The 115,343-nt window shown below is 50.4% G+C and carries 106 protein-coding genes, 1 tRNA gene, 1 pseudogene, 1 riboswitch and 1 other annotated feature (1 of these 110 only partly in view); of the genes and pseudogenes, 87 read left to right on the top strand and 21 right to left on the bottom strand.

Going from position 1 to position 115,343, the window contains the following annotated elements; all coding sequences use genetic code 11:
* The 3 genes from larC to I8U19_RS02305 all read left to right on the top strand — a co-directional run.
* Nucleotides 1-1,051, top strand: the 3' portion of a protein-coding gene (larC, locus tag I8U19_RS02315) for a nickel pincer cofactor biosynthesis protein LarC (protein ID WP_198055067.1). It extends 155 nt beyond the left edge of the window; only the last 1,051 of its 1,206 coding nucleotides appear in the window; the start codon falls outside the window, past its left edge; the stop codon is at nt 1,049-1,051.
* A 173-nt stretch (nt 1,052-1,224) separates the two neighbouring features.
* The gene (locus I8U19_RS02310; protein ID WP_198055066.1) at nt 1,225-2,232 is read left to right on the top strand and encodes an LLM class flavin-dependent oxidoreductase; all 1,008 of its coding nucleotides are present in this window, start codon (nt 1,225-1,227) and stop codon (nt 2,230-2,232) included.
* Nucleotides 2,233-2,320: 88 nt separating this feature from the next.
* On the top strand, nt 2,321-3,247 hold the full coding sequence (locus I8U19_RS02305) for a S66 peptidase family protein (protein WP_033099375.1): 927 nt from the start codon (nt 2,321-2,323) through the stop codon (nt 3,245-3,247).
* 35 nt (nt 3,248-3,282) lie between these two features.
* On the opposite strand, the gene I8U19_RS02300 is transcribed toward I8U19_RS02305, so the two are convergent.
* Entirely contained in the window at nt 3,283-3,465 is a 183-nt protein-coding gene (locus I8U19_RS02300; protein ID WP_033099277.1) for an H-type small acid-soluble spore protein, read from the bottom strand.
* Nucleotides 3,466-3,717: 252 nt separating this feature from the next.
* Nucleotides 3,718-4,548, bottom strand: a complete 831-nt coding sequence (locus I8U19_RS02295; RefSeq protein ID WP_033099275.1) for an aldo/keto reductase — start codon at nt 4,546-4,548, stop codon at nt 3,718-3,720.
* A 554-nt stretch (nt 4,549-5,102) separates the two neighbouring features.
* Here I8U19_RS02295 and I8U19_RS02290 point away from each other — a divergent pair.
* Nucleotides 5,103-6,820 (top strand): annotated as a pseudogene (locus I8U19_RS02290) (ABC transporter ATP-binding protein); the annotation flags it as partial.
* A gap of 90 nt (nt 6,821-6,910) precedes the next feature.
* Here the strand turns inward: I8U19_RS02290 and I8U19_RS02285 are convergent.
* Both I8U19_RS02285 and I8U19_RS02280 read right to left on the bottom strand, forming a co-directional pair.
* Complete coding sequence (locus I8U19_RS02285; RefSeq protein ID WP_370589231.1) at nt 6,911-7,654, bottom strand: CAP domain-containing protein; 744 nt, start codon at nt 7,652-7,654, stop codon at nt 6,911-6,913.
* Nucleotides 7,655-7,957: 303 nt separating this feature from the next.
* A complete protein-coding gene (locus tag I8U19_RS02280; protein WP_198055065.1) occupies nt 7,958-9,247 on the bottom strand; it encodes a homocysteine synthase in 1,290 nt (429 codons plus the stop codon).
* Between the two features lie 69 nt (nt 9,248-9,316).
* A riboswitch (SAM riboswitch) is annotated at nt 9,317-9,431 on the bottom strand.
* Nucleotides 9,432-9,739: 308 nt separating this feature from the next.
* Between I8U19_RS02280 and I8U19_RS02275 the strand changes: the two genes are divergently transcribed.
* The 6 genes from I8U19_RS02275 to I8U19_RS02250 all read left to right on the top strand — a co-directional run bounded on the left by I8U19_RS02275 (nt 9,740) and on the right by I8U19_RS02250 (nt 17,041).
* Nucleotides 9,740-10,147 carry a DUF4395 domain-containing protein gene (locus I8U19_RS02275; protein WP_033099272.1) on the top strand — a complete coding sequence of 136 codons (408 nt, stop codon included), beginning with the start codon at nt 9,740-9,742 and terminating at the stop codon, nt 10,145-10,147.
* Nucleotides 10,148-10,234: 87 nt separating this feature from the next.
* Nucleotides 10,235-12,019 carry a B12-binding domain-containing radical SAM protein gene (locus tag I8U19_RS02270; RefSeq protein WP_198055064.1) on the top strand — a complete coding sequence of 595 codons (1,785 nt, stop codon included), beginning with the start codon at nt 10,235-10,237 and terminating at the stop codon, nt 12,017-12,019.
* A 313-nt stretch (nt 12,020-12,332) separates the two neighbouring features.
* Nucleotides 12,333-13,589 (top strand): MFS transporter, encoded by a 1,257-nt coding sequence (locus I8U19_RS02265; protein ID WP_232330988.1) that lies wholly within the window; start codon nt 12,333-12,335, stop codon nt 13,587-13,589.
* Between the two features lie 399 nt (nt 13,590-13,988).
* Nucleotides 13,989-15,095 (top strand): glutamate 5-kinase, encoded by a 1,107-nt coding sequence (gene proB / locus I8U19_RS02260; protein ID WP_198055063.1) that lies wholly within the window; start codon nt 13,989-13,991, stop codon nt 15,093-15,095.
* On the top strand, nt 15,095-16,375 hold the full coding sequence (locus I8U19_RS02255; protein ID WP_198055062.1) for a glutamate-5-semialdehyde dehydrogenase: 1,281 nt from the start codon (nt 15,095-15,097) through the stop codon (nt 16,373-16,375). Before proB ends, I8U19_RS02255 begins: the two co-directional genes overlap by 1 nt.
* A 231-nt stretch (nt 16,376-16,606) precedes the next feature.
* A complete protein-coding gene (locus tag I8U19_RS02250; protein ID WP_198055061.1) occupies nt 16,607-17,041 on the top strand; it encodes a DUF6884 domain-containing protein in 435 nt (144 codons plus the stop codon).
* 75 nt (nt 17,042-17,116) lie between these two features.
* Here the strand turns inward: I8U19_RS02250 and I8U19_RS02245 are convergent, their stop codons facing one another.
* On the bottom strand, nt 17,117-19,663 hold the full coding sequence (locus I8U19_RS02245; protein ID WP_198055060.1) for a PIG-L family deacetylase: 2,547 nt from the start codon (nt 19,661-19,663) through the stop codon (nt 17,117-17,119).
* A gap of 321 nt (nt 19,664-19,984) precedes the next feature.
* Between I8U19_RS02245 and I8U19_RS02240 the strand changes: the two genes are divergently transcribed.
* The 5 genes from I8U19_RS02240 (at nt 19,985) to I8U19_RS02220 (ending at nt 26,632) form a co-directional block, all read left to right on the top strand.
* The gene (locus I8U19_RS02240; protein WP_198055059.1) at nt 19,985-21,037 is read left to right on the top strand and encodes an extracellular solute-binding protein; all 1,053 of its coding nucleotides are present in this window, start codon (nt 19,985-19,987) and stop codon (nt 21,035-21,037) included.
* 29 nt (nt 21,038-21,066) lie between these two features.
* Nucleotides 21,067-22,152, top strand: a complete 1,086-nt coding sequence (locus I8U19_RS02235) for an ABC transporter ATP-binding protein (protein ID WP_198055058.1) — start codon at nt 21,067-21,069, stop codon at nt 22,150-22,152.
* Nucleotides 22,149-23,861, top strand: coding sequence for an ABC transporter permease (locus I8U19_RS02230; RefSeq protein ID WP_198055057.1), 1,713 nt, complete (start codon nt 22,149-22,151; stop codon nt 23,859-23,861). Before I8U19_RS02235 ends, I8U19_RS02230 begins: the two co-directional genes overlap by 4 nt.
* Before the next feature lie 57 nt (nt 23,862-23,918).
* Nucleotides 23,919-25,436, top strand: coding sequence for an argininosuccinate lyase (gene argH / locus I8U19_RS02225; protein ID WP_033099267.1), 1,518 nt, complete (start codon nt 23,919-23,921; stop codon nt 25,434-25,436).
* Nucleotides 25,437-25,597: 161 nt separating this feature from the next.
* Complete coding sequence (locus I8U19_RS02220) at nt 25,598-26,632, top strand: sporulation protein (RefSeq protein ID WP_198055056.1); 1,035 nt, start codon at nt 25,598-25,600, stop codon at nt 26,630-26,632.
* Between the two features lie 145 nt (nt 26,633-26,777).
* Here the strand turns inward: I8U19_RS02220 and I8U19_RS02215 are convergent, their stop codons facing one another.
* Nucleotides 26,778-28,604 carry a monovalent cation:proton antiporter family protein gene (locus tag I8U19_RS02215; protein WP_198055055.1) on the bottom strand — a complete coding sequence of 609 codons (1,827 nt, stop codon included), beginning with the start codon at nt 28,602-28,604 and terminating at the stop codon, nt 26,778-26,780.
* A 285-nt stretch (nt 28,605-28,889) separates the two neighbouring features.
* On the opposite strand from I8U19_RS02215, the gene I8U19_RS02210 reads away from it, so the two are divergent.
* The 3 genes from I8U19_RS02210 to I8U19_RS02200 all read left to right on the top strand — a co-directional run bounded on the left by I8U19_RS02210 (nt 28,890) and on the right by I8U19_RS02200 (nt 31,553).
* A complete protein-coding gene (locus tag I8U19_RS02210) occupies nt 28,890-29,819 on the top strand; it encodes an alpha/beta hydrolase (protein ID WP_198055054.1) in 930 nt (309 codons plus the stop codon).
* A 108-nt stretch (nt 29,820-29,927) separates the two neighbouring features.
* The gene (locus I8U19_RS02205; protein WP_198055053.1) at nt 29,928-30,782 is read left to right on the top strand and encodes an MBL fold metallo-hydrolase; all 855 of its coding nucleotides are present in this window, start codon (nt 29,928-29,930) and stop codon (nt 30,780-30,782) included.
* A gap of 3 nt (nt 30,783-30,785) precedes the next feature.
* Nucleotides 30,786-31,553, top strand: coding sequence for an SDR family oxidoreductase (locus tag I8U19_RS02200; protein ID WP_033099262.1), 768 nt, complete (start codon nt 30,786-30,788; stop codon nt 31,551-31,553).
* A gap of 73 nt (nt 31,554-31,626) precedes the next feature.
* Here I8U19_RS02200 and I8U19_RS02195 read toward each other — a convergent pair whose 3' ends face one another.
* Nucleotides 31,627-32,814: a C39 family peptidase gene (locus I8U19_RS02195; RefSeq protein WP_052153869.1), complete on the bottom strand. Its 1,188-nt coding sequence runs from the start codon at nt 32,812-32,814 to the stop codon at nt 31,627-31,629.
* 172 nt (nt 32,815-32,986) lie between these two features.
* Between I8U19_RS02195 and I8U19_RS02190 the strand changes: the two genes are divergently transcribed.
* From I8U19_RS02190 to I8U19_RS02160, 7 genes are all read left to right on the top strand, one after another.
* The gene (locus I8U19_RS02190; RefSeq protein ID WP_033099261.1) at nt 32,987-33,736 is read left to right on the top strand and encodes an IclR family transcriptional regulator; all 750 of its coding nucleotides are present in this window, start codon (nt 32,987-32,989) and stop codon (nt 33,734-33,736) included.
* 14 nt (nt 33,737-33,750) lie between these two features.
* Entirely contained in the window at nt 33,751-34,701 is a 951-nt protein-coding gene (locus tag I8U19_RS02185) for a sugar kinase (RefSeq protein WP_198055052.1), read from the top strand.
* Between the two features lie 10 nt (nt 34,702-34,711).
* Nucleotides 34,712-35,347 carry a bifunctional 4-hydroxy-2-oxoglutarate aldolase/2-dehydro-3-deoxy-phosphogluconate aldolase gene (locus tag I8U19_RS02180; RefSeq protein WP_033099259.1) on the top strand — a complete coding sequence of 212 codons (636 nt, stop codon included), beginning with the start codon at nt 34,712-34,714 and terminating at the stop codon, nt 35,345-35,347.
* A gap of 25 nt (nt 35,348-35,372) precedes the next feature.
* Nucleotides 35,373-36,521: a galactonate dehydratase gene (dgoD, locus tag I8U19_RS02175; protein WP_198055051.1), complete on the top strand. Its 1,149-nt coding sequence runs from the start codon at nt 35,373-35,375 to the stop codon at nt 36,519-36,521.
* Between the two features lie 189 nt (nt 36,522-36,710).
* Complete coding sequence (locus I8U19_RS02170) at nt 36,711-37,181, top strand: MarR family winged helix-turn-helix transcriptional regulator (RefSeq protein WP_033099257.1); 471 nt, start codon at nt 36,711-36,713, stop codon at nt 37,179-37,181.
* A complete protein-coding gene (locus I8U19_RS02165) occupies nt 37,171-38,760 on the top strand; it encodes an MDR family MFS transporter (protein WP_198055142.1) in 1,590 nt (529 codons plus the stop codon). Before I8U19_RS02170 ends, I8U19_RS02165 begins: the two co-directional genes overlap by 11 nt.
* A gap of 455 nt (nt 38,761-39,215) precedes the next feature.
* Nucleotides 39,216-40,217: a hypothetical protein gene (locus I8U19_RS02160; protein ID WP_198055050.1), complete on the top strand. Its 1,002-nt coding sequence runs from the start codon at nt 39,216-39,218 to the stop codon at nt 40,215-40,217.
* A gap of 55 nt (nt 40,218-40,272) precedes the next feature.
* Here I8U19_RS02160 and speE read toward each other — a convergent pair whose 3' ends face one another.
* A complete protein-coding gene (speE, locus tag I8U19_RS02155) occupies nt 40,273-41,121 on the bottom strand; it encodes a polyamine aminopropyltransferase (protein WP_198055049.1) in 849 nt (282 codons plus the stop codon).
* Between the two features lie 248 nt (nt 41,122-41,369).
* Here speE and I8U19_RS02150 point away from each other — a divergent pair, with 248 nt between their 5' ends.
* The 17 genes from I8U19_RS02150 to I8U19_RS02070 all read left to right on the top strand — a co-directional run bounded on the left by I8U19_RS02150 (nt 41,370) and on the right by I8U19_RS02070 (nt 59,067).
* Nucleotides 41,370-41,819: a MarR family winged helix-turn-helix transcriptional regulator gene (locus I8U19_RS02150; protein ID WP_033099254.1), complete on the top strand. Its 450-nt coding sequence runs from the start codon at nt 41,370-41,372 to the stop codon at nt 41,817-41,819.
* Between the two features lie 148 nt (nt 41,820-41,967).
* Nucleotides 41,968-42,789, top strand: coding sequence for a glutamate racemase (gene racE / locus I8U19_RS02145; RefSeq protein ID WP_198055048.1), 822 nt, complete (start codon nt 41,968-41,970; stop codon nt 42,787-42,789).
* A 100-nt stretch (nt 42,790-42,889) separates the two neighbouring features.
* Entirely contained in the window at nt 42,890-43,924 is a 1,035-nt protein-coding gene (locus tag I8U19_RS02140) for a GerMN domain-containing protein (protein ID WP_033099253.1), read from the top strand.
* A 176-nt stretch (nt 43,925-44,100) separates the two neighbouring features.
* A complete protein-coding gene (gene rph / locus I8U19_RS02135) occupies nt 44,101-44,871 on the top strand; it encodes a ribonuclease PH (protein ID WP_198055047.1) in 771 nt (256 codons plus the stop codon).
* Between the two features lie 80 nt (nt 44,872-44,951).
* Nucleotides 44,952-45,575, top strand: coding sequence for an XTP/dITP diphosphatase (locus I8U19_RS02130; RefSeq protein ID WP_198055046.1), 624 nt, complete (start codon nt 44,952-44,954; stop codon nt 45,573-45,575).
* A 28-nt stretch (nt 45,576-45,603) separates the two neighbouring features.
* The gene (locus tag I8U19_RS02125) at nt 45,604-46,107 is read left to right on the top strand and encodes a metallophosphoesterase family protein (protein WP_033099251.1); all 504 of its coding nucleotides are present in this window, start codon (nt 45,604-45,606) and stop codon (nt 46,105-46,107) included.
* Between the two features lie 169 nt (nt 46,108-46,276).
* Nucleotides 46,277-46,353, top strand: a tRNA-Arg gene (locus I8U19_RS02120).
* A 184-nt stretch (nt 46,354-46,537) separates the two neighbouring features.
* Nucleotides 46,538-47,395 carry a DMT family transporter gene (locus tag I8U19_RS02115; RefSeq protein ID WP_198055045.1) on the top strand — a complete coding sequence of 286 codons (858 nt, stop codon included), beginning with the start codon at nt 46,538-46,540 and terminating at the stop codon, nt 47,393-47,395.
* Nucleotides 47,396-47,632: 237 nt separating this feature from the next.
* On the top strand, nt 47,633-48,925 hold the full coding sequence (tig, locus tag I8U19_RS02110) for a trigger factor (protein ID WP_033099250.1): 1,293 nt from the start codon (nt 47,633-47,635) through the stop codon (nt 48,923-48,925).
* 83 nt (nt 48,926-49,008) lie between these two features.
* On the top strand, nt 49,009-49,599 hold the full coding sequence (clpP, locus tag I8U19_RS02105; protein WP_033099249.1) for an ATP-dependent Clp endopeptidase proteolytic subunit ClpP: 591 nt from the start codon (nt 49,009-49,011) through the stop codon (nt 49,597-49,599).
* A gap of 5 nt (nt 49,600-49,604) precedes the next feature.
* Nucleotides 49,605-50,870, top strand: coding sequence for an ATP-dependent protease ATP-binding subunit ClpX (clpX, locus tag I8U19_RS02100; RefSeq protein WP_198055044.1), 1,266 nt, complete (start codon nt 49,605-49,607; stop codon nt 50,868-50,870).
* A gap of 151 nt (nt 50,871-51,021) precedes the next feature.
* Nucleotides 51,022-52,158 (top strand): lipid II:glycine glycyltransferase FemX, encoded by a 1,137-nt coding sequence (locus I8U19_RS02095; RefSeq protein ID WP_198055043.1) that lies wholly within the window; start codon nt 51,022-51,024, stop codon nt 52,156-52,158.
* Between the two features lie 112 nt (nt 52,159-52,270).
* Nucleotides 52,271-53,968: an ATP-dependent protease LonB gene (lonB, locus tag I8U19_RS02090; protein ID WP_033099246.1), complete on the top strand. Its 1,698-nt coding sequence runs from the start codon at nt 52,271-52,273 to the stop codon at nt 53,966-53,968.
* Nucleotides 53,969-54,124: 156 nt separating this feature from the next.
* On the top strand, nt 54,125-56,470 hold the full coding sequence (lon, locus tag I8U19_RS02085) for an endopeptidase La (RefSeq protein WP_033099245.1): 2,346 nt from the start codon (nt 54,125-54,127) through the stop codon (nt 56,468-56,470).
* Nucleotides 56,451-57,050: a ribosome biogenesis GTP-binding protein YihA/YsxC gene (gene yihA / locus I8U19_RS02080; RefSeq protein ID WP_198055042.1), complete on the top strand. Its 600-nt coding sequence runs from the start codon at nt 56,451-56,453 to the stop codon at nt 57,048-57,050. Before lon ends, yihA begins: the two co-directional genes overlap by 20 nt.
* Before the next feature lie 36 nt (nt 57,051-57,086).
* Nucleotides 57,087-58,187 carry a D-alanine--D-alanine ligase gene (locus tag I8U19_RS02075; RefSeq protein WP_198055041.1) on the top strand — a complete coding sequence of 367 codons (1,101 nt, stop codon included), beginning with the start codon at nt 57,087-57,089 and terminating at the stop codon, nt 58,185-58,187.
* Between the two features lie 106 nt (nt 58,188-58,293).
* The gene (locus I8U19_RS02070) at nt 58,294-59,067 is read left to right on the top strand and encodes a Gldg family protein (RefSeq protein WP_052153866.1); all 774 of its coding nucleotides are present in this window, start codon (nt 58,294-58,296) and stop codon (nt 59,065-59,067) included.
* 42 nt (nt 59,068-59,109) lie between these two features.
* Here I8U19_RS02070 and map read toward each other — a convergent pair whose 3' ends face one another.
* The 5 genes from map to I8U19_RS02045 form a co-directional block, all read right to left on the bottom strand.
* Nucleotides 59,110-59,862, bottom strand: coding sequence for a type I methionyl aminopeptidase (gene map / locus I8U19_RS02065; RefSeq protein ID WP_198055040.1), 753 nt, complete (start codon nt 59,860-59,862; stop codon nt 59,110-59,112).
* Between the two features lie 56 nt (nt 59,863-59,918).
* Nucleotides 59,919-60,389: a hypothetical protein gene (locus tag I8U19_RS02060; RefSeq protein WP_033099241.1), complete on the bottom strand. Its 471-nt coding sequence runs from the start codon at nt 60,387-60,389 to the stop codon at nt 59,919-59,921.
* A gap of 91 nt (nt 60,390-60,480) precedes the next feature.
* Nucleotides 60,481-61,296, bottom strand: a complete 816-nt coding sequence (locus tag I8U19_RS02055) for an ABC transporter permease (RefSeq protein ID WP_370589211.1) — start codon at nt 61,294-61,296, stop codon at nt 60,481-60,483.
* Complete coding sequence (locus I8U19_RS02050) at nt 61,293-62,063, bottom strand: ABC transporter ATP-binding protein (RefSeq protein ID WP_033099240.1); 771 nt, start codon at nt 62,061-62,063, stop codon at nt 61,293-61,295. Before I8U19_RS02050 ends, I8U19_RS02055 begins: the two co-directional genes overlap by 4 nt.
* Nucleotides 62,064-62,079: 16 nt before the next feature.
* Nucleotides 62,080-63,096 carry an ABC transporter substrate-binding protein gene (locus I8U19_RS02045; RefSeq protein ID WP_198055039.1) on the bottom strand — a complete coding sequence of 339 codons (1,017 nt, stop codon included), beginning with the start codon at nt 63,094-63,096 and terminating at the stop codon, nt 62,080-62,082.
* A gap of 247 nt (nt 63,097-63,343) precedes the next feature.
* Here I8U19_RS02045 and hemA point away from each other — a divergent pair, with 247 nt between their 5' ends.
* Genes hemA through ahbA form a run of 7 tightly spaced genes read left to right on the top strand, consistent with a single transcriptional unit; the run spans nt 63,344 to nt 70,698 of the window.
* The gene (gene hemA / locus I8U19_RS02040; protein ID WP_198055038.1) at nt 63,344-64,684 is read left to right on the top strand and encodes a glutamyl-tRNA reductase; all 1,341 of its coding nucleotides are present in this window, start codon (nt 63,344-63,346) and stop codon (nt 64,682-64,684) included.
* Nucleotides 64,685-64,698: 14 nt separating this feature from the next.
* A complete protein-coding gene (gene ccsA, locus I8U19_RS02035; RefSeq protein WP_052153865.1) occupies nt 64,699-65,514 on the top strand; it encodes a cytochrome c biogenesis protein CcsA in 816 nt (271 codons plus the stop codon).
* A 19-nt stretch (nt 65,515-65,533) separates the two neighbouring features.
* Nucleotides 65,534-66,181 (top strand): precorrin-2 dehydrogenase/sirohydrochlorin ferrochelatase family protein, encoded by a 648-nt coding sequence (locus tag I8U19_RS02030; RefSeq protein ID WP_198055037.1) that lies wholly within the window; start codon nt 65,534-65,536, stop codon nt 66,179-66,181.
* A 14-nt stretch (nt 66,182-66,195) separates the two neighbouring features.
* Nucleotides 66,196-67,113, top strand: a complete 918-nt coding sequence (gene hemC, locus I8U19_RS02025; RefSeq protein WP_033099238.1) for a hydroxymethylbilane synthase — start codon at nt 66,196-66,198, stop codon at nt 67,111-67,113.
* 4 nt (nt 67,114-67,117) lie between these two features.
* On the top strand, nt 67,118-68,632 hold the full coding sequence (gene cobA / locus I8U19_RS02020; protein WP_033099237.1) for a uroporphyrinogen-III C-methyltransferase: 1,515 nt from the start codon (nt 67,118-67,120) through the stop codon (nt 68,630-68,632).
* 28 nt (nt 68,633-68,660) lie between these two features.
* Nucleotides 68,661-69,638, top strand: coding sequence for a porphobilinogen synthase (gene hemB, locus I8U19_RS02015; protein WP_033099236.1), 978 nt, complete (start codon nt 68,661-68,663; stop codon nt 69,636-69,638).
* A 1-nt stretch (nt 69,639) separates the two neighbouring features.
* Entirely contained in the window at nt 69,640-70,698 is a 1,059-nt protein-coding gene (gene ahbA / locus I8U19_RS02010) for a siroheme decarboxylase subunit alpha (protein WP_033099235.1), read from the top strand.
* Between the two features lie 57 nt (nt 70,699-70,755).
* On the opposite strand, the gene I8U19_RS02005 is transcribed toward ahbA, so the two are convergent.
* Nucleotides 70,756-71,202, bottom strand: coding sequence for a hypothetical protein (locus I8U19_RS02005; protein ID WP_232330886.1), 447 nt, complete (start codon nt 71,200-71,202; stop codon nt 70,756-70,758).
* A gap of 232 nt (nt 71,203-71,434) precedes the next feature.
* Between I8U19_RS02005 and hemL the strand changes: the two genes are divergently transcribed.
* From hemL to I8U19_RS01970, 7 genes are all read left to right on the top strand, one after another.
* Nucleotides 71,435-72,727 (top strand): glutamate-1-semialdehyde 2,1-aminomutase, encoded by a 1,293-nt coding sequence (gene hemL, locus I8U19_RS02000; RefSeq protein WP_033099234.1) that lies wholly within the window; start codon nt 71,435-71,437, stop codon nt 72,725-72,727.
* Between the two features lie 228 nt (nt 72,728-72,955).
* Nucleotides 72,956-74,188 (top strand): LysM peptidoglycan-binding domain-containing protein, encoded by a 1,233-nt coding sequence (locus I8U19_RS17570; RefSeq protein WP_198055036.1) that lies wholly within the window; start codon nt 72,956-72,958, stop codon nt 74,186-74,188.
* Between the two features lie 15 nt (nt 74,189-74,203).
* On the top strand, nt 74,204-75,286 hold the full coding sequence (locus I8U19_RS01990; protein WP_198055035.1) for a phosphotransferase: 1,083 nt from the start codon (nt 74,204-74,206) through the stop codon (nt 75,284-75,286).
* Nucleotides 75,287-75,925: 639 nt separating this feature from the next.
* Nucleotides 75,926-76,160, top strand: a binding site (T-box leader).
* Nucleotides 76,161-76,205: 45 nt separating this feature from the next.
* Nucleotides 76,206-78,860, top strand: coding sequence for a valine--tRNA ligase (locus tag I8U19_RS01985; protein ID WP_198055034.1), 2,655 nt, complete (start codon nt 76,206-76,208; stop codon nt 78,858-78,860).
* Between the two features lie 136 nt (nt 78,861-78,996).
* Nucleotides 78,997-80,322: a bifunctional folylpolyglutamate synthase/dihydrofolate synthase gene (locus I8U19_RS01980; RefSeq protein ID WP_033099229.1), complete on the top strand. Its 1,326-nt coding sequence runs from the start codon at nt 78,997-78,999 to the stop codon at nt 80,320-80,322.
* Between the two features lie 42 nt (nt 80,323-80,364).
* Nucleotides 80,365-81,747, top strand: coding sequence for a UDP-N-acetylmuramate--L-alanine ligase (gene murC / locus I8U19_RS01975; RefSeq protein WP_033099228.1), 1,383 nt, complete (start codon nt 80,365-80,367; stop codon nt 81,745-81,747).
* A gap of 363 nt (nt 81,748-82,110) precedes the next feature.
* Nucleotides 82,111-82,758, top strand: coding sequence for an SCO family protein (locus I8U19_RS01970; protein WP_198055033.1), 648 nt, complete (start codon nt 82,111-82,113; stop codon nt 82,756-82,758).
* Between the two features lie 159 nt (nt 82,759-82,917).
* On the opposite strand, the gene I8U19_RS01965 is transcribed toward I8U19_RS01970, so the two are convergent.
* Nucleotides 82,918-84,150 (bottom strand): ABC transporter permease, encoded by a 1,233-nt coding sequence (locus I8U19_RS01965; protein ID WP_198055032.1) that lies wholly within the window; start codon nt 84,148-84,150, stop codon nt 82,918-82,920.
* The gene (locus tag I8U19_RS01960) at nt 84,147-84,875 is read right to left on the bottom strand and encodes an ABC transporter ATP-binding protein (protein WP_198055031.1); all 729 of its coding nucleotides are present in this window, start codon (nt 84,873-84,875) and stop codon (nt 84,147-84,149) included. The genes I8U19_RS01965 and I8U19_RS01960 overlap by 4 nt, the downstream gene beginning before the upstream one ends.
* A gap of 134 nt (nt 84,876-85,009) precedes the next feature.
* Here I8U19_RS01960 and I8U19_RS01955 point away from each other — a divergent pair, with 134 nt between their 5' ends.
* The 17 genes from I8U19_RS01955 to obgE all read left to right on the top strand — a co-directional run bounded on the left by I8U19_RS01955 (nt 85,010) and on the right by obgE (nt 98,871).
* Nucleotides 85,010-86,041 (top strand): type IV pilus twitching motility protein PilT, encoded by a 1,032-nt coding sequence (locus I8U19_RS01955; RefSeq protein ID WP_198055030.1) that lies wholly within the window; start codon nt 85,010-85,012, stop codon nt 86,039-86,041.
* A complete protein-coding gene (locus tag I8U19_RS01950; protein ID WP_198055029.1) occupies nt 86,034-86,702 on the top strand; it encodes a prepilin peptidase in 669 nt (222 codons plus the stop codon). The genes I8U19_RS01955 and I8U19_RS01950 overlap by 8 nt, the downstream gene beginning before the upstream one ends.
* Nucleotides 86,703-86,804: 102 nt before the next feature.
* Nucleotides 86,805-88,094, top strand: coding sequence for an SPOR domain-containing protein (locus I8U19_RS01945; protein ID WP_198055028.1), 1,290 nt, complete (start codon nt 86,805-86,807; stop codon nt 88,092-88,094).
* Between the two features lie 223 nt (nt 88,095-88,317).
* Nucleotides 88,318-88,905 carry a Maf family protein gene (locus I8U19_RS01940; RefSeq protein WP_198055027.1) on the top strand — a complete coding sequence of 196 codons (588 nt, stop codon included), beginning with the start codon at nt 88,318-88,320 and terminating at the stop codon, nt 88,903-88,905.
* A gap of 109 nt (nt 88,906-89,014) precedes the next feature.
* Complete coding sequence (gene radC, locus I8U19_RS01935; protein ID WP_198055140.1) at nt 89,015-89,707, top strand: RadC family protein; 693 nt, start codon at nt 89,015-89,017, stop codon at nt 89,705-89,707.
* Between the two features lie 52 nt (nt 89,708-89,759).
* Entirely contained in the window at nt 89,760-90,803 is a 1,044-nt protein-coding gene (locus tag I8U19_RS01930) for a rod shape-determining protein (protein ID WP_033099221.1), read from the top strand.
* Nucleotides 90,804-90,819: 16 nt separating this feature from the next.
* A complete protein-coding gene (mreC, locus tag I8U19_RS01925; protein WP_033099220.1) occupies nt 90,820-91,647 on the top strand; it encodes a rod shape-determining protein MreC in 828 nt (275 codons plus the stop codon).
* Between the two features lie 27 nt (nt 91,648-91,674).
* The gene (gene mreD, locus I8U19_RS01920; RefSeq protein ID WP_052153863.1) at nt 91,675-92,205 is read left to right on the top strand and encodes a rod shape-determining protein MreD; all 531 of its coding nucleotides are present in this window, start codon (nt 91,675-91,677) and stop codon (nt 92,203-92,205) included.
* An 88-nt stretch (nt 92,206-92,293) separates the two neighbouring features.
* A complete protein-coding gene (locus tag I8U19_RS01915; protein ID WP_033099219.1) occupies nt 92,294-92,971 on the top strand; it encodes a septum site-determining protein MinC in 678 nt (225 codons plus the stop codon).
* A 50-nt stretch (nt 92,972-93,021) separates the two neighbouring features.
* Nucleotides 93,022-93,816 carry a septum site-determining protein MinD gene (minD, locus tag I8U19_RS01910; protein ID WP_033099218.1) on the top strand — a complete coding sequence of 265 codons (795 nt, stop codon included), beginning with the start codon at nt 93,022-93,024 and terminating at the stop codon, nt 93,814-93,816.
* 139 nt (nt 93,817-93,955) lie between these two features.
* A complete protein-coding gene (locus I8U19_RS01905; RefSeq protein WP_052153862.1) occupies nt 93,956-94,729 on the top strand; it encodes a M23 family metallopeptidase in 774 nt (257 codons plus the stop codon).
* Entirely contained in the window at nt 94,722-95,585 is an 864-nt protein-coding gene (locus I8U19_RS01900) for a site-2 protease family protein (protein ID WP_198055026.1), read from the top strand. Before I8U19_RS01905 ends, I8U19_RS01900 begins: the two co-directional genes overlap by 8 nt.
* Nucleotides 95,586-95,740: 155 nt before the next feature.
* Entirely contained in the window at nt 95,741-96,052 is a 312-nt protein-coding gene (gene rplU / locus I8U19_RS01895; protein ID WP_033099217.1) for a 50S ribosomal protein L21, read from the top strand.
* Complete coding sequence (locus I8U19_RS01890; protein ID WP_198055025.1) at nt 96,052-96,390, top strand: ribosomal-processing cysteine protease Prp; 339 nt, start codon at nt 96,052-96,054, stop codon at nt 96,388-96,390. The genes rplU and I8U19_RS01890 overlap by 1 nt, the downstream gene beginning before the upstream one ends.
* Before the next feature lie 22 nt (nt 96,391-96,412).
* Nucleotides 96,413-96,721, top strand: coding sequence for a 50S ribosomal protein L27 (rpmA, locus tag I8U19_RS01885; protein ID WP_033099215.1), 309 nt, complete (start codon nt 96,413-96,415; stop codon nt 96,719-96,721).
* 107 nt (nt 96,722-96,828) lie between these two features.
* Entirely contained in the window at nt 96,829-97,563 is a 735-nt protein-coding gene (locus tag I8U19_RS01880) for a Spo0B domain-containing protein (RefSeq protein ID WP_198055024.1), read from the top strand.
* Nucleotides 97,564-97,578: 15 nt separating this feature from the next.
* On the top strand, nt 97,579-98,871 hold the full coding sequence (obgE, locus tag I8U19_RS01875; protein ID WP_198055023.1) for a GTPase ObgE: 1,293 nt from the start codon (nt 97,579-97,581) through the stop codon (nt 98,869-98,871).
* A gap of 53 nt (nt 98,872-98,924) precedes the next feature.
* On the opposite strand, the gene I8U19_RS01870 is transcribed toward obgE, so the two are convergent.
* A complete protein-coding gene (locus I8U19_RS01870) occupies nt 98,925-99,395 on the bottom strand; it encodes a low molecular weight protein-tyrosine-phosphatase (protein ID WP_198055022.1) in 471 nt (156 codons plus the stop codon).
* Between the two features lie 290 nt (nt 99,396-99,685).
* Between I8U19_RS01870 and I8U19_RS01865 the strand changes: the two genes are divergently transcribed.
* The 5 genes from I8U19_RS01865 to ilvE all read left to right on the top strand — a co-directional run bounded on the left by I8U19_RS01865 (nt 99,686) and on the right by ilvE (nt 104,280).
* Nucleotides 99,686-100,129 (top strand): ACT domain-containing protein, encoded by a 444-nt coding sequence (locus tag I8U19_RS01865; protein ID WP_198055021.1) that lies wholly within the window; start codon nt 99,686-99,688, stop codon nt 100,127-100,129.
* Nucleotides 100,130-100,158: 29 nt separating this feature from the next.
* On the top strand, nt 100,159-101,226 hold the full coding sequence (thrC, locus tag I8U19_RS01860; protein WP_033099210.1) for a threonine synthase: 1,068 nt from the start codon (nt 100,159-100,161) through the stop codon (nt 101,224-101,226).
* The gene (thrB, locus tag I8U19_RS01855) at nt 101,193-102,164 is read left to right on the top strand and encodes a homoserine kinase (RefSeq protein ID WP_081943632.1); all 972 of its coding nucleotides are present in this window, start codon (nt 101,193-101,195) and stop codon (nt 102,162-102,164) included. The genes thrC and thrB overlap by 34 nt, the downstream gene beginning before the upstream one ends.
* An 11-nt stretch (nt 102,165-102,175) precedes the next feature.
* Nucleotides 102,176-103,078: a prephenate dehydratase gene (pheA, locus tag I8U19_RS01850; protein ID WP_198055020.1), complete on the top strand. Its 903-nt coding sequence runs from the start codon at nt 102,176-102,178 to the stop codon at nt 103,076-103,078.
* A 293-nt stretch (nt 103,079-103,371) separates the two neighbouring features.
* Complete coding sequence (gene ilvE / locus I8U19_RS01845; RefSeq protein ID WP_033099208.1) at nt 103,372-104,280, top strand: branched-chain-amino-acid transaminase; 909 nt, start codon at nt 103,372-103,374, stop codon at nt 104,278-104,280.
* A 57-nt stretch (nt 104,281-104,337) separates the two neighbouring features.
* Here ilvE and I8U19_RS01840 read toward each other — a convergent pair whose 3' ends face one another.
* From I8U19_RS01840 to I8U19_RS01830, 3 genes are read right to left on the bottom strand one after another with little or no spacing between them, the layout of a single operon-like run.
* Entirely contained in the window at nt 104,338-105,321 is a 984-nt protein-coding gene (locus I8U19_RS01840) for an ABC transporter permease (protein WP_198055019.1), read from the bottom strand.
* Nucleotides 105,302-106,240 (bottom strand): ABC transporter ATP-binding protein, encoded by a 939-nt coding sequence (locus I8U19_RS01835; RefSeq protein WP_033099206.1) that lies wholly within the window; start codon nt 106,238-106,240, stop codon nt 105,302-105,304. Before I8U19_RS01835 ends, I8U19_RS01840 begins: the two co-directional genes overlap by 20 nt.
* The gene (locus I8U19_RS01830) at nt 106,224-107,042 is read right to left on the bottom strand and encodes a GDSL-type esterase/lipase family protein (protein WP_198055018.1); all 819 of its coding nucleotides are present in this window, start codon (nt 107,040-107,042) and stop codon (nt 106,224-106,226) included. The genes I8U19_RS01835 and I8U19_RS01830 overlap by 17 nt, the downstream gene beginning before the upstream one ends.
* A gap of 155 nt (nt 107,043-107,197) precedes the next feature.
* Here I8U19_RS01830 and I8U19_RS01825 point away from each other — a divergent pair, with 155 nt between their 5' ends.
* From I8U19_RS01825 to I8U19_RS01790, 8 genes are all read left to right on the top strand, one after another.
* A complete protein-coding gene (locus tag I8U19_RS01825; protein WP_033099205.1) occupies nt 107,198-107,851 on the top strand; it encodes a LysM peptidoglycan-binding domain-containing protein in 654 nt (217 codons plus the stop codon).
* Between the two features lie 18 nt (nt 107,852-107,869).
* Nucleotides 107,870-108,814, top strand: a complete 945-nt coding sequence (locus tag I8U19_RS01820; RefSeq protein WP_198055017.1) for a phosphotransferase — start codon at nt 107,870-107,872, stop codon at nt 108,812-108,814.
* Between the two features lie 70 nt (nt 108,815-108,884).
* A complete protein-coding gene (locus I8U19_RS01815; RefSeq protein WP_198055016.1) occupies nt 108,885-109,739 on the top strand; it encodes a nitrilase-related carbon-nitrogen hydrolase in 855 nt (284 codons plus the stop codon).
* The gene (locus I8U19_RS01810) at nt 109,739-110,590 is read left to right on the top strand and encodes an NAD+ synthase (protein WP_081943630.1); all 852 of its coding nucleotides are present in this window, start codon (nt 109,739-109,741) and stop codon (nt 110,588-110,590) included. The genes I8U19_RS01815 and I8U19_RS01810 overlap by 1 nt, the downstream gene beginning before the upstream one ends.
* A gap of 24 nt (nt 110,591-110,614) precedes the next feature.
* On the top strand, nt 110,615-111,370 hold the full coding sequence (locus I8U19_RS01805) for a YebC/PmpR family DNA-binding transcriptional regulator (protein ID WP_033099202.1): 756 nt from the start codon (nt 110,615-110,617) through the stop codon (nt 111,368-111,370).
* Between the two features lie 197 nt (nt 111,371-111,567).
* On the top strand, nt 111,568-112,104 hold the full coding sequence (locus I8U19_RS01800; protein WP_033099201.1) for a DUF1572 family protein: 537 nt from the start codon (nt 111,568-111,570) through the stop codon (nt 112,102-112,104).
* Between the two features lie 257 nt (nt 112,105-112,361).
* The gene (locus I8U19_RS01795; protein WP_198055015.1) at nt 112,362-113,090 is read left to right on the top strand and encodes a sporulation protein; all 729 of its coding nucleotides are present in this window, start codon (nt 112,362-112,364) and stop codon (nt 113,088-113,090) included.
* A 111-nt stretch (nt 113,091-113,201) separates the two neighbouring features.
* On the top strand, nt 113,202-113,375 hold the full coding sequence (locus tag I8U19_RS01790; RefSeq protein WP_160173775.1) for a hypothetical protein: 174 nt from the start codon (nt 113,202-113,204) through the stop codon (nt 113,373-113,375).
* A gap of 44 nt (nt 113,376-113,419) precedes the next feature.
* Here I8U19_RS01790 and I8U19_RS01785 read toward each other — a convergent pair whose 3' ends face one another.
* Nucleotides 113,420-114,355, bottom strand: a complete 936-nt coding sequence (locus tag I8U19_RS01785) for a DMT family transporter (protein WP_198055014.1) — start codon at nt 114,353-114,355, stop codon at nt 113,420-113,422.
* Between the two features lie 244 nt (nt 114,356-114,599).
* Here I8U19_RS01785 and I8U19_RS01780 point away from each other — a divergent pair, with 244 nt between their 5' ends.
* A complete protein-coding gene (locus tag I8U19_RS01780; RefSeq protein WP_033099352.1) occupies nt 114,600-115,184 on the top strand; it encodes a class I SAM-dependent methyltransferase in 585 nt (194 codons plus the stop codon).
* Nucleotides 115,185-115,343 lie beyond the last annotated feature (159 nt).

Genomic DNA, 115,343 nt, shown 5'->3' with positions numbered 1-115,343 from the left:
ACGGGGCATTTCAGCCAAACAACTCTGCCTCCACGTTGAACCGCAACCTCATCATTCCCGTCATCACGCCCATCGCCATGCTGCCGATATTCTGGCGATGATCGAGCAAAGTGAGCTGCCGTCCCGCGTTAAAGAAAGGAGCCGCTCGATTTTTTCGCTGATCGCTGAAGCCGAAGGGAAAATTCACGGGATTTCGCCGGAGAAAGTGCATTTTCACGAAGTAGGGGCGATGGATTCGATCATCGATATCATCGGAACTTGTTTAGCTTTGGAAAACCTGGGGATTGAACAAATTTTCGCCTCTGAAGTGCCGGTCGGAAGCGGAAAAGTGCAGATGGCCCATGGTTTGTATCCGATTCCGGCACCGGCCACAGCGGAGCTTTTGACAGGGATCCCGCTGGCTTCTCTCCATGTGAATGGAGAATTGACGACCCCGACGGGCGCCGGGATTTTGAAAGCGCTCGTCAGCGAGTTCAGGCCGATTGGAGGCTTTACCATAGAGAAGATCGGGTACGGTGCAGGGGAGAAGGATTTCGATCATCCGAATGTGTTACGGGCGCTTCTCATAAAAGATGGTGAAGAAAAAAAGGAGTATGACAGGCAAAGGGAAACGATCGCCGTTCTGGAAACCCAAGTGGATGACATGAGCGGTGAAGCTCTTGGTTATGCGATGGACCAACTGTTTCGCGCCGGGGCGCTCGATGTGTTTTATACGCCGGTTTATATGAAAAAAAATCGTCCAGGAACGTTGATTACTGTTTTGGCGCCGGAGCATTTGGCCGAACGTTGTGAAGACGTCCTGCTCAGGGAAACGACAACTCTCGGCGTGCGGCGAACGAGGTGGACGAGATCGATTCTCAGGCGGGAGACCGACAGGGTGGAGACCCCCTATGGAACGATTGCCGTCAAGCGGGCATACCGGGATGGAACGGCCATTCGGCAGATGCCGGAATACGAAGAGGTGGCCCGAATCGCGCGGGAAAAAGGGGTTCCGTTCCAGGAGGTGTACGAAACGGTGATCCGCTGCGTGCACGATAAGGAGCGGGCATAGCGGAATATAAACGGGAGAGCTTTGCAAGAGCCGCAGGATTTCAATGATCGGAGGAAACCTGTGGCTCTTTACATGAAGCTTGACATTAAAGTGTATAATTTAAGGTAACTATAAAAAAATTAGTATGTCCACCGCCATCTTCAGGGATGACGGATGATTAGAGGTGAACTTCGTTGATTAAACTGAGCGTGTTGGACCAATCCCCGATTCCGGAAGGAAAAACGGCAGAAGAGGCCTTGGCGGACACGGCCCGTTTGGCGCAGGAAACAGAAAAGCTGGGATTTCACCGTTTTTGGGTATCCGAGCATCATTTCACCCGCAGCCTGGCAGGTTCCAGTCCGGAAGTGCTCATCAGCCATCTTGCGGCCAAAACGGAGAAAATGAGGATCGGCTCCGGCGGTGTGATGCTCCCCCACTACAGCGCTTATAAAGTGGCTGAAAACTTTAAGGTGCTGGAAGCATTGTACCCGAACCGGATCGACCTGGGCCTGGGAAGGGCACCGGGAGGAATGCCGCTGGCGACCAAAGCGCTCCAAGAAGGAAAAATCTCTTATGCAGACCATTATCCGCAGCAAATAGCGGATCTGATTTCCTTTCTCCATGATCATGAGCACCCTGAGTACCCGGGATTGCGTGCGACTCCGCTGATCGGAACTGCACCGGAGATCTGGTTGCTCGGTTCCAGCGGCGGCAGTGCCTTGCTCGCTGCCCAACAGGGAGCGGGGTATGCATTTGCGCAATTTATCAACGGAGAAGGCGGAGCCGATGTGGTTCGGTTTTATCGGGAACATTTTCGCCCGTCGCAATTGAATCAGCAGCCGCAAACCATTCTCGCCATTTTCGTCGTCTGCGCGGAAACGGATGATGAGGCGGAGCATTTGGCCGCGAGCCTGGATTTATCCCTGCTCTTGATTGAAAAGGGGGGTGCAGCCAACGGGATTCCTTCCGTTGAAACGGCGCTCCGTTATCCTTATTCTGCCTATGACCGCTATCGCATAAAAGAGAACCGCAAACGGATGATCGTCGGGTCAAAAGAACGGGTGAAAGAGCGAATTCTTCAACTCGGCGAAGAATATGGTACAGAAGAATTTATGATAGTAACCCTGATGCATGACTTTGCCTCCAAACTGAAATCATACCGCCTGTTGGCGGAGGCGTTTGCTTTGAAAAAAGACTGCTGACCAACGCATGGTCGGCAGTTTCCATCCCGTCATCCCTGAATTCCGAACAGATCGAATTTTTTGTCCGAATGCTGAAAGGGGGAAAGAAATGAAAGCAAAATGTTTACAACCGGGCGACACGATTGGCATTATCGCCCCGGCGAGCCCGACTGATCCGGTGGAATTGGAAATGTCACTTGAAATTTTGGCGGGCTTTGGTTATCGGGTGAAGCCCGGTCGTTCGCTGGGAGAGCGCTACGGTTATCTGGCTGGAAGGGATGAGATTCGGGCGGAGGATATCAACCGGATGTTTGCCGATCCCGAAGTGGATGCTGTTTTTTGTCTGAGAGGAGGGTACGGAACCCCTCGTCTGCTGGATCTGATCGATTATGAAATCATCCGGGCCAATCCGAAAATTTTTGCCGGCTATAGCGATATTACCGCATTGCATGTGGCGATTTATCAGCGGACGGGATTGGTTACCTTTCACGGCCCGATGGTGTTTGAACTGGCAAAGCGCTTCGATGCCCTTTCCTGGCATACGCTTTTTACGCACCTGTCCCGGCCTTGTCCAGTTGGCGGATACCTCTCCTCAGCGGAAAGCTGTCCGTTCACCATTGTCCAAGGTGAAGCGGAAGGGAAGTTGGTCGGCGGAAATTTGTCCCTCCTGGCGGCTTTGCTCGGTACGCCGTATGAAGTGGATACCAGGGGACACATTCTCTTCATCGAAGAGATTGAGGAAGAGCCATACCGGATTGACCGCATGCTCACCCAGCTGAGACTGGCCGGAAAGTTGCAGCAGGCAAGCGGGATTGTTATAACGGAATGTACCGACTGTGAAGCAGCGGATGATGCGAAGAGTTTAACCGTGAGACAGGTTTTGGAAGATATTTTGAAGCCCCTTGGCATCCCCGCTTTTTATGGATTGAAAGCGGGACATACCAATGTCAACTTGACACTGCCGGTCGGGGTCCGGGCAAAAATGGATGCAGGCGGGCGATGGCTGCAATTTCAGGAAGCCGGCGTAACCTGCTGAAAAAAAACTGCCCCAGTTCCCTGAGGCAGTTTGCTCTAACCTTTATCTTCCAGATCCCAAACAGGCACGATCATGACATTATCCTTGTTGACTTCTTCATGCACCTGAGCTTTTTCAGCGTGTTCATCGACCATTTCAATCCAGACCGGGCGTCCCCGGTAGGTGACTTCGATGTGTTCCGGAGACTTTAAAATCTCTTTTGCACGTTCCAGATCCATGCGCAATCCCTCCTCATCTATCCATAGGGTTACGTATTGTGGCCGGAGTTATACGTTGTACGCAGCGCACCGAACCCGTTTTTTCCGAAGAAACCCGGGCCCTTTCCCTGATTGGGGCTGTTGGCAAAATTCAACGAGAGGGACGGCGAAGGAACTGAAGCAAAAAAGCACCCGGTCCGACGGACATTTCCGTTTCGGGAGTTTGCCGTAAGCGGAAAACCCGGGGCCATTCCCGTCCTATCCGCTTTTTCATCAAAATTTGAAATGATCGGGATGCTGGCCGAAACGGTGGTTCTGGTTCATTGCATCGATCTGGTCCATCTCTGCGGGGGAGAGTTCAAAATCAAAGATATCTGCATTTTCCTTGATGCGGTGTTCGCGCACGGATTTGGGAATCGTGACGACTCCGTGCTGCAAGTCCCAGCGCAAAATGATTTGAGCCGGAGTCTTGCCGTGTTTTTCGGCAAGGGCTGTCAGTGTCGGGTGATCGAGGTTATTTCCTCTCATAAGCGGACTCCAGGCTTCCAGCTGGATCCCTTCCTGTTTGCAGTATTGAAGCAGTTCCTTTTGCGTCAGCAGGGGATGGTATTCCACTTGATTTACCATCGGCAGCAGATCACTGTGTTTTTTCAATTCCTCGATATGATGGATTTGAAAGTTGCTGACACCGATCGCCCGAACCTGTCCTTCCCGGTATAATGTTTCGAGTGCTTTCCATGTGTCGATAAATTTCTCTTTTACCGGCCAATGGATAAGATAGAGGTCAATATAATCCACCCCCAATTTTCGGCGGCTCTCGTTAAATGCCTTCAGGGTGGTGTCATAACCTTGATCGGTATTCCATACTTTGGTGGTCAGGAAGATCTCTTCCCGGGGAATCCCGGATTCTTTGATTGCCCGGCCGACACCTTCTTCATTTTCATAGAGCGCGGCGGTATCGATGCTTCGATATCCCGTGTTCAGCGCCGCCTTGACTGCGTTGATGACTTCAGTTCCCTCCCGGGCTTTGTAAACGCCGAGACCGAGCCAAGGCATCTTCACACCATTATGTAACGTGGTCGTGCTGGTAAGATCCAGAGCCATGTGATCGCTCCCTTTTTGTGAAAATATGTTTCTGGGCAAGACATGTTGCCGTCGGGCAGTGGTGTCCCTGAATTTCCCGATGGCCGTTCAGGGGAGAGCCACTTCCCTCCCCGGTTTGTTTCCCGGGGTAAAAGAAAAGTTGTTTTTGTTGGATAACGTTCTCCTTTTCATAGTAGTACGTAACCGGGACGGCTTCAAGGCAGAGCCAACGTTGACCGCCATCTCCCGGCAAAGCCGAAACCGAGGCTCGCATGCTCTGTTGGCAGGGAGAACAACTCGGTTGACGTATATGATTTTTTTCGAACTGTCACCTGTCACTCCGTGCAAAGAGATACACGTTTATGATTATTTGATATATTATAAATTCGATAAATATAGTGTATACTTCTGCATAAACTCATTTAAAATGAAATTATTAACGAACAAGGAGGCCGTTCACATGAAAAACATGACAAATCAAACCGTACAAACATATAAGGGTGTGACATCCTCTTATCTGTAAATGATGTACCCCTTATATGTGTTTATTTAAATAACACAAAAAGGGGTAAATCATGCGTTTTCCGGTAAAAAAATTTTTCTCATATTACAAACCGTATTTAATGCCGTTTCTTTCGGTATTGGCATGCGACTTGATCGTTTCTGCTGTGAGTTTGGTGTTTCCATTGCTCGTTCGGTATATAACGAAAGATGTTCTGGAAGGAGACTTATCCACTGCGTTAGATGAAGTGTACCAGATCGGCGGGCTGATGCTTGTTTTGGTCGTGATCCAGAATGTCGGAAACTATTTTGTAGACTACAAAGGTCATGAGATTGGTGCCCGTATGGAAAGGGATATGCGCGGTGAGTTGTTCGCGCATATGCAGAAGCTTTCCTTAAGCTTTTACGACAAGGAAAAGACAGGTCAGCTCATGTCTCGGATAACGAACGACCTGCTACTGCTTTCCGAGCTCTGCCATCACGGCCCGGAAGACTACGTCAAATATCTCGCCCGTTTTATTGGAGCATTTGTCATTTTGTTCTTCATTAACGCCCCTTTAACAATCGCTGTGTTCTGCTTTTTGCCATTCTTTGGTGTCTTCACATTGTATTTTAATAAGAAGTTGAACAAGGCATTAAGAAGAAACAAAGAGCGAATCGGGGACGTAAACGCACAGGTGGAGGACAGTCTGTCGGGAATCCGCGTGGTAAAATCGTTTGCCAACGAGCACGTGGAGATTGAGAAGTTTAACCGGGAAAATAATTGTTTCCTCGATAGCCGGAAAAAACTTACAAGGCGGAAGCGTATTTTTTCAATGGTGTTGAAGCGTTTATCCAACTGATTATGATCACGGTGATTATCTTTGGCAGTGTCAGTATTGTGAATAATACTTTAGAGTTAGCTGATTTAATTACTTTCCTACTGTATATCGGCTTTATGATTGAACCCATTCAACAGTTGACTCATATGAGCACGCAGTTTCAAGAAGGGATCACGGGCTTCCAGCGCTTTATGGAAATCATGAATCTGAAGCCGGCAATCGAAAACAAACCGAATGCCATAACCTTGCCACAGGTACATGGAGAGATTGAGTTCAAGAAGGTTTCCTTCCGTTACGAAGACCATTTGGACAATGTATTGGTAAATCTGTCGCTTCGTATACAACCCGGGGAGTACGTTGCGTTGGTTGGTCCGTCCGGTGCGGGAAAAACTACATTATGCTCGCTCATCCCCCGTTTTTATGACGTGACAGAGGGGGAGGTGTTGCTGGACGGAATCAACGTCCGCGATCTTGACCTGCGATCATTAAGAAATAACATCGGTATTGTACAGCAAGATGTTTACCTTTTTGCGGGAACAGTGTTGGAAAATATTCGCTACGGAAATCCAGCGGCGAGCGATGCAGAAATTATCAGGGCAGCCAAGCATGCCAATGCACATGACTTTATTATGAGCTTGCCAAACGGCTATCACTCCAAGATCGGACAAAGAGGTGTCAAATTGTCTGGTGGGCAAAAGCAGCGGCTGAGTATTGCCCGCGTATTCTTGAAAAATCCACCCGTTCTGATTTTGGATGAGGCAACGAGCGCGCTGGATAACGAGAGTGAAAGCATTGTCAAGGAATCACTGGAATCATTGGCCCAAGGACGTACAACCCTCGTGATTGCCCATCGCCTTTCCACAATCCGCAATGCCCGACGAATTATTGTACTGACGGAGGGTGGTATTGTGGAACAAGGCACGCACGATGAGTTACTTGCACGAGATGGGGTGTATGCACAGACCCCGCGCTCTTTATTCGCCCTTTCTGTCATGCATCAGCCAAAGCGCGAGACAAAAAACATGCAGCCCGCCGTGAGCTGCATGTTTTCAAATAACCGTTTATTTTCCGATGAATTCTTGTACCCAGTAATTTCCGTCTTTTACATAACCGACACCGATGTAATTGAAATCTTTATTCAAGATATTTTCACGGTGTCCTTTGCTGTTCATCCAGTCTATCACAACCTCTTGCGGAGTGGGTTGCCCCATGGCAATATTTTCTCCGGCGCTGTTGTATTGGATGCCATACTTATTCATCATGTCAAATGGGGAGCCGTAAGTCGGGCTGTTGTGGTCAAAATAGTGTTTGTCATGCATGTCTTGTGCTTTGTCCCGTGCCATCCGGCTCAATTTCGAATCGATTTTCAGGGCAGGCAACCCGTATTTGGCCCGTTCCTGATTGACAAGGTCAACCACTTGTTTCTCGTATTCGCTCAGCGTATAGCCGGTTTGTTGTTGTCCGGAAGAAGACGGTGGGGTCGATGCCGGTTTTGTCGTCTGGTTGGTTGCAGGTTGCTTTTTGACCGGAGCCGGTTGCTGTTGGATCTGCTTGGGCTGTACCGGAACGGATTGAGGCCGGTTTTGGATGATTTCCAGCGAGTCCACTTTGATGCCGTATTGTTTGAGAAGCTGATCGAGATGCAACTCTTTCAAGGTTTCTTGAATATAGTGACAATAAGAGGAATTGGCGGAATCAGCTTCTGTACCGGGATCTTGTTTGCCGGCAGCAAAAGTTGTAAGCGGGCTGGTGACAGCCAATGCTCCTGCAATTGCCAATGAAGTCAAAATACGACGATTTTTCACAGAATAACCCTCCTGTTCATTTCCTGGCTCAACAGTGAAGCTGAGCGTTTCTCTATTAGAGGATAACATAGGTTTTGACGATATTTAGTAGAAATAGTTGGAAGTGGGATTGGTTTCCTTTCAAAGGTGGGGGTTAAAGCAAATGGAGAGAAAAGGCATCCGCTGACCGGATGTTAGCCAGCAGGTGAGGGGGGACACCGTGGCATTAGCCGGCAACGAACTTTCACAGAAAAACACCTTCCCCCCATGGCTATTGCCGGAGAAAGGTGTTTTGCCTTCAATTGAGTGAACTTGCTTGTGTATTTACTGTTGGCTTTTCTGCAAAGCCTGATCGAGATCTTCAAGAATATCGTCGATCGACTCAATGCCTACGGACAGGCGGACGAGTTCAGGCGTTACACCGGCACTGCGCTGTTCCGCTTCCGACAGTTGCTGGTGGGTCGTGCTCGCCGGATGGATGACCAATGATTTGGCATCACCGACATTGGCGAGATGAGAAAAGAGCTTCACATTTTGGATAAATTTCTTGCCGGCTTCCAAACCTCCCTTAATGCCGAAGGTGAAAACGGCTCCCTGGCCTTTGGGGAGGTATTTTTGCGCCAGCTCATAGGTGCGGTGGGTTGGCAAGCCGGGATGGTTTACCCATTCCACTGCTTCATGCTCTGCCAGATATTTCGCTGTTTTCAGGGCATTTTCACTGTGCCGTTCCATTCTCAGATGCAAGGTTTCCAGTCCCTGCAAGAGAAGGAAAGCATTAAAGGGAGAAATGGCGGCGCCGGTGTCGCGCAGCAGTTGAACGCGGGCTTTGATTATGTAGGCCAATGGGCCGACCGCTTCGGTATATCGGACGCCATGGTAGCTGGGATCAGGCTCGGTAAGATCCGGGAATTTCCCGTTCGTCCAGTCAAAACGGCCGGAGTCGACGATTACCCCGCCAATGCTGTTGCCATGACCGCCGATAAATTTCGTTGCGGAGTGGACGACGATATCAGCCCCGAATTCAAAGGGACGGCATAAATATGGCGTGGCAAACGTATTGTCGACGATGAGAGGAACACCGTGATCATGGGCAACGTTCGCGACTGCCTCGATGTCCAGGATATCGGTTTGCGGATTGCCGATGGTTTCGGCGAAGACTGCTTTGGTTTTATCAGTGAAGGCTTTGCGGAAATTTTCCGGATCGGACTGATCGACGAAAATCACTGTGATCCCCAGTTTGGCCAGTGTATGCCTGAAGAGGTTGAACGTGCCGCCGTAAAGATGGCTTGAAGCGACAATTTCATCTCCGGAATTGGCGATATTAAGAATGGAATAAGTGATCGCTGCCTGTCCGGAACTGGTCGCCAGCGCCCCGACGCCTCCTTCCAGTTCGGCCACCCTTTTTTCAAATACGTCCTGGGTCGGGTTCATAATGCGGGTATAGATATTGCCGAATTCCTTTAACGCAAACAAATCCGCCGCATGCTGGGGATCATTGAACACATAGGAAGTCGTTTGGTAAATCGGTACGGCCCGGGCATTGGTTGTCGGATCAGGTACCTGTCCACCGTGGACGGCAATCGTTTCAAGCTGGTGCTTTTTTTGTTCGCTCATGTTTTTCCTCCTTCTCAGTAAAAAGCCTCTTCCCTGATCCAGAGAAGAGGCTTTGTGATCCATTTTCCTCTCCTATCTCTTAGAAACTGATGCTCAGTCTCTACAGGAATTGGCACCTTCCGGTTCGTCTCACCGGGGTTGCCGGGCTTCATCGGGCCAGTCCCTCCGCCGCTCTGGATAAGAGTATAAAACGTGAAAATATATGTTTTTTTATCGATTTACTACATTATAATAAATTGTGATTTTTTTTGCAATGTATTTTGCAAGGGAATTTGTTTGGGATCCAAAAACGATGAAGGAGATTTTTGCGTTCCGGACTCTGGTGAAAAGTCATGATCTTTTCCGAAGGGTCCCGCAGCGATGGTGAGCCTTGGGAAAATTTATTTTAAAATAAAAAACAAACAGAGAGACAGGTGAATAAATATTGTCTGTTTTTTTAAAATTGGTATAATAAGCAGGAGAAGTGGAATATAAGCATTGAGGTGGACGCCGATGAACGGAATCCCGCGCCCGCTGGTACGTGCCAACCAATGGTTTCAGGTACTGTCGGTTGTTTTTGCCCTGATCACAGGTCAATACTGGATTTTGCTGCTCCCGTTGCTCACCGGGCTGTACAGTCTGATCGTGGGCCAAAATCCGGTATTTTGGGTTGTTCGCCCGTTTTTAAGAAAACCGCATTCGCACTATGCGATGGAAGATCCTGACCAGCAGAGATTTAACCAGATGATCGCAGCTGTCTGCCTGGTACTCAGCCTGATCGGATTTTATGCCGGAGTGCCGGCGGTTGGGTATGTATTTGCCATTCTGTTGGGAATCGCGGCCTTTGTGGCCATTCTCGGTTTTTGCATCGGATGCTTTATCCGTTACCAATATCTCCGCTACAAGCAGCGGAAAGCTTGAACCCGCCTCGTTGCGGGTTTTTTTTGCGGTTCATTCGGTGTAGAATAAGGGGAGGTTTTGCAAGAACGTTAAATGAGGTAGGTTTATATGAAAATCGTACTATCGACGTTAAACGCCAAATATATTCACACCTCGCTTGCTTTGCGCTATTTGAAAGCATTTTGTGAGCGTGAATTTGCTGTGGAAATCGCGGAGTACACCATTAAGGATCCGGAGATGAACATCGTTTCCGACCTGTTTAACCGCGCTCCCGACGTGGTCGGTTTCTCTTGTTATATCTGGAATATCGAAGAGACGATCACCGTGATTGACATGCTGAAGAAAGTAAAACCGGATGTGAAAATCGTCCTGGGAGGGCCGGAGGTGTCCTATGACACAAAAGAATGGATGGAGCGGTTGCCCCAAGTCGATTTTATTGTGATGGGTGAAGGGGAAGAGACATTTCATCACTTGCTGACCGAGTTGAGCGGTGAACAAAAGTTCCATTTTGTGTTTGGACTTGCTTGGCGCAAAGGTGATGAAATCATCATCAATCCGCCGCGCCCCAAATTGGATCTGAACAAAATTCCCTCACCGCACCGGTTTGAGGAAGACCTTCCCCATCTGCCCAATCGCGTTGTTTACTTTGAGACCAGCCGCGGCTGCCCGTTCAGCTGCCAGTTTTGTTTATCCAGCATCGAAGTGGGGGTCCGTTATTTTGACATCGAGCGGACGAAGCAGGATTTGCTCTACCTCATCCGCAACGGTGCAAAGCTGATCAAATTTGTCGATCGCACCTTCAACATTAAGCGGGATTATGCACTGGAGATTTTTCAGTTTTTGATTGATCACCATGGGGGCTGTACATTTCAGTTCGAGATTACTGCGGATATTATGCGCCCGGAAGTGCTGGATTTTCTGGCGGAAAAGGCCCCGCCCGGCATTTTCCGCTTTGAGATCGGCGTGCAATCGACCAACGACCCGACAAACGAAGCGGTCAAACGGCGGCAGAACTTTGCCAAGCTGAGCCGCACCGTGACCAAAATCAAGGAGTCCGGAAAAATCGCGCAGCATCTCGACTTGATTGCCGGGTTGCCGCTGGAGGATTACAACACTTTCAAGAAAACATTCAATGATGTGTTTGCATTGAGGCCGGAAGAGTTGCAGCTCGGCTTTCTGAAAATGCTGCGGGGAACCGGGATGCGGCTGGAAGCGGAGAAGTACGGCTATGTATTTATGGAGAAAGCGCCTTATGAAATCCTGGGGAACGAGATTCTCCCGTTTTCCGACATTGTCCGCATCAAGCGCGTCGAGGATGTTTTGGAAAAGTACTGGAATGCCCATCGCATGGATCATACCATTTCCTATCTGGTGGAGCGGGAGTTTCCGTCTCCCTTTGATTTCTTCCAGGATTTCGGGGATTTTTGGGAACGCAAGGGCTGGCAAAAGATCGGTCATCAGCTGGAAGATTTGTTCACCCGCTTGCATGCTTTTTTGTTGGAACGGGCTACCAGGCATCTTGACCTGATTCTCGGCTTGATGAAATACGACTACTACCTCGGACACAAACACCGCCCGCGCAAGGTTTGGTGGGAGCTGAGTTTGAGCAAGGAAGAGCAGGCTGCTCTGTTGCGACAGGCTGCGGAACAACCGGAACTTCTTTCAGGCGATTTCGCAAACCTTGGGCTTTCCGAGCGCGATCTGTTCAAACATGCGGTTGTCGATATGTTGCCTTTCGATTTGGACGTTTATCTGCGAACAGGCGAAATTCTTCGGCGGGACGTCGCTCTGTTTGCCGTTTACCGGCCTGATCAAGGAATGTCGGCCAGATGTTACACGATGCCGGTGAACGACCGCCAAGTTCCGCCGCCCGATGTGCGTAAAGCCGTTTGAACGTTCGTTCCGGGGCAAGCGAAAAAGCGGAAAGGCTTTGTTTTCACATTCGCATTAAGACGAAACCTCCTCCGGATGGGGGAGGTTTTCTCGTAATATTGATCGTTTTCCGGATCATGGAGCCTCCTCCCTTCCATTTCTGCCACACATGTCAACGAAATGAGTGAACGGGGAATGGAGCGGGAAAACATTGACAATGAATGGTGTTTTTCAATACGATTAAATTATTAGATAATAGGAATATTTTTGTATATGGAGAATTGTCTTTGTTGCCCGCGGTCAGTGAACCAGCTCAAGAAGGGGGTTGACCAGTTTGTCTGCATCACAAAATCAAGCTGTGAAAGAGAATCATGGTGCGAAAAAAGTGAGACAAATGAATTTTCGCTGGTGGTTTGCCGTTTGCTTATGGGTTTTGCTCTTAATCTCCTACATCGACCGGACCAATATTTCCATCGCCGGTCCCGAGATGGTCAAGGACGGAGTGGTCACGGAGAGTGCACTCGCTCTTGCCAATAGCCTGTTTCTCTTTATGTACGGATTGTCCAATCTGTTCGGCGGTTACCTGGGTGATCGCTTCGGGCCGAGAAAAGTCGCCTTGTTCGCGCTGATCTGGTGGTCGCTCATGACCTTGTTCACCGGTTTTGTCTGGAGTTCATTGGCGCTCGTTTTTTCACGGGTTCTCCTGGGGTTGGGGGAAGGGATGCACTGGCCGCTCAACTCAAAGTGGGTCAAAGAGTGGTTCCCGTCCCATGAACGGGCTCGCGCAAACATGTTCTGGGAATTCGGGCTGACGATGGGGCCGATTATCACCGGGCCGTTTGTGACCTGGCTCATCCTGTCAACTGGCACATGGAAAACCCCATTTATCGTGATGGCTGTCATCGGGATCATCATCATGGCCCCGATTCTTTGGAGTATTGCGAAGGACCGGCCGGAGGAAAGCCGTTTTGTTTCCGCGGAGGAGCTCGCCTATATTCAAAAGGGGCGCAAGGATGAAAGCGCCTCCAGCGTGGGTGTCGGCGATGTTTTAAGAAAAGCGGATTTTTGGCTGCTTTTGATCAACTGGTCGGGGATGGCGACGGTCTTTTACGGAATTTTATTCTGGCTTCCCTCCTATCTGATGAAGGTGCGCCATCTTTCCCTTCATATGACCGGATTTTGGTACATGCTGCCCTATATCTTGATGACAATTGCCATTATTTTGACCGCTGTTGCCAGCGACCGCCTGATGAAACGTTCCATCTTTGCCGGGATTGGAACCATCATTGCCGGTGTGGGGCTCTTTTTGGGAACGCATACGGATAATCTCGTGCTGGCGATGCTGCTCATCTCCGTATCGGCCGCGATGAACGGCGTGGTTTTACCCACGATTTGGAGTTCGCTGCAACGCATGTTTCCCAGCCAAAATGTCGGAATCGGCGCAGGGCTGTTAAACGGGTTGGAAAACATCATCGCTGCGGTGGGGACGTATATTCTCGGCCTTTCGTTTAATGTCGGTTTTTCCTACCTGATCATCTTCGCCCTGATCGGCGGCATCAGCGGGCTGATTCTGGCGAAACGCGGGTATTGAGAAAAAATCGTTGACAGGCATGGTCTTTTCGGTTATAAACAATTCTATATAATGGATCGGTTGACGCAATGATGGAGTGAGTAAGCTTGGTTCCGGCGCCCAGAGAGCAGATTTCAGAGGCTGGAAGAATCTGCCGCCGCCCGGGCTGAACCCCGCCTCCTGAGCTTCCTGTGAAAAGCGGGACGGTTACCGCCGTTATCGGTTCGAGTGGGCGATCCGCTGCTGCTGGGCGGATTTGCCAATGAAGGTGGTACCGCGAAAGAACCTTTCGTCCTTCTGGGGATGAGGGGTTCTTTTCTTTTTTACTGTGAAAGTTTCCGATTTGACTGAGTTTCATCCGGGGCTTGCCGCAAAAGAGAGGAATATTTTCGATAAAAATGGTTGAAGGTGGTGGTATCCTTGCAGGGAAAACGCATGGTCATAAAGGTGGGATCGAGCAGCATAACGGAAGCCGGCGGAAAAATATCACAAGAGAAAATGAAAAGCTTGACAGCGCAAATGGCAAGTCTGATCCGGCAGGGGATGGAATTGATCCTGGTTTCATCCGGAGCCGTCGCTGCCGGATTGGAAAGACTGGGCTGGTCGCGTGCACAGATTACCATTCCCGAAAAACAAGCCGCTGCTGCAGTGGGACAAGGCATTTTAATCGGGATGTACCAGCAGCTCTTCGCGGCTGAACAGATTCAGATCGCCCAGCTTTTGCTGACACGTGCGGATGTGGAGGATCGCAAGCGGTACATCCATATTCGGAATACGGTTGAAACCTTGCTGCGCCGGGGCATTTTGCCCATTGTCAATGAGAATGACACCGTGGCAGTGGATGAAATCCACTTTGGCGATAACGATACGCTGGGCAGCCTTGTTGCGTTGGTGGCGGGGGCGGATGCGCTTGTGATGCTGACAGACATCGACGGATTGTATACATCCAATCCGGCCCGGGACCCGAATGCGCGGCGGATTTCTGAAGTGACGGAGATTACGCCCGGTTTAAAAGCGATGGCGGGTCAAAGCATCAGCCGGGTTGGAACCGGCGGCATGCAGACCAAGCTGGCAGCAGCCGAAATTGCCACGCAGTCGGGGATTGAGACCTTTATCGCATCAAGTCAGGAGCCGGACGTATTAACGAAAATCGTTTCCCGGCAACAGGTGGGGACGCGGTTTTTTCCCCACCACCGTCTCTCGGGAAAAAAGTCCTGGCTCGCCTACGGCACGAGAGTGGAAGGAAGTGTCACCGTCGATGCAGGTGCTGCTGAGGCTTTGATCGATGGTTATGGCAGCCTCCTCCTCGCGGGGGTGGAAAAGGTGAGTGGGGAGTTTTTGGAAGGTGCGGCTGTTGCGATCAGGAAAGCAGACGGAGAGGAGATCGGCAAGGGAATCGTCCATTTCTCCAGCTTTGATTTGCGGTTGCTTCTGGAGAGAAAAAAAGTGGAGAAAAAGCAAAGCCACTATCCGGTCGTCATCCATCGGGATGCACTGGTGATTCTTGTGAAAGAGGGGAATCAGTGATGACACAAAATGAATTGCAGCGTTATGTGATTGAAAAGACGGAGAGAGCTAAACAGGCCTCCCGAAAGCTGGTTCTTTGCACCACCGAGGAGAAAAATGAGGCACTCCTTGAGATGGCAGATACACTGTGGCGGGAACGGGAGAGAATCCTTATGGCAAACCAAAAAGATATCCAGGTGGCCAGAGCAGCAGGAACGCCGGAGGGTAAGCTGGATCGGTTACGCTTGAACGAATCCCGTTTGCTGGAGATGATCGAAGGTCTCAGGCAGATTGTCGAACTGGATGATCCGGTGGGAGAGGTGCTGGAAACCTTCCAGCGGCCAAACGGGCTGAAAGTGGAGAAGGTGCGCGTTCCTTTCGGGGTCATTGCCATGGTGTATGAATCGAGGCCCAACGTTACCGTCGATGCGGCCGGGCTGGCCCTGAAAACGGGAAATGCCGTGGTTTTGCGCGGGGGAAAAGAAGCGCTTCGCTCCAATCATGCCCTGATCGAAGCATTGACAAAAGGGTTGCGCCAGTCGAACGTGCCCCCGGAGGCGATTCAGTTTATTGACCGCCCGGAACGGGAGACGGTCGATTTTCTCATTCGCGCCAAAAATACGGTCGACTTGGCCATTCCGCGCGGGGGAGCCGGATTGATTCAGCGCGTCATCCAAAATGCGCTGGTTCCCGTGATTGAGACGGGAGTGGGCAACTGCCACGTCTATGTCCATCAGGCGGCTGATCCGGAGCGGGCCACCCGAATTGTTGTCAATGCCAAAACCGGAAGGCCATCGGTGTGCAACAGCATCGAGACCGTATTGGTCGACGAAGCGATCGCTCCTGTCTGGCTCCCGCAAGCAAGCAGGGATCTGGCTGAAAAAGGCGTTGAACTGCGTGGATGCGAAAAGACATGCGAAATTCTGCGCCACACTCCGGGATTAAAACTGGTGCCCGCTTCGGAGGCGGATTATGCGACCGAATTTCTCGATCTGACGCTGGCGGTGAAAGTGGTATCCGGACTGGAAGAAGCAGTTGCGCACATAGAAAAGTTTGGCACCCGCCATTCGGAAGCGATTGTGACCGAAGACAACGAAGCGGCGAAAGCGTTTCTGGCACAGGTGGATGCTGCTGCGGTGTACCATAATGCATCCACCCGCTTTACCGACGGCTTTGAGTTTGGCTATGGAGCGGAAATCGGCATTTCCACGCAAAAGTTGCATGCGCGGGGACCGATGGGACTGAAGGAATTAACCAGTTATAAATACCGGATCCGCGGAACCGGGCAAGTGAGAGAGTAGCTGAGCAGCGGAATTCCGTCGCAAAGAAGCGGCGGAATTTTTTCTGTGACACATACGGCCGGACTGAGACCGGATTGTGAACATCAAGTGTGATTGTTTTTAAAATAAATATATAATAGGATTAGTCTGTCGATTTTTCCGGGAATGTTGATGAGACAAATACCGGGCTGATCTCCGATGACGCGCTTGTACTTTCTCCGTTAAAACCAAAGATGAGGGGAATCCTCTTCTATGAAAATCGCTTTTGTCAGCTGCTCGAAAATGAAAAGGGAGATTCGCTGCCCCGCCTGCGAAATGTTTACTTCCGCGCTGTTTCGCAAAGCTTTTTCCTATTGCAAAGATCATTATGACCAAGTCTATATTCTTTCCGCCCACTACGGGTTGTTGCATGAAAAGCAGATGATTGCCCCTTTTGACCGGGCGATGCGCCAGTTAAGTGCGTCACAGCGCCGGGATTGGGCAGTGCGCGTTCATATTCAACTGCTCGATCAACTGCGCAAACAGTCGATCGCCTGGGAAGAGATCGAGTTGGTTGCTTTTTATGCCGGGGAGGATTATCGCACTTTTTTAATTGAGTTGTTTCCTGAAACGATTCCTGTGGCGGTTCCGCTCGCAGGATTGCCCATCGGAAAGCAGCTGCGGTTTTTTAAGGAGCAGGGTTATTGAGCAGTGTTTTTCCGCCGTGTTGTAAACATGACAAAGGGAGTCTCCCGAAGCGCGGGAGACCCCCTTTTTTCTGTGTCAGTGTTTTCCTTTTGGATAACTGACCATGTTGACAAACATCCGGTAAGCACCGGGTACCTGATTCTGGATTTCCCGATACCAGACCATGGAGGTGTACAGATAGGTGCCTTTCCCGTAATCGGCCACTAACAGCCCGCTGTCGAACGGTTTTTCCCCGGGATCAGCCATCGAGAAGAGGGGAACATAGTGCTGCCGGTCCCAGTCAGAGGGAAAATAGACTGCCCTCTCTTGCACCCAGCCGTCAAAATCGGCGGAAGTGATGGGATTGGGCCATTGCAACAAGGGATGATCCGGTTTTAAAAAGGTGACCGGTGCCGTTTCATCGGTGACCCGCCAGTTGATTGGCGGATCGCCGGGTGTGAGCGGATAGGGAGCGAGCTCCGGTTTCCAGCGGTCGGTCGGCTTATGGTATTGCATGACCACATGGCCGCCGTTTTTTACGTAATCGAGAAGACGCTGATTGTTGGCCAGCAGGTCATCCCGCGACAGATAAGCGCGAATCCCGACGACGATCGTATCATATACGCTTAAATCCCCGTTTTTCAGGTCATCCTCAGTCAGCATTGTCACGTGCAACCCGGCTTGCCGCAAATGTTCGGCAACATCGTCAAAGCCGCTGTCCACATAGCCGATGTTTAAGGACGGGTCAAGTTTGAGAGGAAAGGCATTCAACTTGATGGCTGCATCGGTGATGTAGTAGCTGGTGCCGATGTGAGGGTAGGAGATGCGTTCCACCTGGGCATGGAACTTGTGGTTGCCGACGGCGGCGGTGACCGGAATCTGGTATTGCTGAGCTTTTAACGGCCCGGTGGCCTGAATGCGGACGGTAAAGTTTTTGGTTTCATCCGCTTTGGCAAATTGCACGTTCCATTTTGCCGGAGTTGCCTTGAAGCCTTTTGGCAAGTCCAGAGAGATCGTTCCCTGGCTGGGGCCGTTTTTATAATTGGTCACTTTAATCGCAATCGTTTGCTCAGGTTGTGTCGCTTCCGTATTCAGAATGCTCGCTTCGGGGGTGAGTGTGATCCCCCAATCCGGCAGCAGGGCGGGTGTAAAGGTCAGCGGATCGGCGGTAATTTGCTCGGTCACTTTTTGTCCTCCGATCAGGTAAGACAGATCCACTTGCAGAACCGGAGGATGATAGGGATGGAAATACGATTCGGGATTGGCGGGAGCGGTCATCGCAAAGGAAACAGTCATTTCTCCTTTGGAAGGGAGAAAGGTTCGATAAGGCTTCATTGCGAATTTCCATCCGCCTGCGGGTTGCAGGGGGTGGATCCGGACCTGATGAATGGCGTTGTTTCCGGTATTGTTCAGCTGTAGTTTGACAGTGGAGGTGGAGCCTGGGGTCCAGACGTCGCGGTCGAGGGTCACACGGGTTTGGATGCCTGCGGCGATGGTGATCACATGTTGCAGTTGCTGTTCTTTGATGTTCAGGCGGTACAAGAGGTCATCTTTTTGTTCGTGATTTAACGGGGCGTGGGCAGCCAATTCCTTGGCCATTCGCGTCATGCTTAATGCCTTGACAGCGGCGGCAGTCACCTCAGGCCTGTTCGGATAGGCGTTCTGGGTTCGTTCGTACTGGGTTTGCAGATGAGTTAACGTCGTTTTCAGGGCCGGGTCTTTTACCTGGCTGGCGTAACTTTTAAAATCATAGGGCAGTGAATCGAACAGGGACGTCTCCGGTCCGGTTGCGCTGACGGAAGAACGGATCAATTCCAGAGAGATATACTGGTCAGCCACGGGCAGGTCGCGCCCCATCCCCTGGCTTTTGTGTTTTTTGCGTGATTCCTCTCCCAATTGGGGATAGGTGAGTCCGTATACCGGATCGACTTTTCCGCCGACATTAAAGCGCAGCGTTTCGTGCCCGTCTGTTCCCGGCAGATAAAGTTTTTTCACTTGCCAGGGTTTCAGCCCGGCTTTGATCTGTTCGGGAAAAACACTGGGATCGGCGGCATCTTTAAAGGCGCGCACCGTCAGTTCGCTGATCGCCCGATGATGGCCGTGTTCGGTCGGGACATCGCGGAAAGAGGGCATGATAATATCCGGGCGCTCTTGGCGGATCCGGCGGATCAACCGTTCGTACGTCAGGGTTTCACCCCATTTTTTCAAGGTTTCTTCGGGTGATTTGGAAAAACCGAAGTCATAGATCGGGTCATTTAAGTCTTCACTCAGCATGAACAGATGAACATCCAGCACTTTGGCGGCTTCCTGCAATTCGCGGCTGCGAATAATTCCCAGTGCATTTCCGAGTTCGGGTCCGATCTCGTTTTGACCGCCTTCGCCGCGGTTGGCCAGGACACTGATCGTCCGTACCCCTTTACCCAATGACAGATAAGCGAGCAGAGCGCTGTTCTCATCATCGGGGTGAGCGCCGGTGTTCATAAAGTTGACGATGGTGTCGAGCGGACGCAGTGCTTTCCACAGTTCCTGATCCGGTTCGGATGCAGTGGAAAACGCGACGGAGCGTGAGGGGGAGGCCAAGGGGAATAACAGAACGAAAACGAGCAGCAGAGCGATCAAAACCCGCTTGCGTGACATTTTCATGCTTTTTCCTCCTCGGATTAAAATTGGTTGCCTGACCCGGGATGTTGTGAAAGCAGTTTTCTTGATCTTTATTTTGTGAAATGGAATGAAAGTTTATTTTTATCTGTATATTTATTTAACCAGAAGCCGGTTTTCGTTTTCAAATTCGGGAATCGAAGAAATGAAGAGAAAGAAAGAGAATGGAATTCGATCATAAAGGCGATTGAGCCAACACGACAATTGATTGACTAGTATTTTATTTCATAATTATCGTATTTTTGTGTAATATAAGTAGAGAGGAAGTTTTTGGCGGATGATGAAGGAGGAAAAAGGAGGGGTTTGATGAAGAAAAGATGGCGCTGTTGGCTGAGCGGTGCCCTCGTTTTTCTGTTTGTGACCGGTTGTTTGGCCACCACGCCTCCGTCCGCCGACAAAGGCGGTTTGGAAGAAAAGGTTGTCGTCTACTCTCCCCACGGCAAAGAGATCTTGCAGGAGTTTGAAAAACGGTTTGAACAAGCGCATCCCCATGTCGATGTAGAGTGGCTGGATATCGGTTCGCAGGAGATTTTGGACCGCGTTCGGTCGGAAAGGGAAAATCCACAAGCGGACGTGTGGTGGGGAGCGCCGTCGGTCATGTTTGAAAAGGCAAGGGAGGAAGGATTGCTTCAACCCTATCATCCCTCTTACAGCAAGGCGTTGCCCAGGCAATTCCGTGCTGTGGATGACAGTTGGACAGGAACCAGTCAAACCCCGGAAGTGATCATGTACAATTCACAGAAGGTCTCTCCTTCCGAAGCTCCGAAGGACTGGGATGACCTGCTCGACCCCAAGTGGAAAGGGAAAATCATTATCCGCTATCCGCTTGCCTCAGGGACGATGCGCACCATTTTCAGTGCGATGATTTATCGTTTCGAGCAACAGGATCACAGCCCGCAAAAGGGCTATGAATGGCTGAGAAAACTCGATGCCAATACCCATTCCTATGCGGCCAATCCGGAAATTATGTACAACCAGATCGCACGCGGTGAGGGAGTCATTACGGTGTGGGATATGCCGGATACCGTGATGCTGAAGGAAAAGAAACATTACCCGTTTGATTACGTGATTCCCAAAAGCGGAACCCCTGTTCTGACTGAAGGAATCGCCATTATAAAGGGAGCAAAACATCCAAAGGCCGCTGAGGCTTTTTATGAATTTGTCAATACGCAGGAGTCGATGAGATACTTGGCGGAACAATATTATCGCATTCCGACACGCACGGACGTGACCGGATTGCCGGAGTGGATCAAGGACAGCAAGATTACGCCGATGGATCTTGATTTCAAACTTGTGCAGGCAAAAGAACAAGAGTGGATGAATTACTGGGAACAGAATATCAAAAACAAATCAAAATAACAGTGCCGAAATCCGGATGGGAGGCAGCCATGAGCAGTGTTCGCTTTGAAGCGGTTACCAAGCGCTTTCAGGATGTCATCGGAGTGGCAAACTTGAATCTGGAGATCAGGAACGGAGAATTTTTTACTTTGCTCGGTCCCAGTGGCTGCGGGAAAACAACGACCCTGCGCATGATTGCCGGTTTTACCTTCCCGAGTGAAGGGAGGATTTTTCTGGGAGAACGGGAGATCACTTCCGTCCCGCCGCATAAGCGCAATACGGGAATGGTTTTTCAAAATTACGCTTTGTTTCCACATATGACGGTGATGGAAAATGTGGCCTTTGGGCTTACTGTCCGCAAACTTTCCAAACCGGAACGAACAAAACGGGTGAAAGACATTTTGCAGCGCGTACGCTTGGAGGGTTTTGAAGATCGCAAAATATCCGAACTCAGCGGCGGGCAGCAGCAACGGGTGGCGCTGGCCCGTGCCCTGGTGATTCGGCCGAGCATCCTGCTGCTGGATGAACCCTTGAGCAATTTGGATGCACGTTTGCGGGAGGAGATGCGGTCGGAGATTTTGGCGCTGCACCGCTCGTTCGGCATCACGACCGTCTATGTGACTCATGATCAGACAGAAGCGCTCACGATGAGCGACCGCATTGCCGTTTTTCAGAGAGGAACATGTCAACAGGTAGGAACCCCGGAGGAAATTTACCAATCCCCGAAGAATGCGTTTGTCGCTTCTTTCGTCGGTGAGACCAATCTCTTGCCTGCGACTGTGCTCAAACGGGAAGGTGATTCGGTTTTGGTTTGCGCTGCCTCCGCCCTGTTTGAAGTGCCCGTAACGGCGGTGGAAGGGGAGGCGGCGGCCGGGGAAACCATGTGGCTGTCGATTCGCCCGGAAGCGGTGGAAATCGTAACCGGGCCCGGGAGCAATACGATTTCCGTAACGACGGAGCTGATTCAGTTTATGGGTTTTTCCATTCACTGCACGGCGAAAGCGGAGGATGGAACCCGCTTGCGTTCGTTGATCCTCAATCACCGCTTTCAGGGAATGAAAGAAGGGGAGGCGCTGTTCTTTCACTTTCCCGCAGAACGATTGCGACTGTTTGCCCAAAGGGGAGAGGAGGAATGAGGAGAAAAGCGGAGATTGTGCTGCGGCATGTTTGGCGGAATCGAACCACCTGGATTTTATTGCTGCCGGTTCTGTTTGTGCTGATCGGTTATGTACTCTATCCGACATGGCAAACTTTTGTGAACAGCATCCGGTTTAACGGTCACTGGGGATTTGAGTTATACCGCCGTTTTTTCACCGGCGACAGCCTGTCCAATTTGGAAGCGTTGTGGAACAGCGTCTATCTGTCTCTGCTAAGCGTGATTTTCAGCGCATTGATCGGGGTTCCTCTGGCGCTGATCTTCCACCGGTACGATTTTCCCGGGAGGCGCCTGTTTCAGATGGCGGCCGTGATGCCCATGGTTTTGCCGTCTTTGGTGGGGGTAATGTCTTTTCTTTTTCTGTATGGGGAATCAGGTCTGGTGACACGGACCGTGCAGCATTTGCTCGGGCTCAGCACACCGCCGTTTACGCTGTCGGGTGTGCCAGGAATCTTGCTTGTTCACACTTACACCATGTATGTTTATTTTTATCTGACGGTTTCATCGGCGCTTCAGGGGTTGAATCCGTCTGTTGAAGAGGCTGCCGTCAATCTGGGGGCCGGGCCGTGGACCATGTTTCGCAAGATCACCCTGCCGCTGCTCACCCCGTCGCTGATTGCCGCGTCCCTGCTCGTGTTTATGACCTCGATGGCTTCCTTTTCCGCCCCTTTTCTACTGGCTGGCGGATACCGCGTGCTCAGCCTGCAAATCTATTTTTCCAAGTTGAACGGGGATATGCAGATGGCGGCTGTCCAGTCGGTGATCTTGTCCGTCGTCTCGATTTCCTTTTTGCTGTTTATGCGGTGGCATCAGGGACGGCGGGATTATCATATATCGGAAAAAGGGGTGAGCGGGTGGCGGAGGGAAGTGCGCAATCCTTATGTCAAATGGATGCTGGTCTTTTTGGGCATCCTCATGGTGGCGGTGCTGTTGCTGCCGCATTTCACCCTGATCCTGCTGTCATTTGTGCCGGAAGGGACGTGGACATATCAGACATATCCGACGGAATTCAGCTTGGAAAATTACATTCTGCTCATGAAAGATCCCTCGATTTGGGAACCGATCCGCAACAGTTTGTGGATGGCCGCTCTGGCCACGGCCGGCAATCTCCTGTTCGGCGTTTTGACGGCGTACCTGTTGGTGAAACGGAAATTTCGCGGCAAAAACCTGCTGGATATTCTCGTGATGCTGCCTTGGGCATTGCCGGCGACGGTCGTGGCGATGAACCTGATTTTTGCCTTTAATGTCCCTGCTTTTTTCGGATTTGGCCATGTTTTGGTCGGGACTTTTTGGATTTTGCCGCTCGCTTATTTTATCCGTCATATTCCCTTGGTCGTGCGGCCGACCAGTGCGGCGTTTGCCCAACTGGACGACTCGCTGGAGGAGGCGGCCCGAAATCTCGGGGCTGGATGGTTTACCGCTTTTCGCCGCGTGATCTTGCCGCTGGTGCTTCCCGGGATGATGGCCGGTGCATTGCTGGCTTTTGTGACGGCTGTCGGTGAATTTGTTTCTTCCGTTCTTCTCTATACCATCGATAATCGGCCGATCTCGATCGAGATCATGAATCAGTTGCGCATGTTTAACCTGGGTCAGGCTTCCGCTTATGCGGTATATCAGATTTTGTTGATCGCGCTGGTCATGTTTGTCTCCAATCGGTTCTTAGGCGTCAAGATGCAAAATACCCTTTAAACAGACATGCTCTTTTCGACACATCGACATCTTCACAATAAAAAGGGGAGACGGCACATGCGCCTCTGTGACCGGATTGCCCGGGAAGACGGAAGCGTTTTCCCCGGCAAAACCTATGCAGAATCCATTCTGCGCCCGGTTTTCGAACTGCAGCGCGATCATTTGTATCATGCTATGATGGAAGTTCAGCGCGCCCATGTCCGGATGCTGTTTGATGCGGAGATTCTTTCCAGGCAGGAAGCGGCGCAAATGCTTCGGGCGATCGGGAAAATCCGGGAGAAAGGCAGTCAGGCATTGGCTTATGATCCACGCCATGAAGATCTCTTTTTCCTGCTGGAAGCGAAAATCGCCGGGGAGATCGGGGATGACCTGGCCGGCAATATGCACATAGGACGAAGCCGGAACGATTTGGGCGTCACCGTTTTCCGGATGGTGTTGAGAGACAGGTTGCTGGCGCTGATCCGGCAGCTGTTGCGGTTGAAAAAAACGTTGCTGGAATTGAGCGGGGAGCACGTTTCCACGTTAATGCCGGCTCATACCCATACCCAGCCGGCACAACCGATTACGCTCGCGCATTATCTGCTGGCGGTGTTTGACGGACTGCGCCGCGAAACGGAACGATGCTGGAGTGCGTACAAAACGGTAAACCGGAGCCCGATGGGAGCGGCTGCTCTCTCTGCAACGGGCTTTCCGATTATCCGGCAGACGGTATGTGATTGGCTCGGTTTTTCCGAAGTGATTGAAAATACCTATGATGCGATTGGCGGAGCCGACTATTTGGTGGAAACGGCCACTTCAGCTTTATCGTTGATGACGTTTTTGGGGCGCTTTTTGCACAATTTGTTGTTTTGGTGCACGAAAGAAGCCGGGGTGATCCGCGTTGCCGACCCGTATGTGCAGGTGAGCAGCATCATGCCACAGAAACGGAATCCTGTCAGCCTGGAGCATGCCCGCGCTTTGTCGAGCAGCGCGATCGGTGAGGCGCAAGCGGTCGTGATGATGGTGCATAATACTCCGTTTGGCGATATTGTGGATACCGAGGAGAATCTGCAGCCCCACCTGTATCAGGCTCTGGAAAAGAGCGAGCGCGTTGTCCGCCTGCTAACGGCTGTTCTCGCCACCATGCAAGTCGACCGGGGCAAACTCCGCGCCGAGGCCGGAAAATATTGCTGTACCATCACAGAACTGGCCGATCATCTGTTCCGGACGGAGGGAATCCCGTTTCGCAAAGCCCATTCGATTGCCGCGTTTGTCGCTGCCAAGGCATCTTCGTCCCAACTCGGGCTCGCTCAGGTTCCGGTGGGGTGGGTGAACGATGCAGCGCTTAAGGTGACGGGGAAAGCACTGCATTTGGATGAGAAAATGTGGGGCAAAATCGCCGATCCTGAGTATTTTGTCAATAGGAGAGATCGCACTGGCGGGCCTGCACCCCAAGTGGTGACGGAAATGATCAGGAAGCGCGAGCGGATTTGGGAGTCGGAGAAAGCGAAATTGATGCAGGAGCGGCAGAGGCTGGCGAAAGCCGAAGCGGATCTCGACGCCAAGGTGAAGGAGTGCTGTCAGGGGGAATCGTAGAAAAAACTCTTGTCATTTCGGTTGCCCCCGGAAGCGGGAAGGTGAGGGAAACCTCGGGAGCCTGGTCCGGGGTTTTCTGTATTTTTCGGTTTCAAATGAAGGAAATGTGAAAGAACAAGCGAAAAGAAAACAGGGCAATATGACAGAAGGAGACGAAAAAGATGTTTGGGAAGATATTAGCCAGTTTGAACATCGGCGGAACCATTGTCGACACCATATTGGAGAAAAAAGAATTGCGCCAGGGGGAAAAGGTAGGCGGACAACTCCGTCTCGTCGGCGGGAAAAGCGAGCAGAAAATCAATAATGCCACATTAACCCTGGTGTGCGAATATCGCTATGACCATAAAAAATCGGTTAAACATACATGGAAACAGGTGAAAATCGGACCGATCGGAACGATCCGGCCGCAGGAAGAAAAAGTGATCCCCTTTCAGCTTGAAGTGCCGGAGACGATGCCTTGTACTTTTCACGATTATCTCCGGGAAGGATTTTGTACCAATTTAATCACCGATTTGGACATTCCCTTTGCCATCAATCCGCACGATAATGACGAGGTCACGATTCTGCCCCATCGCGATTTGCAATTATTGCTCGATATTCTGGAATCCTTGGGCATGAAAGTGGTCAAAATGAGCGGGCCGATGGTTCCCTTTGGTTCGACTGCGCCCGCTTTTCCATATTACCAATCGATTTCGCTTGAATCAGGCGGGCTGGTTTCGGCCACGGTGTCACTCCTGTGGAAAGGGAACGGTGAAATCAAATGCTTCCTCGGCCGGAACAGCCGGATGCTTAACATCTCAGCGAGTGATCACGAGGAAGGCGGAGAAAGGATGAAAGCGCTTTTTGAGAAGGAACTGGGGGTGGCAGAGAGGAAATTGGTGAACGAGGTTCTGGAACGCCTGGGCATTGATCGCGACCCGGCCCGTTTTTACCGTTTGCGCATTCCGGAACGTTACCGCCCTTATTGCACCGAATTTTCGCTCGAATATTTGCATAAAAACCTTTTTGAACTTGAATTGGATCAGAAAAGGAAGGGACTTAAAAGTATGGTCGACGATATGCTCGACCTGGATGAGCGCAAGATCCGCTTCCGGGTAAATGAAGAGGATTTGCGCGATCGGGGAAAACGAATTGAAGCACTCATCATCGACTCTTTTGAACAGTTGAAACCAAACGGGACAGAAAAAAATACCTAATAATGAAAAACCGCTTCTGGATCCGCATTTTCAGAAGCGGTTTTTCATTTCCTTCCTGAACAGCTTCACAAGCCGGGAGAAGGGTCTTTTTGGTTGTTCAGGGCCCCGTTCCCCTGCAAACCTCGCAATTTTTCCAAAGGCATCTTTACTGAAGCATGTGGTTTAGCTTGTGTACATATTCCGGGCTTCCGCTGATGATCAAGCGGTCCCCGACCTGCAGCAAAGTGTCCCCGTGAGGGATGATCGCCTCATTTCCGCGAAAGATGCGGATGATGAGGGTGTCTCCGAGAAAGGGCAGATCGCGGACGCGCGTCAGATGGTATCGCTGGTTGGCCAGGGGGATTTCCATCAAATATCCCGCATCATCCGTTACCAGGCGGAACAGGGACGGATACTCGATCATCGCTTTGACCAGGGTTGTGTTGGAGAAGAAGGCGGAGGTGAACTGAATGCGCGAATCCTTCGCCGGCTGTTGCAATTTCGGGTCTTCCACGCGTGCGATCACTTGTTTGACGCCCTTTTTCTCCGCTGCCATCGCAATATCGACGTTTCGCCGGTCATCTGAAGTAAAAGCGATCACAATGTCTTTATCAAACACTTTTTGCTCATCGAGATGCTCGGGATCGGCAACCGGCATTTCGCAGATTTTAAACGGCCGGTCATTCATATGTTCCAAATTGGATTTGTCTGGTCCGTACAGCGTCACATCATAACCGTCTTCATGAAGATCGTGGGACAGTTTCAGGGTGACGGCATTAATGCCGACCAATGCGACCGAGGCTGTCTGTTTCTCTTCTGCATCCGGGATGATCCGCTGAAAGAGAATGGGGGACAAAATCGCTGTGACGACCGCGGCCAGAACCAATGCCGTATTCATGGTATTGGTGATGATCTGGAGGTCCATCCCGACTGCCGCTCCGGCGATAACCAGGCTTAAGGTGGATGTCAGCAAAAAGCCGGAGCCGATGGAGCTGTGCCAATCAAACCAGCGGCGGAAGATAAACACGACCAGCACTTTGGACAGGTAAAAGGATAACAGAAGAAGCGGAAACGTAATCAGGGCTTTCGGATCTTTAATCAGACTGATTAAATCGAGTTTGGCCCCTACCATCACAAAAAAGATGGGAATTAAAAAACCAAATCCAAAGGCCGTTAATTGGTTGACAAAAGATTTTTTGGGAGATAACAGGGAGACGATCATCCCGGCCAAAAAAGCGCCGAGAATGTTTTCGGCTCCAACGGTTTCCGAAAGAGCGACAAAAAACAGAATGAGGGCAAAAACGCCCCGCGTTCCGATGGAAATCGTTTCTTTTGAGATTTTTTCTGTCAGGTTGGCCGGTTTCAAGGTGTGGATCAAACGGTAGACCACAAAAAAGATGACGAAGAGCGACATCAGCAACAGGATGCTTTTAAATCCGGACGGAGATCGAAGCGATACATAAACAGCCAGCAAGATCATCGTTAAAAAATCAGCGATCACGGCAGTGACCAGAATGGATTGCCCCAGGGTGTTGCGGGCAATTCCCTTATCTTTGATGACCGGCAGGGTTACGCTGAGCGAAATGGTGGAGATGATGAGAGTCATAAAAAAGGGTGCCTTGACCAGCCCGAACACGTAAAAACTGATCGATAACCCAAATGCCAGCAGCATGATGCTCAAAAAACTGATGAATCCGATTGCCAGCGGATTGGGTGCTCCTTTTTCCTTTTTTCTTGACTGGAAGATCATATTGAAATCGATCTCCAGGCCGCTGAGAAACATCAGATAAATAATCCCCAGCATTGATAATAATTCCAGCCAGTTATCCTGATTGATTATGGAAAATCCGCTTTTGCCCAAAACGAGACCGACCACGATTTCCGCGACAACCACAGGGATAAAATTCCATTTGAGGCGGTGCAACACGATCGGGACGATAAAGGCGGCGATGACTACAATCATGAGGGAAATAAGTGAATGATGACCTTCCATAAATGCCTCCACAGCCAATTTTTATCCTGACACGAGGAAAGGTTTGAACAAAGTATTCCACAAATTTGAAGGAAATAAGCGCAAAACAACCGATCTCAATGATAAAATAAATAAGGGGGAAAATCCCCTTTTTTAAGGGACGAAAAAGGAAGCGCAAAAGTTGCAGTATCCTTTTTTTGTGAAATGGTCATGGGATGTCGGGTTATGCCCCGCCAACAAATCAGGATGGTTTTGTGTTTCGATGGCGAAAGGATGTAAATTGAACGGTGAACGGAGGTTGAAAAAATGGCTCTGGATCCGCAGGTAAAGCAATTGCTTGAGCAATTGGGAAAGATGGAAGGGCCTGCCATTCATGAACTGGCTCCTGAAGAAAGCCGAAATTTGTTTCGCAACAGCGTGAAGCATTTTGCTGCACCTCCGGAAGCGGTCGCCAAGGTGGAGGATCGCCGGATTCCGGTAAAGGACGGCGAAATCGACATCCGCATCTATACCCCCTCGGGTGAGGGACCTTTTCCGGTTTTTGTCTATTTCCACGGAGGGGGATGGGTATTGGGGGATCTGGACACGCTTGATTCTCCCCTTCGCACCATTACCAACCGGGCGAACTGCGTGGTCGTCTCTGTCGATTATCGACTCGCTCCGGAACATAAATTTCCGACGGCGGTGGAAGATGGTTACCTTGCGACCAAGTGGGTTGCCGAAAATGCTGCCTCTTTCAGCGGGGACCCGCGGAGAATCGCGGTTGGCGGAGACAGTGCCGGGGGCAATATCGCGGCTGTCGTCGCGCTCATGGCCCGCGAAAAGAAAGAACCGGCGTTGTGTTTTCAGGTTTTGATCTATCCGGTCACCGATGTGTCGAAAAACTATCCGTCCTATTATGAGTTTGGAAAAGGCCTTTTCCTTACGGAAGAAGATATGTTGTATTTTGGCCGTCAATATCTGCGGACAGAGGCAGATCGATTCGATATCCATGTCTCACCCATGCTGGCCGAAGATTTAAGCGGCCTGCCTCCAGCCCTGGTGGTGACTGCGGAATACGATCCGCTTCGCGACGAAGGAGAAGCGTATGCCAGCCGGTTGGAGGAAGCCGGGGTACCTGTGGAGCTTTGCCGGTACGAAGGGATGATTCACGGATTTTTCAACATGACGAAAGTGCTTGATCAGGCCAATCATTTGGTGCAAAAAGTGGCTGACGTATTGAAGCGGGCATTTTGATCCCGCCAAACCCGGTGTGCCTTCCCTGTCAGTTGCCTTCCATCCGAATACTTATGCGATCAACCGGCCATAACTAGCCAAAAAAGAGAAAGGTGATGGGGAAGGACAATGAAAGATACGATCGAAGGCACGATGATCCCGGCAACGTCCATCAGAAGCGGAGTGAGTCAGGAGGTGGCTCCTAGTCTGTACTGTCAGACTCTGCAAATGGTAAATGTTTGTTTGATCGGCTCCGATGATCAACCGGGGAAATGGATTCTGGCAGATGCAGGGATGCCGGGGTCGGCGGATGAGATTGTTTCTGCCGCGAAGAAGTGGTTTGGCGACGATTGCAAGCCTGAAGCAATTGTGCTGACACACGGGCATTTCGACCATGTCGGGGCTGTTGTCGATCTGGTGGAAAAATGGGATGTACCGGTTTATGCGCATGAATTGGAATTGCCCTATTTAACGGGAAAGTCCAAATACCCCAAACCTGACCCCGCGGTGGAGGGAGGAATGGTGGCCAAACTATCCGCGCTCTTTCCGGTCGACCCTGTTGATTTGGGAAATCATGTGCGGAAACTCCCGTCAGACGGCAGGATACCGGGACTGTCCGGTTGGAAGTGGATTCATACACCGGGGCATACCCCCGGACATGTTTCCCTCTTCCGCGAAGCAGACCGCTCCCTTATTGCCGGTGATGCATTTTTGACGGTGAAACAGGATTCGCTGTTTAAAATGATCATGCAGGAGCCGGAAATCTGCGGACCACCGCGATACTGGACCACGGATTGGCAGGCCGCCCGTGAATCTGTCAGGCGTCTTGAAGCATTGAAGCCGTTACGGGTCGTGGCCGGACATGGCATGCCGATGAAAGGAGAGGCGCTCCGGCAAGGACTGGAGAAGCTGGCGAAAGAGTTTGACCGCATCGCCATCCCTGACTACGGCCGTTATGTGGATGGAGAGAACGGAGGAGGATAATCAGTGAATATATCCGGCAATACCATTTTGATTACCGGCGGGGCATCGGGAATCGGCCTCGCCTTTGCTGAACGGTTCTTGCAGGCCGGAAATGAAGTGATCATCGTCGGCCGCCGGGAAGCAAAGCTGAAAGAAGCAAAAGAAAAGTTTCCAAAGCTGCATACAAGGGTTTGTGATGTTGCCAATGTGGAGGATCGCCTTTCCTTGTTTCAATGGGTCAAGAGCGAATTTCCCGAACTGAATGTCCTGGTGAATAATGCGGGGATTCAGCAGCGGGTCAATCTTTTGCGGGCGGACAAAGAGTGGGATTATTACCGCCAAGAAATCGCGATCAATCTGGATGGCCCCATTCATCTCTGTATGCTGTTCATCCCGCATCTGGTGAAAAAACAGAACGCAGCCATAATCAATGTCTCTTCCGGGCTGTCGCTGGCACCGGGAGTCTGGGTTCCCGTTTACAGTGCGACCAAAGCAGCCCTTCACTCCTTCACGATCTCGCTGCGGCATCAATTGGCCGACACGGATGTAAAAGTAATTGAAGTCCTGCCCCCGGCAGTAAATACGGACTTGGGCGGCGTCGGCTTACATACTTTCGGGGCACCGGTGGATCAATTCGCGGATGCGATCTTTCAAGGGCTTTCCAACGGGGATCTTGAAATCGGCTACGGGGATGCGGAAAAGAGACTCCACGCTTCAAGGGATGAACTCAACCAGAGCACAAAACGGGCATGGGAGAATTTCCTGCAAAACAATCCCGGGTTTCTTGAGTAGGATAAGTTCTTAAAACATGAGAAAAAGCCAAGCCTGGACCTTTTCCGTTTTTCGGAATCGATCCAGGCTTTTTTTACCAGTGACCGTTGCTCACCGGCACAGGCCAGCCTCTGGGATAGATCAGATATGCCGTGCCATTGGAGTGTTTCAGAAAGACGCTTTCAAACTGGGTGCGGTCATAGGTGATGCGGACCTGATCATCACTCGGAGCCGCCGGGTCATTGGTGAGGACATTGCCGTTTTGGTCAAACCCGCGAATGACGAGAAGGTGACCGTTTGAGCTGGGGATCGGGGTATGATCCAACTCACCCGGTTTGTAGGCGATACTGACGATGACCGGAACGCCGGCAGTTGTCCAGCGCTCCAGCTCAGCCAGACTGCTCACCCGGATCACTTTTCCCTCCAGGCCGAGTGAAGCGGCATAAGCGGTGTTAAATGGCCAGTTGCCGGCCCCGTCGTAAACATAGTCCCATACGCCGTTCACTACGTCAGGGACGGTCCGGTTCCATTCAGGACGGTTCATCACCCTGGCCCAGTAAGCCATGACCATGGATGTGGAAGTTGGCGAACACCAGGCTTCACCGCCGTCGGGAAAAACCATCTGCGACCGCAACGGGACATCGAGATCGCTGACCAGGCCGGTGCCAGGCACGATTCCGGGACGGTCCGATCCGTTGGCAAAGGTGATGCCGAGAGAGCGAAAGTCAGGTGTAAGCATCGGATCGGTCGTAAACAGCGTGATGCGCGCTTGGACGGCCGTAGCTGTTTTCTTAAGGATGAGCGTGTCGGTGGCCACAGTGCCGTTTGCATCTCCCTGCCCGTTGACGGAGTGGCGTTTAAAAGGGGTGTCTCCTTGCAGCCATACGCCCATGCTGTACCATTTCGTCCATTTTCCGTCGACCCGGCTGCGCAACTCCACTTCGCTCCATGTGCCGGTCGGGGTGTTGGCCTGCCATGAGGCGATCGCCTCGAGAAATGTTTTCTTTATCACGGGTGAGGTCCATTGCCCGTAATAATAGGAGCTTTGGTTATATTTTCCGGCAGTGTCGGTGCCGGATTTTAATGCGAGCGGGTTCAGCCGGAGAGCTTTGCCGGAAAATCGGGTTCCTGCATGAGCGCCGATGCCAAAATTGCGAAATTCGCTGTAAGCCTTTGTGCGGGTTATTTTGTCTTTCATCTGCTCCTTTGCGCTTGCGGCAGGGATTGTGAAACTGAAGGATAAAACCAGAACCAACAATACACGCCAAACAGGCAAGCGCATAAACAAGCTCCTTTCTTTTTTGGGCTTTCTTCTCTTCCTAATTCGATAATACTACAAAAACCTTTATATTCTGAATTTATATTTCTGTTGAAATAAAATAAAAGAGATGTTATGATACCGACACAAATTTACAGATAGAAAACGGATTCACATATGTGAATAAGGAGGTCCCATGTCCGTTAAATCGGCTGTTCGTGTACTGGAGATTTTTGAATTATTGCGGGATCACCCGCAAGGTTTGAATATAAAGGAAATTGCAAGCGCTTTATCCTTTCCGCAAAGCAGCACGTTTAATCTGGTGAAAACCCTTTATGAACACGGATATCTGTCGGCGACGGAGACAAAAAAGTACCGGCTCGGGCCGAAGTTGATCCAGCTGGGAACGAGCAGCATGGAATCGATGGATGTGTACCGGGAGGCAAAATGGCCGCTGGAACGGCTGGCCGAGCAAGTGGAGGAAACTGTTTTTATGGCGATTTTGTCGGGCGATGAAATGGTTTATGTCGCCAAAGAAGACAGCAACCGCTCCATTAAGACCAGTGCGCAGATCGGATCGCGCAAGCCGATGTATTGCACCGGTCTGGGCAAAGTGCTGTTGGCATATTTGCCGGAGGAAGAGCGAAACCGGATCCTGGACAAATCCGCGCTTCACCCCATTACGGAGAACACGGTGACCGACCGGGATGAACTGGACCGGCTGTTGATTCAGTATCGGGAGCAGGGTTACGCCGTTGACAATGAGGAGAATGAAGAGGGATTGTATTGCATCGCGGCCCCGGTTTTTGATGTCGCCGGACTGGTTTTTGCCGCAGTCAGTGTGGCCGGGCCGAAAGATCGCATTCGGAAGCGACATGATTTTATCGTGTTTCATTTGCTGAGCACGACCAGGGTGATTTCAAGAAATATGGGATATATCCCTTAAAGGGAGGTTGTGCAGTGGATGTTGTCACGATTGGGGAGACGATGGTTTTGTTCACTCCCCAAAATACCGGTTTGCTCCGTTATGCCAAGGATTTTTCGCTCAGTTTTGCCGGCGCGGAAAGCAATCTGGCCGTAGGGTTGGCCCGGCTCGGTCACCGGGTCGGCTGGATGAGCCAGGTCGGTCAGGATGAGTTTGGGGAGGCGATCCTTTCCTTTCTGCGCGGCGAGGGGGTGGATACCACACAGGTGAAAAAGCATCCGGCGGCACCCACGGGCCTGATGGTGAAGGAACCTCTGCACAGAAGGGAGTTGCGGGTCTATTATTACCGCAGCAACAGTGCAGCCAGCAAGATGGATGAATCGTTTTTAAACGAAGATTATCTCGCCGGAGCCAAATATCTGCACCTGACCGGCATCACGCCGGCGCTGAGCGGGAGTTGCCGGGCCATGGCGTTAAAAGCGGTTGAACTGGCGAAAAAACATGGTGTCAAGGTCGTGTTTGACCCCAATTACCGTTCCAAGTTGTGGGGAGAAGCTGAGGCGAAGGCCGCGTTGGGAGAGATCGCGGCTCAGGCGGATATCGTGTTGCCGGGGATAGAAGAAGGCGTCCTGCTGACCGGTGAATCCGGGCCGGAACGGATGGCCAGCCGCTTGCTGGAACGGGGAGCCGGGCTGGTGGTGGTAAAACTGGGGGCCAAAGGTGCGTTTTACGCATCCGCGGCCAATTCCGGTTATGTTGAGGGTTTTCCTGTCAAAGAAGTGGCCGATCCGGTTGGGGCGGGTGATGCCTTTGCTGCCGGTTTGCTGTCGGGTTTATTGGACGGTCTTTCTCTCGCGGAGGCGGTTCGCCGAGCTTGTGCGGTTGCGGCGCTGGCCGTTGAGGTAAGAGGGGATTTCGAGGGATTGCCACTGCGGGAGACGCTGATGCGGTTCATGAACCAATCCGGTCAGGATGTGCTGAGATAGGGGGGAGAATATGATTCTGAAGCAAATTGAGGAAAGCGGCATTATCGCCATTGTGCGCGGCCACCAACCGCAGGATGTTGAGTTGATCATCGGGGCATTGCGGGACGGCGGCATTCGCACGATTGAAATTACCATGGATACGCCGGGCGTATGTGAAGTGATCGAACGGGCGGCGAAGAAGTTTGCCGGTGAAATGCTGATTGGTGCCGGAACAGTGTTGGATCCCGAGTCGGCCCGGATGGCGCTTGCTGCGGGGGCTAGGTTTATCTTTTCCCCGTCCCTCAACCTGGAAACCATTCGCATGACAAAACGCTACGGGGCCATCAGCATCCCCGGGGTTTTCACCCCGACGGAAATGCTGACCGCGTTTGAACACGGGGCAGATGCTGTCAAAATTTTCCCTGCCAATGTGCTGGGACCGGCATACATCAAAGCAGTGCGTGATCCGCTGCCGCAAATTCCCGTCATTCCGACAGGCGGGGTGAATGAAGAAAATCTGTCTGCTTACATCAAAAGCGGTGCAATCGCTGTGGGGATTGGTGGCGCCTTGGTGAGGAAGACGCAAAAAGTGGATCGGGAGTACTTGGAAGAACTGACGCAAAAAGCGGCTCGTCTGGTTGAAAAGGGAAGAAGCGCGAGAGGGTAAAGCGGGGAGATGGAGGAGTGGGAATTTGAGAATTACCGGATATCAAACGTATTTGGTTCCGCCGCGCTGGCTTTTTTTAAAAATTGTAACCGATGAGGGAATCAGCGGATGGGGAGAGCCCGTGATCGAAGGGCGGGCCAGGACCGTCAAAGCGGCTGTCGACGAGCTTATGGGGTATTTGCTCGGCAAGGATCCCCTGAAAATCGAGGATCATTGGAACGTGATGTACCGCGGCGGATTTTATCGCGGAGGCCCGATTCTCATGAGTGCCATTGCCGGCATTGATCAAGCGTTATGGGATATCAAAGGCAAGTTTTACAATGCTCCGATCTATGAACTGATGGGCGGAGCCTGCCGGGAATCGATCCGTGTCTATTCCTGGATTGGCGGAGACCGCCCTGCCGATGTGGCCCGCGCTGCAAAGAAAGTGGTTGAGCGCGGTTTTACAGCCGTCAAGATGAACGCGACCGAGGAATTGCACTATATCGATTCATACGCGAAGGTGGAGCAAGTGATTGAACGGGTGGCCGGGGTTCGTGAAGAGGTGGGCAACGAAATCGGTATCGGGATCGATTTTCACGGTCGGGTGCACAAACCGATGGCCAAGCTTTTGGCCAAGGAACTGGAGCCGTTTCATCCGATGTTTATCGAGGAACCGGTTCTGCCAGAGAACAATGAGGCATTGAGGGAGATCACAGCCATTACCTCGATCCCGATTGCCACGGGCGAGCGGATGTTTTCCCGTTGGGATTTTAAAACAGTGCTGGCGAATGGTTATTGTGACATCATCCAGCCGGATCTCTCCCATGCCGGCGGAATCACTGAATGCAAAAAAATCGCCGCAATGGCCGAAGCATACGATGTGGCGCTTGCCCCCCATTGCCCGCTCGGCCCGATTGCACTGTCCGCTTGTCTGCAAGTGGACGCAACATCACATAATGCTTTTATTCAGGAACAAAGCCTGGGCATTCACTACAATCAAGGGAGTGACCTGTTGGATTATCTTGTTGACCAATCTGTTTTCGACTATAAAAACGGGTATGTCAAAATTCCGACAGGGGCTGGACTCGGCATTGAGATTAATGAGGAACAAGTGCGGAAAATGGCTGAAACCGGACATGATTGGAAAAATCCGGTTTGGCGCCACGATGATGGCAGTGTGGCCGAGTGGTAAAATTTTCGGGCAAACCAAAACAACATGTTCCATCCGGGGAAACATAACCTTATGGCGAGGAAAACCATAAGGTTTTTTTTGTTTGCATGATTTTATTTAAAAATGAGATTGACAGAGTTGATTTATGTGATTAATATTTATCTGTGCTAATATTTAATGCGCTTAAATAACGGCATCGGGGGAGTGAGTATGAAAATATCCGATGAGGAAACAATCACCCGTTTACAAATGCTGTTCCAATCGATCTTTAAGAAAATAGGAGCCGATGTCGCAGAGCAGTTATCCAAGACCGGATTGACCAAACCTCAGTTTATGATAATGCAATTTATCGGTCAACGGGAACATTGCCGGGTAACCGATATTGCCAACATCATGGAGGTGAAACCGAGCGCAATCACCCTGATGATCGACCGGTTGGTCTCGGCCGGCTGGGTGAACCGGAGAGAAGATCCGTCTGACAGGCGCGCGGTCGTAATTGAACTGACTGATGAAGGTAAAGACATTTTAGCGGAAGCGAAACAGAAATGCGATCGGTTAACCGCCGACTATCTGGCTTGTTTCAGCCGAGAGGAACTGGATTTGCTCATTCGGCTTTATGAGAAATTGGAACAAAGCGTATATGGAAGAGAAAGAAAGGATGTGAACGATGATGGAACATAAGCAAACGGAAAAACGAAAGACCTTGATCACCGGCCTGATCATTGCCATGTTGTTTGCTGCGTTGGATGGTACGATCGTGGGTACGGCAATGCCCCGGATCGTGGGTGAACTGGGCGGGCTTGATAAAATGGCCTGGCTGACGACCGCTTACTTGCTTACTTCGACCACGATTGTCCCGATTGCCGGAAAACTGGCCGATTTGATCGGGCGCAAAATCATCTACGTGACAGGATTGGTCATTTTTATCATCGGATCGGCGCTTTGCGGAACTGCAAATGATATGACCGGTCTGATCATCTACCGCGCCGTGCAGGGAATCGGCGGCGGAATTATGATGCCGATGGCGATGATTATTATCGGGGATTTGTTTACCGGAAAAGAGCGGGCCAAATGGCAGGGGGTTTTCGGTGCCCTGTACGGTTTGTCCTCTGTGATCGGACCTCAGGTGGGCGGATGGATTGTCGATTCGCTCAACTGGCGCTGGGTATTCTACATTAATCTGCCGGTGGGTTTGCTGGCCGTCCTGTTTATCTGGATGGGCTTGAAAGGGAAAAAAGTTTCCGGTCCGGTTCGGATTGACATCTGGGGGATGTTTACGATGGTCGTGGGCATCGTCAGCCTGTTGCTGGCTTTGTCCATCGGAGGAAAAAACTACGCCTGGGATTCGTGGCAAATTATCGGTCTCTTTGTCCTGGCGGTTGTAGCGCTTGGTGCTTTTGTATTGGTTGAGCGAAAAGCGGAGGAGCCGATCGTCCCCCTCTATCTGTTCAAAAACCGTACCTTTACCTTGCTGAATGCAGTTGGTTTCTTTATGGCAGTGGGGATGTTTGGCGCACTCACATTCATTCCCTTCTTCATGCAAGGGGTGATCGGTGTCAGTGCAACCACATCGGGAACAATCATGACTCCGATGATGATCACCATGATTATCTCCAGCATTATCGGCGGACGCCTTGTGCTGAAAATCGGGGTAAAACCGCAGTTGATCATCGGCATGGCCGTTATGGCTGCCGGATTTGTGATGATGACCTTCTTTGACCAGCATACGACAAAATTGTATGTAACGGGAGTGATGCTGGTTTCCGGTCTGGGACTGGGGCTTGTGATGCCGACGCTGACGCTGGCTTTGCAAGAGAGTTTCAGTAAGGAAGAGCTCGGAGTGGTGACCTCATCCAGCCAGTTCTTCCGTCAGATCGGAGGAACGATCGGGATTACCGTTCTCAATGCGGTCATGATCCAACGGGCCGGCGGGTTGCTCACAGACCGGTTGCTGCCTGCGATGCAAAAAATGCCTCCGCAGCTGGGACCGGTGCTGGGAAAATTTAAGGATATGATTGAGAACGATCCAAATGCGCTGCTTTCGATGCTGTTGAATCCGGATGCGTTGAAAAAATTGCCCGCATTTTTAACGGAATCCATGGTGCCGGTACTGAGAAGCACTCTGGTGGATTCCCTGCACAGCACGTTTGTCTGGGGATTGGTTCTGGTTCTTGCCGGTGGGCTGTTTGCCCTCTTTTTGAAACCGATTCGCCTGAGTGACCGTTCCGAAAAAGAGATCAAAAACGAACAAGTCGCTTGAGGAACGAATACGGCCCTGCCTGTGGAAAAAGGCAGGGCCGTTTTGTCATGTCCGGTTTAGCCATCTGTGCAAAAGTTTTACCACTTGGCAAAGGAGAGGATGTTTTTACGAATCCAAAAGCATAAATATCAACAAAACCATCAAATTGCACAACGCAATCAAAACAGCCGGAAACAATTCCGATTGAGAATCTAGATATCAATATTTGGAATGTTTTTGGAAATGGTCCGGTTTTTCTTTTTCTTCTTTATCCTGTCGGGAATTTCACCTAATTCCTGTTTATTCCAAAGTCGTGTCGAAGCTGAAAAGAAAAAAGCACAACTTTTTGTTTTTCCTCCTTTTTCATAGCAGCTTAATCTTCCGGTGATTTATAATTTTGCTAAATAAACTGATTTATAGCCAAATGTTAAAATCGATTATTTATAACGAATACATAGTGGAAAAGGATGATTTCCATGAATTTATTACCTAAGTGGCTGCAGGAATGGATTCATGATGTACGCTGGCATAAAACGGGATTTAGGTTATTGGATGAAACAACGTTGGATATGGAAATAGAGCGCTTTATCAATCGCGAAACAGATACGATTGCCTTTGCGCGTGCCGATGGATTCGTGGCGGGAGGAAACATCACCATTGCCTATAAGCCGTTGGATGAACACTGGATTTATGCCTCGTTTGATCTTTACCGGCCTGTGACGATCCCGATTGAAGCACGATTGGAGCAGCTTCTCCTTTTTTCCGAATTTTATGTGAAGCCGGGCCTGCTCCTCAAACAATCCCATGTATACCAGGACGTGATGACACGGGTTTTCGCCATGCGCCACAAACGGAAAATGACCGAGCTGCGTGAAGAACGGGCCAAAGTTTTTTCCTTGTTTGTCGGCTCCGGCCATTATGACGAGACCATGGTTTCATTGGAAAATTCATCGGTGTTTAATCCGTTTTTAGACCCGGAACTCATTACGATGGCTTCCGCGAGCGGCGGGGAAATTTCCCAATTTTATACCAAATACTCCGCATCCATCTTTTCTTTTTACCGCGTTCCGGCAGGGGAAAATAAAGGGAAGTTTTACGTGGTGATCAACTACCTTCCCTGTCCGTATACGGAAAATAAACAGTCTTATTTGGATGATTTGTATATTGAATCGAATCCTGCCTGCATATGCCCGACAGATGTGCCGGTCGACTGTCTCGCTGCTTTGGCTCACTTTCAATTCGGACGGTTAATGAGGCTGGAGGATTTGAAAAAAGAGGCGTTGCGTGGAGATTATCCTTTATTTATCGACTTTTTGCATTATTTAAGTTGTCCGTTTGCGCGAAAGGATTATCCTGATTTGGAAGAAGTGTTTCTCGATTTTGCCGGCTGCGGCCATCCGATGATCGAACAGGAAGTCCTGGAGTTGGCCAGGGTGAATGGATGGCGAAAATTGCTGAAAGCCAGCGGCAAGAGTTAAGTTGGCGAAATTGGCGAAATCCCCGGGCAGGTTCGTTGGCGCCGGGGATTATTGTTTATTTTGTGCGCAGAAACTCCGGCAAGTCAAAACAGGAGCGTAAAATCGATTCGTTGACGTACTTGGTCTCTTTATCAAAGTTCTTCACGACGAGATCCTTGTATTTCTTTGAACCGATGGTAAAGCTCCAAAAACCGCCGGGATAGGTTGGCACGGTTGCGATGTAGATTTTGCTGATCGGGAAAAGCTCTTCAATATGATGAACGGTCTGCTTCATCACTTCGCGGTGAAAGAGCGGGGACTGGCTTTGGCAGACCATGAGTCCGTCTTCCTTGAGTGCTTCACGGATATTTTCGTAAAAGCTGCGCTCAAATAATTGCTTGGCCGGGCCGATTGGGTCGGACGAGTCGACGATAATCACATCGTACGCATTTTTGTGTTGTTTAATGTATTCAATCCCGTCGTTGTAGATAAAATGAACACGGGGATCAGAAAGATTTCCGGATACGTCCTGGAGGTGTTCTTTGCAGACGCGGACCACCATTTCATCGATTTCGACCATATCAATTCGTTCCACTCCGCTGTATTTAGCCGCTTCACGTGCCGCTCCGCAATCTCCGCCGCCGATAATCAGTACGCGTTTGGGATCGGGATGAATGGAGAGCGGCACATGGGTAATCATTTCATTGTAAATATGACCGTCAAGCGAGGTGGTTTGAACCACACCGTCCAGGACGAGCATTCGTCCAAAATCGTATGAGTCCAGAATCATCACGTGTTGGAAATCGGATGGTGCTGCAAATATAATATCTTTGATCCGGTAACTGATTTTCATGTTTTCCCGTTCATCTTCAACCAGCCACCAGTCTTGCCCGATCTTTTGCAAGAATTTCGGCATCTCGTTCATGTGGAGACCTCCTTTATCACATAGAAGTGGGTGGTACCCTGCTACGAGAAACCATTTTATCAAAAGAGAAAGTCTGCTGACAAATCAGATGAACGGAAACACCTCTTTGAAAAGGGTTTATTTTCTATCGGCCTCGTGATTTGCTATAATGTAACGTAGCGATGTCTATGCAGGAAGGACTCAGTCGTCGAGGAAGAACTCATTTTTTCCCATCGTGATTCTTAATGTAAAGGTTAAAGGAGAGCTTCATGAATAAACATCAGTCCTTATCACCCGAGATTGTGAGTGAAATCGAATACCTTTTGCGTGAAATCAGTCAAATTGTCAAAAGAAAAGGCCGGGATATCCTGAATCATTTTCCCATCACCCCTCCTCAATTCACGGCGTTGATTTGGCTGAAAGATGAAGGAGACTTGACGATCGGTGAATTGAGCCAAAAGATGTTTCTGGCGTGCAGCACCATGACCGATTTGATCGACCGGATGGAGAAAAACGGCATGGTGGAACGGGTGCGGGATGACCGGGATCGCCGGGTCGTACGTATTCATCTCCTCGACAAAGGGCGGAAGATCATCGAGGAGGTGCTGGAAACGCGCCGCCAGTATCTGTCTGAAATTTTGTCGCATTTGAGTGATGACGAGGCGCTTGAAATTCAAAAACATTTATCCATTCTGCATGAGGAAATGAAAAAAGCTTAATCTTCCCCCCTCTCCTTGACTGGGAGAGGGGAGTCTTCGTTTTGTCCAGTGCATGGATGATTTTTTTACATATGATATGATGTTGAAGTTGATGCCATTTAAACAGAGAGGATGGCCGGAATTGATGAGAAGTGGAGAGGGAGAAACCATGAGCCGAGAGACAGAGGGGCGGGTAATCGGGATTCTGGATTCGGGTGTGGGCGGATTGACCGTGGCCCGGGAAGTGATGCGCCAGTTGCCCAGAGAAACGGTTTATTACCTCGGGGATACGAAGCGTTGTCCTTATGGCCCGCGTTCGGAGGACGAAGTGCGCCAGTTCACCATGGAAATCATCCAATTTTTGCTGCAGTTTCCGCTGAAAGCAATCTTAATCGCCTGCAATACGGCGACCGCCGCGGCATTGCGGATGGTTAAACAACATGTGAGCCTTCCCGTGCTGGGGGTGATCGAACCGGGAGCGCGCGCGGCCATCAAAGCGACCAAGACGGGGCGAATCGGAGTGATCGGAACCCAGGGGACGATTCAAAGCGGCGCTTACGAACAGACCCTGAAACGGATTCACCCGGGTTTGGAGGTTCACAGTTTGGCCTGTCCAACCCTGGCTCCGCTGGTGGAAAGCGGGTTGCACCAATCTGAAATGGCGGAACAGATTGTCGGTGAATCTTTGAAGCCCCTCAAAGGAACGGGGATTGACACCTTGATCTTGGGATGTACGCATTATCCCTTATTGACCGATGCGATTGGCAAAGTGATGGGGGATCAGGTGGAAATCATCAGTTCGGCGGAAGAGACTGCCGCGGAGCTGAGCACCATATTGCACCATCAGCAGTTGTTGTCGGAGAGGGAACATCCTTCCCATCGTTTTTTTACCACCGGGTCGCCGGAGACATTTGCTGAAATCGCCGCGGGTTGGTTCGGTTTTCCGGTTCCGGTGGAAACGGCGGAACTGGTACCGGTGGCCAACCCGTAATACCATCACACACCCGGAAGAGAATGACAAAAAAGATGTGCTAAATCCCTCCAATGCTCGTATACATGATAGTAGATGACTTGTCCTTGGAGGGATTTGCATGTTGAACAAGATGTTTCGCGCATCCGTCGTCTTGTTGCTGTTGCCGCTGGCCGTTACCGGTTGCACGTTCGGACCGGAAAAACACACATCCAGGCCGATCGACCCTCCGCCCGCAAACGCGAACCCCGTTGCGGCAAAACAAGCGGAAAGCCCGAAGGAAACGAGCAAGACCGAACTCTATTTTTTATCTGATTCCGGTTATGTCGTCCCTTATGCCTTAAATATTCCTTTATCGAAGGGGAGGGCGATCGCCCGGGATGCCTTGAGCCTCATGGTCAAGGGAGGGGCCGGGGAATCGATGATCCCGGACGGTTTTTCCCCGATCCTGCCAAAGGGGACACAGCTGAAAGGATTAAATATCCAGGATGGAACGGCGACCGTCGATTTTTCCAAAGAGTTTTTAAACTATGATCCCGGTCAGGAAGAAAAAATGTTGGAGGCGGTTACTTGGACGTTGACCGGTTTTCCGCAAGTAAAAGAAGTAAATATCTGGGTCGAGGGCAAACCCATCGCGGTAATGCCGAAGAAAAAGACACCGGCCCAGGGATTGACCAGGGAAAATCTGGGGATCAATCTGGAAGTGGCGGAAGGAACCGAGATGAATCGAAGCATGCCGGTCACCCTTTATTTCCTCGGCCAAACCCCTGATAACAAGGTTTATTACGTCCCGGTCACAAGAATGGTCAATGAGACGTCAAATGCAGCGGAGGTCACCATCAAAGAACTGATCAAGGGACCGCGGCAGGATGCCGATTTGAGCGGAGCTTTGGACTCCGATACCGAGGTAAACAAAATACAGGTAAAAGGGGACACGGTCTTTGCCGATTTTGGCGAGCAATTGCTCGAATATGGGAACCGGTCGGCTTCTAAAGACGCGCTGCAAACCATTGTTCTTTCATTAACGGAAAATACCGGTTATAAAAAGGTAAAACTGAGTGTAAACGGAAAGCAAAACATCATGGCGGCCGGTGAAAAAGATTTGCTTGATCAGCCGGTCACACGTCCGAAATTCGTAAACCCTCAGTCACTTTAAATAAGAAAAAACGGCAAACGATAAGTGTTGAGGGACGGATGCAATTCATCTCTTGACGGTTCGTTTGCGGGCAACTCCGGGATGATCACGTAATCATCCTTTTTTCTTTTCTTTATTCGGAAATTGAACCAAGGGTATGCTATACTTAAGGGACTTGGCACAGGAGGGTGACATCATTGAGAGTAGATGGTCGCGCATATGATGAATTGAGAAAAGTATCGATGGAAAAAGATTTTATTAAAACAGCGGAAGGTTCTGTTTACATAACTGTGGGGGACACGCGCGTCATTTGTACTGCCACTTTGGAAGACCGGGTTCCCCCGTTTTTGCGAAACTCCGGCAAGGGCTGGATCACGGCCGAGTATTCGATGTTGCCCCGCGCGACGCAGACACGGACCATTCGTGAAGCGAGCAAGGGGAAATTGAGCGGGCGCACGATGGAGATTCAACGTTTAATCGGGCGCGCTCTTCGTTCGGTCGTCGATCTGGAAGCACTCGGCGAACGGACGTTGTGGCTGGATTGCGATGTGATTCAAGCCGACGGAGGGACGCGGACTGCTTCGATCACCGGTGCTTTTGTCGCCATGGTTTCGGCCCTTGCCCCGCTGGTGAGAAACGGGACGTTGAAATCCCTGCCGGTCAAAGACTTTTTGGCTGCTACAAGCGTCGGCGTGATCGGGGAACATGCCTGCCTCGACTTGTGCTATGAGGAAGATTCGTCTGCGATTGTCGATATGAATATCGTGATGACGGGCTCCGGTCAGTATGTGGAAATTCAGGGAACAGGTGAAGAAACGCCGTTTTCCGCCGAGCAGCTTGCCGAATTGCTCTCCCTCGGCCAAAAAGGAACGTCGGAACTGATCCGCCTGCAAAAAGAGATTTTGGGAGAAGATGCCGAGCTGGTCGGAGCAGCCCAAGTCAAAAAAGAGGCTTCGGAAAAAGTGTAAAAATGGCGTACAGCAACTGCCGCTTGCCCATGACGAACCCGTTCATGGGCATTTCCATGTTTGATGCGGGAGGAAACAACATGAAAAAACGCTGGGTTTATCCTCACATTACCATCGCCACCGGAAATAAAAATAAGCTGAAACAATTTGCCGAACTGTTTGCCAAACATCTCGGGCTTGAGGTTAAAGGTTTGGCCGATTATCCTGATATGCCGGAGATTGTGGAAGATTGCGACACGTTTGAAGGAAACGCGATCAAAAAAGCGGAGACCATATCCCGAATGTTAAATATTCCGGTAGTGTCCGATGATTCCGGGCTGGTCGTTCCCGCCTTGGGAGGGGAGCCGGGTGTTTACTCGGCACGTTACTCCGGACCGGGAGCGACGGATGAACAGAACAACCTCAAGCTCCTGGGCAAGATCCAAGCCATACCGCCCGAGCGAAGAGAAGGGTTTTATGTCTGCGCGATGGCCCTGGCCGTTCCGGGAGAAAAGACCGAAGTGGTCCGCGGGGAATGCCGGGGAAAAATCACAGACCAACCGCGCGGAGAATGGGGTTTCGGTTATGATCCTCTGTTTTACTTCCCCGAAAAAGGGAAAACGATGGCGGAACTGACAAATGAAGAGAAATTTGCATTCAGCCACAGGGCCAGGGCGACTGAAAAATTGATCACCTTATTGAAAGAGCGTTATCTGTTTTCATGAACATTGCCGACAGGAGGTTGATGTCCGGATGAAAGTCCTCATTGTCAGCGACTCCCACGGGAAAGGAAAATTGCTGAATCAGATTGTGGAGCGCGTCAAGGCGGATCATGTGATCCATTGCGGCGATTTTTGCACAGACGAGAAACAGCTGCCCGCTTGCTCGTTAACCGTGGTTCGTGGAAATTGCGATTGGGAACAGGTTCCCATGGAACAGATCTGGAAGCGGGACAGCCTCACGTTTTTTGTGACACACGGGCATCGTTATCAGGTGAAAACCACTCCGCTGCCTGTTCGCTACCGGGCACAAGAGCTTGGAGCGCAGATCGCCTGTTTTGGTCATTCTCACTTTCCCTTTTGCGAAAAGGTGGGAGACGTATTGCTGATTAACCCGGGAAGCATTACCCTTCCGCGCGGTTTTCCCTTTCCGACCTATGCTGTGCTCACAAAAGAAAAAGATCTGTTGACTGTCACTTATTACAAGACGGACGGCACACCGACCCGCCAGCGCGGCTTTAAGGGACGTCTGGACTGAATAAAAACGAGGAGCAGGGCAAATCCTGCTCCGCCTCTCTCACGGTAATGACTTCGTTTCGATTTTTTGCAATAACTGGTTTGATTGCCTGTAAAAATTAAAAAATGGGTCTTGACGAAATGTATTGGTTTGGTATATGATGATTTTGCTATCGCAATCAACAAGTTGTGTCCCAGTAGCTCAGCTGGATAGAGCAGCGGCCTTCTAAGCCGTCGGTCGGGAGTTCGAATCTCTCCTGGGACGCCAAAACATGTCGCTTAAAAACGCCTGTCTTGATCGATTCGGTTAAGGGAGGCGTTTTTTCGTGCTGGTGTTATTTCCGGTTTTCACTCAAAGATCCGGGTTACTGGCCTGCGATGCATTCTTTCAGCTGATTTGGGCAAACGTTATATTTTTTAATGGTCTGAAAATAAAATCAAATCGAATGAGGGTGAATCGTGTGGCGGTGATTGCCGCGATGTTGGTGCTTGGTTCCGGTTTGGTCCATTCTCTGTGGAATCTCTTTGCGAAAAAGAGTATCAATAAGAATGCTTTTCTGTGGTACTGTCAGTGGGTGGCGATCGTTCTCTTTTTTCCATGGGCGATTTTGGACAACGGCGGTTTGCCGGACCAGAAGACGGCGTATCTCTTTCTTTTGATGTCCATGTTATTGCACGGGCTGTATGTCGTATTGCTGGCAAAAACCTATACCATCGGGGATTTGTCCCTGGCTTACCCTGTTATGAGAGGAACAAGCCCTTTATTGGTCCCCGTCATCGGTACTCTTTTTTTGCATGAAAGCCTCTCTGCCGGGAGCTGGATCGGTTTGGGGTTTATTCTGTTTGGGATCATGTTCCTCGGTGGCAGAGGAGGGAAAAAGAATTCGGATCATCCGCTGAAGGCCATATTGCTGTCTTTGGGAGTCGGTGTCTGCATTGCTGCTTACATCATTGTCGACAAGCTGACTTTAACTTATCTTTCACCTGTATTTTTAAATATGGCGACGAATGTCGGGAATATGCTTGCGCTGTCCCCGGTGATCATCAGACCTGACGAACTGAAAAAGGAATGGGTTGCCAACCGGAAGACGATTTTGCTGGGAGGAATCTTGGCTCCGGGAGGATATCTCCTGTTTTTGTTTGCCTTGTCCCTGGCGGAGGTGGCACAACTGGCCCCGATGAGAGAAATCGGCACGGTTTTCGGCACGGTTCTCGGGATCCTCGTTCTCCGTGAACGGCATGGTTTGCGGCGGATGGCAGGGTCGGCCATGATTACCCTGGGAGTGATCATGCTCGGGGTCTGGGGATAAATCTGATTTTGGGAGTTGTTGGTGCTTTACACCTGGGTGTGCATGGTTTAACATAGAAGCAGTTGCTTTCATACATAGTGAGTGAAGCATGGTCCCCCGGGCGGGATTTTTTCCTGTGGCAGGGCTCTTTCTTGCAAAGTGTTATCGCTGTGTTATAATGAAAGGGTTATTGCGGGAATAGCTTAGAATCGGACTGATTCATCTTAATTTATAGATTGACGCAGGAGGTTACCGTTGATGAAGGCAAGTTGGGAAAAAACTGAAAAAAATCAGGGTGTTTTGACTGTAGAAACCGATGAAAAAACAGTTGCGGAAGCATTGGATCAGGCATTTAAAAAAGTAGTGAAAAAAGTAAGTGTGCCAGGATTCCGGAAAGGAAAAGTTCCCCGTCCCATTTTCGAAAAGCGTTTCGGTGTGGAAGCTCTTTACCAGGATGCGCTCGACATCCTGCTCCCGGAAGCTTATGAAGCTGCGGTAAAAGAAACGGGAATCGAGCCGGTGGATCGTCCGGAAATCGACATTGAGCAATTGGAAAAAGGGAAATCTTTGATTTTCAAGGCGACCGTTACGGTAAAACCCGAAGTCAAACTGGGTGAATACAAAGGATTGGAAGTCGAAGAAAAAGACTTCTCCGTAAAACCGGAAGATGTGGATGCCGAACTGGAACGCATGCAAAAACAGCAAGGCCAGCTTGAAGCGATTGAAGACGGTGCGGTGGAAAAAGGCGACCGGGTGATCATCGATTTCGAAGGCTTTGTTGACGGAGAAGCTTTTGAAGGCGGAAAAGCGGAAAAATACACGCTCGAAGTGGGTTCCGGCACGTTTATCCCCGGTTTCGAAGATCAGCTGATCGGCATGAAGCCCGGTGAAGAAAAAGATGTGGAAGTAACATTCCCGGAAGATTACCACGCCAAAGAACTGGCCGGCAAACCGGCGGTATTCAAAGTGAAACTGCATGAGATCAAACGCCTTAACCTTCCGGAACTGGATGATGAATTCGCACAGGATGTAAGCGAATTTGATACATTGGCAGAATTGAAAGCCGATATCGAGAAAAACCTGAACGAAAAAGCGCAACAAGAGAAAGAAAATTACATTCGCAACGAACTCGTGGAATTGGCGGCCAAAAATGCCGAAATCGAGATTCCGCAAGTGATGATTGACCATGAAGTGGAGCATATGCTTCGCGACTTTGAGCAACGTTTGATGTACCAAGGTCTCAATCTGGAAATGTACGCCCAATTCACCGGACAGGATCAGGATGCCTTAAAAGAACAGTTCAAGGAAGATGCTGAAAAACGAGTTCGTGCCAACCTCGTGCTGGAAGCGATTGCCGCAGCTGAAAAAATCGAAGTGACGGAAGATGAGATCGAACAGGAAATCAAAACGATGGCCGAGCAAATGGGTCGCGAGTTGGAAGAGGTTCGCAAACTCGTCGAACAACAAGGCGTCATTGATTCCGTGAAAGAACAACTTCGCGTGAAGAAAACGATCGATCTACTTGTATCTAACAGTAAAAATAAGGCATAATGGTTATAGGAGAGCAAAAAACGGGGCACGTGAAAAACGTGCCTTGTTTTTAAAATAAGAAGCTCCGAAATGAGGTGTTTTCGATGCCTTTGGTGCCAATGGTCGTGGAACAAACGAACCGTGGAGAACGGGCATATGATATCTATTCCCGTTTGCTGAAAGACCGGATCATCTTTCTGGGAGGCCCGATTGACGACAACATTGCCAATTTGGTAGTTGCGCAAATGCTCTTTTTGAGTGCGGAAGACCCAGAGAAAGACATTCATTTGTACATAAATTCTCCCGGCGGATCTGTAACGGCTGGAATGGCGATTTTTGACACGATGAACCATATCGGCCCCGATGTTTCCACCATTTGTGTCGGGCTTGCCGCCAGCATGGGCGCTTTTCTTCTCGCCGCCGGTACGAAAGGGAAACGTTTTGCCCTGCCCAACAGCGAAGTGATGATTCACCAGCCGCTGGGTGGTGCGCGCGGGCAGGCATCGGACATAAAAATCCACGCTGACTGGATTTTGCGGACCAAAGATCAGATCAACCGCATTTTGGCGGAGCGCACAGGACAACCACTGGAAAAGATCGCCCGGGATACCGATCGCGATTTCTTCATGACCGCACAGCAAGCAAAGGAGTACGGGATTGTCGACAAGGTGATGACGACCAGTGGAAAGGGGTGAGAGAGTTGTTCAAATTTAACGAAGAAAAAGGACAACTAAAATGCTCGTTTTGCGGAAAATCTCAGGACCAGGTGAGAAAATTGGTCGCCGGTCCGGGTGTATATATCTGCGATGAATGTATTGAACTGTGCAATGAGATCGTGGAGGAAGAATTGGGCAACGAAGAGGAAATCGATCTGCAAAATCTGCCCAAGCCACAAGAAATCTGCAACATTCTCGATCAGTATGTGATCGGGCAGGATAAGGCCAAAAAGGCGCTTTCCGTAGCCGTTTACAATCATTACAAACGGATTAACTCTTCTCAGAAAGCCGATGATGTGGAACTTTCCAAAAGCAACATCCTGATGGTCGGTCCGACGGGGAGCGGGAAAACTCTGTTGGCGCAAACCCTTGCCCGCATCTTGAATGTTCCGTTTGCGATTGCCGATGCCACTTCGCTTACCGAAGCGGGTTATGTCGGTGAAGATGTGGAGAATATCCTGCTCAAGCTGATCCAAGCTGCCGACTATGACATCGAAAAAGCGGAGCGCGGGATCATCTACATCGACGAGATTGACAAAGTGGCCCGCAAGTCGGAGAATCCGTCAATCACCCGTGACGTTTCCGGCGAAGGAGTTCAACAGGCTCTGCTCAAAATTCTGGAAGGCACGGTGGCCAGCGTTCCCCCGCAAGGTGGGCGCAAACATCCGCATCAGGAATTTATCCAAATCGACACCAGCAACATTTTGTTTATCTGTGGCGGAGCATTTGATGGTCTGGAAACGATCATCAAGCGCCGGATCGGCAAAAAGGTAATCGGCTTTGGCATGGATCATCAGAGCGTCAACATGAAACCGGGCGAATTCTTGAAATTGGTATTGCCTGAAGACTTGCTGAAGTTCGGTTTGATTCCGGAGTTCGTCGGACGGCTGCCGGTGATCTCCGCACTGGAACCGCTTGATGAGACGGCGTTGGTTCGCATTTTGACCGAACCGAAAAACGCGCTTGTGAAACAGTACCAAAAACTTCTCGAAATGGACAACGTCGAGTTGAAATTTGAGACGGAAGCGCTGGAAGCAATCGCTCAGGAAGCGATCAAAAGGAAAACAGGTGCGCGCGGATTGCGGGCCATCATCGAGACCATTATGCTTGATGTCATGTTTGAGCTTCCTTCCCGCGAAGATGTTCTTCAGTGCCAAATTACCAAAGATACCGTCTTGCATGGTGTGCCGCCCAAATTGATGACAAAGGAAGGCCGCGTCATCAACAGCAAAAAAGAAGAGACGGCGTAACGAAATTGTTGGCATCTGCCGGGATTGGGCGGATGCTTTTTTCTTTCGTTCATGGTATGTTAAAATGTAGTGGTTTCAGGTCAAATCATGAGCAGTTCTCCGGCAAAGCGGCAGAGCTGCTCTTTCGGTTAACAAAGAGGTGGAATTTTGCATGCTACAAGTATCGGTTATTGATCGAGACCATTATTTAAATTTTGTGGAGACAGAGCCTTATAGAAACTTTCTGCAATATCCCTCATGGGCCGATTTGAAGGCAGAATGGAAATGGGCCAGCGAGTTGTTGGGATGGTTTACCGGGGACGGACAGATGGTTGGCGGAGCGCTTGTCCTTTATCGGAAAGTGCCGGGATTAAACAAATTTTTGGCATACATACCGCGGGGACCGATGATCGATTGGTTCTCCAATCGCAAATTGAGCGAATGGTTTGAGCCTCTTCTCAGCCATTTAAAACAACGCCATGTTTTTACTGTGAAGATGGACCCGCCGCTCGTGCGAAAGAAGTGGTCCAGCCAAACGATCATGCAAGCGATTCAGGAGTTTCAGTCACATGGATTAAAAAACCGAAAATTGACCGATATTCGACCTGATCAGATCTTTAATGATGTGGAATATGTACAGCAGGAATTGGCCGAACTCGGCTGGAGAAAAAATGAAGGACAGGACAGTTTTGATACGGTTCAGCCGCAATTTGTCTTTCGTTTAAACATGAGGGGAAAATCCTTGGAACAAGTCTATTCTGGATTTTATCCCGCATGGCAAAACAAGATTCATCAAGCGGAACAGGAAGGAATTCATGTTTACCTGGGAACCGAAGAGGATTTGCCGCAATTTCACCATTTGCTGCGAATCACAGCAGAGCGGGAAAAATCTCAGGTGCGGGGTCTTTCCTATTTCGAAAGAATGTTTGAAACCCTGATTATGGAGAATCCTTACCGCGTGCGCCTGTACTTGGCCCGCTTGGGTGAGAGAATCTTGAGTGCCTCCCTCGCGGTCAGGGTAAACGGGCACACTTGGGACCTCTATAATGCCCGTCACGGCGAATCGCTCGCGGATCCGGCCAGTGTTTATCTGCGCTGGAAGATGATTCAGGATGCTTATCAGCAGGGGGATCGCCTCTTTGATTTCCGTGGAATCAGCACCGTTTTGGACGAAAATAACCCCTTGTTTGAATTATTGCATTTTAAGTTGGGTTTCGGCGGGGAAGCTTGTGAATTGGTCGGAGAATGGGATTATCCGGTTATTCCGATGTTGTATTGGGCTTTTGATATGTATATGAAAAAAAGATAAAGCTGCTGGTTCATTTTGGCTTGGCCCGAACGGATGATTATCCCCCTTTCCTGACGGTCATAATACAAGATAAAGTATTGGACTTTGCAGGAACAGGAAAGGGATGGGCTAGATGAGTTGGACTGCATTACTCATGTTTTTACAGGTTTTCTTTTCCATCATTATCGGCATTTATTTTTGGAACCTCTTAAAAAGCCAACAAACCAATCGAAGTGCATTGGATAAAGAAGCACGTAAAGAAATGGAAAAGTTAAAGTCCATGCGCCAGATTTCTTTGTCTGAGCCTCTTGCCGAAAAGACGCGTCCGGCAAAAGTGGACGAGATCATCGGACAGGAGGAAGGAATTCGCGCCTTAAAAGCAGCACTGTGCGGCCCGAATCCCCAGCATGTATTGATTTACGGCCCGCCGGGAGTGGGAAAGACAGCGGCCGCCCGGGTGATCTTGGAGGAGGCGAAAAAAAGCAGCGTATCGCCGTTTAACAGCGACTCCAAATTTATTGAGATCGATGCCACCACCGCCAGGTTCGATGAACGGGGCATCGCCGATCCCCTGATCGGTTCCGTGCACGATCCGATTTACCAGGGAGCGGGGGCGATGGGGATGGCCGGTATTCCCCAGCCCAAACCCGGAGCCGTAACCAAAGCGCATGGCGGCATTCTGTTTATTGACGAAATCGGGGAGCTGCATCCCATTCAGATGAACAAGCTGCTCAAAGTGTTGGAAGACCGGAAAGTGTTTTTGGAAAGCGCGTATTACAGTTCGGAAGACAGTAATACCCCCACCCACATCCATGATATTTTTCAAAACGGATTGCCGGCCGATTTCCGCCTGATCGGGGCGACAACCCGCACACCGGAAGAAATTCCGCCGGCGATTCGTTCCCGTTGCATGGAAATATTTTTCCGGCCGCTTCTGGCGACGGAAATCGAAAAAATCGCCACCCAGGCGCTCGAGCGCATCCGGTTTGGTTATACACCCGAAGCGATTTCCGTTATCACCAAATATGCGATGAATGGCCGGGATGCGGTGAACATTGTGCAAACCTCAGTGGGACTTGCCATGTCGGAAAACCGTTCGCGGGTGGAAGCGGATGATGTGGAATGGGTGGTGAACAGCAGCCAGCTGAACCCCCGTCCAAATCAAAAAATGCCTCCGACCGCCCAAGTGGGGCTGGCAACGGGACTGGCCGTGTACGGCCCGCATCTGGGCACGGTTTTGGAAATTGAGGTTTCAGCTTCTCCCGCATCTCCCGGGAAAGGAACGATTCGAATCACGGGTGTTGTGGAAGAAGAGGAAATGTCCAGCCAGCAGCGGACATTGCGTCGCAAAAGCATGGCTCGCGGGTCGGTGGAAAATGTGATCACTGTGTTGCGGACCACAGGCGTACGTCCGGAAGATTATCATTTGCATATCAATTTTCCGGGTGGAATCCCATTGGACGGGCCGTCTGCGGGGATTACCATGGCGACCGCGATTTATTCCGCGATCAAAGGAGTCCCCGTTGACAATCAATTAGCGATGACCGGTGAACTCAGCATTCACGGATATGTGAAACCGGTCGGCGGAATTATTGCCAAGGTGGAAGCGGCCAAACAAGCCGGGGCGAAACGGGTGCTGATCCCGGCGGAAAATATGCAGGCCATCTTTAAGAAGATGGAAGGGATTGAAGTGATTCCTGTCGAACGCATTGAGTCGGTATTGAAGTTGGCTTGCGTTCAGAAAGAGGAGACAGAAGTGACAGACGCGGGTGAGGAAGAGAGTATGGGAGAAACATCAAGCCTGTTTACTCCTACGTCTGCGCCTGTATAAAAAGGAACTGATGACGGAGTCACCTTTTGCCCTGTTTCCCTGCCGATCTTGAGGGAATCCGGCATGAGCAGGATGTCATAGACAAAAGAAAACGAATAGGATAAAATCGAACAAAGCTGCAATCAGTTCCTTGTTGACAGCAACGGAGGTGCATATATGGCTGTAAAAGAAGAGGAACGTACATTGCCTTTACTCCCGTTACGGGGACTTATCGTTTTCCCTACTATGGTATTGCATTTGGATGTAGGAAGGGAACGTTCGGTTCGGGCTTTGGAAAAGGCGATGGTGGACGATCATAATCTCATATTGCTCGCGACGCAAAAAGAAGTTCATATAGAAGAGCCAACCCCAGAAGATATATATCAAATAGGAACGGTTGCAAAAGTTCGCCAAATGCTTAAACTTCCCAACGGAACGATTCGCGTGCTCGTCGAAGGCTTAAAGCGGGCGCGTATCGAAGAATTTGTCGGCGATGATGAGTGTTACATTGTTCGCTACCTCGAGCTTGAAGGTGAGGATGAGGGCGGACAGGATATCAAAGCGCTGATGCGCGCGGTATTGGACCATTTTGAACAATACCTTCGTTTGTCCAAAAAGCTCTCGCCGGAGATCTATTCTGTTGTCGTCGATATCGAGGAACCCGGCCGCCTGGCTGATGTGATCACTTCCCATCTTCCTCTCAAGATTGCCGATAAGCAGACGATTCTGGAGGAGACGAACATCCAGGCCAGGTTGGAAAAGCTTCTTTCCATCATCCACAACGAAAAAGAAGTGCTGGAACTGGAGAAAAAAATCAGTTCCCGTGTCAAAAAACAGATGGAAAAAACGCAAAAAGAGTATTACTTGCGTGAACAGATGAAGGCCATTCAAAAGGAACTCGGAGAAAAAGAAGGACGCACCGGCGAAGTGGAGGAACTTCGCGAGAAACTGGCCGAATTGAAAGCAGACGACTCAGTAAAAGAGAAGATCGAAAAGGAAATCGACCGCCTGGAAAAAATTCCGACCAACTCAGCAGAAGGCGGTGTGGTTCGCAATTATATCGATTGGTTGCTGGATTTGCCCTGGCAAAAAGAGACAGTGGATGATCTGAGCCTGGACAAGGCGGAAAGAATCCTGGACGAAGATCATTACGGTCTGGAAAAGGTAAAAGAGCGGGTATTGGAGTATTTGGCGGTTCAACAGATGGTGAAAAAATTGAAGGGGCCGATTCTCTGTCTGGCCGGACCTCCCGGTGTGGGAAAAACCTCGCTGGCCCGGTCGATTGCCCGGGCGCTGAACAGGAATTTCGTTCGCATTTCTCTCGGAGGAGTGCGCGATGAAGCGGAGATTCGGGGGCATCGCCGTACCTATGTCGGTGCAATGCCGGGCCGGATCATTCAGGGAATGAAACAGGCAGGAAGCAGCAACCCCGTTTTTTTGCTCGATGAAATCGACAAAATGTCGATGGATTTTCGCGGAGATCCTTCGGCAGCCCTTTTGGAAGTGCTCGATCCCAATCAAAACCATACATTTAGCGATCATTATATCGAAATTCCGTTTGATCTATCCAAAGTGATGTTTATTACGACGGCCAATGCGATTCATAACATCCCCCGTCCGCTGCTGGACCGGATGGAGGTGCTGTATATCTCCGGCTATACCGAAATCGAAAAGGAAGAGATCGCGAAAAAATACTTGCTTCCGAAACAACTGGAGGAACATGGTTTATCCAAAGAACAGTTGCAAATCCAGTCCGGCGCCGTATTAAAACTGATCCGTAACTATACGAGAGAAGCCGGTGTCCGAAATCTCGAACGGGCCATCGGAACGCTTTGCCGCAAAGCAGCGAAGCACATCGTCGCTGGCGAGAAGAAGAAAGTGGTCGTGACAGCGCGAAATATCGAGTCCTACCTGGGACCGGAAAAATTTCGCTACGGCCGGGCGGAAGAAACGGATCAGGTCGGTGTGGTTACCGGATTGGCCTGGACGGAAGCGGGAGGTGACACCTTGTCTGTCGAGGTGACCCTTTTCCCGGGAAAAGGAAAGCTGACTTTAACCGGTCAGCTGGGCGATGTGATGAAGGAATCCGCACAGGCGGCGTTCAGCTTTATCCGGAGCAGAGCTGAAGAGCTCGGAATCGACCCAGAATTCCATGAAAAAAATGATATTCATATCCATATCCCTGAAGGCGCGATTCCTAAAGACGGCCCTTCCGCCGGCATCACGATGGCTACCGCATTGGTCTCTGCTTTGACGGGCATCCCCGTTTCGCGCGATGTGGCGATGACGGGAGAGATTACCCTGCGGGGAAGGGTTCTCCCCATTGGCGGCTTAAAAGAAAAATCATTAAGTGCTCACCGCGCCGGCATCAAACATGTGATTTGTCCGCAGGATAATGAAAAAGATCTGCAAGATATACCAAAAAGTGTCCGCAAGGACCTCAAATTCACGACGGTCAGTCACATGGATGAAGTGCTGAAGTTGGCGTTAGTGAGGGATCCTTATGCTGGTAAAAAAAGCTGAGTTTGTGATCAGCGCCGTCAAACCGGCGCAATATCCCGAAGACGCCCTGCCGGAAATCGCTCTGGCCGGGCGTTCCAATGTGGGAAAATCTTCGTTGATCAATTGTTTGATCCAACGAAAAAATCTGGCGCGTACCAGTTCCAAACCGGGAAAGACGCAAACGATCAATTTTTATCGCATTAATGATCAATTGTACTTTGCCGATGTACCGGGATACGGCTTTGCCCGGGTGCCGAAAAGCGTTCGCCTGTCGTGGGGAAAAATGATGGAGACCTACCTGACGGGGCGCGAAACCTTAAAAGGCGTGATTCAGGTGGTCGATTTGCGTCATCCGCCGACAGCAGATGATCAGAATATGTATCAATATTTGAAGCATTTTGGCATTCCGGTTATCGTTGTGGCCACCAAAGCAGATAAAATTTCCAGAGGAAAATGGCAAAAGCATTTAAAAGCAGTGAGAGAAGGACTGGAGTTGCATCAGGGCGACCCGTTGCTTCTGTTTTCATCCGAAACTGCATATGGTAAAGAACAGTTATGGAAAGAAATAGAGAAATGCACAGGAAACAGCGAAGGCTCATGATAACAGGATGCTGTGCACAGGAAAGGGTGGGAGTGGATGGGAAAGAAAATCCGTGTGGCCGTACTGTTTGGGGGAAAATCAGGAGAGCATGACGTCTCTTTGTCTTCTGCCGCATCGGTGATTAAAGCCATCGATCCGGAAAAATATGAGGTGATCCCCATTGGAATCACCCGGGAAGGCCATTTTAATCCGGGAAAAAAGTCTCTTCCCATGTTGCAGGGAAAATTGGAGCCGGAAAAAATTGAACAGATCGGCAGCAACCTTCCACAGGTGGTTGAAGATGCCGGGACTGACCTCGACTTTTTCGGCCCGGGAAAAATTGATGTGGTTTTTCCGGTTCTTCACGGTACATTCGGAGAGGATGGAACGATTCAGGGGATGATGGAAATCGCCCAAATCCCGTATGTTGGTGCAGGTGTGCTTGCCTCCGCCGTCGGGATGGATAAGGAATTTTCCAAAAAAGTGTTTGCCGTCGAAGGTCTTCCCCAAGCCAAATATCTGGCCTTCCTGAAATCCGGATGGGCAAAGCGGAAAGAAGAATGGATCGCGAAAATCGAAGAAGAACTGGGGTACCCCTGTTTTGTGAAACCGGCAAACCTCGGTTCCAGTGTCGGCATTTCCAAGGTGAAAAAACGGGATGAACTGATTGAGGCTGTTGAACTGGCCGGACAATTTGACCGAAAAATCATTGTGGAAGAGTTTATCCCTGCCCATGAAGTGGAAGTGGCCGTGTTGGGAAATGACGAGCCGAAAGCCTCGGTTCCGGGGGAAATCGTCTCTTCCAATGAATTTTATGATTACCGGGCAAAATATGTGGACGGGAAATCGGTGATGCGCATTCCCGCCGATTTGCCCGGGGAGGTTGCCGAAAAGCTTCGCGATTTGGCCATCCGTGCTTTCAGGGCGATTGATTGCAGCGGGTTGGCACGAGTTGATTTCTTCATCCGCAAAGATAACGGAGAAGTATTAATCAACGAAATCAACACTATGCCCGGTTTCACCCCTTTCAGCATGTATGCCAAGCTGTGGGAGCATTCCGGCATCAGCTACAGTGAACTGATTTCCCGCTTGATTGAACTGGCGCTGGAACGGTTTGAAGAGAAGAAGAATTTAATCACTTCCTTTGAGGTGAAGTGAACGAAAAGGCTGTTGGCAAAGAAGGTCAACAGCCTTTTTTTGTCGAAAAATATTTGTATATTTGTATAATTTAATTCGGTTTAGACAACAAGAAGGGAGCATCAAAATGTTTGGAACAATGAGGCTGGCAAGATCCTTGGCGATGATGGCTCTTGCGGTTTTATTCTCTTTTTTGGTCATGCATGGATCGGCCCAAGCCTACACCGGGAAAATTCTGTTTGATCAAGGGCATGGTGAAACGGCGGGAAATGCGGATTGGACCATTAACGGGGCCTATTCGGAATTGGCGGATGCCTTGCGGAGCGATGGTTATACCGTGGCCTCAACCGCTTCCTCACTGACGGATACCTTGCTCAGCCAGTATGATGTATTGGTTTTGCCGGAGCCGAATATAAACTTCAGTTCATCAGAAAAATCGGCCATCATCCGTTTTATCCAAAACGGAGGCGGGGTCTACTTCATCGCCGATCACAATAACTCCGACCGGAACAATGACGGTGTCGATTCGGTCGATATCTACAACAGCTTTGTCAATACGCTCGGTTTCACATTTAACTATGCTTCGCTGTCAAAGGATCCCATTACCGATATACGCAATTCTCCCGTCACTTCCGGCGTCTCTGCAGTCGGGTGCTGGGGTGGTACGACAATCAAAGTCGGGACAAGCAACAGCAGCATCGTAAAAGATATCTATCTGAACGCTGATCCGTTTCATATCCACGGTTCCTATGGCAATGGCCGTTTTGCGGCTCTTGGTGACTCCTCCTTGTATGATGATGGCACAGGGAATCCCGGTGACAGCTTACACCCGAACTGGTACGATTATGACGATTCCATCCTGGCTGTAAATACGATTGAGTGGCTGGCAGGGGATCGCTGAGACAAAGAGCAATAACGAGTAAAAGCCCGGTGATCCGGGCTTTTACTCGTCTTGTGCGGTTAAGATGAGGGGGCCTTCCGGCATGATGGCAATGGTGTGTTCATATTGTGCGGACAGGCTGCCATCCACCGTTTTGGCCGTCCAGCCGTCCGGCATCAGCCTGACATGATGGGAACCGAGATTCAGCATCGGCTCGATCGTGAACACCATGCCTTCCTGAATGAGCGGTCCTTGTCCGGGAGGGCCGTAATGGGGAACTTCGGGTTCTTCGTGTATATGTTTGCCGATTCCGTGGCCGATGAAAGGGCGCACCACGGAAAGTCCCTGAGATTCGGCATATGTCTGAATCGCGTGGGAAATGTCGCCGATGCGATTGCCTGAACGCGCTTTGGCAATTCCACGGTAAAGCGCTTCTTTTGTTACCTTTAACAGCCTCTGCGCCTCAGGGGAGATTTTTCCGACAGCATAGGACCATGCTGAATCGGCCAGCCAGCCATTTAAGTTGACGACCAAGTCGATGGTGACGATATCTCCTTCAGCAAGCGGGGTTTTGCGCGGAAATCCGTGGCACACCTCATCATTGACCGAGGCGCAGGTAGCGTATGGGTAACCCATATAGTCTTTTTGTTCGGGAGTGGCTCCATGCTGCATCAAGTAATTTTCCACCCATTGGTCGATCTCCCAGGTGGTCACCCCCGGACGGATCCGCTTGCGCAGTTCCCGGTGGCAGGCAGCAAGAAGTTTGCCTGCTTTGTGCATGAGCGCAATTTCTTCCGGTGTTCGTATGGATATCATTTGCTTCGCTCCGATGAGAAATTTTGAGTATCTAGTATCTATATACTATGCCCCAATTATTTTCTGGTGACAAGGAACAAGCCGAGAATAACGACAAAAACCGGCCAGATTCCGTGCAGAATCGAGGTGATGGGTGAGATGACCGGAAGATTGGCAATGCCAGGATAGGCAAAAATCCCGGTAATCACCATAATGCCCCCGACAATGCCCGTAATGTGGTTTTTGGAAATGGAGAAGGAAAACAGTACCGCAATCCCAAATAACACAAGCAACAGGCTCCAATGTTTAGGCCATCCGTCGACATATTTTATTCCCCAGATGGAGAGGCCCAGAGCGGTGATCAGGCCGGTCCACAGGGTAAGAACATGATTTCGCTTGGACAAAGCAAAAAACATGAGAATGGCGCCGAGCAAAAAGAGAATAAAAGGCCAGGTGAGAAGAGATGTGATCGAAGCCAGATCCGATTTGATCAACATGAGCAATATCCCTGCAAGAATGAGGATAAGTCCGGTCAGCTTCACTTTCATCAGTTGTTCGCTCCTTGAATGAAAGAAGTAGATTTTTCCTTTTTAATCTTAACACAATTTGCATAAAATGGAGCGACAATGTTTAAACGGATCAGCTGTGGCGGCGTCCCCATTTTTGCTCGACCCAGGCGATCAGCTGGTACATAATCGTCGCAATAATCGCCACGATCACAAGGCTCAGCATGACCAAATTGAGATTGAATACCTGAAAGCCGTAGATAATCAAATAACCCAGTCCTTCTTTGGAGACCAGAAATTCACCGACGATGACGCCGACCCAGGACAAGCCGACATTTACTTTTAAAGCGGCGATGATGTCCGGTATACTGGCGGGGAAGATAATGGTGCGGAAAATCTGAGCGCGAGTGGCGCCAAAAGACCGCGCCAGGATCAGATAGCTCTCATCGACGCTCTGAAAGCTGGTATGGATTACCAAAGTGGTGATGATGATCGTGATGGCGATCGCCATGGCGAGAATCGAGGGAAACCCGGCTCCCATTGTCACGATAAAAAGGGGACCGAGGGCTACTTTGGGCATGCTGTTGATCACGACCAGATAAGGATCGAGCACGCGGGACAGGAAAGAAGAGGACCAGATGAGCGTTGCCAGAGCGACGCCGCTGGCCGTGCCCAGGATAAAACCGGCGATCGTTTCCGCTGATGTCATAAAGATGTGATGAAAAAGCGCACCGGACTGGACCAGCTGGTTTGCCTGTTCCCAGATGCGGGACGGACTGCTGAAGAGGAAAGGATCAATCCAGCCGTTGTTCGCTCCCCATTCCCATCCCCAGATCAAGCCGAGCAACAGAAGAAGGCGAATCAGCCAAATCCAGACAGTGCGAATGTAGAGGCGACGAAGATAGGCGGCGTGTTCCGGACTGGCTGCGCCTTTTTTTATCCATTTCACGGTTTTTCCACTTCCCTCCAAAGTTCTTCAAAGATCACCCGGAAGGCGGGATGGCTGCGCGCTTTGAGCGGCGGCAAACTTCTCAGTTCTTCGGGGACATGGATCTGGTGCCGGATCTCGCCCGGTTGCCCGCCCATTACGAGAATCCGGTCACCTACGGCAATCGCTTCTTCCAGATCGTGTGTGACGAGTAGCGCCGTTTTGTTTTCTTCCTTTAACGCCCGGGCGAGCAGATCTTCGAGCAGGATTTTGTTTTGGATATCCAACGCGGAAAAAGGTTCATCCAGCAATAATATATCTGGTTCGACGGCCAAGGTTCGCACCAGAGCGACACGTTGTCTCATTCCGCCGGATAATTGGGACGGATAGTGATGACTGACATGCTTTAGCCCCATTTTTTCCAGCAGATCCCTCGCCTTGGCGATTTTGTCCGGGGTGGCCTGACCCTGAATTTGCAGTCCGAACAGCATATTTTGTTCCACAGTTCTCCACTCGAGCAGTCCGTCTTTTTGCAACATGTAGCTGGTGCGAAAAGAAGGGCCGTCAATTTTTTTGCCGAACAGTCGGATTATGCCTTTGGTCGCGGGGAAGATCCCGGCGATCAGTGAAAGGATGGTGCTTTTTCCGCAACCGCTGGGGCCGACGAGAGCGACAAATTCGCCTTCATCCACTGAAAAGGAAACGGAACGGATCGCCGTCACTTCTTCTTTTTTCGTAAAATAGGCATGGGTTAAATTTTCAATCTGCACAGCCGGTGGCGAATTCATCTTCGATCCCCCCTTTTTATTGTTTTTGTTTGGTTGAAACCTCTTTGGCAAAGGAAGTGTCCACCAGCTTTTGATAGGGGATTTTAGCCGGAAGTTCGCCTGCTTGGGACATGACCGTCAATAAGCGGTTATACTCTTCTTCATCGATGATGGTGTTTTTGGCATAGGAATCCTGCTCTTTGTAGCGCTGAATGACGCGCACAAGAATGTCGCGGTCGGTATCGGGGAATTGCGGGGCGATCACGTCGGCAATTTCCCCGGGGGTATGGGTGGCGACCCAGTCTTGTCCTTTTTGGACGGCGCGGGTAAAACGCCGGATTATGTCAGGGTTCTGTTTGATATAGGATTGATTGGTCATGTAGCAGGTATAGGGAACATGGCCGCTGTCCTTGCCGAAGGAGGCAACGATGTAGCCTTTTTTTTCTTTTTCGATTTTGGAGGCCATTGGTTCAAACAGTTGAACGAAATCGCCGGTTCCGGCGACAAAGGCGTTTGCCAGATTCTGATAATCGACATTCTGGATGATTTGGACATCTTTGTGCGGGGTGAGACCGTGTTTCCGTTGCACGTATTCACTGATCATTTCCGGCATTCCTCCGCGCCGTTGCCCGAGCAGGGATTTACCCTTGAGCATCGACCAGTCAAAGTGGGGAATCGGCTGGCGGGAAACGAGAAAGGAACCGTCCGTTTGGGTCAATTGTGCGAAGGCGGTGATCGGATGTGCAGAGGACCGGGCTGTCACATAAATGGCCGCTTCAGCTCCGACCAGGACGATATCGGATTGGCCTGCGACCAGTGTTGTCATGGTTTTATCGCCCCCGTTGCCATTGGACAGCTGAATGTCCAGGCCTTGTTCCTTGAAAAAACCTTTTTCCAAGGCAACATATTGAGGAGCATAGAAGAGTGAATGGGTGACTTCCACCAGTCGGATTTGCCGCAGTCCGGACCGGGAAGAGGAGGAAGAGCAAGCGGTTAAAAGGAGAACGATGACGAGCGCCAACACGAAACCAAACGATCGAGTCAAGCGGTTCATGGGCGTCACCTCTCAAAGTGGTCTCAGTAACCGGAAGGTGGTGTCGAACCGGTAAACAAAAGGTATTTTCGCAAACTTCCGCCATTTCTTATTATTATTATACACAATCTGGGCTTCAAAATGTGTTCACAGGGCGAAACTTGGGATTTGAAATCTCTGTGATATAATGGATATTGAATTTTATTCACTTTTGCCCGGATTGCCGAGTCAAGAGGAAGGCTGTTCCGGGATTCGAGGTGAAACGAAGTTGCATATTTTAACAGTCGGATTAAACCATAAAACAGCACCAGTTGAACTGCGTGAACGATTTTCTTTTGCTGAAGACCGACTTGAACTTGCCTTGAGAAGTTTACGTGATATGAAAAGCATCATGGAATGCGTGATCGTCAGCACGTGTAACCGTATGGAACTTTATGTGGTCTGTGATCAATTGCATACAGGAGATTATTATACCAAAACCTTTCTGGAAAGCTGGTTTCGCATTCCCCGCCAGGAGTTTGCCGACCATCTTTATGTAAAAGCGAATCAGGAAGCGGTGCGGCATCTCTACCATGTAGTTTGCGGCCTCGATTCTCTTGTGATCGGGGAAACACAAATTTTGGGTCAGGTGAAACACGCCTTTTTGACCGCTCAGTCGACGGGGACGACGGGAACCATCTTCAATATGTTGTTTAAACAAGCGGTGACCTTCGGAAAACGCGTTCACTCGGAGACGGAAATCGGGCAAAATGCCGTGTCTGTCAGTTATGCTGCCGTTGAGCTTGGGAAAAAAATGTTCGATTCCTTTGCCGATAAAACGATTTTGCTCATCGGTGCGGGGGAAATGAGCGAGCTGACGGCGAAGCATTTTTATTCGACCGGGGCGGCGCGCGTCCTGGTGGTGAACCGCACCCTGGACAAAGCAGAGGAGTTGGCTGCCAGGTTTCACGGTGAAGCCCGGGCATGGGATCAATTGCTTTCCGCGCTGGCTGAAGCTGATATCGTGGTCAGCTCAACCGGGTCCCGGGTACCTGTTTTGACAAGGGATATGGTCGCTCCGATTGCTGCTCGGCGGCGCTCTCCGCTGTTCATGATCGATATTGCGGTACCGCGCGACATAGAGCCCTCCATCCATGAATTGGATCAAGTTTTCTTGTATGATATAGACGATTTGCATGGAATTGTGGATTCCAATCTCGCGCTCAGGGAGCAGGAAGCGAAAAAAATCGCCGTCTGGATTGAACAAAAACAAAAAGAATTTGATGAGTGGATGGAAACTTTGGGTGTGGTGCCGCTCATTACGGCGTTGCGCGAAAAGGCGCTGGCGATTCAGGAGGAAGCCGTCCTGCGCATTGAACGGAAGCTGCCGGACCTGACGGAAAAACAGCGCAGAGTGATTCGCAAACACACAAAGAGCATTGTGAATCAGTTGATGCACGAGCCGATCGTCCGTGTCAAGGAACTGGCGACCACACCGAAGAAAGAAGCGGCGCAGGAGATGTTTGTCACCTTGTTCGCTTTGGAAAAACTACTGGATGACAACGGGGACAAGACATCTGAAAAAGTGAAACACCCGGCGTTTACGAGCGGGAAACTGATCCGCACTTAAAGGGGGAGCAGCCCGTGTTCGCCGAACGTTGGTTCTATGATTTCATGATTTATGCCTATGCGCTCAGCTTGCTGTTTGCGCTGGCTGATTTCTTTCATCCAACCAGGAAGTCCGGGTGGATTTCCTATCTGTTTCTGGCGGGCGTTTGGGTGATGCAGACGTTCGTATTTGTAATGGGGCTCGGGCATTATGTTGCCTTGTCAATTCCGCTTGATGCCCTGTTTATCTATTCATGGATTTTGATCGGATTTACGCTTTTGATGCATTTGATCTATCGCATGAACATCTTTTACTTCATCGCCAACTTGATCGGATTTATCGTTTTTGCGATCAATCTGTTCATTCCCCGGCAGGGTTCTGAAGAATTGACGCATCTCCTGCTGAAGGAATTGGTCTTGATCCATGTTGCCATGGCGATGATGGCTTATGCCGCCTTTTCACTGGCGAGTATCGGTTCCGGATTGTACCTGGTCAACAACCACTTGTTGAAGCAGAAAAAATGGAACCTTCTTTTGCGCCAGCTGCCGAGTCTGGGCTGGTTGGAGTGGTTCTCCATCTGGCTGGTGGTCGGAGGAACCGGATTTTTCATTGCCGCGATGGTTTTGGGCGTGATCTACAGTTACCAGGCGATTGGGCATATGTTTTGGACAGACCCGAAAGTTTGGGGATCGTTTTTGGTGACGCTCCTTTATGGCTGGATCTTGTACCGCTGGGGGAGAAAACAGATGATGGGCCGCCGGTTGGCCTGGTGGAATACGCTTGCGATTTTGGCTGTGTTGATCAACTATGTGACCATGCGATCCAGTGACTCGGTTCATCACTGGTTTTAGACAAAGGAGCTAGAATACGATGAAACCGTTATACGCCATGATGGTGGATATAACCGGCCGGCGCTGCCTGGTTGTGGGGGGAGGTTCGGTGGCGGAACGCAAGGCGGCCGCGCTTCTGGAAGCCGGAGCGCTGGTCAAAGTCGTCAGCCCGTCAGCCACCCCCCAAATTCAAAAGTGGGCCCTGCTCGGCAGAGTCGAGTGGAAAAATCGACCGTACGCACCGACGGACGGAATTGGCTGCTTTCTCGTCATCGCCGCTACTGATGACAACCAAACCAATGAGGCGATCTATCGCGATGCCAAGGAGCGGGGGCAGTGGATCAATGTCGTTGATCAGCCTGAACTGTGCAATTTCACCGTTCCCTCCACAGTGAAGCGGGGACCGTTGCAGATCGCCATTTCCACCGGTGGAGCCAGCCCGTCGCTCGCGAAAAAGATCCGCCAGGACCTGGAAAAATCGTTTGGTGAAGAGTACGAACGCTACCTCGGTTTATTGCAGGAGATGAGAGAAAAAGTCCGCGCAGAAGTAAAAGATCCGAGACTTCGATACAGCTTGATGAAAGAATTGGTGTCGGATGAATGGCTGATCGAGTGCCGGCGTGATCCGGAGGGAGTCAGGGGGAAAATGCTTGGCTTCATTCAGTCTCATTTATCCGTACAAGCCTAGAAAGGAGGGAGAAGATGCGATCACTCATCGTGGGAACAAGAAAGAGCCAGTTGGCAATGACCCAGACTAGCTGGGTTGTCGACCGCTTGAAAGAAGTGAAGCCGGGACTCGAGGTGAGAATGGAGAAAATTGTCACCAAGGGCGATCGGATTCTCAATGTCACGTTGTCCAAAGTGGGCGGCAAAGGATTGTTTGTCAAAGAGATTGAACAAGCATTATTGGACGGGCGCATTGATTTTGCCGTACACAGCATGAAAGATTTGCCGGGTGAGATGCCGGAAGGGCTTGTGATCGGAGCCATTCCCCGTCGTGAAAATCCACGGGATGTGCTGTTGTCGCGCGATGGAAAGATGCTGGCTGAATTGCCGCCCGGCTCCGTGGTGGGGACGAGCAGTCTGCGGCGCCAAGCGCAGATATTGGCCTCCCGCCCTGATTTGAGGGTGGAGCCGGTTCGTGGCAACCTGGATACGCGCATCCGGAAAATGAGGGAAGGACAGTTTGATGCGATCGTACTTGCGGCGGCGGGCCTTTACCGCATGGATTGGCAAAGCGAGATTTGTGAAGAATTGCCGATCAACGTGATGTTACCCGCGGTTGGCCAGGGAGCGCTCGCCATCCAGTGTCGTGAAGATGACCATGAGCTGCTCTCTCTCCTCGCCGGGATCAACCATGAGCAGACGGCGCGGGCAGTCCGGGCGGAAAGGGCTTTTTTGGTCGCCTTTGAAGGAAGTTGCCATATGCCCCTGGCTGCTTACGCCGAAGTCGATGGAGAGGAAGTGCACTTGACCGGTTTGGTGGCGCAACCGGACGGTAAAGAGGTCATCAAGAAAAGCATGCGAGGCAAAGACGAATGGGCGGTTGGCAAACAGCTTGCCAAAGAGATGAGAGAGCTTGGAGCAGGTCAACTGCTGGCACTCAGTGAGAGGAGTTAGTCGGATGACGAAACTTGTTTATTTGGTAGGAGCTGGACCGGGGGATCCCGGATTAATTACAGTAAAAGGATTGGAAGCGATTAAAAAGGCAGACTGCATTGTTTACGACCGTTTAGCGAGCCCTTTGCTGTTAAAGCACGCGAAACCGAAGGCCGAATTGATTTACTGCGGCAAGCTGCCGGACCGGCATACGCTGACCCAGGAGGAGATCAATGACTTACTGGTGGCTAAAGCGAAAGAGGGGAAGGTCGTAACCCGGCTCAAAGGGGGAGATCCTTTCATTTTCGGCCGCGGGGGTGAAGAGGCGGAACGCCTTGTGGAAGAAGGGATTCCGTTTGAAGTCGTACCGGGGATTACCTCGGCAATCGCCGTTCCCGCTTATGCCGGCATTCCCGTCACACACCGTGACTTTAATTCCTCCTTTGCGATCGTCACAGGGCATGAACGGCCGGAAAAAACCGAATCATCCATCCGTTGGAACCACTTGGCTACGGCAGTGGAAACTCTGATCTTTTTGATGGGGGTCGGAAATCTGCCGTTTATTGTCGAACAGCTCATCAAATACGGCCGTTCAAAAGAAACGCCGGTTGCACTTATTCGCTGGGGCACCCGGGTTGAACAGGAAACGCTGACGGGAACCTTGGAGGATATCGTGCAAAAAGTGGAGGAGGCCCGTTTCCGTTCCCCGGCCATTATCGTGGTGGGGGAAGTCGTAAAACTGCGGGAAAAATTGTCGTGGTTTGAAAAGAAACCGCTGTTTGGCAAAAGGGTTCTGGTCACAAGGGCTCGAAGCCAGAGCAGCGTTTTGACGGAGAAAATTCAGGCGCTTGGTGGAGAAGCGGTAGAATTTCCCGTGATCCGCATCACCCGTCCTGAGCGCCAAGACCTGTTGGATGCGGCGTTGCATCAGCTTGAGCGGTTTGACTGGGTGATTTTTACCAGTGCCAATGGAGTGAAGCACTTTTTTAAACGCCTGATCGAATTAAATCTCGATATTCGCCGGATGGCCAAGGCGCGGATTGCGGCGATCGGTCCCAAAACGGCAGAGGTGCTAATCGAAAAAGGATTGCGGGTGGAAGTGTTGCCGGAAGAGTATAAGGCAGAAGCGCTTGTGGAAGCACTCAAACCGATGATCAAGCAGGGAGAAGAGATTCTGCTTCCCCGTGCCGATATCGCCCGCGAAGTTTTGGCTGTTGAATTGGAGAAACTGGGATGCCATGTCACGGAAGTGGATGCATACGATACAAAAATCGGCACCGAAGATGCGGGCGAAGTAGTAGAAATGCTGAAACGGGGCGCTATTCATGTGATTACCTTCACAAGCTCCTCTACGGTTCGCAATTTTGTCGAAGCAGTGAAAACAGTCGAACCGGAGGTTCCCGCTTTGCTCTCCGGGAGCAGGATCGCCTGCATCGGTCCCATCACGGCACAAACCGCTGCCGAACTGGGGCTGAAGGTAGATGTGGTTGCTGATTCATATACGATTGACGGTCTGGTGGAGGCATTAAAAACACTATAGGCCCGGCATGATAAAGGAGGAGTTTTCTATGCAATCATATATCCGACACCGTCGTTTGCGAGCAAGCGAGCAGATCCGCCGCATGGTTCGTGAACATCACGTTCATGTTGAGGATCTGATTTATCCGATTTTCGTGGTGGAAGGGGAAAATATCAAACAAGAAGTTCCTTCGATGCCTGAGGTTTACCATTATTCCCTGGACCGGCTGCATGAGGAGATGGACGAGCTGGTCCGGCTGGGCATTTCTTCTGTCATCATTTTTGGGGTGCCGGCTGAAAAGGATGAACGGGGGAGCTCTGCAGATGATGAACAGGGAATCGTGCAAAAAGCGATTCGCTATATCAAAGAAAAGTATCCTTCCATTTACGTGATCGCCGACACCTGTCTGTGCCAGTACACTTCGCATGGTCATTGCGGTATCGTAGAAAACGGAGTGATCGTCAATGACGCTTCATTGACGCGGCTCGTCTCAACCGCTGTTTCCCAGGCCCGGGCGGGTGCTGATATGATCGCTCCGTCCAACATGATGGACGGTTTTGTTTACGAGATTCGTAAAGGATTGGATGAAGCCGGGTTTTCCCATATTCCAATCATGTCTTATGCCGTCAAGTACGCCTCAAGCTTTTACGGACCTTTCCGGGATGCGGCTCATTCCACACCGCAGTTTGGCGACCGCCGGACCTATCAGATGGACCCGGCCAATGTACGAGAGGCGATGCGGGAAGCGGCCTCTGATGTGGCCGAAGGTGCGGACATGCTGATTGTCAAACCGGGGCTTCCTTATCTCGATGTCATGGTGCGTGTGCGGGAGCGTTTTGACTTGCCAGTTGTCGCTTACAACGTGAGCGGTGAGTATTCCATGGTCAAAGCGGCTGCACTCAATGGCTGGATTGATGAAAAGCAGGTAGTGACCGAATCGATGCTGGCATTCAAACGGGCCGGGGCAGATCTGATTATCACGTACCATGCCAAAGATCTGGCCCGCTGGCTAAAAGGGGGAGAATAAGATGCCCGTCAAAACGATGGATGAACTGGATAAAGAGATCCTGAACCAACTCCAGGAAGGTGTGGAACTGGTTCCTGAGCCGTTTAAAGCAGTGGCCGAAACCTTGGGGACAGACGAAGAAACGGTTTTGTCGCGTGTCCGTGAGTTGAAAAAGGATACCATACGCCAAATTTCCGCCATTTTTGACACCCGTACACTCGGCTACAAGTCCAGCTTGGTTGCTGCAAAAGTACGGGAGGAACACCTGGATGAAGCGGCCCGCATCATTAATCAGCATCCCGGGGTTACCCATAACTATAAGCGAAACCACGAGTATAATCTCTGGTTTACCATTGCTGTACCTCCGAACAGCCGCATCGGTCTCGAAAAAACAGTGGAACTGTTGGGCAAGTTGGCCGGCGTTGAGGTGATTCGCCTGATGCCAACGCTGAAATTGTTCAAGATCGGGGTTCAGCTCGACATGACCGGCAAACAGGATGGAACGAAAGCAAAAGCAAAACCGAGCTATAATGAGGAAGACCGGAAAAAAGCGGATAAAGTGATCACCGATTTTGACATTGCCGTGATTCGCGAATTGCAAAAAGATCTCCCTGTTCAATCACGCCCCTTTGATCTTTACGCACAAAATTTGGGACTTTCAACGGAAGAACTGTTGGACGCGGCTAAAAAAATGCTTGAACGGAAGCAGATGCGCCGCTTCGCCGCCATTCTCAATCACCGCAAGGCCGGGTTTCGCTTTAACGGCATGGGGGTTTGGGCGGTTCCGGAAGACCGTGCCGATGAAATTGGCCCGGTGATGGCTTCCTTTAAAGCCGTCAGCCATTGCTATCTGCGTCCGACTTATCCGGATTGGCCGTATTCGATTTTCACCATGGTGCATGGCCGGACCTTGGAAGAATGCGAAAAAATCTTGCAGGCGATTGAGGACGAAACCGGAATTACCGAACGTGCGACGCTCTATTCGACCAAAGAATACAAAAAGACCCGGCTTCAGTATTTCACACCGGATATGGATGAGTGGGAAGAGCGTGTGATTCGAGAACAAAAAATAGAGGCTTAACCCGGCCTCAACAGATTGGTGTCAGCAGCCCCGCAGCGATTGCACGGGGCTCTTTTTTTACGCTGAAATCTCCACCACGCCCAGAAAAGCTGCACTTCCGGTGGCCTCGATGCGATTGATCTCTCTGGACGTCAGCCTTCGTGGCACGAAAATGAACGAAGACGTCAGATCATTAAAAATGGGCCCGACAAAAGGAACCGATCTTGATCCAAAAAATACTTGTCTTCTGCCCGAGTAGTTTACGTCTTCCCACAGAACTAGGGTTAAGCTGCCCGGATTATTCGGGTTGGACATGCGAAAGCTGGACAGGAGATCGTTAAAGGCAAATGCATTCATATTGCGGACCGCGACTCCGCGCCGCCGGAAGCGGATTCGCCTTCCGGAAAAATTGGCATCTTGAAACAGTTCAAGTGAAAGGCGGGCCTGTTGGATGTTCAAAGGTTTTTTCGGAGAAGCCGGCTTTGCGGTTGGTAATTCGCCGGATGGCTTTTTGCTGATCCTCATTCTTTTTGCTCCTTTTCTATAAAAATGTTTTTCTTTGTTAAAATATGAAATAGAATGATCAATTGTATGGTTCATCATAATACTTGATAGAAAACATTTTCCGGAATCAGCTGATTCCATCCGGTATTTGTTAGAAAAAATTTGCTTCCGTTTCATGTGGAAATCAACAGTATGCGTTAAAATAAGGAATGAATGATTCGGTACATATTTTTGAAGAAGGTTGTGATGGTGGATGCAGAAGCGTTTTGACCGTTCCATCGCCGATTATCGCGAAGCGGTGCAGGTCATCCCCGGTGGGGTGAACAGCCCGGTGCGGGCATTTCGGTCGGTGGAGATGAACCCGATTTTTATAGAGCGTGCGTTCGGTTCCCGCATGGTGGACGTGGACGGCAATGAATATATTGATTACATCGCCTCGTGGGGTCCGTTGATTCTGGGACATGCACATCCCAAAGTGATTCAGGCCATCAAGGATACGGCGGAAAAAGGAACCAGTTTCGGTGCGCCGACCGAATTGGAAACGGCGATGGCCAAACTGGTGACAGAGCGGATGCCCTCTGTCGATATCGTGCGCATGGTAAACTCGGGAACAGAGGCAACGATGAGCGCAATCCGCCTGGCTCGTGCCTATACCGGGCGGAATAAAATTCTCAAATTTGAAGGAAGCTATCATGGTCATTCGGACAGCTTATTGATCAAGGCGGGTTCAGGGGTGGCCACGCTCGGCTTGCCTGACAGTCCCGGCGTGCCGGAAAATACGGCGCAACACACCCTGACTGTTCCCTACAACGATTTAAACAGTGTCAAGCTGGCTTTTGAAAAGTTTGGCGAGGAAGTGGCTGCGGTCATAATGGAACCGGTTGCCGGAAATATGGGGGTTGTTCCTCCTCTCCCCGGCTTTTTGGAAGGAGTGCGGGAGATTACCGAGCAATATGGGGCCCTCCTCATTTTCGACGAAGTGATGACCGGTTTTCGCGTCGATTACCATTCGGCACAAGGAAGATTCAACATCCTGCCTGATCTGACCACGATGGGAAAAGTGATCGGCGGAGGATTACCTGTGGGCGCTTACGGCGGAAAAAGGGAGATCATGGAACAAATCGCTCCGACCGGCCCTGTTTATCAAGCGGGAACGCTTTCCGGCAATCCGCTGGCGATGGCGGCCGGCTATGCCACGTTGACAGAGATGACGCCGGATGCTTATCAGGAACTGGAGCGAAAAGGGCGGATTTTGGAAGAAGGGTTGCGCAAAAATGCAGAAGAAGCGGGAATCCCTGCCCATATCAACCGAGTTGGATCGATGGTCTGCCTCTTTTTCACAGGGGAAAAGGTGGTTAACTACGAAACTGCAAAAACGGCTGATACGAAGCGTTTTGCCGAGTATTTCCGCCATATGGTGGATGAAGGGGTGCTGATCCCCCCGTCCCAGTTTGAAGGGATGTTTATCTCGACGGCCCACACCGAAGAGGATTTGAACCGGACACTGGAAGCGAATCGCAATGCCTTGAAAAAGCTGAAAAAGTAAAGAGAAACTTTGGTTCAACAACCCTGGCGGCAAACAGCTGCCGGGGTCTTCTTTATTTCGGAGTTTGTGGCCGGATGCAGTGGATCTTCTGTTTTTTGATCATCTTGTTCTTTTTTTGGCCCTTTAAAAGTGATAACCTTCGTTCCCATGCATATAGTTAAGTAACGTCCAAAACCTATGACTATCCCGAATAGAAAGGGAACAGCTTTTGTTAAGGAGGGATTTGCCGTGGAAAACCGCTTTACCCAACTTCGCTTTGATATCTCCGAAAAAGTGAGATTGCAACCGCAGCAACCGGGAATGAATACCCTCCTGGAACTGGACCTGTACCCTGATGTCGAGATCAAAGATGAGGGCCAACATTTAAAAATTCAAGGGTATCTGCGTCTTAACGGAATGTATATCCCGCAGCAGGAGGGGGAAGTGGAAGGACCTGATCACACCGGGTTACATACAGAAGCGTTTTTGTACGAAGAGGAACATCGCAGTGAACTCGCCTACGTGATTCCTGTTGAGATCACATTGCCGGCGGATCGGGCTGAACAGGCTCACATCTCGGCGGAGGTCGAATCGTTTGATTATCAAGTTCTGTCCCCGTTTGAATTGCAAATTGAAGCTATCCTCATGATAGACGGTTTGCTGCCGGATCCAAATGAGGAGGCAGAAAAAGCCGGTTCCCATGAGGAGCGCGAGATGGATGACACTGTCCCGGAATTTTCCGGCGCTCCCGTACGGCCGATCAGTATCCAAAGTGAGGAAGAAGGGGATGTGGAGCCTGAACCGGAAGTGGTGTCACGAGCCAGGGAGCAGGACGAAGAAAATACTTCCGGAAAGAGGGTGAACAGGGAACAGGGAGAGGAAGCCGAAGAGGAACCCGAAGCCAAAGTCCTTCCGCATGAAGTTCCCGAAACGGAGGAAAAGCGAGCACAACGGGAACCGGAGCCGGCAGGAAAAGAAAGTGGGAAAAAGAAGACAGCGGAAGAGAAAGAAACAGCTTTCCCGAAGGAGACGGTTGGCCGAAAAGAAACGGTTCCCGAACAAAGAGAAGTTTCAACGGAGGAGAAAACGAAGGAAAAACAACGGACGGAACCGGAACGACAGACAATTTTTGCGCAATCGCCGCGGGAATTTTGGGAAGAGCGGCAAAAGGAAAACCAGTTTGAGGAAGTCTTTGAAACGGAAGTCGAAGAAGAGCTGAATTCAGGCGGGGAAGCGCCGGAAACCGATCAGGAAAACAAAAAGCAGACTGATTGGATTCGCTGGTTGGTCGGCAATAAAGAAGAACAATTTGTCGGCCTGAAGATCGTGATCGTGCAAAGAGATGAGACAATTGACCATGTGGCGGCCCGGTATGATGTGGCTGTGAGCCAATTGATGAGACTGAATCAATTGCAGACGGACCGCCTGGAAGAAGGGCAAATCCTCTATGTGCCCGATTATGCGAAAAAACAAACGACTTAAGGAGGAGGACAGGTGATGAACCGGGCACCGCTTGCAAGAGAAAATGCGTTAGCCGAGGTATTAAGCAAGTATGGATGGGAACCCGCCTATGTTCAATATACCGGACGGGTGTGGAAAGTGGTGATGCCCGAGGGGGAGTATGCTTTAAAAAATTCGCGGGCGCCGCGTGAAAAACTGCTGCTTCTCCATCAAATGCTGGAACAGGTGCGGGAAGAGGGATTCCCCCATCTGCTGCCCTGGGTGAAGAACAGGGATAATGAGCCGGTTGTGCAGGTGGGGAACGAAGTTTGGTATGCAACCCCCTGGAAAGATGGAGGAGAAGCCGGACCGCCCTCACCGACAGAAACCGTTCAGGCGTTGGCACAGTTGCACAGCCTGACCGAACCGCTCATCGAACGCTATCCGGAACTGCCGAAGCGGATCAGCCGGGATTTTATCCAAAAATGGAAGGAAAAGAAGAACCAGTTGTCGGAATATCTCGAAACGGTGGAAAAAAGGGAATTTGCTTCTCCGTTTGACCAGTCGTTCCGGAACCTGAAAGAGCGGCTGGACGATACCTTTTCTTTTGCCATTCGCGGCCTGGAGCGGTTTGTGGAGACGGATGACGGCGCTCTGCCCCGCTATGCCCTGTGTCACCGCCGGATGCATGACAGTAACCTGGTTTGGGATGATGAACAGTTTTATTTTATCGATTTTGACCATGCCCAGGTGGAATCGCCGGTACGGGATCTGGCTTTGGCAATCCAGCGCTTTACTTCCGACAGGGATGTGAGCGAAACACCGCATGATCTGCTCCAAGCGTATGAAAATTCCTATTTGTTAAAACCAAAGGAGAAGCGCCTGTTGGCTTTATATTTGTCGTACCCGGAACGGATGATGAAAACACTCAAATTGTATTATGAAACTCCCCGTCTGTCACAAACCGAAGCGCAAACCGTACAGAGACTGGAGGCGGAAGTCAGGCAAATGGAACAGCTCCAGGATCTGGTCAGACAATTGTGGCCGGGGCAAAAGAAGAATGAAGAAAACAAATCGGCAACGGCTGCCGTACCTGTGCGCACCGGCAAAAAGAAAGGAAAAGGAAAACGCAAGTCTTAATCCGGGAACTCCCGGTTTTTTATTTTTTGTAATAGTTTGCGCAATGCTTTTAATGGTAAACTAAGTGCGAGTACCCAGAACAGGACTTCCAACATAAAGACCGCTCCTCACCCGTCAAGTGATCAGAAATGGAATGAACTTGGATTTGCCTGGGATTTTGCCCGGAAGCAGAAGTTGATTATGGAAAAAAGTGTTTCCTTTATGCAAATGTTATGCGCAATAAGTGGCGTTTGCTTGTTTTTTTGGCTTATTTTGAAGAAATACTGGACAGATGTGTACGAAAAGTAGAGAATAAGAATATGCTGAAGGGTAAATATATTGGATACTGACAGGAAGGGGTTTAGTCTCTTGAGTTTGGTTAAAACTGTGGTAAGAAAAGCATACCGGGGAGTAATATTTTTATCATTTCTCAGTATCCTTTTGCTATGCACTGTATTGCTATTGGCGTTTTTGGCTGATCCGGCAGCCATGTATGACTTCATCAAGCATACATTCGGGTTGAAAAATTAACCTCCCTTGGCCGTGCGGGTGCGGTTTCTGACTGGCCTCATCTTTTATTCGGCGACACGTTCGCCGTTTTTTACTTGGGTTTGACTTGGATCAAAAAAACGGTGTAATATAATAAAACAAATCATGCGATTCAAAGCTGTGAAAGGGAAGAGTAGATGGATCTGACCCGTTCAGAGAAAGAAACCCTCCGGCTGAAAGGTTTCTTCGGGAAAACCGTCGAATGTCGCCCTCGAGCTGGCCTTCTGAAGGATTGATCTGTGTAGGAAGGTCCGGAACCGGCCGTTATCCGGTCAAAGTGCACTGTTCAGAGCGAATTTGATCAGTGAACAAAGGTGGTACCGCGAAAATTCCTTTCGTCCTTTGCCGGGCGAAAGGTTTTTTTATTTTACAGAAGAATGGAGGAAATGGTATGAGTGAAACTGTGACCAGTAACTTGCCTTCCGCGTATGATCCGAAACAGACGGAAGCGAAATGGTACGATTACTGGCTGAAGGGAGAGTATTTCAAAGCGGGGAGCGATCAGAGGAAAAAACCCTTTACCATTGTGATTCCCCCGCCAAATGTGACGGGAAACCTGCACATCGGCCATGCGCTCAACAACACTCTCCAGGATATCTTGATCCGTTTTAAGCGCATGCAGGGATTTGATGCCTTGTGGCTGCCGGGCATGGATCATGCCGGAATCGCCACCCAGGCGCGGGTTGAAGCGAAACTGCGCGAACAAGGAATCAGTCGTCACGACTTGGGGCGGGAAAAATTTTTGGATGTGGTTTGGAAATGGAAAGAAGAGTATGCGGACAATATCGCCCGCCAATGGAGAAAAATGGGGATCTCCGTCGATTACAGCCGGGAACGGTTCACGCTTGACGAGGGATTGTCCGTGGCGGTTAAGGAAGTGTTTGTCCGCCTGTATGAAAAGGGCCTGATCTACCGGGGCAAGTACATCATCAACTGGGATCCGGTCGCACGCACGGCTTTGTCGGATATTGAGGTGATCTACAAAGAAGTCAAAGGTGCTTTGTATCATCTCAAATATCCGCTGAAGGACGGTTCCGGCTATATCCGCGTGGCGACCACCCGCCCGGAAACAATGCTCGGTGATACGGCGGTCGCAGTTCACCCCGAGGATGAACGCTATCAACACCTTATCGGAAAAACCGTCCTGCTTCCGATCACCGGCCGCGAAATTCCGATTATCGCCGACGAATATGTTGATCCGGAATTCGGCAGCGGGGCAGTAAAAATTACGCCGGCCCATGACCCGAATGACTTTGAAGTAGGAAACCGGCACAAACTTCCGCAAATTCTCGTCATGGATGAAACAGGCAAAATGAATGAGCTGGCAGGAAAATATCAAGGGATGGACCGCTTTGACTGCCGCAAGCAAATTGTCGAAGATCTCAAACAGTCCGGCCATCTGATCGAGATTGAAGAACATGTGCACTCGGTCGGCCACAGCGAGCGTTCGGGAGCCGTAGTCGAGCCTTACCTCTCGACGCAATGGTTTGTGGCGATGAAGCCGCTTGCCAAACGGGCGATTGAAGTGCAAAAAAGCGGCCGGGGGGTTCGCTTTGTACCGGAGCGTTTTGAAAAAATTTACCTGCACTGGATCGAAAATGTACGCGACTGGTGCATTTCCCGGCAATTGTGGTGGGGACATCGCATTCCGGCCTGGTATTGCGATTCCTGCGGCGAAATGACCGTCGCCCGGGATGAGCCAAAAGCATGTCCCAAGTGCCAGGGCACGAGCCTGAGACAGGATGAGGATGTGCTCGACACCTGGTTCAGCTCCGCCCTGTGGCCGTTTTCCACGCTGGGTTGGCCGCAGGAAACAGAGGATTTGAAACGGTATTACCCGACGGATGTGCTGGTGACCGGGTATGATATTATCTATTTCTGGGTTGCGCGCATGATCTTTTCAGCGTTGGAGTTTACGAACCGGATTCCGTTCCGCGATGTGCTGATAACCGGTTTGGTCCGGGATGCTGAAGGTCGCAAAATGTCCAAATCGCTGGGCAACGGCGTTGATCCGATGGATGTAATTGAAAAGTACGGCGCCGATGCGATGCGTTACATGCTCTCCACCGGCTGCACCCCGGGAAATGATCAACGCTTCCGCTGGGAGCGCGTGGAAGCGGCACGTAACTTTGCCAATAAAATTTGGAACGCGTCTCGCTTTGCGCTGATGCATCTGGAAGGAATCAAAGCGGAGGACTTAAAGCTGACGGGTCCTTTCTCCACTGCCGATCAATGGATCATGCACCGCTTGAACGAAACGATCGCTGAAGTGACGCGTTTGTTGGATCGTTACGATTTTGGTGAGGCGGGCCGCGCCCTGTATAATTTCATTTGGGATGAATTCTGCGATTGGTATATTGAATTTGCCAAACTTCCGCTTTACGGAGAGGATGAGGAGGCAAAACGGGTTACCCGTTCGGTGCTGGTTTATGTGCTTGATCAGGCGCTCCGTCTGCTTCATCCGATGATGCCGTTTATTACGGAAGAGATCTGGCAGCATCTGCCGGTCAAAGGTGAAAGCATTACTGTGGCCGATTGGCCGAAAGCGGATGATTCTTATGCCAATGCTGAAGCGGTGAAGGAGATGCAGGTGCTGATCGAAGCGATCCGGGCTGTGCGCAATATTCGCGCGGAGATGGAAGTGGCGCCCAAACACCAAGTGGAGCTGCTGGTGCGCCCCGATGCTGATGTGATGCCCGCTTTTGAACGGAATGAAGCTGCGATCAAGCGCTTGTGCGGAGTAAGCCATTTGACGGTCGATCCGGCTTTGCCCCGACCGGAAAAAACGATGACGGCCGTGATTACCGGTGCGGAATTGTTCCTGCCGCTGGCCGGCTTGGTTGATGTCGGGCAAACCATCGAACGCTTGAATGCCGAGCTGAAGAAATTGAATGCTGAAGTGGAACGGGTGGAGAAAAAATTGGCAAACCCCGGCTTCGTCAATAAAGCGCCGGCTCATGTGGTGGAAGGTGAGCGTAAAAAAGGCGAAGAATACAGGGAAAAACGTGAAAAGGTATTGGCCAGGTTAAGGGAACTCCAAGGATGAGATTCGGCGGGGCAGGCGTTTTCCTGCCCTCGCTTCCTTTGTTTGTTGACGGCAGCCTGATTAATAGGCAAAATGGACACAGTGAGCAGTTTTCTTACATAATCCATCAAAAACCAAAACGAAAGGGGAGAAAAACATGCAGGTAAATGAGGGATTTGTCACAGCAGCCGATGTCTTTGCCTGGATGGACCAACATTGCACCCAGGCGATCCAACCGGGACTCGGGCGGATGGAATGGATGCTCGAACGGCTCGGATCACCGGAAAAACGCTGCAAATTCATTCACATTGCTGGAACGAACGGCAAAGGCTCCGTCGCAGCGATGGTCGATTCGGTTCTGCGGGAAGCAGGTTATCCGGTCGGATTATTTATCTCCCCCTATGTCACATCGTGGAATGAACGGATCCAGTTTAACGGAGAACCGATCCCGGAAGCTTCCTTTGTCCATTGGGCCAACCAACTGAAACCACTTGTTGAAGAAATGGGCAAAACGGGACCCGGTGCGCCATCCCCTTTTGAATTCTGGACTGTGCTGGCGATTTGTTTCTTTGCCAAAGAGGCGTTTCCGTGGTTTATCGTGTGGGAAACCGGACTCGGCGGCCGCCTTGATTCGACCAATGTCGTTTATCCGTTGGTTTCCGTCATCACGCGAATTGGAATGGATCACAAGGAATGGCTGGGTGACACTTTGACCGCAATCGCACGGGAAAAAGCAGGAATCATCAAACCGGGGGTTCCCGTCGTCTGCAGTCCTCAGGTTGAAGAAGCTCTCGCCGTGATCCGGGAAGAGGCGAAACGGAAAAAAAGCCGCCTGTATGAATGGGGGCCAGATTACCGGGTGATCCCGGGAAAATGGAGCTCAAGCGAACAATCCTTTGATTTTCAAGGGATTTACCGGACACTTTCCAACTTGTCCATCCCTCTGCTCGGAGAGCATCAGCTTTATAACGCCGCGACGGCATTAATGACGCTGGAAGTGCTCAGACAGGCTTATGCGACGGTGATCGATCCCGAGCATTTTGTGACCGGGTTGCAACGTGTCCGCTGGCCGGGCCGGTTTGAAAAAGTGGCCGATTCGCCCGCTGTCATTCTCGACGGTGCGCATAACCTGGACGGAGTCAAAGCACTGGTGCAGGCGGTAAAAAGACACGAACCTGGCAACGGCCGTTTGTTTTTGCTCCTGGCGATGATGAAGGACAAGCAAGTAACTGAAATGTTGGAAGTTTTGGCAGAGGAAGCAGATGTGGTGGTCGCAACGGAGGTAAAGGGACAGGCGCGGTCGCTCGCTGCCGGTGAATTGGCCGGGCTGCTCAAGAAAGTGAAGCCGGAGCTGACTGTTCATGCAGAGGATGACGCGCTGGCCGGGTTGCGCCTGGTGAAAGAGCAGATGAATGAAAATGATGTTTGTGTGATCACGGGATCGCTCTTTTTGGTCTCCCAATTGCGTCCTCTTCTGAACTGAAATGACACTGAATAAAGATCTAAATAAAGGTTGGTGGTTGACGTGGAAAAAAAGCAGAAGGTGCACTTTGTGGGAATCGGCGGCTATGGCATGAGTGCGATTGCCAGGGTGTTGCTCGATTTGGGATATGAAGTATCCGGTTCGGATGTGGCTGAAAATGCGTTGGTGCAAAAATTGATCGAACGGGGAGCGCGGGTGACGATCGGTCATCATGAGGATTTGGTTGAGGGGGCAGACCTCGTCGTCTATTCATCGAGTATTTCGGAAGATAATGTAGAGCGCATCGCAGCCAAAAAGCGGGGAATTGAAGTGATTCACCGCTCGCAGATGCTGGCGCGCCTTCTGAATGATAAAAAGGGGATCGCGGTTGCGGGGGCTCACGGAAAAACGACCACTTCCTCCATGATCGCCCAAACGTTGGAACTGCTCCAAGTGGACCCGACCTATATCATCGGCGGGGAAATCGTCAGTTTAAAAGGAAATGCCAAGGCGGGGAGAAGCGATTACGTGGTGGCGGAAGCGGATGAAAGCGACGGCTCGTTTCTGGAATATTATCCGCATCTGGCGATCGTCACCAATATCGAACCCGATCATTTGGAAAACTACGGCGGGGATTTTGCCAATCTGAAAAAGGCATACCGCTCGTTTTTAAAGCAAGTCCGTCCGGAAGGCGCGGCGATTTTGTGCTATGATGATCCCCATCTCAGGGAAATGGCGGAAGATGTGGGAGGCCGTTTGCTCAGCTATGCCATCGATCATCCGGCCGACTTCACCGCGCGAAATATTCGGGAAAACTTGCGGGAGATCAGTTTTACGGTAGTCAAAGGGGAAGAAGAGTTAGGGGAAGTCACCTTGCGCATCCCGGGGCGCCACAATGTTTCCAATGCATTGGCCGCCATTATCGCCTGCCTGGAAGCCGGCTGTGAGTTTTCTTCAATTGCTAAAGCGCTTTACCAATTTCAAGGGGCAAAAAGACGTTTCCAAGTAATCGGTGAAGTGGACGATATTTTGGTTGTCGACGATTATGCGCACCATCCGACCGAAATCGAGGCGACATTAAAAGGGGTAAAAGCGCTGGGCCGCCGTGTGATCGCCGTTTTCCAGCCGCAGCGTTACTCCCGGACTCACCTCTTGTTCAATGAGTTCAGCCGTGCCTTTGCTCATGCCGATGAAGTGATCATTAACACCATTTATGCTCCTCCGGGGGAAAAACCGATCCCGGGTGTTTCGGCAGAGAGATTGGCGGCGCTGATTAAACAAAACAGCAATCCCAATACACAGTTTATCGCTACCAAAGAAGAGGTTGTTTCATATCTGCTGCAGCATGCGAAACCCGGAGACCTGGTGATGACGATGGGGGCCGGTGACATTTGGCGTGTTTCGCATGCACTTGTACCGGAACTTGAAAAGCAAAGCGTAAAATAGGGATGAACTTATCGATATTTTATTTCTTTACGGGCGAGAAAACCTCTGGCTTCAGCTGGGGATGGGAGTGAGCGTCAGGCAGGAGGGGTTTTCACCCCTCTCGCAAGCCTGACCATCTCTTGCCCTCACTTTTGCCGCCGATTTCTTGACTTGACTGTTTCGTTAACCGATGAGCAGGCATTTTCATTTCCGGAAAAGTGCGAAGTCTCATGAAGTGGAAAGGCGGGATTTTTCTGCCGCCACCGGTCGAAATACATCGGGGGAAAAGCTTGGTTTAACCCCTTTGTGAACTGAATGGCTGTCCCTTTTATGCGAACTCAAGATTTAGATTTATTAGTGAATTTACGGCTGGAGGCGATTTGGATGGAGAAATGGAAACGGGTTGGCTTTGCGCTCATCGGTTTTCTTGTGCTCACCGTAACCGGTTGCTCGGAAGCTGCTCAGGAACAGCCGAAACCGGAAACATCGGCACAGGCCTCATCGTCAAATGACGTGTCCGCACTCCATTGGCAAGTTCATGACTTTTCCTTTACTGACCAATCGGGCAAACCATTTGGCTTAAAGGATTTAAAAGGCAAAATCTGGTTGGCTGATTTTGTTTTTACCAACTGCCCCAATGTTTGTCCGCCAATGACAGCCAATATGGCCAAAGTGCAAGACGCGTTTAAAAAGGCCGGCGTTCCGATCGAACTGGTTTCATTCAGTGTTGATCCTGAGCATGATCAGCCAAAAGTGTTGCAAACGTATGCCGAAAAATATGATGCGGATTTAAGCCATTGGCATTTTTTGACCGGCTATTCATTCAGTCAGATCGCGAAAATGGCCAAGGATACATTTAAGGGACCGGTAGCCCGGCAAAAAGGACCTTCGCCGGATATGCCGGTTTTGGTCACCCATCCGACCCAATTTTACCTGATTGATGAATCCGGCACGGTCGTAAGGTATTATAATGGATTGCAGCCTGATCTGCAGCAAATGATCAAGGATGTACAAGCTTTGACAAAGAAATAGGCCGCCGCCGAGAACGCCCCTTTGCCTGTCGCTTGACCGCGGCAGTTTTTTTGTATGAAGCGCACCGCGGCCCGGAGTGTGGGAGGGTAGGGAGTTACACAGCCCTCCCTGGCTCATTTCGGCATTCATTTCCGGGACGGTCCCAAAAGAAAAGAATGTTTATTTTTGCGGCGGCACACTCCGTTTTTTCAGCCCGGCCATGATCATTGACAGAATCAGGCCATAAGCGAGAAACAAAAGGGTTCCGGCGAACGAAAGCCAATGGAAACCGGCAATCACCATGGTTAAAATCAGCGCTTGCATCCCCGAAAGAACGGTGCCGATTCGTGCCAGACTGTTCTTAAAAGCAGCCTTCGGTAAGGGATACAGTTTCAGTGCAGCCGGATAGCTGTTTGCATCTATCAGCGCAGGCAATTGGGAAAAAAGCATCAGGCTCGCTGCCAGGTAGATGCCGAAGATCACCCAGGGATTGGGGAAGAGCGCCATCATGATGATCGCCCAGAGAAGCAGCCAGAAAAAGACAGCGTACAATTCGCTTTTGCGGAAGAAATGACGCCAGTAGAGATAGAGAAGCGGGTTTTTCCGATAATTGGTGAAACGGTCTGCTATCCGCACCCAGATATGGCGGCGCCTGATCGGTTGCTGGACAGCAGGAAGGTCCACAAACCAGCCGGCCCAATGATAATATCTCGCCAATAAACGCTGTTCCTGTTTTTTCAGTTCATCCCAAGGTAAAGGAAACGCTGGGGTGACAGCCACCTGTCCGAGCCAGACCCCGGCCATGATGCAGAAAAGAACAAGCAGCCCGACCCACTGGCGATCCATGGACGCTTCAGTCCATAAAAAATTGAGAAGAAAGCGCAGAAAGGCGATTCTCCTGATTTTACGGCGGCTCCATTTGCACAAAAGGCGCATGCTTTGCCATTCGATGAGCACATTGAGGATTTGTGCTAGGCTCAGCAAAGCAAAAAGGAGCCAGAGCGGTGAGCGATCTTCTGGTGCTCCCGCCGCCAGAAGCGGAGAGAGGAGCAGTAGGGCAAGTGCCAGATGAATGATGTGAACAAGCGAACTGTAGCATAAGCTGGCGCGAAAGTATCCGTTCATCTTTGTTTCTGCCGGAAGCAAAAAAACGGGATCGGCCGGTTTGATCCAAGTGCGGATGCGGCTGGATGTCAAGAGCAGGGAAAGAACCAGTCCGGTGAGCAAACCGGCGGGAAAGGAGGAGGGCATCCATTCCAAAAAACGCTTGTACCCGAAATACAACCCGATGAGGACGACTCCGGCAAACAAGGGGGTTCCTCCTCCCCCTGCCACGAGCCGGATGATGCCGATCGCTTTCAGCCATGACTGCTGCATGCGCTGATAAAACAGTGCTGTGCTGTCCAGATTCATGTGCGTTCTGCCACCTCTATAAACAGATCTGCCAGTGAGGCAGATGGTCTCTGTGTTTGTTTCTGCCATTCGGCAAGGGTTCCGGTAAAGTGAATGCGTCCGTGATGAAGGATGACAAAACGGTCGCATGTTTTTTCTGCGGTCTCCAAAATGTGAGTCGACATCAAGATGCCCATCCCTTCCTTCCTCCCTTGCTGCAAAAGATCGAGCAAGGCATGAATTGCCAATGGGTCGAGACCGATAAACGGCTCATCGACGATCAGATATCGCGGATGGATGAGAAAAGCGCTGAGCAGCATGATTTTTTGCTGCATCCCTTTGGAAAATGTGTTCGGAAACCAGTTTTTCGCTTTCTGCATGCGAAAACGTTCCAGCAATTCTTCAGCGCGTTCCTTGAACAAAGCCCGGTCAAGCTGATAAACCTTCGCCGTCAGTTCCAGGTGCTCCCATAATGTGAGTTCATCGTAAAACTGCGGAGTTTCAGGAATCCAGGCGATTTTCGAGCGGAAAGAGACCGGGTCCTCGTTTAATGTCTTCCGGTCCAAGGTCACTTTTCCCGACACAGGGGTGAGCAAACCCAAAATATGCTTGATCGTCGTACTTTTGCCGGCACCGTTTAAACCGATCAACCCGACAATTTCTCCGGGGGAAACAGAAAAGCTTAGATCGTGAATCACGGGAAAGGATTTGGCGTAGCCTCCGGTTAAATTTTGAATGGATAGCATGTTGAACTCCTTTGTGATCTTTTTACTTGTACTTTACTGTTGTCTTCAGGCGGAATCAAACTATTTTTTGTCCGGCTTTTCATACAGGGAAATTTATCATAAAATAGTGAAAAATGGGAGAAGAGGGGATTGCTTTGTTTATTGCGGAATGGGTTCAACTGGGAATCGACCTGGCTGCATCCGATCTGCACTTTGCCGCCGGGGAGCGGCCTCGCGCCAAAATAAACGGCAGTTGGGAATGGTTGAGCGACAGGGAATGTCCCCCCGACCAACTGTACGCTTTTGTGCAGGCAACTGCAAATCTGCCCGGGCCGGAATCGTTGGCGGAACATAAGGAATATGACTTTTCCTTTTCCGTCGGAGCCGTCCGGGTGCGCGCCCATTTTTACCAGCAGAGGGGAACGGCGGCATTGGCGCTGCGCCTTTTGCCCGAGAGGATACCGGTACCCGAAGAATTGGGACTTCCCCCTGTTCTGACAGAGCTGATTCATAAAAAGAGGGGGCTTTTGCTGGTTACCGGGCCGACCGGAAGCGGAAAGTCAACGACGATCGCTTCGCTCGTACAGTATCTGAATCAGGAGGAATCGCTCCATATCGTCACCCTGGAGGATCCGATCGAATTTGAGCATCATTCCCTGCGGTCGCTTGTCGTGCAACGGGAGATTGGAGTGGATGTACATACTTTTTCCAGCGGGATGGTTTCTTCCCTGCGGCAAAACCCCGATTTGATCGTCATTGGGGAAATGCGGGAGCGCATGGCGATGGAAGCGGCCCTCCACGCAGCGGAAGCGGGCAGTATGGTGTTTGCTTCCCTCCATGCCGCCGATGCGATTGGTGCCGTGCATCGCCTGGTGAACAGCTTTTCACCGGAGCGTCATTCTCTGATTCGGGCGCAGCTGTCGGCCTGTTTGCTGGCCATTCTCGCCCAGCGGTTAATTCCGGGCCGTGGCTGGCGCGACCATGTGGTTGCCTGTGAACTGTTAATCAATAACCGGGCAGTTGCCCATCTGCTGCGCTCCGGGCAGGAGCACCAGCTTGATTCCGTCATGCAGTCGGGACAAGCCTGTGGAATGCAGACCATGGAGATGGCTTTGACCCACTTGGTGCAAAAGGGATTGACTGAAGCGGAGTGGGTGTTAAACGTGGGACAGATCCCCCATGTTTGATTGGAAAATCGGCGCGATGCTTGTGGTCAGCGCACTCATTTCCATGATTCTCCCTCTGTTGGCCAGCTGGTCGATCAGGCGGAAGCGCGAAGGAGGAACCCTTTTTCGCTATTCCAAAACGGTATGGGGTCTGCAAGCAGGTTTTAGTCTCTTTTTTACGTGGCTGGTGGGAATGCGTGAGGGAACGTCAGCGGAGGGATGGGTCAGCTTGGTGCTGATGTGGTTGTTGATCCTGCTTTCCCTGACCGATTTGCAAGCGATGGTGCTCCCCAATTTGTTCACTTACTGCGGAACCGTTCTCTTTGCCGCGGTTCGGATTTGGGTGCATCCCATGCCCTATGGCAACTATCTTTGTGCCTCAGCTCTCGCCTATCTCTGTTGCCTGATCATCAGCAAATGCACTGGCGGGATGGGGATGGGTGATGCCAAATTGCTGGCGATGTCGGGCTGGGTTGTCGGGTGGCCTGAGATTTTTCTCGCTTTTTGGCTCGCGACGTGGAGCGCGCTTTTTTGCGCCGTTTGCCATGCGCTGCTCTTCAAGCGGAGGAGTTGGGGTGATCCGCTGCCGTTTGCTCCCCACCTGGCCATCGGTGTCATCATTGCCCTGTTGTGGGGCGACGGCTGGATCCATTTTTTGCTCTCCTTCAGGATACTAGAATAGTAGAGCGCACATGAACGGGAAGATTGTTCTTTTTTGACGGTTCTATCCCCTCTATGAACTCATAAGCTATATTAACAGAATAGAAAAAAGGGGCGGATTGATATGGGGACAAGCAAATCTTCCCGCCATGTGCACGGTACGGGAATCAAGGTAAAAGTCCAGGGAAAACCAATTTCACCGGCAAAAAAGGATCATGCCTTGCCGGCACAGCCCAGTGATGAAATCTTGAGCAAATCTGGAAGGGGAGTGGTGCCGCTCTCACCGGCCATCAGGCATGCGGGGAGGTCAGGGGAGACATCACGACCCGGATGGCAGGGCAATTTCACACAAACAGAAAAAGAAACGAAAAAGAGCATATTCCGATTGCACGGAAGAGCCGAAACGGGGCATTCTGAACCCGGTCAGGGGCCGATCCGGCAAAATCAAAAGGAGAAGGCGGATCAGTGGCGTCGCTGGTGGGAAAAGGCCGAAGCGGTTGCCTGGAATAATTGGCTTTTGGAAGAGCATAAACCAGGCAACGTAATTGACTGGGGAGCACCGGGAAAACCTTTTGCGCGCCGACAGACGGGGCAGGGCCGGTTTTCCGCGCATATCGGACAGATTTTGCTTTCCATCGGCGGAGCGGTCTTGATCGGGACGGCCATGGGCATTTCCGTCATGCACCTGTTTTTTTCGGAAAATCCCGTGCATTCAACGCGTTCGATTGATGACCATTTGACGGTGCCGGCAAAACAACAAAGCGAGTCAGGTCAGAAGGAATCGGCAGTCAAGGAAATGACGGCCCTTCCAGGATTGCGGGCGGTCATGCTCCAGGCCGGGAACTACAGCGCGAAAAACGGGGCGATGAAAACCGTTCAAAACTACCGTGCGGAAGGGCTGGCCGCAGTGATGTCGGAGAGTTCGCCCTACCGGATTTTTATGGGGGTGGCCCCCAACCGGGATGATGCTCTGAAGCTTTCCGCCATCTATCAAAAACAGGATGTACCCGTTTATTTAAAAGAGATGAATGTACAGGGGAACATGGAGAAATCAGACACGGCAGAGACGCTTTCAAAGGCGTTAAATAAAGGGAATCGTTTGTTTCAGCAGCTGAACGCGGTCACGATTCGCGATATCCGGGCTGATCCAGGTGCCCAAACACCTGCTATTGCTTTTAACAGCGACTGGATCGACCAGTACCGTCAATTTGTTCTTGAGTGCCAAACGGTGCAAAAGGGATTGCCGCAGCCGGCCCGCGAGTCGCTTGGCAAAATGTTTCAGGCTTTGGATCAAGCCATGCAGAGCGCCGAGCAAGCGGAAAAAAATCCTAATCAAGCTTTGCTGTGGCAGGTTCAGGAAGGTTTGGTCCGCTATATGGTGAACTATGAACAATTGATTAAAGATTTAAATTGAACAAAAATTTTGCCGGGGCAAATAGCCTAAATTTGTGACAAACGCATGTCAATTGCTTGTTGATCGGACCCTCATTTGATAAACTGTAAGTGATCTTCTCATGGTTGGCACCTTAAACCGAAGGTGCTTTTTTCCTTATCAGGAAAGCTCCCCATTGAACGGGGGATTCTCACCCTCCTGATTTTTAATTTCCCTTTTGTTGTTTTAGGTAGGTGTCGAAGAAATGCAACCAGAGTTGGTGCTGGCCTCCGGCTCTCCGCGCAGAAGAGAGCTGCTGGCCTTGTTTGGAGTCGATTTTCGTGTGCAAACAAGCCATGTGGATGAAACAGTTGATCACCGTCTTCCCCCTGGCACAATCGTTGAAGAATTAGCTCTGCGCAAGGCGAGAGCAGTGGCCACTGAGTGTGATGATGCACTGGTGATCGGCGGAGATACGATTGTCGTTCATAACGGGGAGATCCTGGGCAAACCATGCGATGAAGATGAGGCAAAAAAGATGCTTTCCCGTTTGCAGGGAACCGATCATCAAGTTTATTCGGGGATTGCCCTCGTCCGCGTTCGGGCGGGTGCGCAAGTGGAAGAAAAAACGGCTCACCGTATGACAAGAGTGTGGATGCGGCCGTTATCTCCCGAAAAAATAGCTTGGTATGTAGGCACAAAAGAGCCTTTGGATAAAGCGGGAGCATACGGGATTCAAGGACGGGGAGCCCGCCTTGTCGATAAGATCGAAGGTTGTTATTTCAATGTGGTGGGATTGTCCATCCCCCTGTTGGATCAAATGCTGGAAGAAATGGGTTTTCACTCTGTGTAATTGATGGTCTGATCAGCTGACACCTCTGCCGTTTTGCTACTTTGTCGGATCCGGCCATTCACCAGGGTGAAATAGCAGGCAGAGGAGGAATGGAACGTTAATGGAGAAAATGGAACGTGCCTACGTTTTGCTGAGCGACGTGCCGGAGGAAGAGCGGCCGCGTGAGCGGATGTTGCGTTTGGGGCCTCAGCATTTGTCCAATGCCGAGCTGATCGCGCTGTTGTTGCGGACAGGCAGCACAGGTGAGTCTGTGGTGGCCCTGGCGCACAGGGTATTGGTCAAAACAGACGGTTTGAAAGGGCTTGCGCAAACTTCGCTCCAGGAGTTGATGAAAATCCACGGCATCGGTCTGGCAAAGGCGGTTCAGCTGATGGCAGGCGTAGAGCTTGGCCAGCGCATCTCGCGTTTATCGCCTGAAGAGCGCTATGTCATACGTTCCCCTGAAGATGTTGCGCAATATGTGATGGATGAATTGCGCTTTGCCAAACAAGAGCATTTTGTTTGCCTGTTTTTGGATACAAAACATCAAGTGATATGCAAAAAATGCGTTTTTAAAGGAAGTCTGAACGCCTCGCTTGTTCATCCGCGCGAAATTTTTCTTGAGGCGATTCGCTCCAGCTCCGCAGCTGTCATCTGTATACATAATCATCCGAGCGGGGATCCGACTCCGAGCACGGAGGATATTCATGTGACTGAGCGACTGATCGAGGCGGGGCAGCTTCTGGGAATCGAGGTACTGGATCACGTGATCATCGGAGATCAACGATTTTTCAGTCTGCGTGAACATGGGCTGATTTCCTAGCATATCCTTGTGACGACAATAGAAATGTGACAAAAGGGAAGGAGGGCCGGACGTGTTTGGAAGTTTTGTGAAAGATATGGGAATTGACCTTGGGACGGCCAATACGCTGGTATATGTGAAAGGACAGGGAATTGTGGTGAGGGAGCCTTCAGTTGTGGCCATTGAGCTGGGAACTGAAGAGATCAAAGCGGTCGGGAATGCAGCCAAATCGATGATCGGGCGCACCCCGGGAAACATCGTTGCCATCCGTCCCATGAAAGACGGGGTCATTGCCGATTACAATACGACTGCGACGATGCTCGAGTATTTTATCAAACAAGCGATCGACCAAAAGATGATTTTGCCGAGAAAACCCAATGTGATGGTTTGCATTCCATCCGGAGTCACGCCGGTAGAGAAGCGGGCGGTGGAGCAAGCGACGATCCGGGCGGGGGCAAAAGAGGCTTATACGATCGAAGAGCCTTTTGCCGCAGCGATCGGAGCGGGCTTGCCCGTATGGGAACCGACCGGCAGCATGGTCGTGGACATCGGTGGAGGAACGACGGAAGTTGCCGTCATCTCGCTCGGCGGCATTGTCACCAGCCATTCCTTGCGCGTGGCGGGGGATAAGATGGATGAAGCGATCATCCAGTACATCAGGAGAAAACATAATCTGCTGATCGGTGAAAGAACGGCGGAGACGCTGAAAATGGAAATCGGGGCAGCGATTCCGCCGGAGGAAGATCTCACCCGGGAGATCAAGGGCAGGGACCTGATTACGGGCTTGCCGAGAATGATTGAGATTACCTCTCGGGAGATTGCAGAGGCTCTGTCTGAAACGGTTAACGATATTATCAACGCCGTGAAACAAACCCTTGAAGAGACTCCGCCGGAACTGTCCGCCGACATTTTGGACCGGGGGATCATGTTGACCGGAGGCGGAGCATTGTTGCGCCGGCTGGATGAACGGCTGAGACAGGAGACGCACATGCCGGTGACGGTGGCGGAGAATGCCCTGGATTGCGTCGTCATCGGTACGGGAGCGGCATTGGACCATATCGACATGTTTAAACCGAGATCCAATTCATCGTACCGCTCCCGTCGCAGACCGTTCTGATGGAGGCGTTCTCTTCATGAAACGAAATATGACCCAGCGCATATTTATCATCGTGATTTCGGTTGTCCTTTTGTTTATTTCCGCGGGCATGACCAAAGGGGACGGCGATATTCTCGCGGGACCGGAAGGTTGGATCCAAAATGGCGCCGGATGGATTGAAGGGGTATTTTACACTCCGTTCAGCGGGCTGTTCGCCGATGGAAAAGGAACGAAAAGCGCCTCTTCCCCGTCGGTTGAAGAATTGAAGTTAAGGGCGCGTGTCAATGAACTGACGAAGGAAAATCAAGAATTAAAAGAGATGCTGGATTATAAAACTGAGAATCGTCTGGAATCGATCCAGGCCCGTGTCGTTTACCGCAGCCCGGACCGTTTCAGTAACCGGGTGGTGATTAACCGGGGGACTGATGATGGGGTGCGTCCCAAAATGCCGGTGGTCACCCCGCAAGGACTCATCGGCCGGGTTCAAACCGCAACCAGCCACATGGCGAACATTCAGTTGTTGACCGATTCGGGAGACGGGCCGGGCATTGCGGCGGTGGTTCAAACGGATAAAGGAGAAGTTCTGGGGATTATCGAAGGATACGATGAACAAAAACGCCGTCTGATCATGAAGAAAGTACCCGTGACGGCTGCTCCCAAAAAGGGGCAAATCATCGTTACCTCCCGTTTGTCGGACATTTATCCGGGCGGCATTTTGATCGGCACGGTGGATGCAGTGACGATGAATGAGAGCCAGGTGGAACAGGTTGTCTACATCAAACCGTCCGCATCCTTTGAACAATTGGATTATGTTGCGGTTGTAAAAGATCCGGAAAAACTGCAACTCAAATCGATGCAAAAATAAACAATGCATTTTATGGAGGGGAATGCCATGAAAAAGCTGTTCGCCGGTTTCCTCTTCCTCCTTTTCATTTTGGAAGGTTCCGTTTTCCAATGGTTGCTCCCCCAAGCCTGGGGGAGCACTTTTATCGTTATCCCTCAATTGGTTGTCAGTGGGATGATTGCCATTTCTTTGTATTTGCCGCGGCGGTATGTACTGTTGCTCAGCTTTTTTTTCGGGTTGCTTCATGATGTCGTTTACGGGCCCGCACTTGGCATTTCCGCGATAACCCTTCCGCTCGTCGCGTATGGAACCTACAGGATGGCAGCCCATGTGCCTCCTTTTCAGTGGGTTGCCGGGGTGCTGACCGCATGGGGGCAACTCATCTATCTCATCCTGATTTACGGGTGGGATCGCCTCTTCGATTTTACGGATGTGCCTGTTGTGTTGGCGATGTGGAATTACATTATTCCGTCGACACTGTTTAATGTGATCATCGGCTATCCCATATTCAAGGTGATTCACCTGATTTATCAAAAGAAACGCAATCGGTCGATTATATTTGACACCATTCTCCGTTAATCAAGGCAAATCATCTGTGGCAAGCTGGGGGATGAAGGAAAATGAAGGAGAAGAGCGAAATCATATGTGAGGCGGGGTGACGTTGGATATGGGGAAAACGCTAAAACCGGGCGTAACGATCAAAGGAACCAAAGACGGGTTGTTTTTCTTTCTGGATGATTCGCGCCCCTTTTCTGATGTATTGGCAGATCTTAAAGAAAAGCTGGAAAACTCCCATGCCGCACACATTTGGGACGGCCCGGATTTGAATGTGATCATCAAGTTGGGAAAGAGACAGATTACAAAAGCGGAGGAAATTGCTGTCAGGGAACTGTTTTCCGTCCGCAAAAATTTGATCATACAGGAGTTTGAGTCCGACGACATCCCCTATCTCCTTGGTGGTGAGCAGGATCTTGTCATCAAGTCGGGAACGGTTCGATCAGGTCAGGTATTGATACATAAAGGAAATCTTTTGTTTTTGGGCGATGTCAATCCCGGCGGAACCATTCAGTGTACGGGGAGCATCTATGTTTTGGGAGCCTTGCGCGGATTGGCGCACGCGGGGTGCGAAGGGGATACCAATGCAATCATCGTCGCTTCCGTTTTGCGGCCGACCCAGCTCCGCATCGCTGATGTGATCTCGCGCCCGCCGGACAAATGGGATGAGTCCGAGATTGGCATGCGCTTTGCTTATATGATTGATAACCAGATCGTCGTGGAACGGATTCACCATCTGGGGCAATTGAAACCGGAACTTGAATGGAAAGAAGGGCGCCGTCATTTTTAATAAAATTGGTCTGAAGCAGGATTGAATTTTCAGGGGAAGGAGGGGAGAATGTGGGAGAGAGCATCGTGATTACATCCGGAAAAGGAGGCGTCGGGAAATCGACGTCCTCAGCCAATATCGGCACGGCTTTGGCATTGGCCGGGAAAAAAGTTTGTCTGGTGGATGCCGATATCGGGCTGAGAAATTTGGATGTGCTTTTGGGATTGGAAAATCGAATTATTTATGATCTGGTCGATGCCATCGAAAAAAGATGCCGTATCGATCAGGCGTTAATCCGGGATAAACGTTGTGATGAGCTGTATTTGTTGCCGGCGGCGCAAACAAGAGACAAGAGTTCGATCTCCGGCAACCAATTGCGATGGTTGATTGCGGAGTTAAAGGAGAAGTTCGATTATGTGATTATCGATTGTCCTGCAGGGATTGATCTCGGCTTTCAAAACGCGATTGTCGGGGCGGATCAGGCCATTGTGGTCACAACTCCGGAAAATACGGCGATTCGCGATGCCGACCGCGTCATCGGGCTTTTGGAGAAAGAACAGGTGGCCCCTCCCAAGCTCGTGGTCAACCGTCTTCGCAAGCAGATGGTGAAAGACGGCGGAATGATGGATGTGGACGAAGTTGTGTCTGTGCTGGCGATCGACCTGCTGGGAGTCGTGCCGGATGATGAGCAGGTGATTCGCGCGGGGAATACCGGAGAGCCGATCGTCTATGAAAACCGAAATGCGGCAGGCAAAGCTTATCGAGACATTGCCCGTCGCATCCAGGGGGAAATGGTTCCCCTGATGGTATTGGATAAAGAATCGAATGTGATTACAAAAGTAAAGCGATGGCTCGGTTTTGCCTGAGGCCAAACAGGCGGGCCGATTCCTGCCAAGGTAACCTGGTTCCTTCAAAGCCCGAAGGGACCGGGTTTTTTGCTTTTTGCATATCCCCCCCTTGTCCATCATATCTTGATACAAATGTGAACAATAGGGGTTGGGCAGGATGTACGACTGGGCGCAGAAACACAAAAAGCGCAGAGAAGTTAAATGGCAGGCAATCAGACAAGGACGGGCCCCGCGCTCTTGGGCTGCGAAAAGAAAAGAATGGGATCCGGGTCAGGATTTACTTTCCTATGATGCTTCCCCTTGGAATCAAACAAGCGGCAAAGGACAAGCAAGGGGAAAAAAGGGAGGCCGACTGCGTACACAAATGCTGTTAACCGCAGCTCTCTTTATTTTGACATTGCTCGTTTTCCGTTCACAGTCCCCGGTGCTGAAGCCTGCGGAACAATGGATTTCCGGCGTCATGACGCACGATTTTCAGTTTGCGGGAATGGAAAACTGGTTCAAACGATATTTAGGAGGATCTCCGTCCATTCTTCCGGCGTTTTCCCGTTCTGAGACTGATGAGAAGCCCCGGGAACATCGCTGGCATTCTCCCGTCTTTGGCAAAGTGGTGCTCCCGTTTGATGAACAGCGCAAGGGGATCGTGATCCGAACGGTTGCCCATGCGCGGGTTGCGGCTGCGGATGAAGGATGGGTCATATTTGCCGGGGAGAAACCGGGATTGGGCAAAACAGTGATCATTCAGCATGAGGGAGGGAGCGAGACATGGTATGGCCAATTGGCCGGTATCGACGTCAAACCAAAAGACTGGGTGAAAAAAGGGCAGACTATCGGGAGCATAAGTGAAACAAAAGGACAACCGCTCTTGTATTTTGCCGTGAAACAAAATGATCGATTTATTGATCCGGCGAGCGTGATCGTATTTGATTGACCGCATGAGGCAGAAAATTCGCCTGCGCATTCATCCGCTTTTATGGCTCGTCGCTTGTTCGGCTGTTTGGACAGGCTATTTTATTGAATTTTTCACCTTGTTTGTCCTGGTTCTGATCCATGAAATGGGGCATGTCGCGGCAGCAAGGAGTTATGGCTGGCGCATCCGCGCCGTGGAACTTCTTCCTTTTGGCGGTGTGGCGCAGACGGAGGAGTGGGGAACCGTTCCGGCGAAGGAAGAAGTAGTCGTCGCATTGGCCGGGCCCTTTCAGCATGTGGCGATGATTTTAATCAGCCTGCTTTTTTACGGGACGGGCTGGTGGACGAGGGAATGGACTGAATACTTCATCCACGGCAATGTCATGATCGCCTGTTTTAATCTGTTGCCCATTTATCCGCTGGATGGGGGACGGGTGATGCAAGCGGGGCTGAGTTTTTTGTTCCCTTTTCGGATCTGCATCGATCTTACGCTGTGGGTCAGCAGTTTTCTCTCTCTCGTGCTGGCTGCGGCCGCCCTGTTTTGGTTTAAACAAGGAATTCTCATCCATCTTTTCCTGATCGCCCTCTTTTTGTTATACTCCAACTTGCGGGCACTAAAACAGAGACATTACCAATTCCTGCGTTTTTTGCTTTCCCGTACGCGTTCCCGCATTTCCTCAAAACCCGTTAAAAAAATGACTGTCCATGGCAAGGCCGAGTTGAAAGAAGTCGTACAGATGTTATATAAAGAGCGCTATCATATTTTGGAAGTGACGGATCGCACGGGAAAGGTGATCGGGTTTTTGCCCGAGGAGACGCTGCTCAGCCGGTTTTTGCATCCGCGGTTTTACACCTGTACGGTGGAAGAGCTCTTTTAGGATTAAAGGAATATTTTACTTGCAACTCGCTTTTGACAATCATCGGCGGATGTGCTAAGATAAGGCTTGTTGTCGATACCGCTCGTGACAGGATCTGCAAGAGACTTCAGTCTCTCCTGTTCATGGCGAGTCCTTTAAGAGGAGGATTAAAGTTCATGTACGCTATTATTCAAACAGGCGGCAAACAGTACCGCGTAGAAAAAGACAGCGTTCTTTTCATCGAAAAATTAAACGCACAAGAAGGTGACACAGTTACCTTCGACCAAGTATTGCTCGTAAACAAAGATGATGAAACCAAAGTTGGTGCTCCGGTTGTAGAAGGCGCCAAAGTAATCGGTAAAGTAGTTAAGCACGGAAAAGGCAAAAAAATTACCGTGTTTAAATATAAACCAAAAAAGAATTATAAACGCAAAAAAGGTCATCGTCAGCCATTCACCAAGGTTGTAATCGAAAGCATCGAAGCATAATGATTCGCATTTTGGTGGAGCGAAACGACCGGGAGCAGGTGGAGCGCGTTCTGATCACGGGGCACGCCAATTACAGCGAGCACGGTACGGATATTGTTTGTGCCGCAGTTTCCGGCATTTCCATCGGATTGGTTAATGCCATTGAAAAGATGTTCGGCTGCAAGGTGCATGCCGATGATGACAGGGAAGGAAAGCTGGATTGCCGTTTCCCGGGGAAATTGTCTGATCCTGCAAAGCGGGAACAGGTTCGCCTGCTCATGGAAGCCATGGTCGTTTCCCTAAAAAATGTGGCTGATGAATTTCCTTCCTATGTTAAAATGAAAGAACGGATTCAATAATGAATGAAAAGAGGTGGAAACCATGTTGAAACTCAATCTGCAATATTTCGCATCGAAAAAAGGTGTAGGTTCCACGAAAAACGGCCGTGACAGCATCTCCAAACGCCTGGGCGTTAAACGCGGAGACGGTCAATTCGTCTTGGCTGGAAACATCTTGGTTCGCCAGCGCGGAACCAAAATTTACCCGGGTGTAAATGTTGGTCGTGGAGGAGACGACACCTTGTTTGCAAAAGCAGACGGTATTGTTCGTTTTGAGCGTATGGGACGCAACAAAAAACGCGTAAGCATTTACCCTGTAGCTGCACAAGAAGCTGCAGCAGCACAAGCCTGAGCGAATTAGGCTGAAGAAACCCCGGCCAAACGGCCGGGGTTTTTCTTTTGTGGAAAAATACTGTAAAATAAGGTCTGACATACATACAAAAGATAGGGGAGATCAAGGTGAGGCGGAGCGGTTTTCAATGGGTGTTACCCTTTGTTCCCACGATTGTTTTGCTTGTGGGCTGGCTCGTCCAACCGTTTGGTCGGACAGGCACAATCCTTTTTTTTCTCGGTTCCTTGCTTTCCCTGGGATTCGGCATCGCCTGTGCCCATCTGCTGAGAAACCGGATGGAGTCCATCGCCGCAGCGGAACGGATCAGACGAATTTCCAGCATCAAGCGGCATGATTGGATGAATCATATCCAAGTTTTAATGGGATATTTGATGATGAAAAAGGAAGACCGCCTCAAAGCGTACATGCAAAAACTGGTGGAACGGGCGGGTCATGAGCGAAACCTGTCTGAGTCCAGGTATGCTCCGCTTTCCGCATCACTTCTCATTCTTGACGACCGGTTTAAAGACTGGGAAATCGAGTGGAATGTGCCCAAGGCTATTCGGTTTTCGGAAGTTGCCGCCGAGAAAAAGTTGTTTCAACTTCTGGAGACGCTGTTTCAGTTCCTCGAAGCAAAAGGGGAAGCGGAAAAAGGATACGGAAAACTTCAGATCTCTCTGGTTCAAAATGACCCTTGGGTCCATGTGAAAATCAACTGGCAGCTTGATGAACTCCCTTTTCGAATTGCGGAAACGGATGAAAAGACCTTAAAGAATAAACTGCAACGGTGGCAAGCGAAAATGGAGACCCTGTCCGGACGAAACGGGATGGAGGTCGCGTGTTGTTTGAGCCGGCAAGAGTAGGAAGGTGACTGGGACATGTTTGTGGATAAAGTAAAAGTTTATGTAAAAGGCGGAGACGGCGGCAACGGGATGGTTGCCTTTCGGCGCGAGAAATACGTGCCGTACGGGGGCCCCGCGGGTGGAGACGGCGGCGCTGGCGGCGATGTCATTTTTGAAGTGGATGAGGGTTTGCGTACCCTGATGGATTTTCGCTTTCAACGTCACTTCAAAGCAAAACGCGGGGAGAACGGGCGTTCCAAATCCCAACACGGTGCATCGGCGGAAGATCTTGTCGTGAAAGTGCCGCCCGGAACGGTTGTAAAAGATGCGGAAACAGGAGAATGGATTGCTGACCTGACGACAGATGGACAAAGAGCGGTGATCGCCAAAGGAGGACGCGGAGGGCGGGGCAATATCCGTTTTGCCACACCGGCCAATCCGGCACCGGAAATCGCGGAAAACGGAGATCCCGGCCAGGAACGCTGGGTTGAGCTTGAACTGAAACTGTTGGCTGATGTCGGGTTGGTGGGTTACCCGAGCGTGGGGAAATCGACGCTGTTATCGGTCGTTTCTGCGGCAAAGCCCAAAATCGGGGCTTATCATTTTACCACATTGGTTCCCAACCTCGGCATGGTTCAGGTGGGAGAGCGCAGTTTTGTCATGGCCGATCTGCCCGGCCTGATTGAAGGGGCACATGAAGGTGTCGGCTTGGGGCATCAATTTTTGCGTCACGTTGAACGAACCAAAGTGATTGTTCACGTGATTGACATGGCTGGTTCGGAAGGGCGCGACCCTTATGAGGATTATTTGAAAATCAATGAGGAAATCAGACAGTATCGCGCGGACTTGATCAATCGCCCGCAGATTGTCGCTGCCAACAAAATGGATCTCCCGGAGGCGGAGGAGCATCTTGAACGGTTCAGAGAAAAAATCGGCGATGTGCCGGTTTACCCGATCTCGGCTGCGACGGGACAAGGAGTAAAGGAACTGTTGTTTGCCGTCAGCCGGTTGCTGGATCAGGTGGAACAGGAAGAGTCTGCCCGGCCGGTGTCGGAAGCGCCTGTGGAACGAAAAGTGTATCGCAGTACCGAAGAGGAACCCGCCTTCACCATCCGCCGCGAAAATGAAGTTTATGTCGTGGAAGGAGAGCGGGTGGAAAAATTGGTTCAGCGCACCAACTTCCAATACCATGACAGTGTGCTTCGCTTTGCGCGCACGATCCGCAAAATGGGGATTGAAGATGCGTTGAGAGCGCGTGGTGCCAAAGAAGGGGATACGATTCGCATCGGAGAGATGGAATTTGAATTAAGCGATGGTGCGGATTACTGAGCAAGAAAAAAGCAAGCGGCTCCCAAATGAAATTGGAGCTCCGCTTGCTTTTTTTATTCCAGGTGATGTTCACGCTTGATTTTGTCAAGTAAATGGCGGCATCCGGCCGATACCAGCTCATACGTTTCATCGAAATTACCGGTATACCATGGATCGGGCACTTCAGTGTAGGTCGTGTTCGGAATGAAGTCGACAAAACGATACACGTTGTTCCCGGAATTGCCGGAAAGCTTGTGCAAGTTTTCAACGTTGCGGTTATCCATCCCGATGATGTATGTAAAGTTGGAAAAATCCTCTTTTTTCACCTGCCGGGCTCGTATGCCTTCATAGGAAATTCCGTATTGATCCAGTTTTTTTCGCGTCCCGTGATGCGGAGGTTCACCGGTGTGCCAGTCGCCGGTGCCTGCGGAGTCGACGCGAATCTGGTCATCCAGGCCTTCCTCCCGGACGTAATGGCGGAAAACCGCCTCAGCCATCGGTGAACGGCAGATATTTCCCAAACAGACAAAAAGAACGGAAATCATGATACCAACTCCTTATCTCGATGGTGTATGTGTGGCGTTCCGGCCATTTATTATACCATAAGCAAATGCAGACAATCCTTTTTTGTAAAAGAATGGAAGCGGATCGATGAAAATTGCCGGCCCAATCATGAGACAGATATCTGAACAAAATCGGGAGGTCCTTGTGCCACCAGGTTGATCAGCGATCTCGCATAGAAAAAGTTTTACAAAGGGTCTTGCCTAACAGTACCAGTCCACGTTAAAATGTCCGTAATGGGGAAACATATGTATTTTATTGGAGGACACATATAATGCCGCAAGATCCTTATGCTTTGGTTCGAATCGATATGCTGCCTGAGGCGATCCAGAAAACATTGGAAGCGAAAAAGCTGCTGGAGACAGGAAAAGTATCCAAAGTTCAAGAAGCTGTGGAGAAAGTGGGAATCAGCCGCAGCTCATTTTACAAATACAAGGATGGTGTTTTCCCGTTCCATGCGATGGTCAAGGAAAAAATTGTGACCATCTCCATGATCCTGGAGCATCGGGCCGGCATTCTGTCCAGGGTTTTAAGCTTTTTGGCATCAGCAAGTGCCAGTGTGTTAACCATTCACCAAACGATCCCGCTGCAGGGGGAAGCCAATGTTTCGATGTCTGTCGATACGGCACAGGTAGGGATGGAGATCAATGAACTCTTACAGGGGCTCGTTGATTTACCGGGCGTCAGACGGGCTATTGTCGTAGGAACAGGTGAGTGAGAAGAGAGAGTCAGCAAAGGAGAGGAATAATGAGAAGAGGAATCTTGGAACGCTATCGCGCCTATTTGCCCGTAACGGAGCATACGCCGCATCTGACCCTGTTTGAGGGAGAAACACCGCTTTATCATGCACAAAGGCTGTCCGCTGAGATCGGTGTAAACGTCTATCTCAAACACGAAGGAGCCAATCCCACCGGATCGTTTAAAGACCGCGGGATGGTAATGGCCATCGCCAAAGCGAAGGAAGAAGGAAGCACCGCAGTCATCTGTGCTTCGACTGGCAATACATCCGCATCAGCGGCAGCCTATGCGGCCAGGCTCGGTTTGAAGTGTTACGTCGTGGTGCCCCACGGGCGGATCGCGATGGGGAAATTGGCGCAAGCAGTCATCTATGGAGCAGAAGTATTGGCAATTGAAGGGAATTTTGACCAGGCGCTGGCCATGGTGAGGGAAATCGCGGACCGGTATCCGGTTACGCTGGTCAATTCCTTAAACCCCTACCGGATTGAGGGGCAGAAGACGGCCGCCTTCGAGATTTGTGAACAATTGGGCGAAGCACCGGATATCCTGGCGATTCCGGTGGGGAATGCTGGAAACATCACCGCGTACTGGAAAGGGTTTAAGGAGTATGTTCAGGCGGGGAAGGCTCGCAAACTGCCGAAAATGTGGGGATTTGAGGCAGAAGGAGCCGCAGCCATCGTCCGCGGTGAACCAATTAGTGAACCGGAAACGATTGCGACGGCCATTCGCATCGGCAATCCGGCCAGTTGGAAAAAGGCGGAAGCGGCGGCGGATGAGTCAGGAGGATGCATCGACTTTGTCACTGATGAGCAAATTTTGGAGGCTTACCGGAAAATAGCCGAGTGGGAAGGGGTTTTCTGTGAACCCGCTTCAGCCGCTTCGGTAGCCGGTCTGATCAAAATGGCGCAGCTTGGGAAATGCAAACCGGGGAGCAAAGCCGTCTGCGTATTGACGGGAAACGGATTAAAAGATCCGCAAACGGCGCTTCATGCCACCGAAGTGAAACCCAAGGTGATTCCCGGAGAAATGAAGGCGGTTTTGGAATGGATCAATGTGGAAATGGATTCGGCCGTATGAGAGAGTTTGCGCCGTTTGAGGTGGTTGTGCCTTGCAGTACGGCGAATTTGGGCCCCGGTTTTGATTCGATCGGTATGGCATTAAACCGGTATCTGCGCTTGCGTTTTTCACCGGCGAAGGAGTTGAGCCTTTCCGTCAGCGGGCCGTATGGAGCCGGAATTGAACTGGATCAGGATAACCTGATTGTTTCCGTCATGAAGCAGGCTTGCGCTGAAATGGGACTTTCTCTTATTCCATTTCAACTGGAGATCGAAAATGAGATCCCGCTTGCCCGCGGACTGGGCAGCAGCGCGGCCGCCATCGTTGGAGCCTGTATGGCGGTCAACCATTTGTATCAGTTTGGATGGGACCGGGAGGAGATACTTAAGCGGGCTACAAAGTACGAAGGGCATCCGGACAATGTCGGGGCATCGATCTTTGGCGGGGTGGTGATCGGATCGTGGGATGGGCGGAAGGCGCACCTGCTTTCCAGCGAAGCGCCTAATCTGCCGATCGTCGTTGCCATACCCAAACGCCCTCTTTCCACCAAACTGGCCCGGCATGTTTTACCCAGTTTTTATGACAAGGAAACGACCGTTTTATCCAGCAGCAGGGCCAACCTGCTGGTAGCCGCCCTGTTGCAAAAACGGTGGGATTTGCTCCAAGTTGCCATGCAGGATTTATTTCATCAGCCATATCGGGAAACGCTGGTTCCCGGATTGCGGGAAATTCTGAAAAATGCGGTTAAAAACGGTGCGTACGGAGCTGCTTTGAGCGGAGCGGGGCCGACGATCCTTGCGTTTGCCCGGGATGGGGAACGTTTGACAAGATATTTTAAAAGCGTTTTTTCGGAAATGAATATCCCGGCGGACATCACTGACCTGAAAGCGTCACAAACGGGGGCATTTGTCCAGTTGACAGCAGAGCAAAAACGTAGTAGAGTCTTGGGAAAAATATAAGGAGCAGGGTTATGAAAGAAGTCGTAGCCTATTTGGGACCAGCTGGAACCTTTACCCATGCGGCTGCAGAGTGGTTATTCCCGGAGAAACACGCGGTTTTGCAGCCGTATTCCACGATCCCCGACTGTTTGCAAGCAGTTGCGGACAGAGAAGTTCAGTTTGCCGTCGTTCCGGTGGAGAATGCCATCGAAGGATCGGTCAATTCAACATTGGATTGGCTGATTCATTATATTGATGTCCCGATCGTTGCCGAACTGGTTTATCCGATTGCGCAATGCCTGATGGTTCATCCGTCGCAAAAGCACCGTCCGCTGCGGGAATTCGGAAAAATTTTGTCCCATCCCCAAGCGATTGCGCAGTGCCAACGGACGCTTCGGCAAAAAGCGCCCATGGCTGAATTTGTCTTTACCGACAGTACGGCCAAAGCGGCCGGACTCATAAAGGAACAGCCTGATCAACCATGGATGGCCGTCGGTCCGGCCAAAGCGGCGGAATTTAACGGATTGTCGATCCTGATGGAAAATATGCAGGATCATCAAAATAATTTTACGCGTTTCCTCGCAGTCGGGTGGAAAGAGAAGGAAAACCGTCAATCTGCCGATTTTTGCAAAACGAGTTTGCAGATTACGCTTCCCTCAGATTACCCGGGAGCGTTGTATCAGGTTTTGGCCGCTTTTTCATGGCGCAAGATCAATTTGTGCCGGATAGAATCACGGCCGACGAAGACGGGGCTGGGAAATTATTATTTTATCATCGATGCTGAGTTGCCTGTTGACCATCTGTTGATGCAGGGGGCCATTTCTGAAATTGAAGTGTTGGGGTGCCAAGTGCGGATACTGGGTTCCTTCCCCTGTTTTTATAAAAAAAGTTATGAAAAAATAGCGTCGAAATCAAATTTTGCACAAAATGATTGACAGTTTTATAGCATGGGGATATAATGATTTACAAATTTATTAAGAGGAAATTTTCAGTCTTATCAGAAGGGTACCTAGGGTTCCGTCCATTTGATTCAAGGGAGTCTGGACCAAGCGGTATCGGCACCGGGATATGGTGTACACCGTGGGGATAAAAGCCTCCAGCGGCAGGTTCTGATGCAAGGGATCAAACTGTGCCGTCGGAGGCTTTTTCTAATTTCTGATGTTGGGGAATATCCGCTGCATCGTGTCATTGAGTAAACAAAAATCACCAAAACGAGGAGGAAGGCAACATGACGGCTGACGAGCGCTGGGTATTTATCAATGGGGAGTACAAGAGGAAAGAAGAAGCTGTGGTCTCCGTTTTCGATCATGGCTTCCTTTATGGAGACGGTATTTTTGAAGGAATTCGCGTTTATGACGGAAATATTTTCAGATTGAAGGAACATATCGAGCGTCTGTACGACTCTGCCAAATCGATTTTGCTCCATTTGCCGTATACCCGGGAAGAGATGGAGGATCTGGTCTGCGAGGCGGTTCGCAAAAATGGGTTGCGCGATGCTTACATTCGTCTGGTCGTTTCCCGTGGCCCCGGAGATCTCGGGCTTGATCCCTCCAAGTGTAAGTCGCCGAATGTGATCATCATTGTTGATCAAGTCCGCTTGTTTGCTCGTGAGATGTATGAAAAGGGGATTTCCGTGATCACGGTGCCGACGCGGAGAAATATCCCGGATGCGCTCGATCCAAAAATCAAATCCTTAAATTATCTCAATAATATTCTTGTTCGTATAGAAGCCAACAAGGCCGGTGTTGCCGAAGCGTTGATGCTGGGAATGAACGGGTATGTGGCTGAAGGTTCGGGAGACAACGTTTTTATCGTGAAACGAGGCGTTCTTTATACTCCTCCCTGCTATATCGGTGCGCTGGAGGGAGTGACGCGCAACGCAATCATGGAACTGGCGGAAAAATTGGGGTATGTCGTCAAAGAACAGCCTTTTACCCGCCACGATGTCTATGTGGCTGATGAGGTGTTCCTCACCGGAACGGCAGCGGAAGTGATTCCGGTGGTCGAAGTTGACGGACGTTCCATTGGAACCGGAGTACCGGGGGTTATTGCCAAACAGTTAATGGAGGAATTTGCCAAAGTCGTCAAGGTGGACGGAATTCATGCCTACGGCGGGCATCAGGCTCAAGTGAGATGAGCCAAAAGAGGCTGTATTGCCAATCCGGCGATACAGCCTCTTTTTATTTCAATACCATCAAGCGAGGATGTCGCGGCGGGTAAAGACGACAAAGGCTACCAGAAGGGAAAGAAGCGACCATATGCTTAAAACGGCGAGAGAGAAAGGAAGACTCATTCCTTCGACCAGGGTCGGATGCCCTGAGAGATAATCGGTTAAGCCCAGATTGGTAAAGGCAAGGTATTTCAGCGCTTCCCAGGACGGGGCCAACTGGCTGAGCAAGCCTCCCGAGATCACGGCTGCCAGCATGATCCCCATGCTTGAAGCCGTGCTCCTGACCAAAACGGAGACCATAAATGAGATGGTGCCGATCGCGCAGCAGGAAAACCAGGCCAATCCGTAAGCCATTAAGTCATATTTCCATTGCGGCAAAAGATGGACATGGGTGGTGACCAGATTGTTTCCGTTTTGCGAAAAGCCTGTTAAAACCGGCATGGTCCATCCTTCATAGCCGAAAACCGCGCCAGAGATGACATAACCGAGAACGGCCGTCATAAGAATGAGGAAAGAAGTTCCCAGCAACAAGGCGATATATTTGCTGAGCAAGATTTTGAAACGGGGCACGGGCCGGGTTAGCAACAGCTTGATCGTCCCAGCCGAATGTTCGGATGAAACAATATCCGCAGCCAGGATGACGACAAGCAGCGGCAAAAAGAGTTCGACCGCCTGTTCCACAAATTTGCGGATAAAGGTCGGTCCTCCCGGCGCGGTCGGATTGATGTCATGGTCCAAATAGTATTGTTGCTGCTCAATGTTCAATTTCAGATATTTTTTCCATTCATCCGGGATCTGATTGGATGACAGGCGGTTTTGCGCATCAACGATTTGTTGCGTCAGAAGCGCATGCCAATCGGAAGTGCCCAATCGTTCCATGGTCTCTTTTGTCGTCCGGTACTGGGCATATGTAAAAATGGGAATCAAAATAAGCAAAATCAGGGCGATGACCCAGATCCGCTTTTTGCGAATCAGCTTCATCATTTCGTTATAGATCAGATGCTGCACTTTCCACTCCTCCTGTCATTTGCAAAAAGATATCCTCAAGGGTCGGGCGGTGTGTGCGGATCTCATGAACCAGAATCTGCTTATCAACCAAGGAGCGATTGGTTTCCGCTATTTTTTCAGCCGGCATATGAACGAGAATTCGCCCGTCATCCGGCTGTTCCCATCGGGTGACATAAGGCAGGGATTGCAGCACCTTCAGCCCGCGGTCGGCCGGTTCGATTTTCCATTCGACCATGGATTGGTCTCCGACGAGTTCGCCGATGGGGCCGGTTTGAACCAGCTTTCCCTGGTGAATGATGGCCACACGGTCGCACATCAACTGCACCTCATGCAAAATATGGCTGGAGACAAAAACACTGATTCCATCCTTGCGGGCAAGTTTGCGAATGAAGGCGCGCAATTCGCGAATTCCGGCCGGATCCAGGCCGTTAGTCGGTTCATCAAGAATGAGGAGTTTCGGTTTTCCCAACAATGCCTGCGCAATGCCGAGACGTTGTCTCATGCCGAGTGAATAGGTTTTGACAGGATCATCGATGCGTTCCGTCAGTTCGACTTGTTCCACCACCTCACGGATACGGGCATGATCGATGCGGGCCATCCGGGCAAACAATTCCAAATTTTCCCTTCCGGTTAGGTACGGGTATAATTCCGGGTTTTCGACAATACAGCCCACATGGGAAATCGCTTTTAAAAAGTCGGTTTGCAAATCATAGCCGCCGATTTTTACCTTTCCTTTGCTGGGGCGGATCAGTCCGACCAACATGCGGATCGTCGTCGTTTTTCCCGCTCCGTTGGGCCCGAGAAAACCAAAAATCTCCCCTTCGCCCACTTCAAAGGAGATATCCTGAACAATTGTTCTCCTGCGAATCGTTTTGCTTAAACCTTCGACGTACAACACCGGTTTATTTTGTTTGGCCATCAGTCGTTTCCTCCTTCGGCGGGTCTTGGATCACTTGCCACAAGCGTTCCACCATGCGCTCATAGCCCAGATGGTTCGGATGGAAATGGTCACTGTACAAATATTTCCCCGGATCCATGGCGAACAGGTCAAACGTGGGGATGACGACCACGCGATCAAATTGCACCGCTGTTTGCGAAATTGTGTTGTTCCAGGCAGTCACGAGACGCGAAGCGAGGTTTGCTTCCGGCAAGTCGCCGAATGGATTGTAGATGCCAAACAGATAGACCGTTGCCTTGGGATTGCATGTTCGTATTTCCGTCAGGATATCGGTCAGGTTTTGCTGATATTGAAGCCGGCTTTTCTCGGCGGCAGCCACATCGATCTTTTTCAGACTGCCGCTGCTTTGAAACAAATCATTGCTTCCGATGGTCATGACAATCCACTTCGCGTTTTTGAGCAGATTTTGTATGTGCGGCTGTTTGATCTGCCGGCGCAACTCATCGGACGTCAGCCCGCTGACAGCCAGGTTTACGCTGCTCATCGGTTCCTTTTCCCTTAAGGTTAATTGCGTTTTGACAATGCCAAAATACCCCTGCCCGCCGGGGTCGCCAATTCCCCGCGTCAGTGAATCGCCCAGCCCGAGCAGCAATCCGCCGGCCGGGACGGGAAGAGTTTCATTTGGCTTTGATGAGGCCTTCACGCTTTCGGAACCGGACGGCTGAAGAATATCCCGGATGCCCCAGGCACATCCCAGCGCCAAAAACAGAAAGGAACAGACAGACAGGAAATAGATTGTGTTCCAGAGCGATTTTTTTACCATAAGCGATCCTTCTTTCCGTCGAGTTGATCTGAGCAGGATTTTTTGAGTACCTTCTTATTTTAAAGCAATTTTTAAACAAAAATTTCTGTAAGGCAAAAAAATGCTTAATTGTGCATAGGATGATAATGATCAGCATTTGTTAAGGGGGTTGTTTCATGAAGATTCATATTGTAAGACCCGGGGATACGCTTTGGGTACTCGCTCAAAAGTATAACACACCGATTGAACGGCTGCGCGAAGTGAATCCGGAATTGACTGAAGGAAATGAATTGGAACCGGGCATGAAAATACGGGTGCCGACAGGGAAATTTCTCCTCTCTTCTTCGAAAAATAAGGAAATGGAGACGAAGATCGGGGATGTCCCCGCTGAGGAAGAAAAACGGAAAACAATAAAAGCGGAAAAGGATCGTAAGCAACAGATGGATTTTTTGCCAAAACCTCCGCATATTCCGGAAATGCCGTTTTATTATCAGGGATTTTCTTCATCGTTTGACTCACCGGAATCTTCGTTTTTTGATGAAGGGGGTTACCGCAAGACCCCGGTTCCGCCAGTGAGCCCTTATCCTTATCATATATCCCATTTTTGGCCGCAGCCAGTATACGGGCCGACACCGTTTGTTTCCGCTTTTCCCTATCCCTATGGGTCAGGATATGGTTATCATGTTCCCTATTTTCCGTCTGTGTCAAACTACAGTCCCGAGGCTTATCAGCCAGATCCCTACGGTGGGCAAGAGCAGGCAACTCCGGCATTCAGCAGTCCGGTTTCAGCAAACTGGCCAGTAAAAGAAAGCTCTTCAAGCGAAGGGTAACACGGGAAGGGGAAGAAAATGAAACGACCCCGGCGGGAGTTATTGGAGCGGATATTACATACTGAGGTACGTAATATTACTCCTTATCGAAGGAATTGGTATATAGAAACGGCGCAGATGCACTGGATTGCCAAGCGTATGCACACAGGCCGCCTCCAGTGGTGGTGCAGGGTGGACAATGAATTGAGGCAACGGGGATTTCAGGCCATGTTGCCAATTTGCTCTGATGGGCAAAATTGGCTGCTCACTCCTTTTATTAAGGGAAAGTCAGGGAAATATTCACGGCTTGAAGATGTAAAAAGCATGGTTAAAATACTCGCCGCTTTCCATCAGACAGGAAGGGAACTATGGACGCCTCCCCGAAAAGAGGCGGCTTTTCTTCTTTATCAGCGCGTGGCAGAACGCCTCGCGCGTTTTTATCAGGTGCTGAGGCGCGTCAACAAGGTGGAGGGGGATCTGGGAAAACTGCTGGTGAAAGTCGGAAAAGATTTCTATCTGGAAGGATTGCGTTGCTGGGAAAAGTTGGAGCGGCTACCGTTAAAAGAATTTTGCTATCAGGAATATGAAAGAAGATGTCTGGCTCATCGTGATCTGGCAAGCCATAACTGGTTAATCGGAGAAGACCGGACCATCTGGCTCATTGATTTTGAGACGGCAGATTATGATTGCCAAGCCGGTGATGTCTGGCAAATGGCCTCCCGGATGTTAACGGAAAACGACTGGAATGAAGATTGCGGCGAGATGTTTTTGAATGCATACGAATCCGTGCGTCCTCTCTCATGGCTTGAGAAAAAAATCATTGCAACTCTGTTTCAATTTCCGAATGATTTCTTTCGGGAAGTAGTGGGCTTGGCTGAAAAAAAACGTAATTTTTATACTCAACATTCCCTCCCTTATTTGGTTAAAATAATAGAACACCGGGATAAGTGGAAAGAGTTTTGCAAAGGAATCGCCTATTGGTAGTCCGTATGGGCTTATGGTATGATTTAGATTGGTTTTATTAAGCCTTGTTCTTGCCTGAGGAGGCCAAAGCATGAGAGTAGGACTTGCACAAATCAGACCACACTTGGGCCGAGTGGATATCAATGTGGAATTGCACAGGGAAATGATCCACCGGGCCCGTGAAGAACAAGTGGATCTTCTTATTTTTCCCGAGCTCAGTTTAACGGGATATAACTTGTTGGATTTGACGTATGAGATGGCGATGGATCCGTTTAGCCCGGAAATCCAAAGGCTGGCCCAGGAAGCAGGCGAAATGGATCTCGTCATCGGTTTCATCGAACACAGCCCTGAGCATATTCTTTATAATTCGGCGGCCTATCTTACCGCCGGGAATCTTCATTATTTGCATAGGAAGGTATATCTGCCTACATATGGAATGTTTGACGAAGGGCGTTACGTTGGACAAGGCCAGGTGATCCGCAGTTTCCCGACGCGGTTTGGCCAGTTTGGCATGCTGATTTGCGAGGATTTCTGGCATCTGTCCGCTCCTTATCTCCTGGCACAGGATGGAGCCCATCTGATCATCGTTCCGTCAAACTCACCCGGACAGGATCTGACCGGGCCGGAATTGAGAGCGCAGGAATCATGGTATTCCCTGCTGAAAAATTATGCCTTGCTCAGCGGCACTTACCTGTTGTTTGCCAACCGTGTCGGGACAGAAGATGGCATTACCTTCTATGGCGGATCAGCCGTCGTCGACCCGTTCGGCAAAATCGAGAAGAAGGCAGGCTTGTTCAAAGAAGAATTGCTTGTGGTTGACATCGACATGGAAAAAGTGAAAAAGGCCCGATTCCAAATGCCGCTGCTGCGGGATGAAAATTTGGATCTCACCATTCGCGAATTAAATCGGATCAAGCGTAAACGGACAGGGGAGGGAACATGGTAATGCAGATGATCGAAGAAATGCTGGAACAAGCGCCGTATTTGCGGCTGAATGAAGAACTGGCCACGACCCTCCTGACGACCGCTTTGCGCGAAGAGGTGAACAAAGCCGGTTTTAACAAGGTGATTATCGGATTGTCCGGCGGGATTGATTCAGCTCTGTCTCTGTATCTGGCTGTGAAGGCGTTCGGGCCGGAAAATGTCGTGGCGGTGCGGATGCCGTACAAAACGAGCAGCCCGGCCAGCCTCGAAGATGCTCAGGCGGCGATTGATGGAACCGGGGTGGAGTCGATCACGATTGATATCACGCCGCAAATCGATGCCTATTTTGAGCAGTTTCCCGAAGCGACACCGTTGAGACGTGGAAACAAGATGGCACGTGAACGCATGACCATTCTGTATGATTTGTCGGCGGCGTACGATGCCCTGGTTGTTGGGACGAGCAACCGCACGGAGATTTTGCTCGGCTACGGAACACAATACGGGGATACTGCTTCTGCGATCAACCCGATTGGCGATTTGTATAAAACGCAGGTACGTCAACTGTCGGCGTATCTGAACGTGCCCGAGCAAATTATTACCAAAGCCCCGAGCGCTGACCTGTGGGAGGCCCAAACTGACGAAAGCGAACTGGGATTCAGCTATTTCGATGTCGACCGGTTGCTCTATTTCATGATTGATCAGCGTTATACGCTTGATCAGCTGCGTGCGCTCGGTTTTGAAGATGATTTTATTGAACGGGTGAGCAAACGGATCATCCGCAATCAATACAAACGGACCATGCCGATCATTTTGAAAACAGGTACGCGGACCGTGGGAATGGATTTCCGCTATTTGCGCGATTGGGGCTTATGACAGAAGGGAGAGTCGTTTGGTAAAATGGCAGGTCATTCCAAGTGGAAAAATATCCAGCACCGAAAAGGGCGTCAGGATGCGCTTCGTGGAAAGATTTTCGCCAAATTGTCACGGGAAATTTATGTTGCTGCTCGCGCCGGGGATAAAGATCCCGCGAACAATCATCAGTTGCGTTTGGCCATTGCCAAGGCGAGGGCGCAAAACATGCCGAGCGACAACATTGAACGGGCCATCAAAAAAGCTGCGGGTGCAGGAGAAGGCCGGGACTTTGAAGCAATCACTTACGAGGGCTACGGCCCCGGCGGTACTGCGATTATGGTCGAAGCGTTGACGGACAATCGCAACCGCACGGCCGCCGACATCCGCCATATTTTTTCCAAACGCGGCGGAAATATGGGAGAATCGGGCTGTGTTGCCTGGATGTTTGAACGGAAGGGGATATTGGTCATCGAACGCGACTCGACGGATCTGGATGAAGAAGAGATCATGATGTTGGCGATCGAGAGCGGGGCAGATGATTTTGAAGCGAATCCGCAAACTTATGAAATTATCACTTCCCCGGAATCCTTTGAAGAGGTAAAACAGGCTCTGGAAGCTGAAAATCTCACCTTCTCCACCGCTGAAGTCACATTCGTCCCCTCCAATAAGGTGGAGCTTCACGGCGAAGTGATCAAAGATGTGATCGGCTTGATCGAAGCGCTGGAAGACCATGACGATGTGCAAAACGTTTATGCCAACATCGAAGTGGATGAAGACGAGTTGGCCAAGTATGCGGACTAAAAAAAGCGGACAGAGGAAGATCTCCCTCAGATCTTGCGGGTTTGAGGGAGGTTTTTTAGTATGAAAGCATGCTGTTGACCGGATTGAGTCTGAGATAAGAAAAGAATATTTTTCAGATACAGGAGGAAGAGATTGTTTTTTCTGAATGATATGATATCATTTTGCGTAGTGGCAACCCGATGGCGAGGAGGAAGCACATGGGATTGGCAACCGAATACCTTGCAGTTGTGATCAAGCAATTTCGCATAATGAAGCAAACCGGTGAAAGTGCGATGGCGCAATGCAGTTTCGCTGATCTCCAAAAAAAGATCGGGTTGGAAAGCAACAGCATTGCCGTCATCGTGAAGCATTTACATGGAAATATGCTGTCGCGCTGGACGGATTTTTTAAGAACGGATGGGGAAAAACCATGGCGCAACCGCGATGAGGAATTCACGGATGGATATCAAAGCTTGGAAGCGATGATGGCTGATTGGGACAAAGGCTGGGAAACCGTCTTTGACGCACTCACTTCGCTGACGGAAGAAGATCTGGCAAAAACGGTGACCATTCGTGGTGAAAAACACAGTGTGATCCAGGCGATCGAGCGTCAGATGTACCACTATTCCTATCATATCGGGCAAATCGTTTTTATCGCCAAAGCCCTGAAAGATCGGGATTGGGCCAGCTTGACGATTCCCAAGGGAAAATCAGAGGAATTTAACCGGCAAAAACAAAAAGAGGCGCGGGATTGATGCGCCGTCCGTTTGAAAACAAAGGATTGTTGGAGGACGCGCATATCATTTGCGGTTCGGGCTGCGCAACGCCGATTTTCAGCGGTCAACATCTGTAAAAACATTCCTGTTTTCATTTTTGCATATCCTTGTTCCTTTTGCCCCCATTCTGTAATAGGGGTGGGTTGAAGGCTTGCTGATGCAAACCGGCTGCCCCTGCTTTTCCCGATTACTGCGTTTCATCACATTGATTCATGACATGCCAGGAGAGTGAACCAATGTTTAAAGAGATATTAGCCAGCATGAAAATCGGCTCGGCCAAAGTAAATGCCGTTCTGGACAAAACCACCTTTCGCCAGGAGGAGGAGATTGAAGGCCTGATCGAGATCGAAGGGGGCGATGTCGAACAAGAGATCAAGGAGATCAATCTGCAGCTGTTGGTCGATATTGTGGGTGACCAGCATTTTCCTTTCATCTGGCAGGAGCAAAAAATCAATCCGATCGGCGTGATTGCCCCATATGAAAAAAGATCCATCCCGTTTGCTTTTGCACTGGCCGAAAATGTGCCAATCACTACGCCAAACTACAAAATTTTATTGCGTACCGAATTGGCCATCGATTATGCCATCGACCCGAAAGATCGCGATGTTATCGCAGTGGAAGCGCATCCCTTTTTGAATTTGGCCATCGAATCGCTGAAGCGCCTCGATCTGGATCTGAGCTATGTCGGACATACGACTGAATTTGCCGGCGACAAAGTGCGCGGCTGTCCCTTCCATCAGGAGTTTGTCTTTTCGCTGTCGTCGCAATATGATTACCTGTCCGATGTGCGGCTGGTCAACTTTGGAGGAGGCATAATGGCCTTGGAATTACATAAGCAAAAAGATGAAGAAAATCATGCGGTCGATGATCGTAGAAGGGTTAACTTCACCGTGGATGAAGAGGATTTGCAGGATAACGGAGCCCGATTGACTACGTTCTTCCAAAAACAGTTGGAGCAAAAATAAGGCGGCGGGAGGGGAAGAATGTCCTTCTCCTGCTTTTTTAATCCCGTCATGTTCCCATGCGCTGGCGCATATGATCCTGAATAGGTGTAACAGGAACAGGAGAGACGGGTTATGGGCAGGTTGATCAAAAACTTTCAGTTGGAAAAAGCCCTGCAGGAGGTATTGGAGATCCAGGAAGGAAAAGGGGACTGGGAAGAGTGGGAGAAACGATGGTCCGATGAGGTTAGAGAGAAAGCGGAAAAAGAGATGAAAATCTTTGCCCTGCTCGGTTGGTTAAAACGCTGATCCTGGGTCTTCACTTGTGAAGCGGGTGACCTTACATTTGGAGGTCACCCGTTTTTTTTGAGATTCTTCCCCGCTTTTCTTTTTAAAAAACTGAATGACGAGGCAGGAAGTTCGGACAAAATCATCCCGGCCAAAATAAACAGACACCCGAGGAAGGAGCGTCCGGTCAATGCGATTCCGTTCCAGAAGTAATCTCCCAACGCCGCAAAGACGGGTTCCAGGGAGAAGATGAGCGCTACTCTTGTCGGACTCGTTTGTTTTTGTACATGAGTTTGGGCGATAAAGGCGAGTGAAGTGCAAAACAAAGAGGTAACCACAAGCGCAATGATCACCCCTGGCGTGAACAGGTGCCCGAGCCCTGCGAAAATGATCCGCCGCTCAGTGAACAGTGCGCAAATTCCGCTTAGCACGGCCACCGTGGCCAGTTGGATCGTGACCAGGTGCATCATCGAAGTGGAATTTGTATATTTCCCGGTATAAATAATTTGCAAAGCGAAAAAAATAGCACAGAGAAAGGCGAGCACATCTCCGTAGTTAACAGAACTGAAATCAGTAAAGGCGAGGAGATACAAGCCGCAAAGAGCAAGCAATGCTCCAATGGCGGACGAAAATTTCATTTTTTCTCTCAGAATAAAAAGGGCAAAAACCGGAACCAGAGCCACGGAAGTGCCAGTGAGAAATCCCGATTTGCCTGAAGTGGTATAGAGCAGGCTGAAGGTTTGCAAGGCGTAGCCCAAAAACAGAAACAAGCCCAACAGGGCTCCGGCAGTCCAATTTCGTTTACGGTCGCTTTTTGATAAATTTTCCGGTTTTCGACAAAGCAGGTAGATGAAAAGAAAAAAGGCCGCCAAGGCAAAGCGGATCATCAAGAAATGAAACGGAGGAAGGGTGGCAATTGCATCTTGCACCAGCACAAAGGTAATTCCCCAGACAAAGGCAATCCCTGTCAACGTTAAATCGGCAACCCAGCGTTTTTGCATGGTTTTCTCTCCTTTCGATTCCATTTTCCCGGAAAGATCCGCTTCATTCAAGAAACTTTTTCCGGGATTTTGCCCAGTGTTGGGGATGAATGGAATTTCCTTTTTGAGGAAAATATTTAAAAAAAGGCTTTTTTGGACAGATTTAAGGGTTTTAAGGATATTTTTTAACAATTATTCGTGTTATTATATACTCATAAATCCAATAAAAATACTATGATTTATAGTGGCCGGAAAGGTGTTTTTCATGTTGCAGCTCATGGATCATGCGATTGCAGATCGCCTTCGTTTTTTCTATTCATTTCTCCGTTCTCCAAGAACAGTTGGAAGCGTCACTCCCAGTTCCCGATTTTTGGCCCGGGCGATGTTAAAGGAAGTCGATTGGGCCCGCACGGAGATAGTGGTGGAATTGGGAGCGGGAACAGGGGTTTTTACTGAAGGCATAAAAAAATTGGCACGATCAGGCGCCAAAAAGATGATTTTTGAAAAAGATCTCCATTTGCGTGAACGATTAATCCGTCGTTTTCCGGATTTTATCATTGGTGACAACGCCTGTGAACTGATTCCGTCGTTGGCGGATAACGGGATTGAACCCGGGCAGGTGGACGTAATTCTGTCGGGATTGCCTTTTGCTGTTTTGCCGCAGCCATTGCGGGACCAGATTTTGACGGGTGTGTACCGGGCCTTAAAACCGGATGGCATCTTTATCACATTCCAATATTCGTTGCAGATGAGAAAACAATTGCTGGATCGTTTCCATACGGTGGATCTGTCCTTTGTCCCCTTCAATCTTCCGCCAGCCTTTGTCTACCATTGCCGGAAAAAGGGTTGACAACAGGTTTATCCTGAGGCTTTCGACCAAAAAGAAAGCCTTTTTTATTTGTTGTTAAAAGAATGCTGCAACAGACTGGATCATTAGGAAATAAAAATAGTGCTGTCGAAAAGAAACGGATGTGTTAGAATAAACCCGTATATGAAAGGAATTTGTTAT

This window comes from Thermoactinomyces sp. CICC 10523, from assembly GCF_016055105.1.
GTDB classification, from domain to species: domain Bacteria; phylum Bacillota; class Bacilli; order Thermoactinomycetales; family Thermoactinomycetaceae; genus Thermoactinomyces_A; species Thermoactinomyces_A daqus.
The sequence above is the reverse complement of the archived record's forward strand: the minus strand, read 5'-3'. Positions and strand labels throughout refer to the sequence as shown.

Bases quoted from the DNA above. Each gene is read 5' to 3' on its own strand.
- I8U19_RS02305 (WP_033099375.1), top strand. From the start codon at position 2,321: ATGAAAGCAAAATGTTTACAACCGGGCGACACGATTGGCATTATCGCC.
- I8U19_RS02300 (WP_033099277.1), bottom strand. From the start codon at position 3,465: ATGGATCTGGAACGTGCAAAAGAGATTTTAAAGTCTCCGGAACACATC.
- I8U19_RS02295 (WP_033099275.1), bottom strand. From the start codon at position 4,548: ATGGCTCTGGATCTTACCAGCACGACCACGTTACATAATGGTGTGAAG.
- I8U19_RS02280 (WP_198055065.1), bottom strand. From the start codon at position 9,247: ATGAGCGAACAAAAAAAGCACCAGCTTGAAACGATTGCCGTCCACGGT.
- I8U19_RS02275 (WP_033099272.1), top strand. From the start codon at position 9,740: ATGAACGGAATCCCGCGCCCGCTGGTACGTGCCAACCAATGGTTTCAG.
- I8U19_RS02270 (WP_198055064.1), top strand. From the start codon at position 10,235: ATGAAAATCGTACTATCGACGTTAAACGCCAAATATATTCACACCTCG.
- I8U19_RS02255 (WP_198055062.1), top strand. From the start codon at position 15,095: ATGACACAAAATGAATTGCAGCGTTATGTGATTGAAAAGACGGAGAGA.
- I8U19_RS02250 (WP_198055061.1), top strand. From the start codon at position 16,607: ATGAAAATCGCTTTTGTCAGCTGCTCGAAAATGAAAAGGGAGATTCGC.
- I8U19_RS02245 (WP_198055060.1), bottom strand. From the start codon at position 19,663: ATGAAAATGTCACGCAAGCGGGTTTTGATCGCTCTGCTGCTCGTTTTC.
- I8U19_RS02240 (WP_198055059.1), top strand. From the start codon at position 19,985: ATGAAGAAAAGATGGCGCTGTTGGCTGAGCGGTGCCCTCGTTTTTCTG.
- I8U19_RS02235 (WP_198055058.1), top strand. From the start codon at position 21,067: ATGAGCAGTGTTCGCTTTGAAGCGGTTACCAAGCGCTTTCAGGATGTC.
- I8U19_RS02230 (WP_198055057.1), top strand. From the start codon at position 22,149: ATGAGGAGAAAAGCGGAGATTGTGCTGCGGCATGTTTGGCGGAATCGA.
- argH (WP_033099267.1), top strand. From the start codon at position 23,919: ATGCGCCTCTGTGACCGGATTGCCCGGGAAGACGGAAGCGTTTTCCCC.
- I8U19_RS02220 (WP_198055056.1), top strand. From the start codon at position 25,598: ATGTTTGGGAAGATATTAGCCAGTTTGAACATCGGCGGAACCATTGTC.
- I8U19_RS02215 (WP_198055055.1), bottom strand. From the start codon at position 28,604: ATGGAAGGTCATCATTCACTTATTTCCCTCATGATTGTAGTCATCGCC.
- I8U19_RS02210 (WP_198055054.1), top strand. From the start codon at position 28,890: ATGGCTCTGGATCCGCAGGTAAAGCAATTGCTTGAGCAATTGGGAAAG.
- I8U19_RS02205 (WP_198055053.1), top strand. From the start codon at position 29,928: ATGAAAGATACGATCGAAGGCACGATGATCCCGGCAACGTCCATCAGA.
- I8U19_RS02195 (WP_052153869.1), bottom strand. From the start codon at position 32,814: ATGCGCTTGCCTGTTTGGCGTGTATTGTTGGTTCTGGTTTTATCCTTC.
- I8U19_RS02190 (WP_033099261.1), top strand. From the start codon at position 32,987: ATGTCCGTTAAATCGGCTGTTCGTGTACTGGAGATTTTTGAATTATTG.
- I8U19_RS02180 (WP_033099259.1), top strand. From the start codon at position 34,712: ATGATTCTGAAGCAAATTGAGGAAAGCGGCATTATCGCCATTGTGCGC.
- I8U19_RS02170 (WP_033099257.1), top strand. From the start codon at position 36,711: ATGAAAATATCCGATGAGGAAACAATCACCCGTTTACAAATGCTGTTC.
- I8U19_RS02165 (WP_198055142.1), top strand. From the start codon at position 37,171: ATGGAACATAAGCAAACGGAAAAACGAAAGACCTTGATCACCGGCCTG.
- I8U19_RS02160 (WP_198055050.1), top strand. From the start codon at position 39,216: ATGAATTTATTACCTAAGTGGCTGCAGGAATGGATTCATGATGTACGC.
- speE (WP_198055049.1), bottom strand. From the start codon at position 41,121: ATGAACGAGATGCCGAAATTCTTGCAAAAGATCGGGCAAGACTGGTGG.
- I8U19_RS02150 (WP_033099254.1), top strand. From the start codon at position 41,370: ATGAATAAACATCAGTCCTTATCACCCGAGATTGTGAGTGAAATCGAA.
- racE (WP_198055048.1), top strand. From the start codon at position 41,968: ATGAGCCGAGAGACAGAGGGGCGGGTAATCGGGATTCTGGATTCGGGT.
- I8U19_RS02140 (WP_033099253.1), top strand. From the start codon at position 42,890: ATGTTGAACAAGATGTTTCGCGCATCCGTCGTCTTGTTGCTGTTGCCG.
- I8U19_RS02130 (WP_198055046.1), top strand. From the start codon at position 44,952: ATGAAAAAACGCTGGGTTTATCCTCACATTACCATCGCCACCGGAAAT.
- I8U19_RS02125 (WP_033099251.1), top strand. From the start codon at position 45,604: ATGAAAGTCCTCATTGTCAGCGACTCCCACGGGAAAGGAAAATTGCTG.
- tig (WP_033099250.1), top strand. From the start codon at position 47,633: ATGAAGGCAAGTTGGGAAAAAACTGAAAAAAATCAGGGTGTTTTGACT.
- clpP (WP_033099249.1), top strand. From the start codon at position 49,009: ATGCCTTTGGTGCCAATGGTCGTGGAACAAACGAACCGTGGAGAACGG.
- I8U19_RS02095 (WP_198055043.1), top strand. From the start codon at position 51,022: ATGCTACAAGTATCGGTTATTGATCGAGACCATTATTTAAATTTTGTG.
- lonB (WP_033099246.1), top strand. From the start codon at position 52,271: ATGAGTTGGACTGCATTACTCATGTTTTTACAGGTTTTCTTTTCCATC.
- lon (WP_033099245.1), top strand. From the start codon at position 54,125: ATGGCTGTAAAAGAAGAGGAACGTACATTGCCTTTACTCCCGTTACGG.
- yihA (WP_198055042.1), top strand. From the start codon at position 56,451: ATGCTGGTAAAAAAAGCTGAGTTTGTGATCAGCGCCGTCAAACCGGCG.
- I8U19_RS02075 (WP_198055041.1), top strand. From the start codon at position 57,087: ATGGGAAAGAAAATCCGTGTGGCCGTACTGTTTGGGGGAAAATCAGGA.
- I8U19_RS02070 (WP_052153866.1), top strand. From the start codon at position 58,294: ATGTTTGGAACAATGAGGCTGGCAAGATCCTTGGCGATGATGGCTCTT.
- map (WP_198055040.1), bottom strand. From the start codon at position 59,862: ATGATATCCATACGAACACCGGAAGAAATTGCGCTCATGCACAAAGCA.
- I8U19_RS02060 (WP_033099241.1), bottom strand. From the start codon at position 60,389: ATGAAAGTGAAGCTGACCGGACTTATCCTCATTCTTGCAGGGATATTG.
- I8U19_RS02050 (WP_033099240.1), bottom strand. From the start codon at position 62,063: ATGAATTCGCCACCGGCTGTGCAGATTGAAAATTTAACCCATGCCTAT.
- I8U19_RS02045 (WP_198055039.1), bottom strand. From the start codon at position 63,096: ATGAACCGCTTGACTCGATCGTTTGGTTTCGTGTTGGCGCTCGTCATC.
- I8U19_RS02030 (WP_198055037.1), top strand. From the start codon at position 65,534: ATGAAACCGTTATACGCCATGATGGTGGATATAACCGGCCGGCGCTGC.
- hemC (WP_033099238.1), top strand. From the start codon at position 66,196: ATGCGATCACTCATCGTGGGAACAAGAAAGAGCCAGTTGGCAATGACC.
- cobA (WP_033099237.1), top strand. From the start codon at position 67,118: ATGACGAAACTTGTTTATTTGGTAGGAGCTGGACCGGGGGATCCCGGA.
- hemB (WP_033099236.1), top strand. From the start codon at position 68,661: ATGCAATCATATATCCGACACCGTCGTTTGCGAGCAAGCGAGCAGATC.
- ahbA (WP_033099235.1), top strand. From the start codon at position 69,640: ATGCCCGTCAAAACGATGGATGAACTGGATAAAGAGATCCTGAACCAA.
- I8U19_RS02005 (WP_232330886.1), bottom strand. From the start codon at position 71,202: ATGAGGATCAGCAAAAAGCCATCCGGCGAATTACCAACCGCAAAGCCG.
- hemL (WP_033099234.1), top strand. From the start codon at position 71,435: ATGCAGAAGCGTTTTGACCGTTCCATCGCCGATTATCGCGAAGCGGTG.
- I8U19_RS01990 (WP_198055035.1), top strand. From the start codon at position 74,204: ATGAACCGGGCACCGCTTGCAAGAGAAAATGCGTTAGCCGAGGTATTA.
- I8U19_RS01985 (WP_198055034.1), top strand. From the start codon at position 76,206: ATGAGTGAAACTGTGACCAGTAACTTGCCTTCCGCGTATGATCCGAAA.
- I8U19_RS01980 (WP_033099229.1), top strand. From the start codon at position 78,997: ATGCAGGTAAATGAGGGATTTGTCACAGCAGCCGATGTCTTTGCCTGG.
- I8U19_RS01970 (WP_198055033.1), top strand. From the start codon at position 82,111: ATGGAGAAATGGAAACGGGTTGGCTTTGCGCTCATCGGTTTTCTTGTG.
- I8U19_RS01965 (WP_198055032.1), bottom strand. From the start codon at position 84,150: ATGAATCTGGACAGCACAGCACTGTTTTATCAGCGCATGCAGCAGTCA.
- I8U19_RS01960 (WP_198055031.1), bottom strand. From the start codon at position 84,875: ATGCTATCCATTCAAAATTTAACCGGAGGCTACGCCAAATCCTTTCCC.
- I8U19_RS01950 (WP_198055029.1), top strand. From the start codon at position 86,034: ATGTTTGATTGGAAAATCGGCGCGATGCTTGTGGTCAGCGCACTCATT.
- I8U19_RS01945 (WP_198055028.1), top strand. From the start codon at position 86,805: ATGGGGACAAGCAAATCTTCCCGCCATGTGCACGGTACGGGAATCAAG.
- I8U19_RS01940 (WP_198055027.1), top strand. From the start codon at position 88,318: ATGCAACCAGAGTTGGTGCTGGCCTCCGGCTCTCCGCGCAGAAGAGAG.
- radC (WP_198055140.1), top strand. From the start codon at position 89,015: ATGGAACGTGCCTACGTTTTGCTGAGCGACGTGCCGGAGGAAGAGCGG.
- mreC (WP_033099220.1), top strand. From the start codon at position 90,820: ATGAAACGAAATATGACCCAGCGCATATTTATCATCGTGATTTCGGTT.
- mreD (WP_052153863.1), top strand. From the start codon at position 91,675: ATGAAAAAGCTGTTCGCCGGTTTCCTCTTCCTCCTTTTCATTTTGGAA.
- I8U19_RS01915 (WP_033099219.1), top strand. From the start codon at position 92,294: ATGGGGAAAACGCTAAAACCGGGCGTAACGATCAAAGGAACCAAAGAC.
- I8U19_RS01905 (WP_052153862.1), top strand. From the start codon at position 93,956: ATGTACGACTGGGCGCAGAAACACAAAAAGCGCAGAGAAGTTAAATGG.
- rplU (WP_033099217.1), top strand. From the start codon at position 95,741: ATGTACGCTATTATTCAAACAGGCGGCAAACAGTACCGCGTAGAAAAA.
- I8U19_RS01890 (WP_198055025.1), top strand. From the start codon at position 96,052: ATGATTCGCATTTTGGTGGAGCGAAACGACCGGGAGCAGGTGGAGCGC.
- rpmA (WP_033099215.1), top strand. From the start codon at position 96,413: ATGTTGAAACTCAATCTGCAATATTTCGCATCGAAAAAAGGTGTAGGT.
- obgE (WP_198055023.1), top strand. From the start codon at position 97,579: ATGTTTGTGGATAAAGTAAAAGTTTATGTAAAAGGCGGAGACGGCGGC.
- I8U19_RS01870 (WP_198055022.1), bottom strand. From the start codon at position 99,395: ATGATTTCCGTTCTTTTTGTCTGTTTGGGAAATATCTGCCGTTCACCG.
- I8U19_RS01865 (WP_198055021.1), top strand. From the start codon at position 99,686: ATGCCGCAAGATCCTTATGCTTTGGTTCGAATCGATATGCTGCCTGAG.
- thrC (WP_033099210.1), top strand. From the start codon at position 100,159: ATGAGAAGAGGAATCTTGGAACGCTATCGCGCCTATTTGCCCGTAACG.
- thrB (WP_081943632.1), top strand. From the start codon at position 101,193: ATGGATCAATGTGGAAATGGATTCGGCCGTATGAGAGAGTTTGCGCCG.
- pheA (WP_198055020.1), top strand. From the start codon at position 102,176: ATGAAAGAAGTCGTAGCCTATTTGGGACCAGCTGGAACCTTTACCCAT.
- ilvE (WP_033099208.1), top strand. From the start codon at position 103,372: ATGACGGCTGACGAGCGCTGGGTATTTATCAATGGGGAGTACAAGAGG.
- I8U19_RS01835 (WP_033099206.1), bottom strand. From the start codon at position 106,240: ATGGCCAAACAAAATAAACCGGTGTTGTACGTCGAAGGTTTAAGCAAA.
- I8U19_RS01830 (WP_198055018.1), bottom strand. From the start codon at position 107,042: ATGGTAAAAAAATCGCTCTGGAACACAATCTATTTCCTGTCTGTCTGT.
- I8U19_RS01825 (WP_033099205.1), top strand. From the start codon at position 107,198: ATGAAGATTCATATTGTAAGACCCGGGGATACGCTTTGGGTACTCGCT.
- I8U19_RS01820 (WP_198055017.1), top strand. From the start codon at position 107,870: ATGAAACGACCCCGGCGGGAGTTATTGGAGCGGATATTACATACTGAG.
- I8U19_RS01815 (WP_198055016.1), top strand. From the start codon at position 108,885: ATGAGAGTAGGACTTGCACAAATCAGACCACACTTGGGCCGAGTGGAT.
- I8U19_RS01810 (WP_081943630.1), top strand. From the start codon at position 109,739: ATGCAGATGATCGAAGAAATGCTGGAACAAGCGCCGTATTTGCGGCTG.
- I8U19_RS01805 (WP_033099202.1), top strand. From the start codon at position 110,615: ATGGCAGGTCATTCCAAGTGGAAAAATATCCAGCACCGAAAAGGGCGT.
- I8U19_RS01800 (WP_033099201.1), top strand. From the start codon at position 111,568: ATGGGATTGGCAACCGAATACCTTGCAGTTGTGATCAAGCAATTTCGC.
- I8U19_RS01795 (WP_198055015.1), top strand. From the start codon at position 112,362: ATGTTTAAAGAGATATTAGCCAGCATGAAAATCGGCTCGGCCAAAGTA.
- I8U19_RS01790 (WP_160173775.1), top strand. From the start codon at position 113,202: ATGGGCAGGTTGATCAAAAACTTTCAGTTGGAAAAAGCCCTGCAGGAG.
- I8U19_RS01785 (WP_198055014.1), bottom strand. From the start codon at position 114,355: ATGCAAAAACGCTGGGTTGCCGATTTAACGTTGACAGGGATTGCCTTT.
- I8U19_RS01780 (WP_033099352.1), top strand. From the start codon at position 114,600: ATGTTGCAGCTCATGGATCATGCGATTGCAGATCGCCTTCGTTTTTTC.